Genomic DNA, 83,810 nt, shown 5'->3' on the forward strand with positions numbered 1-83,810 from the left:
ACACCAAGCACGGCCGGCCGCTGACACCACGCACGACCAACGGCGACACCAGGCACGACCGGCCGCTGACACCACGCACGACCAACGGCGACACCAGGCACGACCGGCCGCTGACACCACGCACGACCAACGGCGACACCAAGCACGACCGGCCGCTGACACCACGCACGACCAACGGCGACACCAGGCACGACCAACGGCGACACCAGGCACGGCCGGGCGGTGGCGATGAAGCCGGACCTGATCGTCTACACGGCCGACACGGCGCAGCCCGCCCACGGCCGGGCGGGTCTAGAGGGTCTGCACTGTGGCGATGCGTTCCTCAAGCTGCTCGATGGTGGCCTGGGCGCTCGGCGGGCCACCGCAGAGCCGGCGCAGCTCGGCATGGATCTTGCCGTGCGGTTGGCCGGTGCGGTGGTGTCGGGCGGCCACCAGAGCGTTCAGTTGGCGCCGGAGCGCCACGCGACGCTGGGCGGCGCTCATGGGTGCGGGTGGCGCTGCCGTGGCCGCAGCGGCCGGCTGAGCGGCCCCGTCGGCCGTACGACGGCGTTGGGCGGCCAACTGTGCGGCCTGTCGCTTGGTCAGCAGCAGCGAGACCTGGTCGGCGGTGAGCAGACCGGGCAGGCCAAGGTATTCCTCTTCCTCGGGGGTCCCGGCCTGGGCCGCGGTGCCGAACGACGCGCCGTCGAAGATCACCTGGTCCAGCTCGGCGGTGGCCGAGAGCGCCGCGAACCGCTTCTCCAGTTCCCCGCTGGCCTGGTCGTCGCGCTGCGCGCGTTCCAACAGGTCGTCGTCGAAACCGTCGGCTTCCTTGGGTTTACCGAGTACGTGGTCGCGCTCGGTTTCCATCTCGCTGGCCAACCCGAGCAGGTGCGGCACGCTGGGCAGGAACACCGACGCGGTCTCCCCGGACCGGCGGGCCCGCACGAACCGGCCGATCGCCTGAGCGAAGTAGAGCGGCGTGCTGGCGCTGGTGGCGTAGACCCCGACCGCCAGTCGCGGGATGTCGACCCCCTCGGACACCATCCGCACCGCTACCAACCACCGCTGGTCGGACGCCGCGAACGTCGCGATCCGGGCGGACGCGCCCTGGTCGTCGGAGAGCACCACGGCGGCCTTCTCGCCGGTCACCTGCTCGATCAGCTTGGCGTACGAGCGGGCGGTCTGCTGGTCGGTGGCGATGATCAGACCACCGGCGTCGGCCATGCCCGCGTTGCGCAGCACTGTGAGTCGGGCGTCGGCGGCCCGCAGCACCTGCGGCATCCAGTCGCCGGCGGGGTCCAGGGCGGTACGCCAGGCCTGCGCCACCAGGTCCTGGGTCATCGGCTCGCCCAGCCGGGCCGCCAGCTCCTCCCCCGCGTTGGTACGCCAGCGGGTCTCCCCGGAGTACGCCAGGAAGAGCACCGGCCGGACCACGCCGTCGCGCAGCGCGTCGGAGTAGCCGTACACCGAGTCGGCGCGGGAGCGCAGCAGCCCGTCCCCGCCCCGCTCGTAGCTGACGAACGGGATCGGGTTGTCGTCGGAGCGGAACGGTGTCCCGGTGAGCATCAGCCGGCGTACGGCGGGTTCGAAGGCGTTCTTCACCCCGTCGCCCCAGGACCGGGAGTCGCCGGCGTGGTGGATCTCGTCGAGGATGACCAGGGTCCGTCGGGTCATGGTGCGTCGCCGGTGCACCTGCGGGGCCATCCCCACCTGCGCGTAGGTGACCACAGCGCCGTGGAAGTCGGCCGCGGAGTGCAGGTCGGCGTTGCGGAAGGCGGCGTCGAGTTGGATGCCCACCCGGGCCGCGGCGTCAGACCACTGGTTCTTCAGGTGCTCGGTCGGCGCGACCACGGTGACCGCCTCGATGGTGCCGTCACCGAGCAGCTCGGCCGCGATCCGCAGGGCGAAGGTGGTCTTGCCGGCGCCGGGCGTGGCGACCGCGGTGAAGTCCTCACTGCGGCGACGCAGGTACTCCACCAGGGCCTTGCGCTGCCAGGCGCGTAGCGCCGGGAACGTCTCGAGCACCGGCGTCCGGGCTGCCACGCGAAGCTCCTCTCCGACCGCACGATGGCGGACCCCGGGCGAGGGCCACGAGGATCCGCCGCCCATGAAAACGCCTCCGCGCAGAAGCTGCCGCGAAGGCCGACTCAGCATAACCAGCACGGGCCGTCGGGCCCAGGCGACGCCACGCTGGTCACAATCCCGCACCCAAACGAACAGCGGCCCGACCGTCTCACCACTCGCGGTCGGTGCGTGGATCCGCCCCTTCGGCGCGCGGCGGGCGCAGTGTGGCCACCGGCGCGGACCAGCGTCGACGCAGCGCGATCAGGCGTAGCCCGAAGACCAGGACGGCGGCTGCGGTGAGCGGCGCGGGGCCGGTCTGCCCGGTGACGTACAGGAGCACCACCAGGATCGAACCGGCCAGCGCGGCCAGCGCATAGATCTCCCGGCGCAGCACGACCGGGATCTCGGCGGTGAGCAGGTCGCGGCCGAGCCCGCCGCCGATCGCGGTGAGCATGCCGATCAGGCAGGCGCCGACCGCCGGTACCCGGGCGTCGAGCGCCTTGAGCGTGCCGGTGACTGTGAACAGCGCCAGGCCGGCCGCGTCCAGCACCAGCACTGTGGTGCGCAGTCGGGCCAGTTGCGGGTGCAGCCAGAAGACGGCGAGTGCGGTGATCGCGGCGGTGGCGACGTACCGCCAGTCGGCGAAGGCCAGCGGCGGCACCTCGTCGATGACCAGGTCCCGGAAGATCCCACCGCCGAGGGCGGCCACGAAGCCGACGAACGCGACGCCGAACAGGTCCAGTCGCTTGGCCACCGCCGCCGAGGCCCCGGACGCGGCGAACACCGCCACCCCGGTCAGGTCGGCGAGGAGCAGGGCGGTGGAGGTGGTCACCGCCGCAGGCTACGTCGCCGGCCGGAGCACCGGCCGAGGTTCACTCACGGTACGAGTCGTAGATCTCCTTGCACTTGGGGCAGACCGGTGAACCCGGCTTGGCCGCCTTGGTGACCGGGAAGGTCTCGCCGCAGAGAGCGACGACGAAAGTGCCCATGACGGCGCTCTCGGCGATCTTCTCCTTGCGGACGTAATGGAACATCTCGGGACCGGTATCGGCGTCCTTCAGCTCCGGACGCTCGAGAACCTCTGTGCTCACGTCTGCACCTCCAACCGACAAGTTTGGCAGGTCATCACGGCCGGGTCCACTTGAGGCCGGCCGAGGCTCCACCCCGTACGGTGCCCGTGTGACTGACTTTCACATCAGCTACGGCACCGAGGTCGCCGAAGCGCTGCGCGACGGCCGGCCCGTCGTCGCCCTGGAGAGCACCATCGTCTCGCACGGTCTGCCCCGACCGGAGAACCTGCGCGTGGCCAGGGAGATCGAGCGGACGGTTCGGGACGCCGGGGCCGTTCCGGCGACGATCGGCATGATCGCCGGCAAGCTGGTGGTCGGCCTGGACGACGCCCAGCTGACCCGGCTGGCCACCGTCGACGGCGTGACCAAGCTCTCCGTCCGCGACCTCGCTGTGGCCGCCGCGACCGGCGCGGACGGGGCGACCACGGTGGCCGCTACCAGCGCGGTGGCCGCAGCCGCCGGCATCGGCGTGTTCGCCACGGGCGGGCTGGGCGGGGTGCACCGGGAGGCCGCGCACACCTTCGACGAGTCGGCGGACCTGGTCACCCTGGCGCAGACCCCGATCGCGGTGGTCTGCGCCGGAGTCAAGTCGATCCTCGACGTGGGCGCGACGCTGGAGCGCCTGGAGACCCTCGGGGTCGCTGTGGTCGGTTACCGCACCCGCCGGTTCCCCGGCTTCTACCTGACCGACGCCGGCTTCGACCTGGACTGGTCGGTGGACTCGCCGGAGCAGGTCGCCGCCGTGCTCGCCGCCCGCGACGAGCACGCCGTGCACACCGGCGGGCTGCTCATCGCCAACCCGCTGCCGGTCGACGAGCAGCTCGACCCGGAGCTGCACGACCGGACGCTCACCGAGGGCCTGGCCCTGCTGGAGCGGGACGGGATCACCGGAAAGGCCGTCACCCCGTACCTGCTCGCGCACTTCCACTCGGCCACCGAGGGCGCGAGCCTGGCGGTGAACGTGCGGATCATCCTGCGCAACGCCGACCTGGCCGCGCGGATCGCGGTCGCCTCGGTGGCCCGCGGCACCGCCGTCCCGGCATGACCCGACCGGCCCGGATGGTCGTCGTCGGGGACGTGATCACCGACGTGGTCGCCGTGTTGTCCGGGCCGCTCGCGGCCGGCTCGGACACCGGGGCGGCAATCAGTCTCGGCGGCGGCGGTCAGGCGGCCAACACCGCCGCCTGGATCGCCGCGCAGCGGGTGGACGTCACGCTCGTCGGGGCCGTCGGTCACGACGACGCCGGGCGGGACCGGGTGGCCGAGCTGGAGCGGGCGGGCGTCGACTGCGCCATCGAGCGGGTCGAGGGTGCCTCGACCGGCACTGTCATCGTGTTGGCCGCCGACGACGAGCGCACCATGGTCAGCCAGCGGGGCGCGAACCTGCGGCTGAGCGCCGCGCACGTCGAGCAGGCCCTCGCGGCGGCGCCCGACGCTGGGCATCTGCACCTGTCCGCGTACACCCTGTTGGACGCGGAGTCGCGCGGCGCGGGGCTGCGGGCGTTGGCCGCCGCCCGCGAGCGCGGGCTGACCATCAGCGTCGACGCGGCCTCCGCGGCGCCGTTGCGGCGGGTCGGCGCGGCGGCGTTCCTGAGTTGGGTACGGGACATCGACCTGCTCCTGGTCAACGCGGACGAGGCCACGGTGCTGGCCGGCGGCCTGGACCCGGCGGCGCAGGGGCGGGTGCTGTCGGCGACGGCTCGGCGGGTGGTGGTGAAGCGCGGCGCGGCCGGCGCGGTCTGGGTGGACCGCACCACGCCGGTCTGCGTGGCTCCGGCCAGCAGGGTGGCGGTGGTGGACGTCACGGGCGCTGGCGACGCGTTCGCGGCCGGTCTGCTCACCGCGTGGCTCGCCGGAGCCACCCCGACCGCGGCACTGAGCCGCGCCACCGACCTGGGCGCGCTTGCCGTCTCCACCGCCGGGGCTCGGCCACAGGCGTAGCGGCCGTCACCCGGCCACAGCCCCGACTGCTCGAACCCTGGCCCGTTCGCGGGTCAGGGTTCGACGTCGATGACCTTGTGTGGGCGCTCCTCGGCGGTGAGGCTCATCGGCGGGGTGTCGTCCTGTTGGCGGGGGTGGAACCGGTTGGCCAGCCGGTGCTCTTCCTTCGGCGGCCGGTCGTTGGCCAGCAGCACGGCCAGCCAGGGGATGAGCACCATGCCGAGGCCGCACAGAGGCAGCCAGAGCCAGAGCAGTGGGGCGTTCGCACCGACCAGGATCGCGCCGACGATGATGCACAGCACCCGGATGCCCATCATCAGGACATAGCGGCGCTGGCGACTGTTGAGCTGATCGTCCTGGCTGCGCGAGGCGTCGGTGATCAGAATCGGCTGGTACGCCTGACGCTTCACCATGGACCTCCTCGAGGGGGTTACGCCTCATCCTGTCACCGCAGGTCCGTGATCAGCGAACTTCGACTCATCCCGCCGCGTGTTACGCGCGTGGTACGCTCCGCGATGTGGGCAGCAGGTTCAGCTTCACCGACGAGGCGTTGGCCAACCTGAGGGTCTACGACGTCACACCCGGGGAAGTCTGGGAAGCGCTGCACAGCGCCCGACGGGTCATCCGTCATCTGGGTGACGACGTGATGGTGGTCTACGCCGCCGCCCGCCGGGGCCGCAGGCTGGCGATTCTGCTCGCCGAGGCCGATGGCACCGACAACGACTGGGACATTCTCTCCGCCCGCGAGTTGAGCGACGTCGAGTCCAAGCGCTACGACGAGGCCGTGCGGAGATCTCGGTAGATGAGGAGGCCGTGACGATGCACCGTAACGACGCGACCAAGCAGTTCCACGGTGGCGGCGAGCGAATCGCCGAGCTGATCGACGAGAGCCCGGCGGCGGAGCTACCCACCCCCGACAGCGACGTGCCGATGGTGAGCCGCTCGGTGCGGCTGCCACTGGACACCTACGAGCGGGTTCGCGCCGCCGCCGACGCGCGGGGCATCGGGGTCACCACGCTGATGCGCCAGTGGATCGAGGCCGGCCTGGCCGACCTCGACGACTCGGCGACCGTTTCGCTGGCCGACGTCCGACGCGCGCTGGCCTCGCTGGCGCACCCCACCGCCGCCTGAGCAGACCGCCCCGCACCAGGCCGGTCGGTCAGCCGCCGGCGGTCTTCGCCTTGGCAGCCGCCTTCATCTGCTGCTTGAACTCCCGCACCCGACGCAGCGAATCGGCGTCGGTGACGTCGGCCACCGACCGGTACGCGCCCGGGTCGCCGTAGTCTCCGGCCGCCTTCCGCCAGTCCTGCGGGGTCACCCCGAACCGCTTGCCGAGCAGGGCCACGAAGATCTGTGCCTTCTGCTTGCCGAAGCCGGGCAGCGCGGAGACCCGGCGCAGCAGTTCCGGTCCGTCGGCGACCTCGGCCCAGAGCAGCGTCGCGTCACCGTCGTACCGCTCCACCAGCACCTGGCAGACCTCCTGCACCCGGGCCGCCATGGCCTTGGGAAACCGGTGCAACGCGGGCGGCTGGGCGAAGAGCGCGACCAGGGCCTCCGGGTCGTACCCGGCCAGCTCCGCCGCGTCCAGCTCATGACCGAGCCGCTGCTGAAGCACGTACGGCGAGGAGAACGCCTTCTCCATCGGAATCTGTTGGTCCAAGACCATGCCGAGCAGCAGCGCCAGCGGGCTGCGCTCCAGCAGCCGGTTGGCCTCCGGGTCGATGGGCAGCACAAGCGTCATGCGGACCATCCTGCCTGGCGTACCGAGCCGGACGGACACCGACGCTCCGATCGTCCAGGGCAGGTGGCGCCCGCATGCCACGCTCGACGCCATGTTGTGGAGCGCCCCGCCCGGTTCCCCGTACCACCGGCTCGGCCGCACCGAGCGGCACCGCTGGTGGCGGCCTCTGGTCGGCACCGTCGCGCTGGTCGTCTCGGCGTTGGTGATCGTCTGCCTGCTCTTCGGCGTCGCCGCCGTCGTGGCCGAGCTCACCGACCGCCCGTACGACGCCGACGGGCTGCCGACCTTCGGCCCGATTCCGGACACCGCGCTGCTGATCGCCTCGCTGGCACTGCTGCTCCCACTGCTGTTCGGCGCCGCCTGGCTCGTGCAGCGCCGACCCGCCGGCACGCTCTCCTCGGTGCTCGGCCGACTGCGGTGGAGTTGGCTCGGCCGCTGCCTGCTGATCGCCACACCGCTGATCATCGTCATGCTGGTCGGCGCGGGACTCCTGCTCAGTCTGACCGGCGAGAGCGCGATACCCGCCCCGGACACGTGGGTGGGTTTGCCGGAATTCGCCGCCGGGCTGCTGATGGTCCTCCTGCTGGTGCCGTTCCAGGCCGCCGCGGAGGAGTACGCCTTCCGCGGCTGGCTGTTGCAGGCCGTCGGCGCGTACCTGCGCACGCCCTGGCCCGGGATCGCCCTCCAGGCGGTGCTCTTCGCCGCCGCGCACGGTTGGGGCAGCGGCTGGGGTTTCCTGGACCTGGCCTTCATGGGCGTGTTGTTCGGCTGGCTGACGGTGCGAACCGGCGGGCTCGAGGCCGCGATCGCGCTGCACGTGGTGAACAATCTGTTCGCCTTCACCCTGGCGGCGGCGTTCGGCGGGCTCAGCGCCGACGAGACGATGGCCGACGCCCCGTGGCAGGTCATCGTCGTCGACGTGTTGGCCCTGTCGGCGTACGCCCTGGTCGTCGACCGGTTGGCCGCGCGTCGGGGGCTGGCGACAGTCGTACCGCCGGCCCTGGTCGTGGCGGTGCCCGGCGCGCCCTCGGCCCCGACCGGTGCGCAGCCGAGGCTGCCGGGCGTGGGGGTCGAATCTCGCGGGTGATGCTGGCTTCCTCCGCGACGGCAGGCAGGATGTCGGGGTGGACGAACACGACATGCTGCTCTCCCCCGCCGGTGTCGACGCGCTGCGGGCCGCGCTGACCCAGAACGGGTTCACCAGCCACGGCATCGCCGAGCGGCTGGGCGCCCAGGCGACCGCGGCGGTCGCCCGCAACGACTACCGGGCCGCGCTGCGCGCCACCGAGGACGGCGACCCGCTCGGCACCCTGATCCGGCTGTTCATCTGCGCCCAGACCGAGTCGGAGGCGGCGGTGACCGCCGCGCTGGCGCCGCTGAGCCTGGCCGAGGCCCTCGCGGGCGGGCTGGTCGAGCGGTACGGCGCCGGCCTGCGTGCCGGCGTCGACCTGGAGCCGTACGGCGAGGACTGGTGGGTGCTCGCCGACGTGCCGGCCAGCGCCCGCCCGGGTCGTCCGTTGCACGCCGAGCACGTCCTCGGCGTCGGCGGGGCAACCCACACCCTGATCGGCGCGACCATGCGCCGGCCGGTCGACACCGCGCTGGACCTGGGCACCGGCTCCGGCATCCAGGCCCTGCACCTGGGCACCCACGCCAGGTCGGTGACCGCCACCGACCTCTCCGAGCGGGCGCTGCGCTTCGCCGCGACCACCGCCGCCCTCAACGGTCAGGACTGGGAGCTGCTCCGCGGCGACCTGGTCGCCCCGGTGGCCGGTCGGCGGTTCGACCTGGTGGTGAGCAACCCACCGTTCGTGGTCGGCCCGGGTACGACCACGCACGTGTACCGCGACTCCGGCCGGGTCGGTGACGCGATCGGCGCCGAACTGGCCGCCGCCGCCCCGGGCCTGCTCACCGAGGGCGGCACCATGCAGTACCTGGCGAACTGGGTGCACGTCGCGGGCGAGGAGTGGGACGAGCGGGTGGCTGGCTGGTTCGCCGGGACCGGCCTGGACGCCTGGGTGATCCAGCGCGAGGTGGCCGACCCGATGGCGTACGTCGACCTGTGGCTCACCGACGTCGGCGAGACCGCCGACCCGCAACGGATGGCCGCCTGGCTGGACTGGTTCGACGCGCACAAGGTGGAGGGCATCGGCTTCGGCATCGTGTCACTGCGTCGGAGTGGGCACGCCGACCCGGTGGTCCGGGTGGAAGATCTGCGCCAGCGGGTGCAGCCACCGCTGGGCGACCGGGTCGCCGCCTGGTTCGACCGCCAGGACTTTCTCCGGGTACGCGACACCGAGGCGTTGCTCGCCGAGCGCTACCGGGCCGCCGAGGGCCTCCAACTGCGACAGGAGGCCACCATGGGCGACGAGGGCTGGGGGGTGGACCGGCAGGTCCTCGCGATGCCGCACGGCCTGCGCTGGACCGAGGAGATCGACCCGCTGGTGCTGGCGCTGGTCGGTGGCGCCGACGGCCGGCTGCCGCTGCGTGACCAGCTCGCCCTGCTGGCCGCCGCGCACGACGTCGAGCCCGACGAGATGGCCGAGGCCGCCGGCCCGATCGTGGCGCACCTGGTGGAGCGCGGCTTCATCGAGCCGGTGAGCGCCTGATGCGAGCGGTGGTGCAGACCGTTGGGCGGGCCAGCGTGACGGTGGACGGCGAGGTGGTCGGCGCCATCGAGAGCGGCCTGCTGGTGTTGCTCGGGGTGACCCACACCGACACCGCGGACACCGCTCAGACGATGGCCCGCAAGGTGCACGAGGTGCGCATCCTGGACGGTGAGCGGTCCGCCGCCGACACCGGCGCGCCGATCCTGGTGGTCAGCCAGTTCACCCTCTACGGCGACACCCGCAAGGGCCGCCGACCGAGCTGGACCGCCGCCGCCCCCGCCGAGGTCGCCGAGCCACTGGTGACAGCGGTGGTCGACGCCCTACGCGAACGCGGTGCGAAGGTCGAGACCGGTCGCTTCCGCACCCACATGCTCGTGGAAAGCACCAACGTAGGACCCCAAACCCTCCTCCTAGACCTCTAACCCCACCCCCGCCTCTGTTGATCACAAAGTTATCGCCACGACACGCCGGGGCGGCGGGCAACAACTTCATGATCAACGGACGGGGAGTCCGGTGGGGTGGGTGGGGTTAGGAGAAGAGGCCTCGACGGGTTAGCGACTGGCGGAGCCAGTTGTCGAGTTCGGCGGTCCAGTCGGTGCGGTCGGCGGTGGCGTGGTCGACAGTGAACCGGCCGAAGGCGTCCCTGCCCTCGGTGAAGACACCGCCGCGCTTGTCGACCTCCAGCACCACCTGCATCTGCTGCGCGTCCGCGATGAAGGTGACCTCCAACTGGTTGATCGAGCGGGCGTACTGCGGCGCCGGGCTGAACTCGATCTCCTGGTAGAACGGCAACCTCTGGCGTACGCCGTAGATGTGGCCACGCTCCACATCGGCGCGCGCGAACCGGAAGCCCAGCCGCAGCAGCGCGTCCAGCAGTCGCTCCTGCGCCGGCAGCGGGTGCACCGACACGGCGTCGAGGTCACCCTTGTCGACCGCGCGAGCGACCTCCAACTCGGTACGCAGACCCATCGTCATCCCGTGCAGGTGCTGCCCGTACAGCTCGGTGACCGGTGTCTCCCACGGCACGTCGAAGCGGAACGGGAGGTCGTAGCGCTGCCCCGGCTCCAGCCGGAACGCGCCGGTGACCTGCTGGCGGTGGAACTCCTGAGTGGTGTCGTAGTCGTTGTCGCCGCTCTCCACCTCGACCCGGGTGACGAGGCCGAGGGCGACGTGGTCGATGTCGACCTGGTGGTCGCCGCCCAGCACCTGGATCCGACCCTCCAAATGGCCGCCCGGGCGGCAGCTCGGGTTGGCCAGCACCGTCTCCACCGACGGACCACCGACGCCCATCGCCTTCATGAGCCGCTTGAAGACCACACCGTCCTCCAACTGTCGTTTCCAACCGACCAGAGGTGGCCGGCCGTCCGCAACGTAGCCGGGGCGGGCAACCACACACTCCGACGACACACCGCACCAGCGATCCGACGCAATTCCTGTCGGGTGCCCGATCGCCTCACTCCCGTTTTACGCCCCGCCCGCCAAGCTGTTGTTCACACCGGCACCACTGGGCCGGGAACACGGCACCGACGTGGAAACGGGGAGAGACAGAGATGGTCCTTCAGATGACGGAACACCGGACGCGCCCGGCCACCACGACCGACACCGACCGGGCCTCCGAGGCCCTCGTCGACCTGGACGCCACCGACGAGCGCGGCATCTCCACCGACCTGGTCCGGGCCTACCTCAACGGAATCGGCCGGACGAAGCTGCTGACCGCCGCGCAGGAGGTCGACCTGGCCCGGCGCATCGAGGCCGGCCTGTTCGCCGGCGAGAAGCTGGCCACCTGCACCCCGGTCTCCGCGGAGCTGCGCGCCGACCTGGAGCTGATCGTCGCCGAGGGTCGGGCGGCCAAGGACCACCTGTTGGAGGCGAACCTGCGGCTGGTGGTCAGCATCGCCAAGCGCTACACCGGCCGTGGCATGGCGTTTCTCGACCTGATTCAGGAGGGAAACCTCGGTCTGATCCGGGCCGTGGAGAAGTTCGACTACGCCAAGGGCTACAAGTTCTCCACGTACGCCACCTGGTGGATCCGACAGGCCATCACCCGCGCCATGGCCGACCAGGCCCGCACCATCCGCATTCCCGTGCACATGGTCGAGCAGGTCAACCGGATGGTCCGGGCCCGCCGCGAACTGGCGGTGACGCTGGGCCGCGAACCGACGGTCGCCGAGGTGGCCCGCGCATTGGAAATCCCCGAGATCCAGGTCATCGAGCTGATCTCCTACGACCGGGAACCGGTCAGCCTGGACCAGGCCGTGGGCGACGACGGTGAGAGCGCGCTCGGCGACTTCGTGGCCTCGGTGGATCCGCGTACCGAGCCGGGCGACGCCGCCGCCCAGGGCGAGCTGCGCAACGAGGTCAGCATCGTGCTCTCCACCCTGTCCCAGCGGGAACAGGCGGTCATCCGCCTCCGGTTCGGCCTGGACGACGGCCGCCAGCGCACCCTGGACGAGGTCGGCCGGGAGTTCGGCCTGTCCCGGGAGCGGATCCGGCAGATCGAGAAGGTGACGCTGCTGAAGCTGCGCGACCCGGAGCGGGCCCAGCGCCTGGAGGCGTACGCCTGCTGACGCACCCGGTTCCCACGGAAGGCCCTGGCGGTTCGCCGGGGCCTTCCGTGCTGTCGGGGTGCTTGACGAAGACGCCCATCCACGATACAAACCAACTGGTTATTAAACCAGGAGGTTATAGGTGGCGGACACGGAGTTGTTGGATGCGACCTTCGCGGCGCTGGCCGACCCGACCCGGCGGGCCATCCTCGCCCGGCTCGCGGCCGGGGAGGCGACCGTGACGGAGCTGGCGGCACCCTTCGCGATGAGCCAGCCGGCCATCTCCAAGCACCTCAGGGTGCTGGAACGCGCTGGTCTCGTCAGCCGGGGGCGGGACGCCCAGCGCCGACCCTGCCGCCTGGAGGCCCGACCGCTGCGGGAGGCGACGGCCTGGCTCGCCGACTACCGCGACTACTGGGCGGAGAGCTACCAACGCCTCGACGTACTGCTCGACGAACTCCAGTCCGTCGACCGGACCGGCACCGAGCGTCGGCCCGCCAGACCGAACGGAACGGGCGGTTGACCAACGTCGACGATCCGCTCGTCGTCCACACCCCGGGTGATCGGGAGATCGTGCTGAGTCGGCTGTTCGAGGCACCGGCACAGCTGGTGTTCGCCGCCTTCACCCGACCCGAACTGCTGGTCCGGTGGTACGGCGCGCGCGGCTGGAGGCTGACGGCGTGCGACGTCGACCTGCGGGTCGGCGGGCGGTGGCGGTTCGTGTCGCAGGGCTCGGAGGGCGCGCAGATGGTCCAGGCAGGGGTCTACCGGCAGATCGAGCCACCGCACCGTCTGGTCTACACCGAGCTGTTCGACGACCAGTCCTACCCGGGCGAGACGCTGGTCAGCCACGAGTTCACGGAATTGGCCGGGCGAACGACTGTCACCACCACGCTGCTCTACGCCACCGCGAAGGGGCGGGACACCGTGTTGCGCTATCCGATGACCCGGGGGGTCGGGCAGAGCTTCACCCGACTGGCCGACCTGCTGCACTCGACAACGACGACAAAGAAAGAGCACCCATGAACTGGACACTCGAAGTGGTGATCGTCCCGGTCTCCGATGTGGAGCGGGCGAAGAAGTTCTACGCCGACCAGCTCGGCTTCACTGTCGATCACGACACGGTGATCAGCGACGAGGCGCGCATCGTCCAGCTGACGCCGCCCGGCTCCGGCTGCTCGATCGTGATCGGCAAGGGCGTCGTCGCGGACATGCCGCCCGGCTCGCTCAAGGGCCTGCAACTGGTGGTGCCCGACCTGAAGCGGGCCCACGAAGAGCTGGTCGAACGTGGGGTGGAGGTGAGTGAGATCCAGGTGGTGGGTCAGAACCCCCGGCCGGTGCCGGATCCGCTGGACAACGTCGGCTTCGTCTTCTTCGCCGACCCGGACGGCAACACCTGGGGCGTCCAGCAGATCTCCAGCCGCGCCTGACGATTCACGCTCACAGACGGCGGGGGCCGGTGTCCGGGCGGGCGACCACGCCACCCACCCCTACCTGCACGTGCAGGATCGAGATGCCATCCGGGCGGGCGAGCACCGGGTTGAGGGTCAGCGAGCGTACCCGGGGCTGTTCGTCGGCGAGCTGACCCACCCGCAGCAGCAGGTCGGCCAGGGCCGCCCGGTCGACCGGCGCCGCCCCGCGGTGCCCGTGCAGCAGCGGCGCCGCCCGAGGCTCGTCGACCAGCTCGGCCGCGTCCCGGTCGGTCAGCGGCACCGCCCGCCAGGCCCGATCGCCGAGCAGTTCGGTGGCGACCCCGCCCAGGCCGAAGCCGACCACCGGCCCGAACGCGGGGTCTTCCACCACCTCCACGACGCAGGCCACGCCGGGCGGGACCATCGGCTGGACCAGCGCGTCCGCGCCGAAGGTCGCCGCCAGGTCGGTGTACGCCCGGCGGAGGGTCGGCTCGTCGGGCAGGTCCAGCCGGACCGCGCCGAGGTCGAGCCGGTGCCGCAGCCCGGGGGCAGCCGCCTTGAGCGCCACCGGGAAGCCCAGCCGCGCCGCAGCGTCGACAGCGGCGTCGACCGAGTCGACGGACACCGAGGGCACCACGTCGATGCCGTACGCGGCCAGCAGCGCACCCGGGTCGGTGGCGTCGGCCCGGAGCGCGGCCTGCGCGGCGGCCCGATCGAGGTCGGGCAGCTCCGGTGCCACCCCGGGCGGGCGGCGAAGCCACTCGGCGTACCGGTGCGCGCGGGCGAGCGCGCGGACCGCCTCCTCCACGCCGCCGTACGCCGGCACGCCCGGCGGCAGCCGCCCGACCAGGAACGTCGCCACTGTCGGCTTACCCAGCGCGAGGGCGGCCGGCAGCGCGGCGGTCACGTCGGCGTCCACCTCGGTCAGCTGGCCGGGTAGCGGCGGGGCGAAGACCACCACCAGGGCGTCCACCCGTTCGTCAGCGGCCGTCTCGGCGAGCGCGGCGGCGAACTCGGCGGCGCCGGCACTCGGCCCGACGTCGCGCGGATAACCGTCGACCACGCTCAGGCCGTGCCCGACGCAGGCCGTCGCGGCGAGCCCGGTGAGGGCCGAGGAGTTGCCCACCACACCGACCCGGCCGCCGGCCGGCAGCGGCTGGTTGGCCAGCAGCACACCCACGTCGAGCAGCTCCGGCACGGTGTCCACCCGAATCACCCCGGACTGGGCGAAGAGCGCCGCCACCGCCACCTCGTCCGGCCCGACGGCGTCACCGACCCCGGGCGGGCGGGCCGGCGAGGCGAGCGCGACGACGGGTTTGGCGCGGCCGATCCGCCGAGCCAACCGGGCGAACTTGCGCGGGTTTCCGAAGGTCTCCAGGTAGAGCATGATCACGTCGGTGCCGGGGTCGTCCTGCCAGTACTGCAGGAGGTCGTTGCCGGAGACGTCGGCCCGGTTGCCGGCCGAGACGAAGCTCGACAGCCCGAGGCCCCGCCGGTCCGCCTCGGCGAGCAGCGCCACCCCGAACGCACCGGACTGACTGAAGATGCCGACCCGACCGGCCGGCGGTAACGCCGGGGCGAGGGTGGCGTTGAGGCGTACCGTCGGGTCGGTGTTGGCCACGCCCAGGCAGTTCGGGCCGACGACCCGCATCCCGGCCGCGTGCGCCGCGCGGACCAGCGCCCGCTGGGTGGCCGCGCCCTCGCCGCCGGCCTCGGCGAAGCCGGCCGAGATGACCACCAGGCCGTGCACCCCAGCGGCGGCGGCGTCGGCGACCACGGCGGTCGCCGCCTCCGGTGGGACCGCGACCACCGCCAGGTCCACCGGCGCTCCGGCATCTACCGCCGACGGGTACGCGGGCAGGCCCGCAACTGTCGACGCGCTCGGATGCACAGGCACCACAGCACCGGTGAACCCGCCGTCGCGCAGGTGCCCGAGCACCGCCGCGCCGACGCCCTGGCCGGTGGCGCTGGCACCGTAGACGACGATGCCGCGTGGGGCGAGCAGCCGCGCGATCGAGCGGGCCTCGGTGCGGTGCTCCCGGCCGCGCTGCACCTCCAGGCTGGCCTCGGTGGGCGCGATGGGGAAGCTCAGGTGGACCACACCGTCGGCGTACTCGCGCTGTACCTGGTAACCGAAGTCGGCGAAGACCCGCAGCATCGTCCCGTTGGCAGGCAGCACCTCCGCGACGAAGCTCATGATGTCGTTGCGGCGGGCCGCGTCGGCCAGGTGTTCCATCAGCACCGAGCCGATCCCCCGCCCCTGGTAGGCGTCCTCCACCACAAAGGCCACCTCCGCCTCGGGGGCCTGCGGGCCGAGCCGCTCGTACCGGCCGACAGCGACGATCTGGTCGGCGGCCAGCACCACGAACGCCTCCCGGTCGTGGTGGTCCACAGTGACGAACCGGATCAGATCCCGTTCCGGGATGCGCGGGTACGGAGAGAAGTACCGCAGGTAACGGGTGCGCTCGGAGAACCGGCTGTGCATCGCCACGATGCCCGGCGCGTCGGCCGGGTCGATCGGTCGCAACTGGACAGTGCTGCCATCGCTGAGCAGCACGTCGACCGGTTGGTCCACTGTCGTCACCGGAACGCCCTCCCCCGGCCCGGCTCAGTCCCGTGGATCGTGCGGGTCGAGCCCGAGCAGCGGGAAGACCGTCTTGCGGGTGGCCGCGATCGCCCGGTCCACAGCGTTCGGCTCGCCGGTCGGCTGCCACGGCTCGTACGACGGGTCGGCGTCGTCGGTCATCCGCAGCGGTATCTCCCGGCCCAGACGGCGGGAGGCGACCAGGTCCCGCCACGCGGGTGGGGTGAGCGTGGCCGGGTCGATCGGGTCACCAGTGGCCACTGCCAGCAGGTGACTCCAGGCCCGGGGCACCACCTCGACGAGCGCGTACCCGCCGCCGCCGGTGGCCACCCACCGGCCGTCGCACAACTCGTCGGCGAGCGCCCGCAACGCCAGGTAGGTGGCCCGCTGGCCGTCCACAGTCAGGTTCAGGTCGGCGAGCGGATCCAGCCGGTGCCCGTCGGCGCCGCACTGGCTGACCAGCACCTGCGGCCGGAACGCACGCAGCACCGACGGCACGATCGCGTGGAACGCGCGCTGCCAACCGCTGTCGTCGACACCCGGCGGCAACGGCATGTTGACAGCGGTGCCCTGCGCACCCGGCCCACCCGTCTCGTCCGGAAAACCCGTGCCGGGGAAGAGCGCCAGCGGGGTCTCGTGCAGGCTGACCGTCAGCACCCGCGGGTCGTTCCAGAAGATGTCCTGCACCCCGTCGCCGTGGTGCACGTCGACGTCCACATATGCGACCCGCTCGGCGCCCAGGTCGAGCAGGCGGGCGATGGCCACCGCGGGGTCGTTGTAGACGCAGAAGCCGGAGGCTCGGGCGGACATCGCGTGGTGCAGCCCACCGGCCACGTTCACCGCCCGGCGGGCGTCGCCGCGCCAGACCGCCTCGGCGGCGGCCACCGTCGCGCCGGCGATGAGCGCGCTGGACTCGTGCATACCCTCGAAGACCGGGTTGTCGGAGGTGCCCAGCCCGTACCCGGCGAAGAGCGGGTCGCGCGGCGCGTTACGCACCGCGGCGAGGTAGGCCGGCTCGTGCACCCGGGTGAGCAGGGCATCGTCGGCGGGCTCCGGCTTGACCATCCGCACCCCGGGCCGATTCAGGATGCCCAGCTCGCGGGCGAGCGCGATGGTCAGCTCCACCCGGACCGGGTCGAGTGGATGGTCACCCATGTCGTAGGCGAGCAGCGACTCGTCCCACACCACCACAGTGTCGTCGGACATGAGCCCATCGTCGCACGAGGACCGGCGCCGGCCCACCGCACGCGCTGGTCAGCGGCCGGGTGTCGACCCGGAGGCGACCGGCCGGGCCGGGTCGGCCACCCAGTTGCTCCACGATCCGACGTAGAGCGCGGCGGCCGTGCGGCCGGCCAGGTGCAGCGCGAGCACCGCCTGGGCGGCGGTCACCCCCGAGCCGCAGTACGCCCCGACGGCTCGTGCCTCGGTTACCCCGGCGGCGGCGAACCGCTCACTCAACACGTCGGCGGCCAGGAAACGGCCGTCCGGCCCGACGTACTCCCCGGCGGGCAGGTTCGCCGCTCCCGGCACGTGCCCGGCGACCGGGTCGATCGGCTCGACCTCGCCCCGGTAGCGGGGCGCCGCCCGTACGTCGAGCAGCACGGCGTCGTCCGCGGCGGCCAGCGCGGCGGCCTGCCCGGCGTCGAGCACCGGGAGATCACCGGGGCGCACCACGACGTCACCGGGGGGTGGGGCGGGCGCGTCGGTGGAGACGGGCCGGCCGGCGGCGACCCAGGCCGGGTAGCCGCCGTGCAGCAGGCGTACCGGCCGGTGACCCGCCCAACGCAGCGTCCACCAGGCCCGCGAGGCGGCCAGGCCGTCGCCGCCGTCGTACACCACGACCGGGTGACCGGCGCGGACGCCGGCGGCCCGCAGCGCGGCCTGCAACGCGGCCGGGTCGGGCAACGGGTGCCGGCCGCCGGCGCCCGGCGCCCCACAGAGCGCGGTGTCCAGGTCGACGAAGACCGCCCCGGGCAGGTGGCCGGCGAGATAGTCGTCGCGCCCGGGCGGGCCGATGAGCCGCCAGCGGACGTCGAGCAGGGTGGGCGGATCGACCTGGTCGAGCTCGTTGACGAGCCGATCGACCTCGACCAACGGCTCCTGGGTACCGGACATGGCGACCATCCAACACCATTCGTGTAGACGGCACGCGGTTCGGCGGCGGTCGCCAGTCGTTCACCGAGGTAACATCGTGCACCGGAGGGCCGCTGACCTTATGAAGTCTCACGACCTGGTCGACACGACCGAAATGTACCTGCGCACCATCCTCGAGTTGGAAGAAGAGGGGGTGCCACCGCTGCGTGCCCGGATCGCCGAGAGGCTGCAGCAGAGTGGCCCCACGGTGAGCCAGACCGTCGCCCGGATGGAGCGCGACGGCCTGCTCACAGTCGAGGGCGACCGGCACCTGACGCTCACCGCACTGGGTCGCGGCAGCGCCGTGTCCGTGATGCGCAAGCACCGCCTCGCCGAACTGCTTCTGGTCAACGTCATCGGGATGCCCTACGAGGAGGCCCACGAGGAGGCCTGCCGTTGGGAGCACGTGATGAGCGACGCGGTGGAGAAGCGGGTCTACGACCTGCTCAACCGGCCGACCCGTTCCCCGTACGGCAACCCGATCCCCGGGCTTCAGGAGCTGGGCTCGCCGGCGGCCGAGGCCACAGATGCCGCCGAGGGCGAGCGCAACCTGGCCTTCCCCGGCCTCTCCGGGTCGGTAGTGGTGCGCCGGATCTGCGAGAGCGTGCAGAAGGACGCCGACGTGCTGCGCCAACTCCACGCCGCCGGTGTCGACCCGGGCGCCACTGTGACAGTGGCCCAGGAGCGCGACGGGGTGTCGATCGACCGCTCCGGTGACCGGGTGCGACTGCCCCGCGAGGTCGCCTCCCGGGTCTTCGTCGCCGCCAACTGAGCAAACGGGCTGAGCAATCGGGCACCCGGGCGTCACAACGCCCGGGTGTCCACCTTTTTCGCCAACGCGGTCAGGTCACCGGTCAGTTTCTCCACCGCCGAGCGCTCACTGCCGCGGGCCGTGGTCCAGCTCACCGTGGCCAGCCGTCCATCGCCGGCGAGCCAGCCCACCTCGGCGACCGGCCCATGCCCGCTCGCCGCGGCGGTGGTCCGCTTGTACGCCTGCTGACCCAGGCCGGTGACCTTCGCCGCCTTGTCCGGCACCACGTCCGCGCCGAAGCTGACCTTGTCGACAGTGGTCTCGGTCACGCTGAGCGTCAACTCCGGCAGGGTGGCACCCGCGGCCCGGACCACACAGGTGTGGGTGTCGCCCTGTTCGCTGGCCGCCGCCACGTCGAAGCGGACCTTCACCACCTGCTCGATCACCGTGAAGTCCAGCAGACGGCAGGCGCCGCCCGAGGAGGCCGCCGCCACGTCCACAGCGATCGGCACCGGCGGCGGCACCGCCACCGGTTCCGCCTCGTCGGCACAGCCACTCACCAGCAGCCCGGCCAGCCCGGCGACCACGATCCGATCGCGCACACTCAACCCTCTCGCCGACCGACGGCGGAAGGCGCCCGCCAGATGTCCGTCGGACACCGTACGGGGTGTCGGTGTCGGGCGGAAGTCCTCGTTTACACCGATTCCGAGGGTGGATCATTCACGTACGGACAGTGACGGCAGCCGCGCCCGCAGCACGTGCCACGGCGGGCCAGGAAACCGGCACTGAGCACGAACAGCCCGCTCGCCGGGTCGAGGTAACCGGCCTCACCGGCGGCCAACGCGGCGGCGTGCGCGGCAAGGATCCGGGCCCGGTCAGGGTGTTCGGGCGGCAGCCGGGACGGGTGCGGCTCGGTGAGCGGCCGGTCGGCCAGGGGTCGTCGCTCTCCGGTCACCGCAGCAGTCTAGGGACGGTTCGTTGTCGGCCTCCCGCTGCCTGGTGCGCGACATGCCCCCGGCGTCGTCGCGGCGAGCGGTCGTTTCGTCGTACGGTCCGACGACGATCAGGTTCGACACCCGTCAACGCATACGGAGGGGAACGATGCGGAAGATCGTTGTGCAGATGAGCGTGTCGTTGGACGGGTTCTTCGAGGGCCCGGGCGGCGACATCGGCTGGCACCAGGTCGACGAGGAGTTGCACCAGCACTTCAACGACGTGATCGCCCCGATGGGCGGGTTCCTCAGCGGCCGGGTCAGCCACGAGTTGATGGCCGCCTACTGGCCGACCGCCGACCAGGACCCGACCGCCAGCGGCCCGGAGCGCGAGTTCGCCCGCATCTGGCGGGACATGCCGAAGATCGTCTACTCGCGCACGCTCGACCATGCCGACTGGAACGCCACCGTGGTGCGCGAGGTCGACGTCGAGCAGGTCCGCAGGCTCACCGCCGAGCCGGGCGGCGACCTGGCGCTCGGTGGGGCCGACCTGGCCGCGACGTTCGCCCGGCACGACCTGATCGACGAGTACCGGATCTACGTCCACCCGGTGCTTGTCGGTCGGGGCCGCCGACTCTTCCCCGAGGCGGACGGCCCGAGCGGCCTTCGACTCGTGGAGAGCCGTGTCTTCGGCAACGGGGTGGTTCTGCTCCGCCACCAGCGGGTCCGCTGACCGACGAGCGCAGCGGCTTGAGTCTCCACCGGGGGGAGACGCGAGGGTGGGGGCATGAGCGGGCAGACGTTTCACACGATCGGCGACCTGGCCCGACGGACCGGCCTGAGCGTCAAGACCATCCGCTACTACGCCGACAGCGGGGTCGTGCCGCCGACGGACCGGAGCCCGGCCGGCTACCGGCGGTACGGCCCGGTGGCCGTGGCCCGGTTGGAGCTGGTCCGGACGCTGCGTGACCTGGGCCTGGACCTGGCCACCATCCGGCGGGTGGTGGACCAGGAGGTACCCCTGCACGAGGTGGCCGCCGCGCACGCCGAGGCGTTGGCCGTGCAGATCCGGGTGTTGCGGCTGCGTCAGGCGGTGCTCACCGTCGCGGCGAGGCGCGGGTCGGGCCCGGCCGAGGTGGACGAGCTGCACCGACTGGCCCAGCTCACCGCCCGCGAACGAGGGCAGTTGGTGGCGGACTTCCTGGACGGCGTCTTCGCCGGCCTCGGTGACCAGCCCGCGTACCCGGGTGTGATCGTCTCGATGACACCGGAGCTTCCCGACGACCCCAGCATCGAGCAGATCGAGGCGTGGCTGGAGCTGGCCGAGCTGTGCCGGGATCCGGATTTCCGGGCCCGGATGCGGCGGCTGGTCCGGCAGCACGCCGCCGACCATCCCGTTCCGGGGCTGCCCCGCCCGGACGCCGTCGCGGTGGTCCGGGACGCGGTGGTTCCCGCCCTCGCGGCCGGTCTCGACCCGACCAGCCCGGACGCCGATCCGGTGGTCGCGGCCGTCACCGGCCGGTACGCGAACCTGCACGGTCACCCGGACGACGCCGACCTGCGTGAGCGGTTGCTCGACCGGTTGGTGCCGGCCAACGACCCTCGCCGGGACCGCTACCTCGACCTGTTGGCGGTGCTCAACGGCTGGTCCACGGGCGACGCGACGGCGCCTGCCGTGGACTGGTTCATCCGGGCCCTGCACCACCGGATGCCCGAGCCGGCTCGTTGAGCGGACCGGGTCTGGGCGGCTGGCGGCCGGGTCGGTTTGGCGGCGTCAGCCGAACCAGGTCAGCGACTGGCCGTGGCCTCTGGCCCAGGCCAGCGGCTTTCCGTCGAGCGCGAGGACGTTGTGCAGCGCGTCGCTCGGCGGGTCGGGCAGCCCGTCGTACCGGAGCACCTCCGGCCCCTCGTTCGCCACCCAGTGCCCCGGCAGCTCGCGGACCAACCGGACGAACGCGTCCCGGCGCGGAGGCGGCACCTGATAGAGCACTGACGTGTGGAAGACCACAAGCGTCGCGTCGGTCGGCGCCCGCGCGGCCAGCGCCGGCAGGTCGTCCACCAGGTCGCCGCGGACCAGCAGCGGCGGGTCGGCGACGGCGACGGCCGCCGCGGCGCGCAGCCGGGCCCGCCGGTGGGCGTGTTCCGGCCAGATCAGCGCGTCCAACCAGGACACGTCGCCGCGGTCGGTCACGTCGAGCGGGTTGAGGTCCAGGCCGGCCCGCCACACCACCTGGGGTACGCCTGTCGGCGGCACCAAGCCGTTGGCCGCGCACTCCAGGATCGGCGCACCGGAGCCGATCCGATGATCGCCGTATCGGTAGGCGTACCGGTCGGGGTAGAGGCAGAGCCCCGCCGACGCGCCGACCTCCAGCAGGGCGAGGGGCTGCGGCAACGCGGCGAGCACCGGCAACAGGACAGCGCACCGGCCCGCCTCGTTCGTCTGGGTGGCCCGGATGAGCAGCTCCGCCTCGACGGCCGGCCAGTGCGTCACCACGAAGTCGTGGAAGGTGACCGGGTCGTCGACCGGGCCACCGAGCCAGCGGACGACGCCGAACAGCAGATTCGGCTGCCGCTTGGTCGGCGGGAGCCCGTCGAGCAGGGCGAGGAGGTCGTCGTCGCGGGCGACGGCCTGCGACAGGCGCTCGTACGTGGGCGACACTCCACGCGCCTCGCGGCTGCCGAACTCGGCGTACGCCTCAGCGATCGTCATGCCCTCATCGTCGCAGCCCATTCCTCGGACATTCAGCCCCCATTCCCGTGCGCTGACTCACTCGCCTCGTACAGTGCTGCGGCGGCTGGACCGTTGAGCAGCAGCTCAGCGGGGTCGCGCAGGGGCAACGGGGAGGAACGTGTCGTGCGGGGTGACGGTGTCCGGGTACTGATCGTCGGCGGAGGTGTCGCCGGGCTGGCGACTGTGGCCGCGCTACGCGAGTGGGGCGCCACTGTCGACGTGGTCGAGCGGGCATCCGGGCCGACCGACTCCGGCACCGGCATCTACCTCACCGGGAACGCGACGCGGATGCTCGACGTACTCGGTCTGCGGGAGCCGGTAGCCGACGTCTCCGTGGAGATCACCCGGCAACGCAGCGCCAACCAGCGTGGGCGTCGCCTCTTCGACATCGACGTGGCCGCGCTGTGGGAGGGCGTCGGGCCGTGCGTGTCGTTGCCCCGGGCGCAGCTGCACCGGGCGCTGCTCGACGGCGTCGGCGACGCCCCGATCCGCTGGGGATGCCAACCGGTCGCGCTCCTTACGGAGGGCGACCGGGTCGCCGTCGAGTTCGGCGACGGTGCCACCGAACGGTACGACCTGGTGCTCGGCGCGGACGGGGTGAACTCGACGGTCCGCCGGCTCGCCTTCGACGGCCAGGCCGCCCGGGACCTCGGCCAGTACGCGTACCGGTGGGTCGCTCCCCGCATCGACGACGAGCCGGTCTGGTCGGTGCAGTTGGGGCGCGGAAGGCAATTCCTGACGATCCCGATCAGCGCCGACCAGACGTACTGCTACTACAACGACGGCCCGGTTGCCGACCGGCCGGGCTGGCGCGACGAGCTGGGGGCGACGTTCACCGAGCCGGTGGCCACCATGCTCAAGGCCCTCGACTACGACGACAGCACCCTGCACGCGGGGCCGAACCAGGAGGTCGTGCTCGACTCCTGGTCCCGGGGGCCGGTGCTGCTGGTCGGCGACGCCGCCCACGCCACCTCTCCGAACATGGCCCAGGGCGCGGCGATGGCCCTGGAGGACGCGGTCGTGCTCGCGTCGTCGTTGGCCGCCGCCGATTCCGTCGCCGACGCGCTGCGGAGTTTCGAGGCGCGGCGCCGCCCACGTACGAACTGGGTGCTCAGTCAGACCCACCGTCGCGACAAGGCCACCGGGCTCCCGCCCGCATTGCGCGACCTGGTGATGCGCCGCCTCGGCGAGCAGATGTTCCGCTCGAACTACGGGCCCCTGTTCGCCCAGCCCTGACCGGTCCGACGTGGCCGGCCCGCTCACGGCAGCTGGCCCGGCCGGTCGACGATTGCGACCCGCAGGAGCGCGGCAGCCGACTCCAGTGACTCCTTGCCGTTACGGATCACCGAACTACGGGTGCCAAGGTAGACGTGAGAGTCCCGATCGAAGATGAGGTCCACGTTGCCTCCGAAGACACCGGGCATCCGGATCGCCACCCCGTGCCGGCCGGCGACGTCCACCACGTCGCCCGAAATGACGACCGCTCCGGGCTGCCGTGCCAGCACTTCGAACAGCGCCGCCAGCGCTCGGGGCGGCACGTAGCCGTCGAGCATCGACCACGCGGTGGTGTACGCCATGCTCTCGTCCCCGTACACGGCCTCCTCGTCGGCGCCTTCCGGAAGGTGCAGGTCGACCGGGTGTTCCCGAAGGTATCGAAGCAGCTCGTCCGGATCGGTGGGCAGGCCGCCGTGGTACGCGGGCGGCTGGAACGCGTCCAACTCCTTCGTCGGATCGGCGGCATCGCCCATCCGGAGCACCCTCAGCTCGCCCCACCCGTTCGGGTCGCTCTCCGGTCGGTAGCGTCCCTGCGTGTACGCGACTCCACCGGCCGACTTCCACAGTTGGTTCCGGATGGTCTGGTACGGGCCGCTGTCCGGCAACTCCCGGACCGTCGCCAGGGTTTCCGTGAAGACGTACTGATCGGGCCGGGCGGTGAGTTCCGGCTGCTGCCGGGCCGCGTCGGCCGCCAGATGGAAGATCTCCGAGGCGCTGGCCGTCGGCGGCGGCTGGTCGCCGAGCCTCATCGTCTGGACTCCCAGCGCACCAGCGGTCAGTGCGACTGCCAGCCCGAACGCCCCGGCGAGGCGCCAACCGCGCAGGAACCGGGTACGACGTCCGGCAGGACGGGCCGCCGACGCCATCTCGGCCCGTTGAGTGACGTGTGCGGTCAGATCTTCGAGGAGCTGCTCCTCGAAACCCTGCGGCGACCGTTCGATCTCGTTCATCGTCATCTCCGTCTCCTCAGGCGAGGGTGGTGACCGGGCGGGCGAGCACGGCGCGGACGACGCGACGGGCACGATGCAGGCGGACCCGAGCGGCGACCGGTGACATCCCGAGCACTGTCGCCGCCTCCGCGACGGTGAGGCCGTCCACGGCGACGAGTTCGACGAGCGTCCGGGTGCCCTCGGGTAGCTCGCTCAGCGCCCGATGGGTCCGGCGGGCCGCCGACTCGGCGTCGATCCGCTCCTCGATGCGGGCGATGTCATCGGGGCCGAGGTCCCGTCGTCCGGCCAGTCGGCCGGTCACCCGCAGCCGTTGGGCCGCCCGACGCCGCTCGTCACCGATGACGTTGCGGGCCACCCCGTACAGCCAGCCGATCTGGCTACCCCGGTCCGGGCGGTACCCGGCCGCCGACTCGATCACCGCCAGGAACACGTCGGCGGTGAGGTCGGCGGCGAGGTGTGGGTCGTCGACCCGCCGCGCCACGAACCGGCCCACGGCCTCCAGGTGCCGCCGGTAGAAGACCTCGAAGGCCACCGGATCGGTTCCGATGCCGGAAATGTCATCATCGGCTCGGCTCGGCTCATTCACAGGCCGTCCTCCCTCGTAGCCCTCACACCCCTTCTTCGTAAGGCGGAGCACGAGTGTTACCGAACCGACGAATGGCAGCATGCCCCGGTGCGGGTCTGCCCGGCGCTGACGGCGGTGCTGCTGGTCCAGTTGGGCAACCGCCCTGGTGATGCGGCATCATCGAACCACCGGCGACTGGCGGCACGGGGATGGTGGAACCATCGGGGAGCCTCTCGCGGGCGTCGACCGCCTGGGCGCCTGCGTCGAGGAACCATCATGACCACGACCAGCGAATCCACACAACAGCACACCCCGTTGGGCACGGCCCGCCTGCTGCCGGGTGCACCCGTCGCCGAAGCCGTCCTGGCCGAGACCGCGACCGCTGCCGCCGGCCTGCGCAGCCGCGGGATCACACCGAGCCTCGCCACCATCCTCGTCGGTGATGACGACGCCAGCGCCGGTTACATCGCGATCAAGCAGCGTCAGGCCGCCGCGCTCGGGTTCGCCTCCCCACACGTGCATCTGCCGGCCACCGCAACCCAGGCCGAGCTACACCAGGCCATTGCCCGATTCAACAGTGATCCCGCCGTACACGGGCTGCTCGTGCAGTACCCGGTTCCGGGGCACCTGGACTACGACGCGGCGTTGCAGACCATCGACCCGGACAAGGACGTCGACGGCATGCACCCACTGAACATGGGGCGTCTCGCCGTCGGCCTGCCCGGCCCGCTGCCGTGCACCCCCGCCGGCATCGAAGCCCTCCTGGCGTACTACGAGATCCCCGTCGCCGGCCGTGAGGTCGTCATCCTCGGCCGCGGCGCCACCCTTGGCCGCCCCCTGGCGATGCTGCTCGCCCAGAAGCGCCCGACCGCCAACGCGGCCGTCACCGTCGTCCACACAGGTGTGCCCGACTGGGCCCGCTACACCCGCCGCGCCGACATCCTCGTGGCCGCCGCCGGCGTACCCGGGATCGTGCGGCCTGAGCACGTCAAGCCCGGCGGGGTCGTCATCGGCGCCGGCGTCCGCTACGACGGGCGGCGTCTCCTGCCGGACGTGGACGAAGCGTGCGCCGAGGTCGCCGGCGCGATCACGCCCCGGGTGGGCGGGGTCGGTCCGACCACCGTCGCGATGCTGTTCCGCAACGCCGTGCGCGCAGCCGAGCGAGCAAGCCAGTAGCCCGGTCACCAGGGTCACTTGATCCTGAGGACGAGGTAGACGAGTGGGCCCAGCTGGCAGCCCACCGCGCATCATGCTGACGAGCGTGATGCCTGTGAGTCATCAAGATGACCCACAGGCATCACGGCCAACGACAACATGCCCTCCCGCGCGAGCCTCCAGGGGACCCGGAAACGGCGCTGCCCCGGCCTCCGACGAAGGGAGACCGGGGCAGCGCCGCGTTTTCGCGTACGTCAGCTGCAGCCGCTGGTGGAGCCGCAGCCCTCACAGACGTAGCAGCTACCGGCGGGGCGCATCTTCGTACCGCAGGTGAAGCAGAGCGGCGCGTCGGCGGCCTTGCCGATCACGGCCTCCAGCAGTTCGGTGCTGGAACCCACGCTCGGAGCCGGCTTGGCGGCGGCCACGTCGGCCATCTCCTGGGCCGGCTGGGCGACGGCCTCCGGCTTGGCCGGGGTCTCCACCGGCGCGGACGACGCCATCGCGGTGAGCTCGGCGCCGGTGACGCCGGCAGCCTCCGCGTCGGCCTCGGCCCGCAGCTGCGCGGCTCGCTCCGTGGCGGTGAAGATGCCCAGCTCGGCGCGGCGCTCGTAGGGCAGGAAGTCCAGCGCCAGGCGACGGAAGATGTAGTCCATCACCGAGGCCGCCATCCGCACGTCCGGGTCGTCGGTCATGCCGGCCGGCTCGAAGCGCATGTTGGTGAACTTGCTGACGAACGTCTCCAGCGGCACGCCGTACTGGAGGCCGATGCTGATGGCCACCGAGAAGGCGTCCATCACGCCGGCCAGGGTCGAGCCCTGCTTGGACATCTTCAGGAAGACCTCACCGAGGCCGTCGTCCGGGTAGGACGACGCGGTCAGGTAGCCCTCGGCGCCACCGACGGAGAAGCTGACCGTCTCGGACGGGCGCTTCTTCGGCAGGCGCTTACGCACCGGCCGGTACTCGATGACCTTCTCGACCGCGGCCGGCGCGGCCGCTGCGGTCTCGACGGCGGCCGGCTCGGTGGCCTTGTTGGACTTGGCCACCGAGAGCGGCTGGCCGACCTTGCAGTTGTCCCGGTAGATCGCCAACGCCTTGAGGCCGAGCTTCCAGCCCTCGAAGTAGATCTTCTCGACGTCCTCGACGGTGGCCGCCTCCGGCATGTTGACCGTCTTGGAGATGGCGCCGGAGACGAACGGCTGGATGGCCGCCATCATCCGCACGTGACCCATCGGGGCGATCGTCCGCTCTCCCATGGCGCAGTCGAAGACCGGGTAGTGCTCCGGCTTGAGGCCGGGGGCGTCCACCACGTGGCCGTGGTCGGCGATGTGCTCGACGATCGCCTCGACCTGCTCCTCGGGGTAGCCGAGACTCCGCAGGGCACGCGGCACCGTCTGGTTGACGATCTGCATCGATCCGCCGCCGACCAGCTTCTTGAACTTGACCAGCGCCAGGTCCGGCTCCACACCGGTCGTGTCGCAGTCCATCATGAAACCGATCGTGCCGGTCGGCGCGAGGACGCTCGCCTGCGCGTTGCGCCAACCGAACTTGTCACCGATCTTGTTGCCCTGGGTCCACTGCTTGGTCGCCTCGCGGACGATAGCGGTGGCCACCGGGCTGGTCGGCTTGATCTCGTCGTTGGCCGCGGCGTGCTTACGCATGACCCGCTTGTGCGGCTCGGCGTTACGGGCGTAGCCGTCGTACGGGCCGACGACGCCGGCCAGCTCGGCCGAGCGGCGGTAGGCGGTGCCGGTCATCAGGGACGTGATCGACGCGGCGACCGAGCGGCCCTGGTCCGAGTCGTACGGCAGGCCGGTGGCCATCAGCAGGGCGCCCAGGTTGGCGTAGCCGATGCCGAGCTGCCGGTAGGCGCGGGACGTCTCACCGATCTTCTCGGTCGGGAAGTCCGCGAAGCAGATCGAGATGTCCATCGCGGTGATGACGAACTCGACGGACTTGACGAACTTCTCCACCTCGAAGCCACCGTCGGCGCGGAGGAACTTCATCAGGTTGAGCGAGGCCAGGTTGCACGAGGAGTTGTCCAGGTGCAGGTACTCCGAGCACGGGTTCGACGCGGTGATCCGCCCGGTCTCCGGGCAGGTGTGCCAGTCGTTGATCGTGTCGTCGTACTGCAGACCGGGGTCGGCGCACTCCCAGGCTGCCTGGGAGATGGAGCGGAACAGGTTCTTGGCGTCGACGGTCTCGATCACCGAGCCGTCCAGCCGGCCGCGCAGGTCGAAGCCCTTGCCGTTCTCGACCGCCGACATGAACTCGTCGGAGACCCGGACCGAGTTGTTGGCGTTCTGGTACTGCACGCTGACGATGTCGGAGCCACCGAGGTCCATGTCGAACCCGGCGTCACGCAGCGCGCGGATCTTGTCCTCCTCGCGCGCCTTCGTGACAACGAACTCCTGGATGTCCGGGTGGTCGACGTCGATGATGACCATCTTGGCCGCCCGGCGGGTCGCGCCGCCGGACTTGATGGTGCCGGCGGAGGCGTCCGCGCCGCGCATGAAGCTGACCGGGCCGGAGGCGTTACCGCCGGAGGAGAGCAGCTCACGGGACGAGCGGATCCGCGACAGGTTGACCCCGGAGCCGGAGCCGCCCTTGAAGATCAGCCCTTCCTCCTTGTACCAGTCGAGGATCGAGTCCATCGAGTCGTCGACGGCAAGGATGAAGCAGGCGCTGACCTGCTGCGGCGACGGCGTGCCGACGTTGAACCAGACCGGCGAGTTGAAGCTGAACACCTGGTGCAGCAGCATCCAGGTCAGCTCGTGCGCGAAGACCTCGGCGTCGGTCGGGCTGGCGAAGTAGCCGTACTCCTCACCCGCGGTGCGGTAGGTGGTGACCACCCGGTCGATCAACTGCTTGAGCGACCACTCGCGCTCCGGGGTCCCCACCGCTCCCCGGAAGTACTTGGTGGTCACGATGTTGGCCGCGTTGACGCTCCACGACTCCGGGAACTCCACCCCACGCTGCTCGAAGTTGATCGAGCCGTCCCGCCAGTTCGTCATCACGACGTCACGGCGCTCCCAGGAGACCTCGTCGTACGGGTGGACCCCCTCGGTCGTCCACACCCGCTCGATCTTCAGCCCCGCGCCTGCCTTGCTTCGTGAACGGCTAGTAGTCACGCCGTTGCCCCCCTCGTCTGCGCGGTCACCCACCGCGCGTCCCATTCTCTTGAAAAACCGTGAAGTCTCAGCTGGTACGGCCGGCGGCCTCGACCGCATCGGCCCGGCCCTGCTCCCGGGCTCGCGCCGCGGCCCGCAACGTCTCGATCTCGTGCTCGAAGTCGGCGAGGGAGTCGAACGAGCGGTAGACGCTGGCGAACCGCAGGTAGGCGATCTCGTCCAGGTCGCGTAACGGACCCAGGATCGCCAGGCCCACGTCGTGGCTGGGTATCTCGGCGGCCCCCTTGGCCCGGACCGTCTCCTCCACCCGCTGCGCGAGCAGCGCGAGTGAGTCGTCGTCCACCGGCCGGCCCTGACACGCCTTACGCACCCCACCGATGATCTTCGTGCGACTGAACGGCTCGGTCACCCCGCTGCGCTTGACGACCGCGAGGACCGCCTCCTCGACGGTGGTGAACCGCTTGCCGCACTCCGGGCAGGACCGCCGCCGTCGGATGAGCTGGCCGTCGTCGGCCTCCCGCGAGTCGACCACCCGGGAGTCAGCGTGCCGGCAGTACGGACACCGCATCGCCCACCTCCAAATAATGATCAACCGCGAGCACACCGGAACACACCCCCGGGCACGACTCACCGCGACGGTGCCATCCTCGGATGACGCCCGCCGTGATCGACGTTACGGGAGTGCGGTCGGTAGTCAGACCCAACCTGTAGGCAACTTACGCCCGTGTCACTACTACATCTAGGGGTCGACCGTATGTCGCTGGGGAAGCCGGGTCAAGTTGGCCGGCGTGTCCGGCGCGTCACGGACCATCCGGTCGTCAACGCACCGCACAGCACCCGAAGACCCAACGTCACGACACCGCCCGGGTTACCGGCGAACCAGCCGAACACAGCCGGAAAAAGGTCCAGGATCGAACACCAGTGCTACCTGACGTACCATTTATCAGAACATCCGTACGACCGGAGCGCTTTTCACCCCGACACGCCGGTGAGAGGTCGTACAGATGTTTGAAAATGACTGATCTCACCTATACGGTCATGAACAACGTGGCACCACCGCACGCACCACGAGCCGACGAGGCACCCAGCGCCGACCAGGGAGGACGGACGTGACCGAGGACCGGGCCAGCCGGCCGAAGAGCCCGCAGCAGATCACCGAGGCGGGCCCCCCGGCCACCCGACGCCGCAGCGCCGCGCGCAGCCGGACGGGTCAGCCCGCCGTGCGTCCGGTCACCCCGGTGGTCAGCGCCTTCCCCGACCCGGCGACGGTCGACCTGACCGCCCGCCAGCGCCGCATCCTGGAGTTCATCCGCAATTGGGTGGAGCGCCACGGCTACCCGCCGAGCGTCCGCGAGATCGGCGAGGCGGTCGGCCTGGTGTCGCCGTCCAGCGTCGCCTACCAGCTCAAGGAGCTGGAGAAGAAGGGCTTCCTGCGCCGCGACCCGAACCGGCCGCGCGCGGTGGACGTCCGCGCCCCCAGCGAGGCGATCGACGACGAGCTGTCGAGGGCACAGCGCCCCACTCCGGCGTACGTGCCGATGCTCGGTCGGATCGCCGCCGGTGGGCCGATCCTCGCCGAGCAGGCAGTGGAGGACATCTTCCCGCTCCCCCGCGAGCTGGTGGGTGAGGGCGAGGTCTTCATGCTCCAGGTCAAGGGCGACTCGATGCTCGACGCGGCGATCTGCGACGGTGACTGGGTGGTCGTCCGGCAGCAGCCAACCGCCGACTCCGGCGAGATCGTGGCCGCCATGCTCGACGGCGAGGCGACGGTGAAGACCTACCGGCGGCGCGACGGGCACGTCTGGCTGATGCCGCAGAACCCCGCCTTCGACCCGATCCCCGGCGATGACGCCACCATCATGGGCCGGGTCGTGGCGGTGCTACGCCGGATCTGACCGATCGGCGGGTGAGTGCCGACGGCGCTCACCCGCACCGCTCGTCAGGGCGGGTGAGCGCCTCAGCTTCCGATCAGTAACAGTGGCGTCGATCAGTAGCGGTCGCCTCGGGGACCGCGACCGCCCCCGGGATACTGCCGGTACGGGTCCACGGGCGCGTCGTCGTCACGTCGGCGGCCGGGCCGCTGGCCGCGGTAGTCGGGCTCCTGGCCACCGCGCCGGGGCGGCTCCGCACGACCGGGCTGACCGCCGTCGCCGCCGTACACACCACCGCCAGGACGGCCACCGCCGCCCTGCGGACGACCGCCGCCACCACCGCCCTGCGGACGACCGCCGCCACTGGCCGGGGGACGGCCACCGCCAGCCGGGGGACGGCCACCGCCGCCGTAAACGCCGCCACCGTCCGGTCGCGGCGCACCGTGGCCACCGTCAGCCGAGGCCGGCCGGCCGCCGCCGCCGTACACGGCGCCACCCGCCGGGGCCGGGCCACCACGACCCGCACCACCCGCCGGGGTCGGACCACCGCGACCCGCACCACCGCCGTAGACCGCGCCGCCGGCCGGCGCGCCGCCCCCGTAGACACCACCCCTGCGGTCGTCGTCGGCCGGGAACCCGTCAACGGCGCGGCCGGCGCGCGGGCCGAACGGTTCACCGTCCGGCTCCGACGGGTCGGACTCGTCAGCGGTCGGCGGCCGACGGCGGGCGCGAACGATGCCGAAGATTCCGGCGGCGACCAACAGAAGGCCGATCAGCCCGACCGCCCCGACCAGGTACGTGATGTCGTCGAGGCTCAGCCCGTCGGTCCAGGACTTCGAGGCGGCCGGCTTGCCGCCGTCCTCGGCACTCAGCGGCGCGGCGGTCGACGTGGACGGGGTGTAGCCGAGGATGTCGACCGGCTCGTCGTCGGTGAACCGGCCCGCGTCGGAGACGGTGAGGAACGACTTTCCGTCCGAGGTGTAGCTGATGGCCTCGCCGAACGGGTCGGCCAGCGGCGTCACCCGCGGCTTGCCGGTGGTGAGCGCGCCCACGATGTCGCCACCGGTCACGTCGAACTCGAAGGCGTCCGCGTACGTGCGCAGAACCACCCGGGAGCCGTCCGGTGCCCTCGATGCGCCGGTGATGGCAATCCGGCCGAACGTGTTGAGGGTGTTCTCCGTCTGGGTCTTCGGCAGCGTGAGCTCGCCGGCCTTACGCATCGGCACCGGGTCGGTGTCGCCGCTCTTGAGAGCCGCCGACGGCGTGTAGATCTCGGCCTTGCCACTGGTCACCTTGGTGATGATCAGCGGTTTTCCGTCGTCGCCGATGAGCAACGCCTCAGCGTCGTGCGGTTTGGCCTCCGGGTAGGAGAGCCGGTGCAGCGTCGGCTGCTTGGCGCCGGTGACCGGCATCGACCAGAGTGCGACGCGGCTGCGGCGCTCCTTCGAGTCGGGGTTGTCACCGGTGTCGGCGATCCAGAGGGTGCGGCCGTCCTTGGACAGGGCGAGATCCTCGGTGTCGAACGGACCCTGCCCCGAGTAGCGGACCGGCTCCTTCGAGATCTTGCACTTGCTGTCGAGGAAGAACACCCGCTTGCGCGCCGCGACGTCGGTGCCGTCGTTGATGACGATGTAGCCACTCTTGGTGGCCACCAGCCCGGACAGCTCCCGTAGGCGCTCGTCGGCGATCGTGCATCGCTTCTGGCCAGGGTTCGCTGCGGGCGGCCCGGACGCCCCAGGGGCGGGAGCCGCTGCGGCGACTCCGGCGAGCGCCACGGTTGCCCCGAGCAGGCCGAGGGCAACCGTGACCGAGGAAACAACGCGGCGCATTCGGCCAGTGTCGCATGCCGCGCGTTTCCGGTGGATGACGCCGTGGCCGCTCAGGACCGGCTGCCGGCCGCCTGCCCCTGCCGCTCCACGTCGAAGGCCGTCAGCTCCGCCGCAAGCTCCGCGCCGACGCGGACGTGCAGCAGAGTGCCCTCCGGCAGGTGCGACGTGCTGAGCACCTCACCAGTGCGGTGCGCCCGAGCGACCAGGTCACCCCGGTCGTACGGCAGCACGGCCCGGACCTCCACGGCCGGACTCGGTAGCCGCTCCTCGATCGCCGCGCGCAGCTCGTCCATGCCGCGCCCCGAGTGCGCGGACACGAAGATCGCGTCCGGCCAGAGCCGCTTGAGCCGCAGCAGAGTGTCCTCGTCGGCCGCGTCGGTCTTGTTGACCACCAACAGCTCGGGAAGCCGGTCCGCGCTGACCTCGGCAAGCACCGCGTGGACCGCCCGGACCTGCTCCTCCGGATCCGGGTGGGTGCCGTCCACGACGTGCACCACCAGATCCGCCTCCGCGACCTCCTCCAGCGTCGAACGGAACGCCTCGACGATCTGGTGCGGGAGGTGTCGGACGAAGCCGACGGTGTCGGAGAGGGTGTAGAGCCGCCCGTCCGAGGTGGTGGCCTTGCGGGTCGTCGGGTCCAGCGTGGCGAACAGCGCGTTCTCCACCAGCACGCCCGCGCCGGTCAGCCGGTTGAGCAGGCTGGACTTGCCGGCGTTGGTGTAGCCGGCGATGGCGACTGCGGGAACGGAGTTGCGGGAACGCCGGGCACGCTTGGTCACGCGGACCGTCTTCATGCTCTTGATCTCACGGCGCAGCCGGGAGATGCGGTGACGGATCCGCCGCCGGTCGGTCTCCAGCTTGGTCTCACCGGGACCACGAACACCCACACCGCCACCGGCGCCACCACCGCGGCCGGAACCACCGGTCTGCCGGGAGAGCGTCTCACCCCAACCGCGCAGTCGGGGCAGCAGGTATTGGAGCTGGGCCAGCTCGACCTGCGCCTTACCTTCCTTGCTCTTGGCGTGCTGGGCGAAGATGTCGAGGATCAGCGCGGTGCGGTCGACGACCTTGACCTTGGTGCGCTGCTCCAGGTTGCGCAGCTGCGACGGGGACAGCTCACCGTCACAGATGACCGTGTCGGCGCCGGTGGAAAGCACCACCGCGCCGAGATCGTCGACCTTGCCGCGGCCGATGTACGTGGCCGGGTCGGGTCGGGTACGACGTTGAATGAGCCCTTCGAGCACCTGCGAACCGGCGGTTTCGGCCAGCGCGGCGAGCTCGGTCAGCGAGTTTTCCGCGTCGGTGACGGTGCCTTCGGTCCAGACGCCCACCAGGACGACCCGCTCCAGCCGCAGCTGGCGGTATTCCACCTCGGTGACGTCGGTGAGCTCGGTTGACAGGCCCGGGACGCGTCGGAGGGACTGCCGCTCCGACAGCTCCATCTCGCCGGTGGTGACGTCGTCGAGCTCGTCCTCGACGGGGACAAAGCTCTCCTGGTCTCGCAAGCGGTTCTCCTGTCCGTTTTGATAAGTAGAACGTAATCCTGACATGACACAACGCCGAACGCACCTGCTATATGCCCATGGTGAAGGTCGCCAAAAGTGGGGGCGAATGCTGGTCGGCCGCGACAACCCGGTAGAAATGCGGGCGGCGGCCGATCGGCCGCACAGCCGTTACGGAGGGATCCCGTGGCCATCACCCGAATGCCCAGCGCCGGATTTTCGATCACCATCCGGATCGCCGTGACCGCGGACGCCTCCTCGATCGGCCGACTCACCACCTCCGTCGGCGAGGCCGGGGCGATCGTCACGGCGCTGGACGTGGTGGACTCGGACCCGACCCACGTGATCGTCGACCTGACCTGCGACACCGCCGACGCCGGTCACGCCGACCAGGTGGTCGACGCGCTGACCGCGCTGGACGGCGTGGACGTGCGCAAGGTGTCGGACCGGACGTTCCTGCTGCACCTGGGCGGCAAGATCGAGGTGACCTCGAAGGTCGCGCTGCGCAACCGCGACGAGCTGTCCCGCGCGTACACCCCTGGGGTGGCCCGGGTCTGCATGGCGATCGCCGAGAACCCGGCCGACGCCCGGCGACTGACCATCAAGCGCAACACCGTCGCCGTGGTCAGCGACGGCTCGGCGGTGCTCGGCCTGGGCAACCTCGGCCCGGCCGCGTCGCTGCCGGTGATGGAGGGCAAGGCCGCGCTGTTCAAGCGCTTCGGCGGGGTGGACGCCTGGCCGGTGGTGCTGGACACCCAGGACACCGATGAGATCGTGCAGATCGTCAAGGCGATCGCGCCGGCCTACGGCGGCATCAACCTGGAGGACATCGCCGCGCCGCGCTGCTTCGAGATCGAGGCCCGGCTGCGCGAGGCGCTGGACATTCCGGTCTTCCACGACGACCAGCACGGCACCGCGATCTGCGTGCTGGCCGCGCTGACCAACGCGCTGCGGGTGGTGGGCAAGCGGCTCGAGGACGTCCGGGTGGTCGTCTCCGGAGCCGGGGCGGCCGGCACCGCGATCATGAAGTTGCTGCTGCGCCAGGGCGTCGGCGACATCATCGCGTACGACCGGGAGGGCGCCCTGCACCGCGGGCTGACCGGGCTCAACTCGGCGTGGCAGTGGCTGGCGGAGAACACCAACAAGGAGAACTACTCCGGCGACCTGCCCGGCGCGATCCGCGGCGCCGACGTGTTCATCGGGGTCAGCGCGCCGAACCTGCTCACCGGCGACGACATCGCGCAGATGGCGAAGGACTCGATCGTCTTCGCCCTGGCCAACCCCGACCCGGAGGTCGACCCGCGGGAGGCGCGCAAGCACGCCGCAGTGGTCGCCACCGGCCGCTCGGACCAGCCGAACCAGATCAACAACGTCCTCGCGTTCCCCGGGGTGTTCCGCGGCATGCTCGACGCGCACGCCGAGGAGTTCACCGAGGAGATGGCCCTCGCGGCCGCCCGGGCCATCGCCGACGTGGTCGGCGAGGACAAGATCAACCCGACGGTGATCGTGCCGAGCGTCTTCGACTCCCGGGTCGCCCCGGCGGTCGCCGCCGCCGTGCGCGCCGCCGCGCACAACCCGAGCCCGCTCCCGGCCGCCGACCCCGGCCCCGCCGACCTCCCCGAGATCGCCGCAAGCGCCAGCGCCACCCCGTAGCGCGCCAACGACCCACCAACCGCGCGCCGTTGATCAAGAGGTTTGCGTCAGGAAGTACGCGAAACTTGACGCGAACCTCTTGATCAACACGGGAAATGGTGGGGCGCGTTAGGGGCGGAGTGTTTTTGGGTTCAGCTCGCCGGTGGCTACCAGGACGGCGGGGCCGGAGAGCCAGCAGGAGTCGGCAGTGACCGTCACCGTCAGGCGGCCTCCGGGCACGTCCACGGCTACCACGCCGGTGTTTCGCCCGGCGTCGCGCAGCGCCACCGCGCCCACCGCGCAGGCACCGGTGCCGCAGGACAGGGTCTCGGCGCTGCCGCGCTCGTACACCCGCATCACGCTGTGCTCGTCGGTGCCGTCGACCGGGTCACCCGCCACGATGAACTCGACGTTCACCCCGCTCGGGAAGACCGCCGGGTCGAACCCGGGCGCGACGGTCAGGTCCAGCGCCGACAGCTCCACGCCGGCCGGCAGCACGCAGACCAGGTGCGGGTTGCCGACGTCCACCACCGCACCGGTCAGGGTCAGCCCGCCGAGGGTGGCGGCGGAACTGTCGTACACCCGGGGTCGGCGCATCTCGACGGACACGACGTCGCCCTCGACCAGCGCGCGCACGACGCCGGCCCGGGTGGCCACCGGCAGCGCCGCTCCGGCCGGCGTAGCCAACCCGGTGTCGAGCAGGTAGCGCACGAAGACCCGGGCGCCGTTGCCGCACATCTCGGCGAACGAGCCGTCGGCGTTCCAGTAGTCCATGAACCACTCGGCCTCGCCGGCCATACCCGCGCCGTCCGGATGCTTCGCCGCGCGGACCACCCGCAGCACGCCGTCCGCGCCGATGCCCCGACGCCTGTCGCAGAGGGCCGCGACCAGCTCCGGGGTCAGGTCGAGCTGACCGTCCGGGTCGGGAAGGAGGACGAAGTCGTTGCCGGTGCCGTGGCCCTTTGTGAACTCCACTCCCCCATCATCGCGCAGCCGCCGGCACCAGACGCAGGGCGGCCCCGATCAGGTCCGGGGTCGTCGAGTCCAGCCAGTGGATCCGTGGGTCACGGCGGAACCAGGACCGCTGCCGGCGGACGAAGCGCCGGGTCGCCCGGACCGTCTCGTCGTGCGCCTGCGCCTCGGTCAGCTCACCGGCGAGCAGGCGCAGCACCTGCTGGTAGCCGAGCGCCCGACTCGCCGTCCGCCCCTCGCGCAGCCCGCGCCCGACCAGCTCACGGGTCTCCGGCACCAGGCCGTCGGCCCACATCCGGTCGACCCGCAGCGCGATCCGCTCGTCCAGCAGGCCGGTGTCGAGGTCGACGCCGAGCTGGACCGACGGGTAGTACGGCGTGGGCTGCGGCAGCGAGGCGGCGAACGGCGCGCCGGTCAGCTCGATCACCTCCAGGGCCCGCACGATCCGCCGGCCGTTGCCCGGCAGGATGCTCTCGGCGGCGACCGGGTCGGCGGCGCGCAGCCGCGCGTACAGCGGGGCCGGGCCGACCTCGGCCAACTCCCGTTCCAGCCGCTCCCGTAGCGCCGCGTCGGTGCCGGGGAACTCGAAGCGCTCCAGCACCGCGCGCACGTACAGCCCGGAGCCACCGACCAGCAACGGCACCCGCCCCCGGGACAGGATGTCGTCCACCGCCGCGCGGGCCAGTCGCTGGTACTCCGCGACGCTCGCCGGCTCGGTGACCTCCCAGATGTCCAACAGGTGATGCGGCACCCCGTCCCGCTCGGCGAGGGTCAGCTTGGCGGTGCCGATGTCCATGCCCCGGTAGAGCTGCATCGAGTCGGCGTTGACCACCTCGCCGTTCAGGGCATGCGCCAACGCGATGCTCAGCGCGGACTTGCCGGCCGCGGTCGGGCCGACCACAGCGACGACCAGGCCCGTCACACCCGCTCCCAGGACGCCACGAAGTAGGCCACCCCGTAGGGGGCGGAGTCGTGCAGCAACTCGCCGCGCCACCCACCACCGGCCGCGCGGGCCGCACCGGCGAGCACCTGCCAGGGGGCGCGACCGGCGGCCTTCAGCTCCGTCGACACCACCGGGTCGAGGCCGAGCAGGGCGTCCAGGTCCGCGTCGGCCAGCGCCGCGGCAACCCTCTTGTCGTACGGGAGGGCGCGCGCGTCGTCGTACCCGGGTGCCTTCTCTCCCCGGCAGGCCGACCCGTCCCCGAGCACCAACGACGCCACCCGGTCACCGGCGGCGCCGACCTCGTCCGCGAGCGCGGCCAGCTCGGCCGGGCCCGCGTCGGCGGCCACCTGCACGGCCGTCACCGGCGGTCGGATGTCGTGACGGGCCAGCAACCACGCGCCGACGGTCAGGCTCAACGGCAGCACCGCACCCCGGTCCGGTTGGCCCGGCACCAACGGCACGTACAGATCGACACCCCAGGGCTGGAGAGAACCGGTCGCCGGGGTGGGGATCGGGCCGGTCACCGGGCCGGTGCCCACCAGCACCACAATGTCCGGATCGGCGGCAAGGAGCCGGCGTACGGCGGTGTCGCAGGCCGCCCGCAGATCGTCCAACTCCGGGGCCGCGGAGCCGGCCACCTCGGGCACGAGCAGGGGCGGATGCGGGCAGACGGCAGCGGCGACCAGTGGCACCCGTCCACCGTAGCGGGAATCCCCGGTGCGTCTCCGCGCCGATCCGGTCATTCGGCCCCTAGGACACCGTATGGTCACGGTCGGCGATAGGCGCTCGACGCGGACCGGGTCGGACCTGTGACAATGCCGGAAGCAACTTGGCTGCGCCGTGGCGGCGACGGGGGATCGATCCCTCGACGCCGGGAGAACGAGGATGGGTACATGAGCGACTGGACTGCCTTCGGACGGGTGGACGCGGACGGCACCGTGTACGTCAAGACCACCGAGGGAGAGCGGGTGGTCGGATCCTGGCAGGCGGGAGCACCGGAGGAGGGCCTGGCACACTTCGCCCGTCGCTTCGCCGACCTGGTGACCGAGGTGGACCTGACCGAGGCGCGACTCAAGTCGGGTGCGGCGGACGCCGGGCACTCGTTGAGCACGATCCGGCGGATCCGTGCCACGCTCCCCGAGGCCAACGTGGTCGGCGACATCGACGCGCTGGCCACCCGCCTGGACAAGCTGGCGACCCTCGCCGAGGAGAAGGCCGGCGAAGCGCGCGCCGCCCGGGACGCCGCTCGCGGCGAGGCCCTGGCCCGCAAGACCGCGCTCGTCGAGGAGGCCGAGAAGCTGGCCGCCGAATCCACCGGGTGGAAGACCGCCGGGGACCGGCTCAAGGAGATCCTCGACGAGTGGAAGACCATCCGCGGGGTCGACAAGAAGGCCGACGGTGAGCTGTGGAAGCGGTTCGCCGCAGCCCGGGACGGCTTCACCCGCCGCCGCGGCGCCCACTTCGCCTCCCTGGACTCGCAGCGCAAGCAGGCCCAGACCGCCAAGGAAGAGTTGGTAGCCGAAGCGGAGAAGCTCTCGGAATCCACCGATTGGGCCGCCACCGCCAACCAGCTCAAGGACCTGATGACCCAGTGGAAGGCCGCTCCGCGCGCCTCCAAGGAGGCCGAGCAGAAGCTCTGGGAACGGTTCCGGGGTGCGCAGGACGCCTTCTTCAGCCGGCGCAGCGAGGTCTTCTCCGCACGGGACAACGAGCAGCGCGGCAACCTGGAGCGCAAGCAGGCCCTGCTCGTCGAGGCCGAGGCGTTGGACATCGACGCCGACCCGAAGGGCGCCCAGGCCAAGCTGCGGGAGATCCAGGCCCAGTGGCACGAGGCCGGCCGGGTGCCCCGCGAGGCGGCCGCCGGGCTGGAGCGTCGACTGCGCGTCATCGACGACAAGGTCCGTGACGTGATGGACTCGGCGTGGCGCCGCACCACCAAGGAGGACAACCCGCTGCTCGCCCAGATGCGGGCGCAGGTCGCGGAGGCCGAGGACCGGCTGGCCCGGGCGCAGAGCGCCGGGGACGCACGCCGGATCAAGGAGGCTGAGCAGGCCCTCGCCTCCAAGCGGCAGTTCCTCCAACTCGCCGAGCAGGCCGGCTGAGCTGACGACGTCCGGAGCCCCCGGTCCCCAGCGGGACCGGGGGCTTCCGCGTGTCCGCCCTCAGACGTCCGCATCCCCGAGCGCCCGCACCCGCCCCGAACCCCCGAGCGCTGTAGCCCCGACCCCCCGATCCCCCGGGTCCGCGCCCCCACGGCCCCGAGCCCCGCGCCCGCGCCCAGTTCAAGATCGGCGCAACTTCCCGGATGTTGCTGCCTCGGACAGGCGGGAGACAACAACATCCCTGATGTTGCGCGGATCTTGACGACCAGCAGCGTCCTGAGAGACCCGGAGCGGGTTGCGGCATCCACGGCCGCCGAGGTCATGCTCGATCCAGGATGTAGTGGCCACGTACCGGCCGGGAGACCACTCCATCCATGTTCTAGCGCGATCATGCAGGGGGGCACGCGATGCAAGGCGGGCAGCGCGAGCGGAGAAACGGGCACGGTGCGAACGGGCGTGGGCGCGGGGCGGGCGCGAGTGTGGGCGGGGATCGCGGGCGCGGCGCGAGACCGAGCGGAGACCGCAAGCCCGGCGCGAGCGCGGGCGGCGGGGCGGGGCGGTGCGGGCGGCCAGGTTGACGCATTGACGTGGGCTGATCAGAATGAGCGACGGAGCCAGGTAGGGCCACCGGCGCGAGGGCGACGAAGGCGGAACATCCGCCGTCGAGGGTCGCCGGTGAGCTTCCGCGAGTGACCACGTCCGCGTGACATGGGCCGTCGCGTGCTGTCCGCGTACTCCTTTGGGGCCGTGCCATGCGGACGGCCGCCCGCCGGCGTCGTTCCTGGACGGCGCCGGACCTCCGAAGTGGAGCTCGAATTGTTCCGTCCTAAAGCTCTCGGCGGTGCGCTCACCGCGCTCGTCACCGTCGCGGCTGGCGTGTTCCTCGCCGCCGCCGTCAGCACCAGCCCGGCCGTCGCCGCGGGTACCGGTACGGGTTATCTGCACACCAGTGGCAACCAGATCGTGGACAGCACCGGTGCGACGGTCCGGTTGACCGGCATCAACTGGTTCGGCATGGAGACCGACAACAAGACCTTTCACGGGCTGTGGTCGAACAACCCGTGGCGGGGACAGCTCGACACGATGGCCCGGCTGGGTTACAACACGTTGCGGGTGCCGTACTCGAACGACGCGCTGAAGCCGGGTGCGACGGCCAGTGGGATCAACGACTTCGTCAACCCGGACCTGATCGGGCTGTCGCCGTTGCAGATCCTGGACAAGGTGATCGACTACGCCGGCAGCAAGGGCATGCGGATCATCTTGGACCGGCACCGGCCGACGGCGGCCGGGCAGTCGCCGCTCTGGTACACGTCGACGGTTTCCGAGGCGACCTGGATCAACGACTGGAAGATGCTCGCCCAACGGTACGCGGGCAACCCGACGGTGATCGGCGCCGACCTGCACAACGAGCCGCACGCGGAGGGCACCAACCCGGCAGCCACCGGCGCGTGCTGGGGCTGTGGCGACACCACCCGGGACTGGCGGCTCGCCGCCGAGCGGGCCGGGAACGCCATCCTCGGTGTCCAGCCCAACTGGTTGATCTTCGTGGAGGGGGTGAGCTGCCCGAGCGGTGGCCTCTCCAACGTCTGGGACGGCGACACCAGCAACGACGAGGACTGCGGTTGGTGGGGCGGCAACCTGTCGAAGGCGGGTCAGTTCCCGGTCCGGCTGAGCGTGCCGAACCGGTTGGTCTACTCGCCGCACGAGTACGCCACCTCGGTGTACCGGCAGACCTGGTTCGACGCCCCGGACTACCCGGCGAACATGCCGGCCATCTGGGACAAGTACTTCGGTTACCTCTACAAGCAGAACATCGCCCCGATCATGATGGGCGAGTTCGGCAGCACCCTGGTCGACCCGAAGGACAAGGTGTGGCTGGAGAAGCTGATGGCGTACACCGGGACCGGGGTGACCGGGATGTCCTTCACCTACTGGTCGTGGAACCCCAACTCGGGTGACACCGGCGGGATCGCGCTCGACGACTGGACGAACGTCAACACCGCCAAGCAGGCGATCCTCCAGCCGTACCTGATCGCGCCGTCCGGTGGCGGCACCGGCGGGCCGACGGACCCGCCGACGGACCCGCCGACCGGCGCCTGCACGGCCACCTACCGGCAGGTAAACGCCTGGCAGGGCGGCTTCCAGGGCGAGTTGACAGTGAAGAACACCGGCTCGGGCGCTGTGAACCCGTGGTCGGTCGCCTGGAGTTGGCCGTCCGGGGTGACGTTGGGCAGTGGCTGGAACGCCACAGTCACGCAGTCCGGTACGACTGTCACCGCGGCGGCTCCGAGCCACGCTCCGTCCCTGCCGGCGGGCGGGTCGGTGACGGTGGGCTTCACCGCCAACGGCACGGCCAGCGCGCCGGGCACCGTGAAACTCAGCGGCACCGCCTGCTGATCCACCGGGACGGCCGGTGCGCCGCTGCCGGGACGGCCGGTGCGTAGCGCATCGGCCGTCCCGGCCATTTACATTCAGGTTCTTCTATGTTCTTATCGGGAAAGCGCTTGCCTCTTCGTTGGTGGGCGCGAGCGCGGGAGCCGCTTTCCTTCACGAACCTGCACTGGCGGGCCCGAGGACCACTGGTCCCGGCCGAGACTCGCCGCCCACGGGCATGGGCGTCGCGACACCTCCGTCCGCCTTCTCGAAAGGAAGCAGCATGCGCACAGGACGGCGTCGAATGACGCTGATCGCCACCACTGCCGCAGCCACCGCCACCCTGGTCACCGCCGGGCTGTTGACCTCCGTGTCCGCCCAGGCTGCTGCCGGCTGCCAGGTGGCCTACTCGGTCGCCAGCCAGTGGCCGGGCGGATTCACCGGCAACGTCACAGTCACCAACCTCGGCGACCCGGTCTCCGGGTGGACGCTGCGCTGGTCGTACGGGGCCGGTCAGCAGGTCAGCCAGGCGTGGGGCGCCACCGCCTCGCAGAGCGGCAGCCAGGTCTCCGCGACAAACGTCGACTACAACGGCAGCCTGGCGACAAACGCCAGCGCCACGTTCGGCTTCAACGCGAGTTGGAACAGCTCCAGCAACCCGGCTCCGAGCGGCTTCACCCTGAACAACGTCGCCTGCACCGGCAGCACCACACCGACCACCCCGCCGCCGACCGACCCGCCACCGTCGAGCACTCCCCCGCCCAGCACCCAGCCGCCGTCGACACTCGTCGGCTGGGCCACCCAGAACGGCGGCACCACCGGTGGCGGCAACGCCGCCACCACCACCGTCACCACCGCCTCGGCGTTGACCAGCGCGCTGAACGCGACAGGCGCCGCAGTGATCCGGGTGTCCGGAACGATCACGTGCTCGGGCATGCTGCGGGTCCGGTCCAACAAGACCATCCTCGGCAACTACGGCGCGACCATCGCCGGTTGCGGGTTCAACGTCAGCGGTGACCGCAACGTGATCATCCGTAACCTGACCTTCCGCAGCTGGAACGACGACGCGATCAACGTGCAGGAGTCGGCCACCAACATCTGGATCGACCACAACAGCTTCAGCAACGGGTACGACGGCGCTGTCGACATCAAGCGCGGCTCGGACTTCGTCACCGTCTCGTGGAACCGGGTCTTCAGCCACGACAAGACAATGTTGCTCGGCCACAGCGACGACAACGCCAGCCAGGACGTCGGTCACCTGCGGGTGAGTTACCACCACAACTGGTTCGACGGCAGCAACCAGCGCAACCCTCGGGTGCGCTTCGGCAACCCGGTGCACGTGTACAACAACTACTACCGGGCCAACGGCGGCTACGGCGTGGCGTCCACCGAGAACGCCGGCGTGCTCGTCGAGGGCAACTACTTCGAGAACGTCGACGACCCGTACCACCGCGGTGAGGGGGACTCGGGGCCCGGCAGCCTGGTCGCCCGCAACAACCACTTCGTCAACTCGCCCACCGGCCAGGCCGGCGGCAGCGTGGCCAGCATCCCGTACTCCTACCAACTGGACACCGCCAGCAACGTCAAGTCCATCGTGACGGCGGGCGCCGGCGCCGGCCGGATCACCGTCTGACTCGACCTTCCGCGGAAGGGCCCCTCGTCCAGGGGCCCTTCCGTGCGGTCAGTGAGTGGCGCAGCCAGCGGCGGGGGCAGCCACGACCGGCGGTGCGCCGATCGTCGGCAGCCCGAGCAACACCCCAGGGGTACGCGGGGAGCGACCCGCCTCGGCCGCGTCACCGGCCCGGGTGCGACGGTGCGCCACCGGCGGTCCGTCGGCGTTCAGGTGGTGCGGCGCGGCGTACGTGACAGTGGTGTGCACGATGTCCCCCGGCCGGATCTGACCAGCGAGGGACTCCCCGTCGGCGGTCTCGGTCGCGAAGTGCACCAGTCGACCGTCGCGGGCCCGACCGGACATCCGGCCGGTCCGCTCGTCCTTGCGGCCCTCGCCGACAGCGACGAGCACCTCGACGGTCTCACCGACGAGGCGCTTGTTCTCCGCCCAGGTGATCTCCTCGACGCATTCGATCAACCGCTCGTAGCGCTCCTGCACGACCTGCTTGGGCAGTTGATCGTCCATTGTCGCGGCGGGGGTGCCGGGCCGCTTCGAGTACTGGAAGGTGAAGGCCGAGGAGAACCGGGCCTCCCGGACCACGTCCAGGGTGCGCTGGAAGTCGGCCTCGGTCTCACCGGGGAAGCCGACGATGATGTCGGTGGTGATCGCCGCGTCCGGCATCGCCGCGCGGACCTTCTCGATGATCCCCAGGTAACGCTCGGAACGGTAGGACCGGCGCATAGCCCGGAGCACGTCGTCGGAGCCGGACTGCAACGGCATGTGCAGCGAGTGGCAGACGTTCGGCGTCTCGGCCATCGCGGCGATCACGTCGTCGGTGAAGTCCTTCGGGTGCGGGCTGGTGAAGCGCACGCGCTCCAACCCGTCGATGTCGCCGCAGGCACGCAGCAGCTTGCCGAACGCGAACCGGTCGCCGAACTCCACACCGTACGAGTTGACGTTCTGCCCGAGCAGGGTCACCTCCAACACGCCCTCGTCGACCAGGGCGCGCACCTCGGAGAGGATGTCGCCGGGGCGCCGGTCCTTCTCCTTGCCGCGCAGCGCCGGCACGATGCAGAACGTGCAGGTGTTGTTGCACCCCACCGAGATCGACACCCAGCCGGCATACGTGGACTCGCGGCGGGTGGGCAGCGTGGACGGGAAGACGTCGAGGGACTCCAGGATCTCCACCTCGGCGGCGGCGTTGTGCCGGGCCCGCTCCAGCAGCACCGGCAGCGCACCGATGTTGTGGGTGCCGAAGACCACGTCCACCCAGGGGGCCTTACGGACGATGTCGCCCCGATCCTTCTGGGCGAGGCAGCCGCCGACAGCGATCTGCATCCCGGGGTGCTTGTCCTTCACCGGGCGCAGACGACCGAGGTTGCCGTAGAGCCGGTTGTCAGCATTTTCCCGCACCGCGCAGGTGTTGAAGACCACGATGTCCGGGGTGTCGTCGCCAGCGGGTGCACGCTCGTATCCCGCCTGCTCGAGCAGGCCGGAGATGCGTTCGGAGTCGTGCACGTTCATCTGGCAGCCGTACGTGACGACGTTGTAGGTCCTAGCCACCCTGTTGGTGCCCCTTCCCCTCGGGCTACCAGGGTAGCGGCCCGGCCCGGGGGGACCTCCGACCGGCATTGTCCCGTCCTGCGGCGTTGACCCGGCGACCCGTGGTGAGGGTCTACGGCGGGCAGTACGCTGCGGCACAGAACGTGTTCTGGGCGATTCGGGGTCTTCGTACTCAGGGCCGCCACTGCGCGGCTCCGCTCAGCCGGGCAGCGCAGAACGACCCGCGGGAGGCCACACGTGACGCGAGGAGATGCGACACAACGCCTCGTCACGACGCCGGACGGGCGGCGCCTCGCCGTGGAGACCTCCGGCGCAGCGGACGGTCCCCCGGTCTTCCTGCTGCACGGCACCCCCGGCAGCCGCAGCGGCCCTCGCCCCCGGGGCATCGTCGTCTACCGCCTCGGCGTGCATCTCGTCTGCTACGACCGACCCGGGTACGGCGACTCCGACCGGCACGAGGGTCGGCGGGTGGCCGACGCCGCCGCCGACGTGGCGGCGATCGCCGACGACCTCGGCATCGAGCGGTTCGCGGTGGTGGGCCGAGCCGGTGGCGGGCCGCACGCCCTGGCCTGCGCCGCGCTGCTGCCGGACCGGGTCACCCGGGCCGCCGTGCTGGTGGGGCTCGCCCCGGCCGGCGCGCCCGACCTGGACTGGTACGCGGGCATGGCGGAATCGAACGTGGAGGACTTCGGGCAGGCCGACGAGGACCTCGCCGAGCTCACGCTCAACCTGAAGGTTCGCGCGGACGAGGCCCGCCGGGACCCGATGACGCTGCTGGACTTTCTCCGCCCCCAGTTGCCCGACGAGGACATCCGGGTCGTCGACGACGTCGCGATCCGCCGACTGCTGACCGACATGTACTCCGAGGCGCTGCGACACGGTCCCGAGGGTTGGATCGACGACGTGCTGGCGATCCGGCGCGGCTGGGGGTTCGACCTGGGCGCCATCCGCGCGGAGGTCCGGCTCTGGCACGGCGAGCAGGACCGCTTCTCCCCGGTGGAGCACTCGCACTGGCTCGCCTCGCGGATTCCGCGCGCCGAGGTGCAGGTGCAGCCCGGCGCCGCGCACTTCGGGGCGGTGGAGATCCTGCCGCAGACCCTGACCTGGCTGGCCACGCCGGACCTCGCGACCAGCCCGCAGCTCTGAACGCCCGACCCGGCCGGACCGGCGGGTCGGCGGACGGCCGGTCACCCGCCGAACGCCCCGCTCAGATGGTGTGTGGGTCGATCACCCGGACCACGAACCGCCGTTCGCGCAGGGTCTGCACTGTGGGATGTTCCAGACCGATCACCTCTGCCAGCCGGTCCGCCACGACCCCGACGTCCTCGGTGGCGGGGCCGTCGCCGGCCTGTCTCGCCACCAGGGCGAGATCGCCGAGGCAGCGCAGCGTGTCGGGGTGGTCCGCACCGATCACCGCGGCCAGCCGGCCGGCGGTCTCCCGCAGCCGGTCCCGCGCCGACTCCCAGTCACCCTCCTCGGCGAGGCACACCGCCTGGTTGACCTCCGCCGCGAGGGTGTGCGGGTGGTCCGGCCCGAGCACCTTGCGCAACTCGCCGACCGCCCGGGCCGCCGACGCGAGGGCGTCCGACCTTCGCCCGAGCGCGCGCTCCGCGGCCGAGATGTTGCTCAGCGTCGCCAGGGTGTGCGGGTGCTCCGGGCCGAGCCGGAGCTGCTCCTCGAACGCCACCCGCACGGCGTTCATCTCGGTGAGCGCCCGAGCCGCGTCGCCGACGGCCAACAGGTTCGCCGCACGGCTGGAACGACACGCCACCGTTTCCGGGTTGTCCGGACCGAAACGATCGTCGAGTTCGCGGTAGGCCGTCTCGAACATCGGTGCGGCCTCGCTGCCCCGACCGGAACTGCGCAGGGACACCGCCAGGTTGACCTGAGCGGCGAGACTCTGGCCGTCATCCGGCCCGAGCACCTCGCAGTACGTCTCGTACACGGTGCGCAGCAGGGCCGTCGACTTTTCGTACTCGCCAGCTTCGCGCAGGTCGCTGCCGAGCCGCACGGCGGAGACGAGGGTGTAGGGATGTGTGGGGCCGAGCACCAGCCGCCGCCGCTGGTGCACGTCGTCGTCCCAGCGACGGGCCGACCGGTAGTCGCCGACCAGCCGGTACGAGACGGCGAGGTTGTTGGCTGCGCTCAACGTCCGGGGGTGGTCCTCGCCGAACACCTGGAGCCAGGAGGCGTAGGTGGACCGGTCCCGTTCCAGGGCCTCGGCGTAGCGGCCGAGCGCCCGCAGGTCAGCGCCGAGGCTGCCGGCGGTCATCAGACTGTGCGGGTGCAGCGGGCCCAGCAGTCGGCGTTGCTCGGCCAGCACCGCCTCGTCCAGTTCCCGCGCCTCGTCGAACCGGCCCCGGCAGCGCAGGATGTTCGCCCGGTTGAACCGCAGGTGCAGCAGTTGGCGGCCCAGCGCCGACGCCTCGACCTCGTCGTGAGGGTCCCCGAGCCGGGCGCTCCAGGTGTCGTCCACCTCCTGGCTGAACACGTCGGCCTGATCCAGACCGCCGCGCTGCCACAGATAACGGACCCGGTCGATCAGTAGCTGACACACCGGCTCGTCCGGGCAGGTCAGCGCCTCGGAGACCTCCAGGTGCGGCCAGAGCATGCGCAGCCGGGCCCAGGTGGTCGGGTCGTCCACGTCGCCACGGGGCCGGGATGCGGCCAGCACGAGGTGCACCTGGTGTCGGGCGGCGTTGATCTCGTCGTCGGTCATCCGGTCGCGGACCACCGCCTGCATCAGCCGGTGCACCTGGACGCGACCGCCCTGGACGTCGAGTTTGAGCAGTGCCAGGCGGTTGATCTGCTGGACCAGGGCGCCGCGCACCAGCCGCTCGGTAACCGACGGGTCGAACGGCACGAGGGCCGCCGCCATCTCGTCACTGTAGATGAGTTCGAGGGCGATCTCCGGGGCCAGCACCGAGCAGAGCTGCAACAGCCGGTAGGCGGCGGGCGCCTGCTCCAGCAGCCGGTTCAGTGACAGGTCCCAGGTCGCCTCCACGGAGAGGGCGCTGGGGCCGTGCCGCTCGATCTGCCGCAGGTAGTCGGCGACCGACGTGCCGGTGTCGGCGAGCCAGGCCCCCGCCGCGGCCACAGCGATCGGAAGGTCGCCGAGCGCCTCGGCCACCCGGTCGGCCTCCTCGGCGCTGATCGTGGGCACCCGCTGGGCGAGGTGCGCCACGCTCTCGGTGCGGTCGAAGACGTCCACCTGGATCGGGTTCGCCCGGTCACCCCAGGCGCGGTTGCGGGAGGTCAGCAGAACGTGCCCGGGGCCCTGCGGCAGGAAGGGCTCGATCTGGTCGAGTTCTTCGGCGTTGTCCAAGACGACGAGCCACCGCTCGTACGGCTCACCACGGCCGAGTACCTGGAGCACCGACCGGACCGTGTCGGGCAGGGTCGGCCCGACGAGGATGCCGAGGCGACCGGCGAGGTCGGCGAGGGCCGTGTCGACGAACTGCGGCGGGTCCGCCACGATCCACCAGACCACGTCGTACCCGGCCCTGAACCGGTGCACGTATTCCAGGGCCACCTGCGTCTTGCCGACGCCGCCCATGCCCTGCAGGGCGACCGGCAGCACCACGGCGCTGCCCCCGCTCTGCAACTGCGCGCGCAGCCGCGCCAGGTCGTCCTCCCGGCCGGTGAACCGGGCGTTCCGGTTGGGAGCATTGAAGATCAACGGCTCGGTGCCGGGATAACGGGCACTCCCACCCGCTGGGCCGTCCGCCGACGACGGCACCGGCCGGCCGACCAGCCGCAGCACCCGTTCCGCGGCGGTCGCGGCGCTCACGTTGACCAGGTTGGTGGAGCTCTGGGACGGGAACTCGGCCAGTGGGCGCAGGTCGTCGACGTACACGGCCAGGGCCGTGGAGCCGGTGCTCGTGTCCCGGTCGGGCATACCACCGGACGGGGCCGCCACGTAGGCCGGCGAGACCACTGTCAGCGTGCGCGGGGCCGGCGTACCGGCGGACCCGACGGCGGCCGTGGGCTCCACCACCCGCAGCCCGGCCGAGCTGAGCAACCGCTCCAGCCACTCGGCCCAGATGGCGTCCTCCGGCGCGTACCGGAGCACGATCTGGTCGTCGATCGCCTCGGTGCGTCGGCGGAACCGGGCCTTGCCCCGCTCCCGCACCGACTCGTCCATCACCGGCAGCGCGGTCACCCCGCCGTTGGTGAGGATCCCGGTCAACGTCTCGTACGCGGCCAGCAGCGACGTCGGTGAGCCCGACGGGTCGCCGAACGTCGCGAGGGTCTCCTCGTACGCGTAGAACGGTCGGTACGGGACCTCCACCACGGCCCAGTAACGCCGCCGTTCCGCCTCGGTCATGCCGGCCGGCAACCCGGCGAACCGGCGCATGGCCAGCAGGCGACCCGCCTTGGCCCGCTCCTTCTCGGCCTGGTCGACCCGCATCGGCACCGGCAGGACCCGGATGTCGCGCCGCCGGTACCGGTCCCGTACCGAGTGCGCCACCCGGGCCGCGCCGTCGATGCCCTGGTCGCTGAGAGTGAAACAGTCGACCAGGGTGTCCGGTAGGTGCAGGGTGCAGATGTCGGCGACGTCGCTCAACCCCGTCCGGCTGTCGATCAGGGTGAAGTCGTACTGGCGCTTCATGTCCGCCCGTAGCGCCTCGAAGAACTGCGCGCCACCCAGCCGGTTGTAGAAGTTCTCCCAGTCCAGCCCGCTCACCGAGACGGCGTAGTCGCTGTTCTGCCGCCCGGCGGAGAGGAAGTCGAGGCCGCCGCCGTCGGGGAAGTTCCAGCGCAGCGAGAACGCGTGCCGCCCGACCCGGGCGTACTGCTCCATCCAGCGGTCCGGCCGGTCGTCGACCCGGGTGGTCTCCCACTCGTAGTCGCGAATCATGTCGATCACACCGCTGGTGCCCTGGATCGCCTCGGCGTCGAGGAACGGGTGGAAGAAGCGGTGCAGACCTGGCGATTCGAGGTCCCAGTCGGCGACGAGCACCCGCTTGCCGCTGGCAGCCAGGATCCAGGCCACGTTGGCCAGCGCCATCGTTCGGCCCGTTCCACCCTTGAACGAGTAGAAGGTCACGACCTGGCCTTCGCGATCGTTGTTCATCGGTTTTCTCCGTGGGGACGCGGTGGGGCCGGATCATCAGGCGGGGACGCGGGGTCGGTGGAAACGGTCGAGCCGGCGGCGGGCGGGCCGTCACGCAGGCTCGGCACCGGCTCTGGCGGTGGTTCGAAGGGGACGACCGGGCCGTACTTGAGGAACTGCCGGCGCGCCTCGGTGACCAGCGCGGGCATCAGGTCGACGAACTCCGGCATGTTGCACGCCCGCTTCACCTGGGGCAGGCCGGCGTCGTACAGCAGCTGCGTCACCTCGGTGGCCCAGCGGGTGGCGTCCTGGCTGTCGTCGTCGGTGACCACCAGCGGAACGACCCACTCCCGCAGGCCGTGCAGCATCCGGGCGAGGACGCCGGCCGCGTCCGGCGCCGCCGCGATCCACGGGTCGACAAGCAGCACGGCCGGCCGCCGATCGAGCAGCGCGGAGGCCTGCGCGAGGTCCTCGGTACGGGCCGAGAGCCCGAGCCGCTCGGCGGTGCTGGCCGCGTACTCGGCGGCGGTCAGTTGCTGGCGACCCCCGTACGGCCGCCAGAGCCGGCCGCTGGCGGCGTAGCCGGCGGGGTCGCGATCGGTCGGCAGCCGGTCCCGGGTCGGAGCCAGGACGGCCACGACGAAGTCGGGGTCGGTCGGCGCCGGACCGACCACCTCGTCCAGGCCGGGCGCCCGGGACGGGCCGATCGGTTGTCGCTCGGCGGTGTGCACGATCCGGCTCGCCAGGCGGCTCAGCATCAGCTCGTACTGGGCCCGGTAGGAGGCCAGCATGCAGAACGCGCGCAGGCCGTCCGCCGCGTACTCCGGGACGTCCCGGCCCAGGTCCAGAGCACCGTCCAGCTCCGGGTGGGCCTCCCACGGGGGGAACGGGATCCACAGCACCGGGGTGAAATGGCCGGCGGTGACCCGGGACGACCCGGCGGCGGTCAGCCGGGCCCGGAAGGACTCCTGCTCCCCCAGCGCCCAGGGGCGACTGAAGTAGCCGGGCGAATAGAGCGGGACGAAGACCTCAGCGTCACCGAGCGCCTCGGCGAGGGCGGCCTTCCAGTCGGCGCCCAACGGGATGTGCTGATCGAAGAAGCCGATCCGCATCCCGTCGACCGGTCGCGCCTGACGCCGGACCTCGTCGGTCAGGTCGGCGAAGAACTGGCCGACCCAGACGTCGGCCCGGGCGCCCGGCGGCGGCGCCGAATGGGCGTAGCTGAGGAAAAAGTACGTCCCCCGCGCCGACCGACTCGGGTCCGCCGACGGGCTCATCCCGGCTCCGTCTCGTGCGCGGAGCTACCCGCGATTCGTGGTTCGATGCGACGTCGTGCGAAGGCATGCCGTTCCAAGTCGCGACGGTGCGCGCCGAACCAGCCGATCGCGAAGTCCACTGCGGCACGCACTGGCAGCAGGCGCGCGCTTGCCCGCCCCACCCGACCGTGCCGCACCAACGGCGTCTCCTCGAGCGCGGCACCGACCGTCGGGAAGTCCCGGTCGTCCAGGTCGAGGGCCCGAAAGTCGAGGCGGACCCGCCGCCCGTCGACGAGCCGGAAGCAGCGGTAGTCGCGCTCGGGTAGCGGCACCGGCAGCCGGTACTCGGCCAGGTGCAGGGCGGTGCACGCCTCGTAGCCGAGGCCGAGCAGCAGGATCTGCCCGTCCGTCGCGTAGAGCTCGCCGACCGGTGAGCGTTCTCCCAGGTGGCAGGTGAGGTCATGGGCGTCGGTGAGCTGCCGGGCCTGCGGGCCGAGCGCGGCGAACGAGGTCTGTGGATGATCGCTGCGCACGGCACCGGGGGCACAACGGACGTACTCGGCGAGCGCCCCCATCCGCTGCGCGGGGGTGCTCCGGCGGTCCCAGCCCGGCAACGCCGCCTCGTACCGCTCGCGCTGCGCCCGGTCCATGCCGGCGGTGGCCGCCAGGTGGGCCCGGGAGGTGGTCGAGTTGCCGTCGGTGTGGGTGGGCACCAGCAGCGTGCCGGCCGGGCCGAGGACGTCGCGCAGCGCGCCGGCGAGGGTCGCGGGGCCGTTCTCGAGCGGGCCCACCCGGCGCAGGCCACAGTGCACCAGTAGGCGCGCCCCCGGGCGTACGCCCAACGCCCGCAGGTCGTCGGCGAGGTGCGAACGGCCGAATGTGGGCGGTGGGTGCTCATCTGGCCTCGACACGGGTCTCCTCCAGGGCGTGCCCGAGCTGGCCGACGAACCGCTCACCGGCCGCGGTGAGCGACCGGCTGGCCAGCAGCGCGTCGACGCCGTCCCGGGTCCACCCCAGGAAGTGGGCCGCGTGCGCAGACGCGTCCGGATGGTCGGTGGCCGCCCGGGACTGCCAGACCTGGGTGACGGCGAGATGGGCGTACACCCCTTGGAGGACGCCCTCCGGTGGTCGCGGGTCGGGTCGCCACGGCACCCGGATCCGAAGGCCCTGCCCGGGTTCGACAAGGTCGTACAGGTCGAGCACCGCACCCAGCTTCGCGTGCTGCCACTCGTGCACGAGCAGCACCGCCATCGTCTCCGGGTCGGCATGGGGGGTGACGGCGACAGCCCCGAACGCGTGCCGGGCGGTCGCGCTGCGCAGAGGTCGCGCCGGGTCGGGCGCCAACGGAACGACGGCACGCAGGCCGCCGTCGAGCGCCGCCGCGTGCGCCGGCACGTCCCGGTGCACCACCCGCCAGGCCTCCGCCAGCGTACGGCCCAACGCCCGCGCCGCCGGGACCTCCAGGCGGGACTCGACCGGCTGGCCGTAGCAGTCGCGGTACGGGTCACCGTCCTCAAGGAGTAACCGGCCACCGGGCACCGACACGTCGCGGGTCGGAAACCAGCCGATCGACGGCGACGCCAGCGGATCGAGGAGCACCGTCTGCGCGACCGACCCGCCCCGGACCTGGAACTCGCCGGGCCGGACGGTCACCTCGGCGCTCTCCCCCAGGCCGGGCAGCACCAGGCTGCCGAACGTGGGCAACGTGATCGTGTCGGCCCGCACCGGGACGTGCAACGCGGCCGGGACGCCGACCCGCAGCGCCGCGGCGATGGCGAGGGCGGGCAGTGGGTCGACTGCCGCGCCGAGGCCGGGCGGCGATGACGAGTCGAGGCGATGCACCAGCGCGGGCCGGACGAAGGGGTGGGCCAGGATCGCCCGGACCGCCTCCGGAGCCGCCCGGTCGAGGTGGACGAGCAGCTCCCACGCGGCAGTGGTGCCGGACCCGTCCCGGCAGGCCGCCAGCAGCGCCCGGGTGATGGAGAGCTGGGTGTCGGCGAGCAGCGCGAGCGTCGACGCCGAGCCGTGCCCGGTCGCCAGGTCGTCCAGCAACTCGTCGACGGACGAGGTGGTCGCCCCTTCGCCCGGCGCGGATGGAGTTTTCGGTGGGTAGGCGTCCACTGTGTCGATCAGGCGGAGCAGGTCGGCGCAGTACACCGAAGGGTTGTCGAAGCCGGAGCCGGTGCGCCAGCGGTGGGCGTACAGGCCGCCGCCGCACCGGTCGACCACCGGGCAGGCCCGGCAGGTCGCGCAGAGCCCCTCGACGCCGTCCTGCCGGATGGCGACCCCGGGGTGCCGCGTGACCTCGTCCACCGAGTGGTCGAACACGTCGAAATCGGTGCCGGCCGCGCCGTGGTACGCGGTCTTCAACGAGTCGACCTGCTCCCAGCTGCCGTCCGCCTCGATGACCAGCACGTCGGCCGGCGCGAGACCGAACGCCTCGGTGCCGCCACCACCCGGGCGCAGCGCCTCGAACATCCGGATCGACATCGGGCGCCCGTCATCCACCCACCGCCGGTGCAGCCGCCCCAGCCAGTCCGCGTACGGGGTGGGCTCGGGGCCGGGCCGCTGCGGGGGGTTGTCCCAGGTGGCGTGGGGCAGCAACAGGTCGACCCGGGGCGGGCTCTCGGCCAGCAGCGCCTCGTACACCCGGTCGGGATCGTTGCGGACGTCGATCGTGCAGAGGATGCCGGCGTAGCTGGCGCGGTGTTCCGGCCGTCGGAGCAGGGCCAGCGCCCGCCGGACGAGGTCGTGGCTGCTGCCGCCGTGGGCGAAGACCCGGTGGCGGTCGTTTGCGGCACGGTCGCCGTCGAAGGAGACACCGACCCGCACGTCGTACTCGACGAACAGCCGGCACAGTTCCTCGTCGAGCAGCACGCCGTTGGTCTGCATGCGCAGGTCGAGTCGTGTCCAGGGGGTGATCGTCTCGCACAGCTCGGCCAACACGTCGCGTAACCCGGCGGCCCCCAGCAGCAGCGGCTCACCCCCGTGCAGCACCACGTGCGCGACGGGCAACTCGTGCTCGCGGGCGTGCTCGGCGATGCGCCGTGCGGCGGCCTGGACGGTGGCCGGCGGCATCCGCGTCGGACGGCCACGCCAGGTCTGGTCGGCGTGCTGGTAGACGTAGCAGTGGTCGCAGCTGAGGTCGCACCGGCTGTGCACCTTCAACACGAACTGGCTGATCCGCCGGCAGGATCCGCCCACTCCGGGCGGACCGCACCGGCAGACCATCACTCAGATGGACGAGTTGAAGGCGGCGACGGCCACGATGCCGGACGGCACGGAGTCGTTCGCGACGACGCGGGTGCGCACCGCCTCGATCAGATCGGCGTGCTCGACGGCGATCCGTTCCAGCGGAATGTGCAGGCTACGGGTGAGACCGTCTAGGTCGGGACGGGATGGGCGGGTGGGGGCATGGTCCACAATGAGTCTCCGGGGGCCCGGGGCGCTGGGAGCGCGAGCGGCGGCTGTGGCTCGAACGGCTCTGGTCCGTGACAAGGATAGACAAATATCGACCCAGTGTCACCGTCGGTACCATCGCCGACACGGCGAGTGGCGCACGGCGGTGGACGGAGGAGGAGCTGACATGTGCCGGAGCATCAAGACGCTGCGTGAGCCGTTCACCCCGCAGGTGACCGACGCGGACGTCGAGGCGGCAGCGTTGCAGTACGTCCGGAAGATTTCTGGCTTCCGAGCTCCCGCCGCGCACAACGCCGCCGCTTTCGACGCCGCGGTGGCCGCCGTGGCCGAGGCGACGCGCACCCTGCTCGACCAACTGGTGGTGCGGGGCGCCGGATCGGGCACCACCGACCGGTCGGCCACCGCCGCCAGCTGATCGCCGCTGACCGGCACGGCACCCGGCCGGGCCTGACCCTTGAGAGGGTCAGGCCGCGGCGAGCGCCGGTGCGACGGTGTCGGGCGCCCAGCGCGAGCGGTGGCACTGCGACCAGCCCCGACACCCCGGGTCACCCAGCGAGCAGAGCCGCAGCCTGCTGAGCACCTCACCGTCCTCGGTGTCCCGCACGTCGAAGTGCACCGGACGGACAGTGCCATCCGGAGCGACGAGCAGGTGCCGGCCCGCGTCGAGCGTGTCGTCGCGCAACAGGCAGTTGCGGCCCAGCAAACGGGCCAGTGCGGCGATGCTCGCGTGCTCGGAGAGCTGCTCCGGCACCCCGTAGCAGTCCACCACCGTCGCGAACTCGCCCGGCGCCTGCCAGACGTCACACACCACCGCGTACGCCGGCAGCCGCGCCGGGTCGGCCACCGCCAGCGGCATCACCACCCGACCAAGCGCCTCGGCCAGCGCCGGGTAGACCTCCACGGGTTGAGCCCCGTCGATTCTCCAGTTCCACAGCTCGGTCATTCCGCCTCCTCGCTGCGTTCGTCCCCACCGGCCTCCGGATCGGGCCTTACACACGATGGTGGGGGGCATTTGACCCCAGCCGGGGGCAAGTTACCGGTCTGTGACCATTCCGGGCAAAATTTCCCTGAGCGGCATTGCTCGGAGTAGCGGGAAGGTGACAGTTTATCGGGTACGGTGCGCCATCCGCACCACCGCCGCCGCGTGTCCCGCGGCGGGCCGACCGCCCCCGGTCAGCGCAGGACGACCAGGTGTTCCCCCCGGGGCAACAGCTCGCCCACCACCGGAGCGCCGGGCACCTCGCCGGCGACCAGCAGGCCACCGGAGGTCTGCGCGTCGGCCAGCAGCAGCCGCTCCGCCTCGTCAGCCGCGCCGAAGTCGGTCCACGGGGTCACCCACTCCAGGTTGCGCCGGCTGCCACCGCTGACGAACCCGTCGCGCAGCGCCTCCCGCGCGCCGGCCAGATAGGGCACCCGGGCGGTGTCGATGGCCACAGTGACCTGGCTGGCCCGAGCCAGCTTCGAAGCGTGCCCGAGCAGCCCGAACCCGGTCACGTCGGTGCCGCACCGAATGCCGGCGGCGACCGCCGCGCGGGCGGCCTCCCGATTGAGCGCGCTCATCGTGGCCACCGCCTCCGGGAAGCTCTCCCCGGTCGCCTTGTGCCGGGTGTTCAGCACACCCACCCCGAGCGGCTTGGTCAGCGACAACGGCACCCCGGCCCGCCCGGCGTCGAGAGTGATCAGCTCCTCCGGTCGGACCGTGCCGGTGACCGCGAGACCATACTTCGGGCCGTCGTCGTCCACGCTGTGCCCGCCGGCCAGGTGACAGCCGGCCTCCCGCGCCACGTCCTGGCCGCCGCGCAGCACCTCACGGGCCAACTCGAGCGGCAGCACGTCGCGCGGCCAGCAGAGCAGGTTGAGCGCCACCAGCGGGGTGCCGCCCATCGCGTACACGTCGGAGAGCGCGTTGGCCGCGGCGATCCGACCCCAGTCGTACGCGTCGTCAACCACAGGGGTGAAGAAGTCGGCGGTGCTGACCAGGCCGGTGCGCTCGTCAAGGCGCACCACCGCCGCGTCGTCGCCGTGGTCCAGCCCGACCAGCAACTCGGCAGTGCCGGTCGCCGGGCCGAGACCGGCCACCATGATCTCCAGCTCGCCCGGCGGGATCTTGCAGGCGCAGCCACCGCCGCGGGCGTACTTGGTCAACCGTACGGGTTCGGTCATCCACCCATGATCGCGACAAGGCGCCACGATCGCCACCGCGACCACCCATCCGGTGACCGAAATCGGACGCCTGAGAACGATCGTGACCGGTGTTACCGCTCCGTGACCCGCTGGGTTGCGTTCTGCCACATCAGGCCGCCTACAGTGGCCGCACCGGGGGTCAACCGACCCCGATCCGGGAGACGACAGGGGACGGTGGACGACGTGACGACGGGCGAACCGCTCATCGTGCTGGACGCGGTCAACAAGTGGTTCGGGCCGCTGCACGTGCTGGACGACGTCTCACTGTCGGTGGGTCGGGGCGAGGTGGTCGTGGTGATCGGCCCGTCCGGCTCCGGCAAGTCGACGCTGTGCCGCGCCATCAACCGACTGGAACCGATCAACTCGGGCACCATCACCTTCGACGGCCAGCCACTGCCGGCCGAGGGCAAGCCCCTCGCGAAGCTGCGCAGCGAGGTGGGCATGGTCTTCCAGTCGTTCAACCTCTTCGCGCACAAGACCATCCTGGAGAACGTCACCCTCGGCCCGATCAAGGTCCGCAAGGAGAAGCCGACCGCCGCTCGCGAGCGCGGCCTGGCCCTGCTCGACCGGGTCGGCATCGCGAACCAGGCGGACAAGTTCCCGGCGCAGCTCTCCGGCGGCCAGCAGCAGCGTGCGGCCATCGCCCGGGCCCTGGCCATGCAGCCCAAGGCGATGCTCTTCGACGAGCCGACCAGCGCCCTGGACCCGGAGATGGTCGGCGAGGTGCTCGACGTGATGACCTCGCTGGCCAGCGACGGCATGACGATGGTCGTGGTGACCCACGAGATGGGCTTCGCCCGGCACGCGGCCAACCGGGTCATCTTCATGGCCGACGGCAAGCTCGTCGAGGACGCCTCCCCGGCGGAGTTCTTCGAGAACCCGCGCAGCGACCGGGCGAAGGACTTCCTCTCCAAGATCCTCACGCACTAGGCGTCCGTAGTGGAGCGCGCCGTACTCGGTGGGCTCTTTGAAAGAAGGAGAAGAGTATGCGTATGAAGCGCGTGGCGGCGGTCGCCATGATGGCCTCCCTCGCCCTGTCGGCAGCGGCCTGCGGCAAGGAGGGTGAGCCGACCCCGAGCGCGGGCGGCACCGCCTCCGGTGGCGCCCAGTCCGACACCTGCAAGAGCTCCGGCGCGACCTTCACCCCGAAGACCGACGCGGCCATCGCCGGCAGCCCGACCTTCGAGAAGATCAAGGCGGCCGGCAAGGTCTCCGTCGGGGTCAAGTTCGACCAGCCGAACCTCGGCTACAAGGACGCCCAGGGCAAGCGGTGCGGCTTCGACATCGAGATCGCCCAGTACGTGGCGAGCACGCTGGGCATCGACCCGGCGAAGATCGAGTACAAGGAGATCGCGTCGGCCAACCGGGAGACCGCGATCAAGGGTGGTGAGGTCGACTACTACGTCGGCACCTACTCGATCACCGACAAGCGCAAGAACGACATCTCCTTCGCCGGCCCGTACTTCGTCGCCGGCCAGGACCTGCTGGTCCGCAAGGACGAGACGTCGATCACCGGCAAGGACACCATCAAGGGCAAGAAGGTCTGCTCGGCCATCGGCTCGACGCCGATCCAGAAGGTCCGCGACGAGGGTCTGACCGAGGCGAACAACATCGTCGAGTTCAAGACCTACTCGGAGTGCGTCTCGCAGCTGCTCGACAAGAAGGTCGACGCCGTCACCACCGACGACGCCATCCTGAAGGGCTACGCGGCGCAGAGCCCCGACGAGCTCAAGGTCGTCGGCAAGCCGTTCAGCACCGAGAAGTACGGCATCGGCCTGCCCAAGGACGACAAGGCGCTGCGCGACTACGTCAACAACCAGATCGAGGCCTCGTTCGGCGACGGCACCTGGCAGAAGATCTACGACGGCACGCTGGGTCTGTCCGGCTCGACGGGCACCCCGCCCACCCTCGAGCGGTACTGACCAACCGGCTCGACACGAGTTGCGGCGCCGGGCGGGGCTCGTCCCCGTCCGGCGCCCGTCCGAGGACTGAGAGCGAGGCATGGGCGAGTTCTTCCGGGTACTGACGGACAACGGACAACTGTTCGTTGACGGGTTCACCAACACCGTCAAACTTTTCCTGATCGCCGCGGTCGGCTGCCTCGTCCTCGGCACGCTGCTCGGCGCGATGCGGGTCTCCCCCGTGCCGGCGCTGCGCGCGTTCGGCGCCACGTACGTCAATCTGGTGCGCAACACCCCGCTGACGCTTGTCTTCGCGTTCCTGGTGTTCGCGGTGCCGAAGCTCGACGTCAACATCGACTACTTCCCCAGCGCCGCCATCGCGCTCACCGTCTACACCTCCGCGTTCGTGTGCGAGGTGATCCGCTCCGGCGTCAACACCGTCGCCGCGGGCCAGGCCGAGGCGGCCCGTGCGCTGGGCATGACCTTCGGCCAGGTGCTCACGCTCATCGTGCTGCCGCAGGCGCTGCGGGCGATGGTCCCGCCGATGATGAGCGTGTTCATCGCGATGCTGAAGAACACCACCATCGCCGCCGGTTTCTCGGTGCTGGAGGCCGGCGCGATCCCCGCGTACATGGCCGAACGAGGCGAGCCGCAGTTCGCCGTCCTGCTCTGGATCACCATCGGCTTCCTGATCTTGATCCTGCCGCTGGTGGCGTTGCAGCGGTTCCTGGAGCGCAAGTGGAGGGTCGCCCGATGAACGAGCATGCGAACCCCACGGTCGCGAACGGAAGGTGGCTGAGTTGAGCCAGGCGTCGATCCTCTACGACCTGCCCGGGCCCCGCGCCAAGCGGCGCAACACGATCCTGGGCGTCGTCTCCACCGCCGGCATCATCGCCCTACTCGCCTTCATCGGCTACAAGTTCGCCGACACCGGCCAGTTCGAGGCCCGCAAGTGGGAGCAACTGCAGTACGCGTCGGTGCAGCGCGAGTTGCTGGGTGGGCTGTGGGCGACACTCAAGGCTGCCGGCATCGCCGCGGTCCTGGCACTGATCTTCGGCGCGGTCTTCGCCAGCGCCCGGCTGAGCGACAAGTGGATTCTGCGTACCCCGGCGACCTTCGTGGTGGAGCTGTTCCGGGCGATTCCACTACTGATTCTGATCTTCTTCGGGTACTACGTGCCGCTGCAGTACGGCTGGTCGATCGACAAGCTGTGGGCGCTGGTCATCGGGCTGATGCTCTACAACGGCTCGGTGCTCGCGGAGATCTTCCGGGCCGGCATCAACGCGGTGCCGTACGGGCAGACCGAGGGCGCCTACGCGGTTGGCCTGCGCAAGAACCAGGTGCTGCGGCTGATCCTGCTGCCGCAGGCCGTCCGCTCGATGCTCCCGGCGATTGTCAGTCAGCTCGTCGTGCTACTCAAGGACACCGCGCTCGGCTTCATCATCACGTACCCCGAGCTGCTCTTCGTGGGTAAGCAGATCGGCGGCCGGTTGCCGTTCGGGCTGCCGTACGTGCCGACGTACCTGATCGTGGCGGCGATCTACATCGCCATCTGCGGCGCGCTGTCGGCCCTGGCCTGGTGGTTGCAGAAGCGGATGGGCCGTAGCCGGCGGACGGCGGCGAAGGTGCTGCCCGCCCAGAACGCCGGCGAGGACGCCGCCCGGATGATCTGACCTGCCCACCGTACGCGTGATCGACTCGAGTTTCTCAATATCGGGGTGCTCCGTCCTTGGGGGCACCCCGATATTGCTGATTCGTGGTGATCCGATCTACTTGGTCAGGTCGCGGGAGAGCACGGCCGCCCCGATGTCGTCCACGTCGGACACCCGGATCTTCCGGGCGGCCCGCATTACGACGTCCAGGATGAATACTTCCAGTGCATCCGAAGACTTGTCACGGCCACTGAGCCTTCCCGAGTAACGGTTGGTGGCGTTGTGTGATCACGTCGTGCGGCCGTGGTCGATGTGGAGCAAAACCAGGGCTGCGGCGGTGATCCGGCCGATGCTCCAGGGACACGGCCACCCGTCCGGAGCAGTGCTGTTCTGCACGTTCCCCCCGTGGCTGTCGTGCTTGCCCGACTGCCACAGATCCACCCCGGGCGGCGGCCCGGGGGCGCGGTACCGATCGGTCTCGATCAGTGTGGCCGTCGATGCTGACGTGGGCGTAGCCAGCCATCTTCACGGCCAGCAACACCGAGTGCAGACCGGGCGCCTGGGCGGAGAGCTCGGTGAGGCCCTCAAGCAGGTACGCGCACCCGGTCGGCCGGCTGACGGTGCTCTCCTTGGCCAGTTGCGAGATGCGGGTGCCGTCGACCATCCACCGGATCACCAGGGCAGCCTGCTTGAAACAGCCCAACGACCGGGTCCCGTCGCGGGTGGCCAGCCGCTGCCCTTCGACGTGCAGAAGGCCGGACAGGAACGAGACGGTCGCCTCACGTACGGGCAGGATGGCGGTGTATGTGAATTCGCAGCGACGCAGAACCTCGATGACGGTGATCCCGGGAAGGACTACCTTCATTGCGAGGTTCTGCGTCTTTTCATTGCACCGCGACAGATCCGGCCGCGTCTGGACCGCCAACCACGTCGGCCACTCCAAGGAAGGTGATGACTACGTGTTGATACAGGGAGTCGCGAAACCTTCCCTGGTAGTCATTCCGAGGGTCGCAGCGAATGCCTGGTTGCAGTACTTCCGACCATTAGAGCCAGCAGTGCTTACACTCGAAATGCACGACTTGCCTCTTCCGCATCCAGTCTCATGCGTTGCCACAATTCCGCCGACCTGAGCGGTCGCGATTCTGGCGCGACTGGTGTAGCCAAGTTGCTCACCCGAACATGTGACCCTAGTAGAGGCCTCGATGTAGCCGTTCCACGTTTGGCCGATCCAGGCCCAGCCGGCGCACTTACCGGTATCGAGCGGTGAAACCTCCACCGAGAAGTTCGAGGAAGCTTGAACGCGATAAACTGGGTCGGCGGCCGCCCCGGTCGCCAGCGCGGGGGAGGCCGGGACCATCATTAGAACAGTAGCCGCGAAAATTGCCGAGAGCAGCGGACGGAGGCGCCGAAAATTCCTCTTGTGAATTTTCATCCTGCGACCCTATGTGCAATATTTATTGCCGTCAAGGGCAGCGACGATGTGACTGTCTCGGTGAATAGCTTGCCGAGCCGATTCCTTGCAGGTCAGGCGAGTTTCACGAGTCTTGAAAATCGATGAGGCCGCGGCCTGAGGTGCGACAGCATTTGACCAAGGCCCAATGCGTCGACCAGGAGACCGACCTATACTGTCCCCCCTCCACGATTCTGCTCAGGCTGCACCGCTGCCCATGCCGCACCCCGCAAGTGCGGGGGATCCTCGTCCTGCACCACATCCGACAACCGCCACGCGCCGTAGCAACCGCGCAGTCTCAGATGCGCCCGGTGAACCGTCGTCGACACAGCGAAGCGGTCAGCGGGCGATCTCGGTGACCCGGGACTCGCGGACCACTGTGACCCGGATCTGACCCGGATAGGTCAGCTCCTCCTCGATCTGCTTGGCCACGTCCCGGGCCAGCACTGCCGCCCCGATGTCGTCGACGTCGTCCGGCTTGACCATGACCCGGATCTCTCGGCCGGCCTGCATGGCGAAGACCTTGTCCACACCGAGCTTGCCGGCCGCGATCTCCTCGATCCGCTCCAGCCGCTTGACGTACGCCTCCAGGCTCTCCCGGCGCGCGCCCGGCCGACCACCCGAGCAGGCGTCGGAAGCCTGCGTGAGCACGGCCTCGATGGTCTGCGGGGGTACCTCGTTGTGGTGCGCCTCGATGGCGTGCACCACGTCCTCGTGCTCGCCGTACTTGCGGGCCAGGTCCGCGCCGATGATGGCGTGGCTGCCCTCCACCTCGTGGGTGAGCGCCTTGCCGATGTCGTGCAGGAACGCCGACCGCTTGATGATCGGCACGTCCAACCGCAGTTCGGCGGCCATGATGCCGGCGATGTGGGCGGTCTCGACCAGGTGCTTGAGCACGTTCTGCCCGTACGAGGTGCGGTAGCGCAGCCGGCCGAGCAGGGTCACCAGCTCCGGGTGGATCTCGGTGATACCGACCTCGACCAGGGCGTCCTCGGCGGCGCGGAGGCAGAGCTGCTCCACCTCCTGCCGGGCCAGGTCGTAGACCTCCTCGATCCGGTGCGGGTGGATGCGCCCGTCCAGGACCAGCTTCTCCAGGGTCACCCGGCCCACCTCGCGACGGACCGGGTCGAAGCAGGAGAGCAGCACCGCCTCGGGGGTGTCGTCGATGATCAGGTTGACGCCGGTCACCGACTCGAAGGCGCGGATGTTGCGCCCCTCCCGGCCGATGATCCGCCCCTTCATCTCGTCACCGGGCAGGTGCAGGACGCTGACCACGCTCTCCGCGGTCTGTTCGCTGGCGACCCGCTGGATCGCGTCCACCACTATGTGTCGGGCGCGCTGCTCGGCCGTGTTGCGCGCGTCGGACTCGATGTCCCGCACGAGCAGCGCCGCTTCCCGCTTGGCAGACGTCTCGATGGCGTCGACCAGCTCCAGTCGCGCGGAGTCGGCGGTGAGCCCGGCGACCCGCTCCAACTCTCGGCGGCGCAGCTCCTCCGACTCGGTCAGTTCGGCCTCGCGCTGGGCGAGCGCGGCCTCCCGGGCTGCGAGGGCGGCCTTCGCGGCGGTGAGCTGCCGCTCCCGCTCGGCGAACCGCTCCACCTCCTCGGTGTGCATCCGCTCCCGCTCGTCCATCCGAGCTGCCCGACGTTCCACCTCGGCGGCCTGCTCCCGGGTGGTGGCGGCGAGCACCGCGACCTCCCGTTCGCCGCTGCGCCGGGCTGCCGTCCGTAACTGTTCGGCGTCCGCCTCGGCCTGCTTGTGGGCGCGCTCCAGGACGGTGTCCGCCTCGGCCCGGGCGTCGTCGAGGACCCGCCGCGCCTCGGCGCGGGCCGCCTTCGCCTCGGCCTTCGCCGCCGCCGCCTCGGTACGGGCCGCGGCGGCCGCTGACTTCGCCACGTCGATAGTGCTGTTCGCCTCGTCGGCCGCGGTCCGCAGGGCGGCCAGGGACTGCTCCTGGCGGTCCTTCTCGGCGATGAAGGCGGGATCCTCCGGAGCCGGCGCGGCGCCCATCCGGCGCATGGTCCGGATGCCGACCAGCACGGCCCCGATCACCACCACCGCGAGGACGAGGACGGCCGCGAGGAGCACGACGTCGAACGCGTTCATGCCGGGACCCCGTCGGGTCTACCGATGAACCTGTGCCGCCGCCCCGCCATGGCCGCCTCCCCTAACGTCGAGACCGCAGCGACCGTGCCGGGGGCACACTCCTGCGGCTGTGGACGCCCGACCGGAGCGGCTGGCCGTGGGTAGCTTTCTCCGCCGGCGGTGCCCATGGGGCAGCGTCGGCGACCGGGTGCAGTTGTCGCAGCGTTCCGGACCGGCCTGTCCGGAACTGCCGCCAAAGGCCGCGGAGTCGGCCAAAGTGATGCTGTTCTGTTACGCGATCTATGTTGTGCGCTTAGCCTGCGCTGGTCGGGCAATGTGAGCCTGTATGGCGAGGCTAGGTCGCCGGGGGTGCTCTGGTCAAGGACTCATGATCAAACCCCCCGAACGGAGAGAAGTTGAACCGTCACCACGTGCTCATGTCGCGTCGGACAGGAGCGGACAAACTCCGCGAGCCGACGGCCTCGATACGGATGTCGTGCCTGTTCAGCGGCGGCGGCACCCCGCGTAAGACCCGACTTTGTGACACCAGCGACCCCCCGCTCGCGCCCAGCCCTCGTCGGGCTCGTCACTTCAAGATCGCTCCAACTTGAAGGTCGACACTGGCGCGTGAGAGCTGCGGCCGGGCGAGGAAGTCCCGACGATCTTGCAGTTTCGGTTGTCAGTATGGGCGGAATGCCCCTGACGTCGGGACAGAAAGTGCAAGATCGCGGTCGCTCGGCGGGCGCCGGTGCTCATCCCGACGGGCGGTCCTCAGCATGAGGCGACACACCCATCGCGTGCGCTCAGTCGACCAGACGGTTGTCGCGTTCCAACTCGCCCTCGGCGTCGGCGAGCGCGTCGGCGTCGATCTGCTCGGCGAACTCGGCCGCCTCGGCGCTCTGCGCGGCGAGCACGTCCTTCACCGCCCGGATGGCCACACCAGGCGGGTAGCCCTTGCGGGCCAACATGCCCACCAGCCGGCGGAAGACCGCGTCCGGCTCGCCTCGGGCGGTGCGTAGCTTGCGCTCCACCAGGCCACGGGCGGTGCCCGCCTCGGTCTCCTCGTCCAGCTCACCCAGCGCCTCGGTGGCCACCTCGCCGTCCACGCCCTTACGGCGCAGCTCGTTGGCGAGTGCGCGGCGAGCGAGGCCGCGCCCGGCATGCCGGCTGGACACCCAGGCCCGGGCGAACGCGGCGTCATCGATGATGCCGACCTCGTCGTACCGGTCGAGGACCTCGGCCGAGACCTCCTCCGAGATGCCCCGCTTGGCCAACGCCCCGGCCAGCTCGGCCCGGGTGCGGGGCCGGACGGCAAGCTGGCGCAGACAGATCTCGCGGGCCACCTCGGACTCGTCGCGTGGAGGCGCCGGAGACTCGACGGTGTCGGCCTCCTCGGACCGACCCCGGCGGCCTCGCGGAGGGCGGGGCGCATCGGTGGCGTCGCCCGTACGAGGCGGACTGGCATCCCAGCCCCGCCCCGTACGAGCGCGTCGTCCTGCCATCGGTCAGCGACCGATCAGAAGTCGACCGGCGGCAGCTCCGGGCCACCGGCGGCGTCACCCGCGCCGACCCCGACGCCGAGCTTCTCCAGGATCTTCTTCTCGATCTCGGCGGCCACGTCCGGGTTTTCCTTCAGGAACTCCCGGGCCTTCTCCTTGCCCTGACCGAGCTGGTCGCCGTCGTACGTGTACCACGCTCCGGACTTGCGGATGATCGCCTGCTCCACGCCGACGTCGATCAGCGAGCCCTCACGCGAGATGCCCTTGCCGTACATGATGTCGAACTCGGCCTGCTTGAACGGCGCGGCGACCTTGTTCTTCACGACCTTGACCCGGGTGCGGTTACCGACCACGTCGGTGCCGTCCTTGAGGCTCTCGATGCGTCGCACGTCGAGCCGGACCGAGGCGTAGAACTTCAGCGCCCGGCCACCGGTGGTGGTCTCCGGGCTGCCGAACATGACGCCGATCTTTTCCCGCAGCTGGTTGATGAAGATCGCCGTGGTGCCGGTGTTGCTGAGCACACCGGTGATCTTCCGGAGCGCCTGGCTCATCAGCCGGGCCTGGAGGCCCACGTGGCTGTCGCCCATCTCGCCCTCGATCTCGGCGCGCGGCACCAGGGCCGCCACCGAGTCGATCACGATGATGTCCAGAGCGCCGGAGCGGATCAGCATGTCCGCGATCTCCAGCGCCTGCTCGCCGGTGTCTGGCTGGGAGACCAGCATCGCGTCTGTGTCGACGCCGAGGGCCTTCGCGTACTCCGGGTCGAGCGCGTGCTCGGCGTCGATGAAGGCGGCGATGCCGCCGTTGCGCTGGGCGTTGGCCACCGCGTGCAGTGCCACAGTTGTCTTACCGCTGGACTCGGGGCCGTAGATCTCGACCACCCGGCCACGGGGCAGGCCGCCAATGCCGAGGGCAACGTCGAGCGCGATGGAGCCGGTCGGAATGATTGCGGTCTGGACGACCGGCCGGTCACCCAGCCGCATCACCGAGCCCTTGCCGAATTGCTTGTCAATCTGAGCGAGAGCAAGGTCGAGTGCCTTCTCCCGGTCAGGCCCTGCTGCCATGGTTGCCACCCCTGCCTTCGCCGGCGTCTTTGCTGAGCTTCGCGTCACGCGGACACGCTAGGCGCTAGGTCCGACAGAAAACCAGCCGACGGGCCGCGAGCTGTGGACGAGCACCCCGCTGTGGACAATAGCCGAACAGGTGTACGACTCGACAAGCGACACGCGGAACCGGCGAAAAGGCTGCTCAGCGTAGTCGAGCGGGCACCCGGTCCGGGTACGCGGCACAAACCGCCCGCCACACCACGTGCGTCTGCTCCCCCGATGCCAGGGCCTGCTCGATGGTCCGCCCGCCGAGCTGGGACAGCACCTGATCACGGGCGATGCTGGCCGCGTAGCCGGGCCCGAACGCCTCGTCCAGCCGCGTCCAGAAGTCGGTCAGCCGCACAGTGATCAGCCCTCCTCGTCCGGCGCCCCGGTCGGCACCGGGCGCAACGCTAGCGCCACCAGGGGCGCCGCCGCGACCGCCGCGAGCAGGGTGAGCACCGGATATCCGGCGAACTGCATGACAAACCCGCTGACCACGGCTGCCCCGGCCCCGGCCAACCCCATGATCAGGTCGGACAGCCCCTGGACGCTCGGCCGCACCTCGGCCGCCACCGACTCGGACAGCAGTGTCGAACCGGCCACCATCGTCCCCGACCAGCCCAACCCGAGCAGGACCAGACCGACCGAGAGCCGGGGCGTGTGGTGCCCGGCGGTGCCGGCGACCGCGCAGGCGGCCAGCAGCAGCCCGACCCCGCCGAGGATCACCGCCCGTCGACCGAGCCGGTCGGTGAGCCACCCGACCACCGGTGAGAACGCGTACATGCCGGCGATGTGCAGGCTCAGCACGATGCCGACCAGCCGCAACACGTCGGCGTCGGCGTGCGACTCACCGAGCCGCACCGGAGTCATCGCCATCACCGCCACCATCACCAGGTGACCCACCGCCACGGCGGCGATGCCGAGTCGGGCGGCGGGCTGTCCGCGTACCACCGACCAGGCCACACGCATCCCGGCGCCGCGCGGCGCGCGCACCGTGACCGGCGCGGCGGCCGGCGTCGCGCCACCACCTGCCGCCGGTGCCTCGGCCGCCACAGCGGTCGCCGTCGCGTCGGCGGCCGGCGGCGGATCGGTGGCCGGCGCGTCGGCCGCCGCGAGCCGCCGCGCGGTGAGCAGCGGGTCGGGCCGGAGCAACCCGAGGAGTACGACGGCAGCCAGCACGAACGCGGCCGCGCTGAACGCGAACGGGCCGGCCAGCGGGGGCAGCCCCCAGCCGGTGGTGACCCGGTCGGCAAGCGCGGCGAAGTTCGGCGCGGCCACCGCACCGATGGTGGTGGCCCAGACGATCAGGGAGAGCTGCCGCCCGCGACGGGCCGGCTCGGCGAGGTCCACCGCCGTGTAGCGGGCCTGGAGGTTCGCGGCGGTGCCCCCGCCGAAGAGCAGCATGCCGAGGAAGAGCAGCGGCACCCAGCGGGTCGCAGCGGCCAGCACCACCAGCAGGCCACCGACGGCGCCGACCGCGTACGCCAGCACCAGGCCCGGCCGGCGGCCGTGCCGCGCCATGATCCGGGTGACCGGGACGGCGAGCAGCGCGGCACCGACCACCCCGGCGCTCTGTGCGACACCGGCCACCGCGGTCCCGGCGATCCGTGCCGCGAGCAGCGCGCCCACGGCGATGCCGATGGTCACGCCGATCCCGCCGATGATCTGGGTGGTGAAGAGCAGCCGCAGGGTACGCCGCTGGATCGACGCGACGTCGGGTCGAGCGGTGGTACGCGGCGCGGTCAGGTCGGTCGCCATCGGCGCTCCTGTCGGAAGGGGTGACTCATCCTCGCGCACCCGCACCGAGCAGCGGCAGTGGGTTTTGCCGACAGCCGAACCCGGTTCGGCGAGCACGCCCCGTCGCGCCGCAACCGGGTCGCCACCGGACGGCCCACGCCTATGGTGCCCGGGTGAGCGATGCCGGGGTGTTGGTGGTCGAGCGGCTCAACGCGGCGTGGCACCGGGGCGACCTGGCCGCGGTGTCGGCCTGCCTCGCCGAGGACGTGACCTACAGCCCGAGCGCCTGGGACGGGCCAGCGGTGGCCCTGCGGGGTCGGGACGCGGTGTGCCGCGCCTTCGCCGACCAGCTCGGCCCTGGGCCGACCCTCGGAGCGGTCCGATCGGCCGGCGACCGGATCCTGTGCGAGTGGAGCTGGCCGCCAGCGGAGGACGGGACGGTGCTCCGCGGCGTGGATCTCTACCTGGTCCAGGATGGTCTGATCGCCGCCAAGGACGTGTTCAGCAAGATCACGGCGGGCGACTGAGGCGCCCTACCCGCCCGATCCTGGTGTTTCCGGCGCGGCCAGCAGGGACGCCAGCCGACGGATCCGGGTCAGGGTGCGTGCGGCGACGGCCACACTGACGGCGGCGACCACGCCGAAGATCACCGCGAAGCCCTCGTTGTCGGCGACGAGCAGAGCGAGCAGGACCAGCCCGAGGCACACACCCAGGACAAGCAGCAGCGCCGCCCAGGTGGCGCGCCGCTGCCGGGCGAGGTAGTTGGGCAGTTCGGCCCGTACCGCGGCGTCCTCGGGCACGGTGCCGGTCCGCAGCGCCTGGCGCAGCGCGATCCCCTCGGGATCCTGCCGGGCCTCGCCCACAACCCGCTGCACCAGAGAGATCGAGGGCCCGATCCAGACGGTGTTCAGCGCGGCGCCCAGCACGGCTTCGACAAGTGAGTCCTGCCGGTCGAACAGCCAGCGCACCGGCAACCCGATGAGCAGCGTCATCGGCACCCAGTAGACGGCCATGAGCTGCAACCCGGTCGCCCGCTCGACGAACCGCCTCCATCTCTCGCGGCGCCCGGTGGCCACAGCGGGCGCACCCGCACGACGCTCCTCGTTGTCAACGTCCATCGACCCCCGTTACCCACCCGGGCGATCCGCCACGCAATGTCAATCTTGGACAGTTTCCGTTACGGCGTAACGGAAACTGTCCAAGATCTGGACGTCGCACGGCTGGGTCGGTCAGCCGGCCATCACCCGCTGGTGCAGCGCGGAGACCGCCGAACGGGCCGCCACGAACGCGCCGTGCTGCCAGGCCACCTCGTGGCTGAGCCAGTCCCCGGCGAAGTAGACCCGCCCGGCCGGCTGGAGCAGCAGGTTGTAGCCGGCCGTGCCGTACCGGGGTGACGTCCAGGCGCCCTCGATGTAGCGGGTCCGGTCCCAGGCGTGGGAGTACGAGGTGACCAGCTCACTGCGGTACTTGTCACCGTGGATCTTGACACCCTGGCTGATCGCGCGCTCGCTGCGCTGCTCCGGCGTGAGACCGCTGTACGCCCTGGCGTTCGCCCCGGTGTTGTAGTAGCCGACGACCAGGCCGCGCTTCCCGTGGAAACCGTAGGAGGGGTACCAGATGTGCGACAGGTCCAGGTCGGTCTCGGTGATGCCGCCGTAGATCCGCTGATCGGTCTCCCACCAGCGGCTCCGGTACTCCAGGCCGATCTTCCCGGAGGCGGTGACCGGAAAGTCGGCCAGGGCCGCGGTCACCGGCGTGCCGAGATTGTGCGGCACGCGGGCCATCAGATGCGGCGGCAGCGCGGCCACGCAGTAGTCGGCGGTGATCTGCGACTGCCGGCCACCCTGCCGATAGGTCACCTCGACCCGGCTGCCCCGGTCGGTCACCCCCGTCACCTCGGCGTTGAGCCGGATCCGATGCGGGCCCACCGCCCGGGCGAGGGCGCGGGGGATCTGGTCCATCCCGCCGACCGGCTGGAACATCAGCATGGCCTGGTCGTAACCGAACTCGAAGGAGAAGTACCTGCCGACATTGCTGGCGAAGACGTTGGAGAGTGCCGGCGGCGCGCCGAGCAGGCTCCCCACGTCGTTGCCCGCACCGGGATAGGCGGAGTAGCCGCGGCGGTTGGTCCCGGTGTACGCCCAGTCGCTGGTCCGTCCGCCGATCGCGCCGAAGCTCTGCAGGAACGACAGCAGCCGGTCGCGGTCCTCGGTGGTGAGCCGGGCGTCCAGCGCGCCCTGGTCGGTGGCCTTCGCGAGCAGTTCCGAGACGTAGCCGTACACGTCGGCCTTGGCGGTGCGGTACCGGACCGGCTCGGTCATCCCGGCGGACTCGTTGTAGATCCAGGCGTCGGCGTTCTGGTTGGTGAAGACCTCGATGGGCACGCCGAGTTCCCGGCAGTAGTCCATCGTCACCATCCACTGTGCGATGCGCCCCGGCCCGGCGTTGAAGTAGACCCCGTCGGAGAAACCAGCCCGCTGGGTGCGCCCGTCGAGGTCCGTCTCGACGTCGCCGCCTCGGATGGTCAGGTTCCGCCCACCGACGCGGTGCCGCGCCTCGAGGATGGTGCAGTGGTAACCCGCCTTGCCCAACTCGTATGCGGTGGTGAGCCCGGCGATGCCGCCGCCGAGAACGACCACGCTGGCGCCCGAACGCCCGGTGAGAGTGAAGTCGGACCGCTCCGGCGGCCGGAACGCCGGGGTGACCGACGCCGCAGCGCTGGGGGCCAGCCCCATGGCGCCCATGGTGGCGAGCATCGCTCCGGCACCGCCGCTGATTCCGACAGTACGCAGGAACCCACGCCGGCTGACCATCGACTGCGTCTGATCGCTCATAACGGCCTCCCCTACAAGATCGACTCGCATGAGTCTGCAGAGGATCTGTTACGTGGTTCACGCATCGCCGTTTCCGGCGGGTATCACCTCGCCGCGCGACCCGGCCGGCGATTTCCGTCGGCTCGGATCGGGGCGGCTGCGTTTCGCGGCTCGGGCCGAGGGCGGTGGCGTCTCGGCGGGCTCCGGGTAGGGCGGGTTGCGGTCGCCGGTCAGCCGGGCAGGGCGCGGGTGACGACGGTGAGGTCGGCGACCAGGCCCTCGTACGCCTTGTCCTGATCGTCGGCCCGCAGGACGGCGGATGGGTGGATGGTGGCCAGCAGCCGAGCTTCTGGCGCGTCGGCCCGCTTTCCGGCGTTGTCCACCGGCACCTGTTCGAAGTCCGCGGGGTGTTGGGCCGACTCCGGCCAGGGCAGCAGATCGCCCCGCTGTCGGGTGACCCGGAAGGACGGGCCGAGCAGCGCCTTGGCGGCGGTAGCGCCGAGCACCACCACGACCTCCGGACGCAGCCGGGCGAACTCGGCGACCAACCAGGGGCGGCAGGCGGTGATGTGCGCCTGGTCCGGCGTCTGGTGGATCCGCCGTTTGCCGCGCAACTCAAAGCGGAAGTGCTTTACGGCATTTGTCAGGTAGAGGTGACCCGGGTCCAGCCCGGCGTCGTCGACAGCGCGGCGCAGCAGGCGTCCGGCCGGGCCGACGAAGGGCAGCCCCTTCTGGTCCTCCATGTCGCCGGGCTGCTCGCCGACGAGCACCACGCGGGCACTTTCGTCGCCCCGGCCGAAGACCGTCTGCGAGGCGTCCCGGTACAGCTCGCAGCCCCGGCAGCCGCCTGCGGCGGTGCGCAGGTCGTCGATGGTGTCAGCGTCGGGCGGGATGAACCGCTGGGCGCCCGGAGCGCTCCCGGTCTGCTCGGCCATGCCGACTGTTACATACCCGTTCGATGCTCGCCGCCGGATACGCCCCGGCGCCCCGGCCGCAACGCGTCAGTACCCGTTGCCACCCCCGTCGCCGCCGGACGCGATCGCGATCAGCACGATGACGATGATGATGATCGCCACCGCCACCGCGATCCAGATCCCCTTACGAGCCCCACCAGAAGCCATGTCCCCCACCTCCGGGCGCCCGCATACCCGTCCCCGCCGTCCCGAATCCCCACGATCTTGCACTTTCTGTCCCGACCAACGTGCACAGGTCTGACATTTCACCAACACAAACCGCAAGATCGCGAGAGCGGGGGCGCGGGCGCGGGCGCGGGCAGGGTCAGGTGGGGAAGCCCTGGGAGGGGGGTGGATTTTCGGCTTGGGCCAGGGCTGCCGCCAGCGGGGCCAGGTCGGCGGTGTCCAGGGAGCTGACGGTGATGCGCAGGGCCGGCGGGGCGGCGATCCGGTAGAGCGCGCCGGGGGCCACCGCCCAGCCGGCGTCGCGGAGCGCTGTCACAGTGCTGGTCTCGTCCGCGACCGGCAGCCAGACGTTGATGCCACTGCGACCGTGGGCGGTCAGGCCGTGCTCGGCCAGCGCGGCGAGCAGCCCGTCGCGACGCTGCTCGTAGCTGTGCGCCGCCCGCTGCACCAACGCGGTGACAGCCGGGTCCCGCCACAGGGCGAGCACCAGACGTTGCAGCACTGTGGAGACCCAGCCGGCACCGACCCGGGTACGGCCGCTCACCCGGGCCACAGTCGTCTCGTCGCCGACCAGCACCGCCATCCGCAGGTCCGGGCCGAAGGGCTTGCTCACCGAACGGAGGAAGGCCCAACTCGCTGTCGCACCGGCGAGCGGATGCAGGGGTACGCGGGCCAGTTCGGCGGCGTGGTCGTCCTCGATCAGCAGCAGGTCCCGGCGGCCGGCGAGTAGTGTCCGCAGCGCCTCGGCGCGGGCCGCGGAGACGGCGGCGCCGGTCGGATTCTGCGCCCGGCTGGTGACGATCAGCGCCCGCGCTCCGGCGGCGAGCGCCGCGGCCACCCCGCCGACCAGTGGTCCCTCGTCGTCCAGCGGTACGCCGATCGGGCGCAGGCCCAGCGCGGCGACGAGGTCGAGCAGGTTGGCCCAGCCCGGGTCCTCGACCGCCACCGCGTCGCCGGGGCGCAGGTGGGCGCCGAGCAACCGTTCGATGCCGTCCAACGCACCGCCGGTGAGCGTCAACTCCCCGGCCGGTACGCCGTCGGCGCGCAGCCGGGCACGGGCCACCTCGGCCAGTTCGGGCAGCACTCCGGCATCGGAGTAGCCGACCGAGGGGCCGTTCTCGATGGCGAGCGCCGCCAGGTGCGGGCCCAGCGGGGGAAGCAGACGGGGGTCGGGTTCACCCCGGGACAGGTCTCGGGCGCCGGGCAACGGTGGGGGACGCAGCGCGGAGCGGCGGGCGGCCACCGGCGGGCGGGGGCGTACCCGGGTGCCGTGCCGACCGGCGGTGGCGAGCAGGCCACGCTGGCGTAGCTCCTGGTAGGCGCGGGCGACGGTGGCGGGGCTGACACCCAGCTCGGCGGCGAGTGCCCGTACGGGTGGCAGGGCGGCCCCCGGTGACAGGGCGCCGGTACGGATGCCCGACTCGATGCTGGCCGAAATCTCGACTGCTGTCGTACCGATGAGCTGATAGTGTGCTGACACAAATAAGAGATTGTACTAGAACAAAGGGGCGCGCGCATGTATCCACCCACCGCCCGGACCACACCCCACCGCTCCCGCGACAAGATGAGCTACGACCAGGCCGCCGCCCACGCCGTGCTCGACGAGGCGTACGACTGCGCGCTCAGCTTCGTCGTCGACGGCCAGCCACGGGTGCTACCCACCCTTCACGTTCGCATCGGCGACACGCTCTACCTGCACGGCTCCACCGGCAGTCGACCGCTGCTCGCCGCCCGGGGCGACGACGGGTTGCCGGTCTGCGTCGCGGTGACAGTGCTCGACGGGCTGGTCTACGCCCGTTCCCAGTTCCACCACAGCGCCAACTACCGCTCGGTCGTCGCGCACGGCACCGCCCGACTGGTCACCGACGAGCGGGAGAAGCTCGCCATGCTCACCGCGCTGGTCGAGAAGGTCGGCGCGGGACGCAGCACCGCCACCCGTCCGCCCAGCCGTCGCGAGCTGGCCGAGACCGCCGTACTGGCGCTGCCACTGCGCGAGGTGTCCGTCCGGGCCCGCGCCGGCGGGGTCCGCGAGGACGAGGCCGACCTGGATCTGCCGCACTGGGCCGGCGTGCTGCCGCTGCGACTGACCGCCGGGGCACCCGAGCCGGACGCCGGGGTCACCGCGCCGCTGCCGGCGTACCTGCGGACGCCCCGCACGCCCTGGCACGACCCGGTGCCGCTGCACGGCGAGCGCGTTCGGCTGGAGCCGCTCGAGTTGGCGCACGCCGACGAGTTGCACGCCGCCACCGCGGACCCTGTGGTGTGGCGGCACCTCAGCGTCGCGCCGCCCACCGCCCCCGCCGAAACCGCCGAGGTGATCGGCACCGCCCTGGCCGCCCAGCACCGGGGCGAGCGGGTGGCCTGGGTGCAGCGGTGCGCGGCGACCGGGGCGGTGGTGGGCAGCACCTCCTACTACGACATCGACCCGGAGCGGCGGGCGGTGGCGATCGGCCACACCTTCCTCGGCCGGCCCTGGTGGCGTACCGGGATCAACACCGAGGCGAAGCTGCTGCTGCTCAGCCGGGCCTTCGACGACCTGGGCGCGGTACGGGTCGCCTGGCACACCGACATCCGCAACGTTCGCTCCCAGGCGGCCATCGAACGGCTCGGCGCGACCCGGGAAGGGGTGCTGCGGATGCACCGGCAACGCCCGGACGGCTCCTGGCGGGACACCGTGCAGTACGCGATGACCGTCGACGAGTGGCCGAACGCACAGGCCAGGCTGCGAGAAAGACTTCTGCGGACGGCACCGGCGGCGTGATGATGGCGGGCGTGCTGGGGATCACCGACATCTGGACGTACGTACTGGGCACCGTGGCCATCATCCTGCTGCCCGGGCCGAACTCACTCTTCGTGCTCTCGACCGCTGCCAAACGGGGCGTCGCGGTCGGCTACCGGGCCGCCGGTGGCGTGTTCGTCGGCGACGGGGTGCTGATGTTCCTGTCCGCCGCCGGGGTGGCGTCGCTGCTCAAGGCGTACCCGCCGCTGTTCATGGTGATCAAGTACGCCGGTGCCGCGTACCTCGGTTATGTCGGGGTGACCATGCTGCTGGGCGCCGTGCGGCGCTGGCGCGACCGCAACGACCCGAGCACGCCGCGGCTCATCGACGCCGCGGAGCCGGCGGCGATGCGCAGCCCGTTCCGCAAGGCGCTGGTGATCAGCCTGCTGAACCCGAAGGCGATCCTGTTCTTCATCTCGTTCTTCATCCAGTTCGTCGACCCCGGTTACGCCTGGCCGGCGCTGTCGTTCCTGCTGCTCGGGCTGATCGCGCAGGTGACCAGCGCGCTCTACCTGACCGCGTTGATCTTCGCGGGCACCTTCCTGGCCGCCCAGTTCCGCCAGCGCCGCCGCCTGGCGGCCGGTGGCACCACGGCCGTAGCCGCCCTCTTCCTGGCCTTCAGCCTCAAGCTGGCCACAGCCAGCGCGGGCTAATCCAACCCCAACCCCCACCCCCACCCCCACCCTCGCTGCCCGCCGGCCCGCCCGCCCGCCCGCCCGCCGCGATCTTGCACTTTCGGTCGTCGAAACGCGCATTCTGAGCCGCTTTGTCGCCGCAGAAACTGCAAGATCGCGGGGGTGGGAGGGCGGGGCCCCGGGGGCGCGGGCCCGGGGGGGGTGAGAGGGCGGGGCCGGGCGCGGGCCGGGCGGACGGTCAGGTGCCGTCGCCGCCGGAACCGCCGCCTCCTACGCCGGCGCCTCCGGCGGTGCCGCCCAGGCCGTAGCCCGGTCGGATCGGCTCGTCGGGATGGCGACTGACGTGGGCCGATCCGGCGATCTGCGCGGACCAGTCGGCGTGCGCGGCCGCGGCGGCGTGCCGGTTGATCGCCTGGCGGATCCAGCCGTCCACCGTGGCGACCCAGTCCCGCCGGTCGGCGTGCTCGTGCCAGATCCGGAACCTGCTGATGCTCTGGTGGGTGATTCCGGCCAGCGCCAGCCGGCGATCCATCCAGAGGATCGCCTCCAGGCCCGCCGAGTTGGTCACGAAGATCACCTCCAGCTCGGTGATCGGGCCGGCGTAGAGCGGCCCCACCCAGTAGCCCCAGCGTTGATGCAACGGCAGGGTGTGCTCCACCCCCGGCAACCCGCCCTCCTGCAACCCGGACTGGCGGATCATGAAACCGAGCGTGTCCAGCGCCGCCAGCACGTGCTGCTGGGTGGGGATCGGATGCACGAAGACCGGCACCATGGCCCCCTGGTCGCGGTCGGGGTCGAGTGACACCTCGGTCCGCAGGCCCATCCGCAGGCTCAGCAGCGGCACCCCACCAAAGGTGGTCACCGGGGTCTCCCACGGCAGCGGGAACGCGAAGTCGACAGCCCGCCGCCGACCGGCCGGTACGACGAACCGGCCGGCGATCGGCAGGTGGTGGAACTGCACGAGACGTCGGGCCGCAGCCGGATCGTCCGGTTCGACAGTGGTGACGAGGCCGAGTCGGATGTGCCGCACCAGCACGTCCTCCGGGCCGGCCGCGACTGTCACCCGGCCGGGCAGGCGCAGGCCCGGGCGGGTACTCGGGTTGGGCAGCGTGGTCTGCACGGAGAGTCCGGTGCCACCGGACTCCGGGGACACTCCCGTCAGCCGCACCGCGCCCCCTCCCGGAACGGGGACAGCACGCCCCGCACCAGCCGCGCCTACCCCGTCGAGGTGATCTCAAGCCCGCCGACGTCGAACAGCACGGCGTCGACCCGGCCGCACGTCGTCAGTGCGGCCGGGTCGGCACGTCAGCGCAAACGACGCCCGCGCGGAACCGTGTCGGTCTCGTCGTCGAACTCCCCGATGACCTCCTCCAGGAGGTCCTCCAGGGCCACGAAGCCGATCGGCCGGGCCGGGCCACCGCCGTTGCGGACCAGCGCGAGCTGCGACTGCCGGGCCCGCATCGCCGCCACCGCCTCGGTGACCGAGGACGTCGCGGGCAGTGTGAACGCGGGGGTCATCAGCTCCCCGGCGGTGGCGACACGGCCGGTGGTGACCACCCGTACCGCCTCCCGGACGTGCACGAGCCCGCACACGTCGCCCGCCTCGTCGAGCACCGCGAGCCGGGATCGGCCGCTGTCCCGGCTGACCTCTTCGATCCGTTCGGCCGGGTCGTCCCGGCGGACGGTGACCATGGTGGCGAACGGCTCCATCACCTGCGCCACCGACGTGCCCTGCAACTCCAGCATGCTGGTCAGCAGTTGGTGCTGCTCGGCACCGAGCAGCCCGTGCTCTCGGGACTGCTCCAGCAGCATCCGCAGCTCGTCCGGGCCGTGCACCTGGGCGAGCTGGTCCTGCTGGTTGACGCCGAACAGCCGCAGGATCGCGTTGGCCAGGGCGTTCAGCGCGGAGAGCACCGGCCGGGAAACCCGGGCGAAAGCGCGGAACGGCAACGCGAGCAGCGTCGCCGAGCGCTCCGCGTCGGTGATCGCCCACGACTTCGGTGCCATCTCCCCCACCACCAGGTGCAGGAAGGTCACCACCCCGAGGGCGAAGACCAGGGCGACCAGGTGACTGGCCGCGTCCGGTAGGCCCACCGCGTGCAGCAGGGGGCTGAGCAGGTGCTCGATCGCCGGCTCGGCCAGCGCGCCGAGACCCAGGGTGCACAGCGTGATGCCGAGCTGCGCGCCGGCCAGCATCAGCGACAGTTCGCGGACGCCGTCCAGCGCGGCCCGTGCCGCCCGACCACCGTTCGCCGCCGCCTGCTCCAGGCGGTAGCGCTTGCTGGCCACCAGGGCGAACTCGGCGGCCACGAAGAACCCGTTCAGCGCCAACAGGATCACCGAACTGAACAGCGCGATCCCGGGGCTCATGCGGACACCTCCGGTTTGGTCAGCTGCAACCGCACCGAGTCGGCCACGTGCCGGTCCACGGCCAGCACCTCGACCAGAGCCCGGGGCTCCGTCTCGTTGTCCTCGCCGTCCGACCCCTCGGGTTGCAGGCTGATCTCCAGCCGGTCACCGACCTCGGGCACCCGGCCCAGCTCCCGCATCACCAACCCGGACAGGGTGTCGTACTCGGGGGCCTCGGGCAGTGCGATGCCGGTGCTGTCGGCGACCTCGTCGATCCGCCAGCGGGCCGGCACCACCCAGGACCCGTCGTCCTGCCGGGCCGGTGCCCGCTCCGGTGGGTCGTCCTCGTCGCGGATCGGGCCGACCAGTTCCTCGGCAATGTCCTCCAGCGTGATGACGCCAGCGAAGCCGCCGTACTCGTCGACCACGCACGCCATCTGCCGGTGCCCGGACCGCAGGCGGTCGAGCACCGTGGGCAGGGGCAACGTCTCCGGTACGAGCAGCGGCGGCCCGGCCACCGCGCTCACCGGGGTGGTGGCCCGCTCCCCCGGGGGTACGCCGAGCACGTCGGCGATGCCGACGATGCCGAGCAGGTCGTCGACGCCCTCCGCACCGCGTACCGGGAAGCGGGAGTGGCCGGTGTCGAGCAGCTCGACCACCCGGCTCACCGGTTCGTGCGCCCGAACCGTGTGCACGTCGACGCGCGGCACCATGGCCTCGCCGGCGGTCAGCTCGCGGAAGTCCAGACCTCGGTCGAGCAGCGTGGACATCTCGGCGTCGAGGCTGCCCTCCTCGCGGGACTCGGCGATGATCTGTTCCAGGTCCGCCGGGGTGGCGCCGCTGGGCAGCTCCTCGATCGGCTCGATGCCGATGCGGCGCAACAGCCGGACCGAGGCCCGGTCGAAGAGCCGGATCAGCGGCCCGGCGACGGCGAGGTAGATCAGGGTGGAGCGGCTCAGCGCCCGGGCCAGTTGCTCGGCCCGAGCGATGGCCAGGTTCTTCGGGGCCAGCTCACCGAGGACCATCTGCACGATGGTGGCGATGACCAGGGCCAACGCCACCGACAGCGGCAGGCTGACCGCCTCGCTGACGCCGGCCACGCCGAGCAGTTCGGCGAGACCACCGCCCAGGTACGGCTCGGCGACGTAGCCGACCAGCAGCGCGGTGACGGTGATGCCGAGTTGGGCACCGGAGAGCATGAAGGAGAGCCGGCTGGTGACGGTCAGGGCCCGGGCGGCGGCCTGATCGCCGTCATCGGCGAGCTGGCGCAGCTTGCCCCGGTCCACGGCGACGTAGCCGAACTCCTGCGCCACGAAGTAGCCGGTGGCGGCAGTGAGAAGAATGATCAGAAGGAGACCAACGACGATCAACACGGGTCGCTCAGGGCTCCCGGGGTCGTCGGTACGGGAATATGCCGGGCACGACCCGGCTGGCTACTGCTGCCCTCCTGGGCAGAAGAGTCGATCATGCCGTCATTTTATCTGCGCTGGCTGGGACTCCGCTGGGGGTGGGCCGAAGGAGCGGAACGTCCGGTTCAGCGGGCCCCGCCGGTCGTCACGCCGGGCCCGGCGGCCCCGCCGGCCCGCCGCCTGGTCCGCGGTCGGCCAGCTCATCGGCGTCGAGCAGACCCCGGTCGAGCCGCCCCGACCGGTACGCGGCCCGCCCGATCATCTGCGCCGCCACCGGCGCGGTCGCCAACTGGAAGACCGCCACCAGCAGGATCATGCCCAGGTCCGCCGGGGACCGCAGCCGCAACGCGATGCCCAGCAGCAACAGGAGCACCCCGAGCACCTGCGGTTTGGTGGCCGCGTGCATCCGGGACAGCGCGTCCGGGAAACGCAGTACGCCGATCCCGGCGGCCAGGGCGAGCAGCGCGCCGGCCACCAGACAGCCAGCGCCGAGCCAGTCCGCGATCGTCGCGATCACTGCTGCTCCCGGACGGCGAAGCGGACCAGCGACACCGAGCCCACGAAGCCCAGCAGGGAGAGCACCACCAGCACCGGCAGCGTGGTGGCGTGCCGGTTGACCGCCGCCTCGGCGCCCACCGCGCCGACCATCGTGGCGAGCAGCATGTCCGCGGCGATCACCCGGTCCACCAGCGACGGGCCACGGTAGAGGCGGGCCAGCGCGAGGAGCGCGGTGACCGACAGCAGAGCGGTGAGGACGACGGCCAGGAAGGTGGTCACGGGCGGGTTCCCTTCTCGGGTGAGGTGACGTCGAGTCGGCGCAGTTCGCTGGTGGAGCCGACCGCGCGGACGATTCGCCGCTCGACGGCGAGCGTGCGGGCCCGGGCCACGTCCAGGTCCCCGGGGCCGTGGGTGTCCAGGACATGCAGGTAGAGCGTTCCGGAATCCCGGTCCACCTCGAGGATCAGCGTGCCCGGCACCAACGAGACCGCCTCGGCGGTGAGCGCCAGGTTCAGGTCGGTGGCCACTCGCAACCGGACCGCGATGATCGCCCCGCGCGGTCGGTAGCCGGGCTGCACGGCGATCCGGGCGATGTGCAGGCTCGCGCTGACCAACTCGACGGCGAACCGGCCCGCGAACACCAGCAGCGCCCACGGTCGCAACCGGCCACCGAAGCTGACGGCCGGCAGCGGGTAGAACACCAGCACCGCCGCACCCACGAGCAGGCCACCGACCAGGTTGGCCCAGGTGATGTCGCCCCAGAGCAGATTCCAGACCACCACCAGCCACCCGAGCGCCACCGCCTGGTCCCGCCAGCGCCCGAGCCGGCCCCGCCCCACCGCTGCGGGCCCGGGGGCGTCGGGAGCCGGCTCCGGGGAGCCGGTCACGGCACACCGCCCGGTAGCACGGCACGGACGTACGGGGTGCGCAGCCGCAGGTCCTCAGCCGCGTCGGCGGTGACGTCGAAGAGCGGACCGGCCAGCACCGTCAACGCCAGCCCGATGGCGACCAGTGCCACTGTGGCGCCCACCATCAGCCTCGGCAACTGGACGACCGGCTCGCTGGTGGCCAGCCGGGGCGCACGCCAGAAGGCGATGTTCCACACCCGGGACGCCACGTACAGGGTGAGCAGACTGGTCAGGGTGCCGGCCGCGACCAGCACCCCGGGTAGCGGTCCGCCGGCCGCCACGCCTGCCTGGAGCAGGCCGAGCTTGCCGAGGAAACCGGAGAACGGTGGCACTCCGGCGAGATTCATGGCCGGGATGAAGAAGAGCACACCCAGCAGCGGCGCCACCCGGGCCAGCCCGCCGATACGACGCAGGTCGGTGCTGCCGGCCCGCTCCTCGACCAGCCCGGCGACGAGGAACAGCGTGGTCTGGATGGTGATGTGGTGCACCACGTAGAAGATCGCGCCGGAGAGGCCGGCGGCGGTGCTCAACGCCACCCCGAAGATCATGTAGCCGATGTGACTGACCAGTGTGAACGAGAAGAGTCGTTTCAGGTCGGACTGGGCCACCGCACCGAGGATGCCGATCACCATGGTCAGCCCGGCGACGACCATGAGCAGGATGTGGGCACGCCCGCCGGGGAACAGCAACGTCTCGGTGCGGATGATCGCGTAGACGCCCACCTTGGTGAGCAGACCCGCGAAGACGGCAGTGACCGGGGCCGGCGCTGTGGGGTAGCTGTCCGGCAGCCAGGCCGACAGGGGGAAGACCGCCGCCTTGATCGCGAAGGCCAGCAGCAACATCAACTCCAGGGCCAGTCGGACACCGTCGGGCAGGTCGTCGAGGCGCTGGGCGAGCTGGGCGAGATTGAGCGTGCCGGTGGCCGCGTACACCAGACCCACCGACGTCAGGAAGATCATCGAGGAGAGGATGCTGACCACCACGTACGTCGACCCGGTCCGGATCCGGGTCTCGGTGCCCCCCAGGGTGATCAGCACGAAACTGGCGGCCAGCAGGATCTCGAACCCGACGAAGAGGTTGAACAGGTCACCGGCCAGGAACGCGTTGGTGACGCCGGCGGTGAGCACCAGGTACGTCGGGTGGAAGATCGACACCGGCGAGCTCTCGCTCGTCTCGCTGCGACCCTGGCCGATCGAGTAGAGCAGCACGCAGAGGGTCACCGCCGAGGAGACCACCAGCATCAGCGCGGCCAGTTGATCGGCCACCAGGACGATGCCGACCGGCGCCGGCCACCCCCCGACCGCCACCACCACCGGCCCGTGCCGGTACGCCTGCACCAGCAGCAGCACCGCCACAGTGAGCGTGCCGCTCAGACACAGCACACTGATCGCGCGCTGGATTCGGGGGTTCCCGGCCAGCAACAGGGTCAGCGCCGCACCGAGCAGCGGCACCACCACCGGCAGCGGCACCAGGGCGCGCATCATGACTCGTCCCCGCGTCGTAGCCGGCGGCGGGCCGGCTCGGGATCGACCTGTTCCGGGTCACCGTTCGGGCCCTCCCCACCGAGGTCGACCGCGCCCGCCTCGTTACGCCCGGCCCGGCGAATGATCTGCCGGTCCTCCAGGTCGTCGGGCACCTCGTCGTCGCCGGAGAGATACCAGCTGCGGTACGCCACAGCGAGCAGGAACGCGGTGAACCCGAAGGTGATCACGATGGAGGTCAACACCATCGCCTGCGGCAGCGGGTCACTCATCCGCTCCACCGGCCCCGTGCCCACGATCGGCGCCCCGCCGGACCGCCCGCCCAACAGGATCAACAGGTTCACCCCGTTGCCGAGCATGACCACCCCGAGCAGGATCCGGGTCAGGCTGCGCTCCAACAGAAGGATCACCCCGCACCCGACCAGGACCGCGACGGCCAGCACCAGCACCAGCGTCGGCCCCGCACCGCTCCGCGTCACGGTGCCACCCCTGTTCGCGACTGC

Annotated in this window: 77 protein-coding genes; 30 read left to right on the top strand and 47 right to left on the bottom strand. The window is 71.3% G+C overall.

Features of this window, described 5'->3' with window-relative positions; translation table 11 throughout:
* Positions 1 to 291 precede the first annotated feature (291 nt).
* The 3 genes from AB0C19_RS11005 to AB0C19_RS11015 all read right to left on the bottom strand — a co-directional run bounded on the left by AB0C19_RS11005 (position 292) and on the right by AB0C19_RS11015 (position 3,137).
* Complete coding sequence (locus AB0C19_RS11005) at positions 292 to 2,025, bottom strand: DEAD/DEAH box helicase (protein ID WP_357182753.1); 1,734 nt, start codon at positions 2,023 to 2,025, stop codon at positions 292 to 294.
* Between the two features lie 190 nt (positions 2,026 to 2,215).
* Positions 2,216 to 2,878: a trimeric intracellular cation channel family protein gene (locus tag AB0C19_RS11010; RefSeq protein WP_357182758.1), complete on the bottom strand. Its 663-nt coding sequence runs from the start codon at positions 2,876 to 2,878 to the stop codon at positions 2,216 to 2,218.
* 40 nt (positions 2,879 to 2,918) lie between these two features.
* Positions 2,919 to 3,137: a DUF3039 domain-containing protein gene (locus AB0C19_RS11015; protein WP_007456912.1), complete on the bottom strand. Its 219-nt coding sequence runs from the start codon at positions 3,135 to 3,137 to the stop codon at positions 2,919 to 2,921.
* Positions 3,138 to 3,225: 88 nt separating this feature from the next.
* On the opposite strand from AB0C19_RS11015, the gene AB0C19_RS11020 reads away from it, so the two are divergent.
* Together AB0C19_RS11020 and AB0C19_RS11025 are read left to right on the top strand one after the other, a co-directional pair.
* On the top strand, positions 3,226 to 4,161 hold the full coding sequence (locus tag AB0C19_RS11020; RefSeq protein ID WP_357182761.1) for a pseudouridine-5'-phosphate glycosidase: 936 nt from the start codon (positions 3,226 to 3,228) through the stop codon (positions 4,159 to 4,161).
* The gene (locus AB0C19_RS11025) at positions 4,158 to 5,057 is read left to right on the top strand and encodes a PfkB family carbohydrate kinase (protein WP_357182764.1); all 900 of its coding nucleotides are present in this window, start codon (positions 4,158 to 4,160) and stop codon (positions 5,055 to 5,057) included. The genes AB0C19_RS11020 and AB0C19_RS11025 overlap by 4 nt, the downstream gene beginning before the upstream one ends.
* Before the next feature lie 53 nt (positions 5,058 to 5,110).
* Here AB0C19_RS11025 and AB0C19_RS11030 read toward each other — a convergent pair whose 3' ends face one another.
* Positions 5,111 to 5,470 carry a DUF3099 domain-containing protein gene (locus AB0C19_RS11030; protein ID WP_030337423.1) on the bottom strand — a complete coding sequence of 120 codons (360 nt, stop codon included), beginning with the start codon at positions 5,468 to 5,470 and terminating at the stop codon, positions 5,111 to 5,113.
* Positions 5,471 to 5,574: 104 nt separating this feature from the next.
* Here AB0C19_RS11030 and AB0C19_RS11035 point away from each other — a divergent pair, with 104 nt between their 5' ends.
* Positions 5,575 to 5,859 (top strand): hypothetical protein, encoded by a 285-nt coding sequence (locus tag AB0C19_RS11035; protein WP_357182766.1) that lies wholly within the window; start codon positions 5,575 to 5,577, stop codon positions 5,857 to 5,859.
* A 17-nt stretch (positions 5,860 to 5,876) separates the two neighbouring features.
* Positions 5,877 to 6,188: a hypothetical protein gene (locus AB0C19_RS11040; RefSeq protein WP_124858894.1), complete on the top strand. Its 312-nt coding sequence runs from the start codon at positions 5,877 to 5,879 to the stop codon at positions 6,186 to 6,188.
* 28 nt (positions 6,189 to 6,216) lie between these two features.
* Here the strand turns inward: AB0C19_RS11040 and AB0C19_RS11045 are convergent, their stop codons facing one another.
* Positions 6,217 to 6,807 carry an HhH-GPD-type base excision DNA repair protein gene (locus AB0C19_RS11045; RefSeq protein WP_357182769.1) on the bottom strand — a complete coding sequence of 197 codons (591 nt, stop codon included), beginning with the start codon at positions 6,805 to 6,807 and terminating at the stop codon, positions 6,217 to 6,219.
* On the opposite strand from AB0C19_RS11045, the gene AB0C19_RS11050 reads away from it, so the two are divergent.
* The 3 genes from AB0C19_RS11050 to dtd are packed head-to-tail and all read left to right on the top strand — an operon-like array spanning position 6,797 to position 9,829.
* A complete protein-coding gene (locus AB0C19_RS11050) occupies positions 6,797 to 7,885 on the top strand; it encodes a CPBP family intramembrane glutamic endopeptidase (RefSeq protein ID WP_357182772.1) in 1,089 nt (362 codons plus the stop codon). The genes AB0C19_RS11045 and AB0C19_RS11050 overlap by 11 nt on opposite strands.
* A 37-nt stretch (positions 7,886 to 7,922) precedes the next feature.
* Complete coding sequence (locus AB0C19_RS11055; RefSeq protein ID WP_357182775.1) at positions 7,923 to 9,407, top strand: methyltransferase; 1,485 nt, start codon at positions 7,923 to 7,925, stop codon at positions 9,405 to 9,407.
* On the top strand, positions 9,407 to 9,829 hold the full coding sequence (gene dtd, locus AB0C19_RS11060) for a D-aminoacyl-tRNA deacylase (RefSeq protein ID WP_357182778.1): 423 nt from the start codon (positions 9,407 to 9,409) through the stop codon (positions 9,827 to 9,829). The genes AB0C19_RS11055 and dtd overlap by 1 nt, the downstream gene beginning before the upstream one ends.
* A 106-nt stretch (positions 9,830 to 9,935) precedes the next feature.
* Here dtd and AB0C19_RS11065 read toward each other — a convergent pair whose 3' ends face one another.
* On the bottom strand, positions 9,936 to 10,724 hold the full coding sequence (locus AB0C19_RS11065) for a sporulation protein (protein ID WP_357183152.1): 789 nt from the start codon (positions 10,722 to 10,724) through the stop codon (positions 9,936 to 9,938).
* Positions 10,725 to 10,969: 245 nt separating this feature from the next.
* On the opposite strand from AB0C19_RS11065, the gene sigB reads away from it, so the two are divergent.
* The 4 genes from sigB to AB0C19_RS11085 all read left to right on the top strand — a co-directional run bounded on the left by sigB (position 10,970) and on the right by AB0C19_RS11085 (position 13,383).
* The gene (gene sigB, locus AB0C19_RS11070) at positions 10,970 to 11,974 is read left to right on the top strand and encodes an RNA polymerase sigma factor SigB (RefSeq protein WP_357182781.1); all 1,005 of its coding nucleotides are present in this window, start codon (positions 10,970 to 10,972) and stop codon (positions 11,972 to 11,974) included.
* Positions 11,975 to 12,095: 121 nt separating this feature from the next.
* Entirely contained in the window at positions 12,096 to 12,476 is a 381-nt protein-coding gene (locus tag AB0C19_RS11075) for a metalloregulator ArsR/SmtB family transcription factor (protein WP_357182784.1), read from the top strand.
* Positions 12,473 to 12,979, top strand: coding sequence for an SRPBCC domain-containing protein (locus tag AB0C19_RS11080; protein WP_357182786.1), 507 nt, complete (start codon positions 12,473 to 12,475; stop codon positions 12,977 to 12,979). The genes AB0C19_RS11075 and AB0C19_RS11080 overlap by 4 nt, the downstream gene beginning before the upstream one ends.
* The gene (locus AB0C19_RS11085; protein WP_357182789.1) at positions 12,976 to 13,383 is read left to right on the top strand and encodes a VOC family protein; all 408 of its coding nucleotides are present in this window, start codon (positions 12,976 to 12,978) and stop codon (positions 13,381 to 13,383) included. The genes AB0C19_RS11080 and AB0C19_RS11085 overlap by 4 nt, the downstream gene beginning before the upstream one ends.
* Positions 13,384 to 13,393: 10 nt before the next feature.
* On the opposite strand, the gene AB0C19_RS11090 is transcribed toward AB0C19_RS11085, so the two are convergent.
* Genes AB0C19_RS11090 through AB0C19_RS11100 form a run of 3 tightly spaced genes read right to left on the bottom strand, consistent with a single transcriptional unit; the run spans position 13,394 to position 18,064 of the window.
* Positions 13,394 to 15,949, bottom strand: a complete 2,556-nt coding sequence (locus AB0C19_RS11090; protein WP_357182792.1) for a GNAT family N-acetyltransferase — start codon at positions 15,947 to 15,949, stop codon at positions 13,394 to 13,396.
* A gap of 24 nt (positions 15,950 to 15,973) precedes the next feature.
* A complete protein-coding gene (locus tag AB0C19_RS11095; protein WP_357182795.1) occupies positions 15,974 to 17,155 on the bottom strand; it encodes an acetoin utilization protein AcuC in 1,182 nt (393 codons plus the stop codon).
* A 48-nt stretch (positions 17,156 to 17,203) separates the two neighbouring features.
* Positions 17,204 to 18,064 carry a sulfurtransferase gene (locus AB0C19_RS11100; RefSeq protein WP_357182798.1) on the bottom strand — a complete coding sequence of 287 codons (861 nt, stop codon included), beginning with the start codon at positions 18,062 to 18,064 and terminating at the stop codon, positions 17,204 to 17,206.
* 100 nt (positions 18,065 to 18,164) lie between these two features.
* Here AB0C19_RS11100 and AB0C19_RS11105 point away from each other — a divergent pair, with 100 nt between their 5' ends.
* Entirely contained in the window at positions 18,165 to 18,854 is a 690-nt protein-coding gene (locus tag AB0C19_RS11105; RefSeq protein WP_357182801.1) for a metal-dependent transcriptional regulator, read from the top strand.
* Between the two features lie 32 nt (positions 18,855 to 18,886).
* Here the strand turns inward: AB0C19_RS11105 and AB0C19_RS11110 are convergent, their stop codons facing one another.
* Positions 18,887 to 19,435 (bottom strand): hypothetical protein, encoded by a 549-nt coding sequence (locus AB0C19_RS11110; protein ID WP_357182803.1) that lies wholly within the window; start codon positions 19,433 to 19,435, stop codon positions 18,887 to 18,889.
* Between the two features lie 92 nt (positions 19,436 to 19,527).
* Complete coding sequence (locus AB0C19_RS11115; RefSeq protein ID WP_357182806.1) at positions 19,528 to 19,788, bottom strand: DUF5522 domain-containing protein; 261 nt, start codon at positions 19,786 to 19,788, stop codon at positions 19,528 to 19,530.
* 146 nt (positions 19,789 to 19,934) lie between these two features.
* Between AB0C19_RS11115 and AB0C19_RS11120 the strand changes: the two genes are divergently transcribed.
* Both AB0C19_RS11120 and AB0C19_RS11125 read left to right on the top strand, forming a co-directional pair.
* Positions 19,935 to 20,498: a dihydrofolate reductase family protein gene (locus AB0C19_RS11120; RefSeq protein WP_357182809.1), complete on the top strand. Its 564-nt coding sequence runs from the start codon at positions 19,935 to 19,937 to the stop codon at positions 20,496 to 20,498.
* A 54-nt stretch (positions 20,499 to 20,552) separates the two neighbouring features.
* Complete coding sequence (locus tag AB0C19_RS11125; protein ID WP_357182812.1) at positions 20,553 to 21,494, top strand: MerR family transcriptional regulator; 942 nt, start codon at positions 20,553 to 20,555, stop codon at positions 21,492 to 21,494.
* 45 nt (positions 21,495 to 21,539) lie between these two features.
* Here AB0C19_RS11125 and AB0C19_RS11130 read toward each other — a convergent pair whose 3' ends face one another.
* Complete coding sequence (locus AB0C19_RS11130; RefSeq protein WP_357182815.1) at positions 21,540 to 22,475, bottom strand: DUF2332 domain-containing protein; 936 nt, start codon at positions 22,473 to 22,475, stop codon at positions 21,540 to 21,542.
* A 144-nt stretch (positions 22,476 to 22,619) separates the two neighbouring features.
* Here AB0C19_RS11130 and AB0C19_RS11135 point away from each other — a divergent pair, with 144 nt between their 5' ends.
* A complete protein-coding gene (locus AB0C19_RS11135) occupies positions 22,620 to 23,732 on the top strand; it encodes an FAD-dependent monooxygenase (protein WP_357182818.1) in 1,113 nt (370 codons plus the stop codon).
* A 23-nt stretch (positions 23,733 to 23,755) separates the two neighbouring features.
* Here AB0C19_RS11135 and AB0C19_RS11140 read toward each other — a convergent pair whose 3' ends face one another.
* On the bottom strand, positions 23,756 to 24,727 hold the full coding sequence (locus AB0C19_RS11140; protein ID WP_357182821.1) for a CU044_5270 family protein: 972 nt from the start codon (positions 24,725 to 24,727) through the stop codon (positions 23,756 to 23,758).
* Between the two features lie 10 nt (positions 24,728 to 24,737).
* Positions 24,738 to 25,307: a sigma-70 family RNA polymerase sigma factor gene (locus tag AB0C19_RS11145; protein ID WP_357182823.1), complete on the bottom strand. Its 570-nt coding sequence runs from the start codon at positions 25,305 to 25,307 to the stop codon at positions 24,738 to 24,740.
* A gap of 255 nt (positions 25,308 to 25,562) precedes the next feature.
* Here AB0C19_RS11145 and AB0C19_RS11150 point away from each other — a divergent pair, with 255 nt between their 5' ends.
* Complete coding sequence (locus AB0C19_RS11150) at positions 25,563 to 26,462, top strand: bifunctional 5,10-methylenetetrahydrofolate dehydrogenase/5,10-methenyltetrahydrofolate cyclohydrolase (protein WP_357182826.1); 900 nt, start codon at positions 25,563 to 25,565, stop codon at positions 26,460 to 26,462.
* Positions 26,463 to 26,695: 233 nt separating this feature from the next.
* Here the strand turns inward: AB0C19_RS11150 and AB0C19_RS11155 are convergent, their stop codons facing one another.
* Positions 26,696 to 29,614, bottom strand: a complete 2,919-nt coding sequence (locus tag AB0C19_RS11155) for a vitamin B12-dependent ribonucleotide reductase (RefSeq protein WP_357182829.1) — start codon at positions 29,612 to 29,614, stop codon at positions 26,696 to 26,698.
* Between the two features lie 22 nt (positions 29,615 to 29,636).
* Positions 29,637 to 30,137 (bottom strand): transcriptional regulator NrdR, encoded by a 501-nt coding sequence (gene nrdR / locus AB0C19_RS11160; RefSeq protein WP_357182832.1) that lies wholly within the window; start codon positions 30,135 to 30,137, stop codon positions 29,637 to 29,639.
* A 541-nt stretch (positions 30,138 to 30,678) separates the two neighbouring features.
* Between nrdR and lexA the strand changes: the two genes are divergently transcribed.
* The gene (lexA, locus tag AB0C19_RS11165) at positions 30,679 to 31,464 is read left to right on the top strand and encodes a transcriptional repressor LexA (protein ID WP_030489395.1); all 786 of its coding nucleotides are present in this window, start codon (positions 30,679 to 30,681) and stop codon (positions 31,462 to 31,464) included.
* A gap of 92 nt (positions 31,465 to 31,556) precedes the next feature.
* On the opposite strand, the gene AB0C19_RS11170 is transcribed toward lexA, so the two are convergent.
* Both AB0C19_RS11170 and hflX read right to left on the bottom strand, forming a co-directional pair.
* Positions 31,557 to 33,269 carry a hypothetical protein gene (locus tag AB0C19_RS11170; RefSeq protein WP_357182835.1) on the bottom strand — a complete coding sequence of 571 codons (1,713 nt, stop codon included), beginning with the start codon at positions 33,267 to 33,269 and terminating at the stop codon, positions 31,557 to 31,559.
* Positions 33,270 to 33,319: 50 nt separating this feature from the next.
* On the bottom strand, positions 33,320 to 34,774 hold the full coding sequence (gene hflX / locus AB0C19_RS11175) for a GTPase HflX (RefSeq protein WP_238683384.1): 1,455 nt from the start codon (positions 34,772 to 34,774) through the stop codon (positions 33,320 to 33,322).
* Between the two features lie 183 nt (positions 34,775 to 34,957).
* Between hflX and AB0C19_RS11180 the strand changes: the two genes are divergently transcribed.
* Positions 34,958 to 36,424: an NAD-dependent malic enzyme gene (locus tag AB0C19_RS11180; protein ID WP_238681286.1), complete on the top strand. Its 1,467-nt coding sequence runs from the start codon at positions 34,958 to 34,960 to the stop codon at positions 36,422 to 36,424.
* Between the two features lie 108 nt (positions 36,425 to 36,532).
* On the opposite strand, the gene dapF is transcribed toward AB0C19_RS11180, so the two are convergent.
* The 3 genes from dapF to AB0C19_RS11195 are packed head-to-tail and all read right to left on the bottom strand — an operon-like array spanning position 36,533 to position 39,061.
* Positions 36,533 to 37,378, bottom strand: a complete 846-nt coding sequence (gene dapF, locus AB0C19_RS11185) for a diaminopimelate epimerase (protein ID WP_357182839.1) — start codon at positions 37,376 to 37,378, stop codon at positions 36,533 to 36,535.
* Between the two features lie 7 nt (positions 37,379 to 37,385).
* Positions 37,386 to 38,297, bottom strand: a complete 912-nt coding sequence (gene miaA, locus AB0C19_RS11190) for a tRNA (adenosine(37)-N6)-dimethylallyltransferase MiaA (RefSeq protein WP_357182842.1) — start codon at positions 38,295 to 38,297, stop codon at positions 37,386 to 37,388.
* Entirely contained in the window at positions 38,294 to 39,061 is a 768-nt protein-coding gene (locus AB0C19_RS11195) for a hypothetical protein (RefSeq protein ID WP_357182845.1), read from the bottom strand. Before AB0C19_RS11195 ends, miaA begins: the two co-directional genes overlap by 4 nt.
* A 150-nt stretch (positions 39,062 to 39,211) precedes the next feature.
* On the opposite strand from AB0C19_RS11195, the gene AB0C19_RS11200 reads away from it, so the two are divergent.
* The 3 genes from AB0C19_RS11200 to AB0C19_RS11210 all read left to right on the top strand — a co-directional run bounded on the left by AB0C19_RS11200 (position 39,212) and on the right by AB0C19_RS11210 (position 44,426).
* On the top strand, positions 39,212 to 40,420 hold the full coding sequence (locus AB0C19_RS11200; RefSeq protein ID WP_357182848.1) for a DUF349 domain-containing protein: 1,209 nt from the start codon (positions 39,212 to 39,214) through the stop codon (positions 40,418 to 40,420).
* An 816-nt stretch (positions 40,421 to 41,236) separates the two neighbouring features.
* On the top strand, positions 41,237 to 42,817 hold the full coding sequence (locus AB0C19_RS11205) for a cellulase family glycosylhydrolase (protein WP_357182850.1): 1,581 nt from the start codon (positions 41,237 to 41,239) through the stop codon (positions 42,815 to 42,817).
* Positions 42,818 to 43,076: 259 nt separating this feature from the next.
* Complete coding sequence (locus AB0C19_RS11210) at positions 43,077 to 44,426, top strand: cellulose binding domain-containing protein (protein WP_357182853.1); 1,350 nt, start codon at positions 43,077 to 43,079, stop codon at positions 44,424 to 44,426.
* Between the two features lie 48 nt (positions 44,427 to 44,474).
* Here AB0C19_RS11210 and miaB read toward each other — a convergent pair whose 3' ends face one another.
* Positions 44,475 to 45,968 (bottom strand): tRNA (N6-isopentenyl adenosine(37)-C2)-methylthiotransferase MiaB, encoded by a 1,494-nt coding sequence (gene miaB / locus AB0C19_RS11215; protein WP_357182856.1) that lies wholly within the window; start codon positions 45,966 to 45,968, stop codon positions 44,475 to 44,477.
* 237 nt (positions 45,969 to 46,205) lie between these two features.
* On the opposite strand from miaB, the gene AB0C19_RS11220 reads away from it, so the two are divergent.
* Positions 46,206 to 47,114, top strand: a complete 909-nt coding sequence (locus AB0C19_RS11220; RefSeq protein WP_357182859.1) for an alpha/beta hydrolase — start codon at positions 46,206 to 46,208, stop codon at positions 47,112 to 47,114.
* 61 nt (positions 47,115 to 47,175) lie between these two features.
* On the opposite strand, the gene fxsT is transcribed toward AB0C19_RS11220, so the two are convergent.
* From fxsT to AB0C19_RS11245, 5 genes are all read right to left on the bottom strand, one after another.
* On the bottom strand, positions 47,176 to 51,045 hold the full coding sequence (gene fxsT, locus AB0C19_RS11225) for an FxSxx-COOH system tetratricopeptide repeat protein (protein ID WP_357182862.1): 3,870 nt from the start codon (positions 51,043 to 51,045) through the stop codon (positions 47,176 to 47,178).
* Positions 51,042 to 52,301, bottom strand: coding sequence for a TIR-like protein FxsC (locus AB0C19_RS11230; protein ID WP_357182864.1), 1,260 nt, complete (start codon positions 52,299 to 52,301; stop codon positions 51,042 to 51,044). Before AB0C19_RS11230 ends, fxsT begins: the two co-directional genes overlap by 4 nt.
* A complete protein-coding gene (locus AB0C19_RS11235) occupies positions 52,298 to 53,191 on the bottom strand; it encodes an AAC(3) family N-acetyltransferase (protein ID WP_357182867.1) in 894 nt (297 codons plus the stop codon). The genes AB0C19_RS11230 and AB0C19_RS11235 overlap by 4 nt, the downstream gene beginning before the upstream one ends.
* A complete protein-coding gene (locus tag AB0C19_RS11240; RefSeq protein ID WP_357182869.1) occupies positions 53,175 to 55,451 on the bottom strand; it encodes an FxsB family cyclophane-forming radical SAM/SPASM peptide maturase in 2,277 nt (758 codons plus the stop codon). The genes AB0C19_RS11235 and AB0C19_RS11240 overlap by 17 nt, the downstream gene beginning before the upstream one ends.
* A gap of 63 nt (positions 55,452 to 55,514) precedes the next feature.
* On the bottom strand, positions 55,515 to 55,703 hold the full coding sequence (locus AB0C19_RS11245) for a hypothetical protein (protein ID WP_357182872.1): 189 nt from the start codon (positions 55,701 to 55,703) through the stop codon (positions 55,515 to 55,517).
* 163 nt (positions 55,704 to 55,866) lie between these two features.
* Here AB0C19_RS11245 and AB0C19_RS11250 point away from each other — a divergent pair, with 163 nt between their 5' ends.
* Positions 55,867 to 56,115: a DUF2277 family protein gene (locus AB0C19_RS11250; RefSeq protein ID WP_112676127.1), complete on the top strand. Its 249-nt coding sequence runs from the start codon at positions 55,867 to 55,869 to the stop codon at positions 56,113 to 56,115.
* Positions 56,116 to 56,163: 48 nt separating this feature from the next.
* On the opposite strand, the gene AB0C19_RS11255 is transcribed toward AB0C19_RS11250, so the two are convergent.
* Positions 56,164 to 56,643: a hypothetical protein gene (locus tag AB0C19_RS11255; RefSeq protein ID WP_091400520.1), complete on the bottom strand. Its 480-nt coding sequence runs from the start codon at positions 56,641 to 56,643 to the stop codon at positions 56,164 to 56,166.
* A 230-nt stretch (positions 56,644 to 56,873) separates the two neighbouring features.
* On the bottom strand, positions 56,874 to 57,863 hold the full coding sequence (gene selD / locus AB0C19_RS11260; RefSeq protein WP_350859666.1) for a selenide, water dikinase SelD: 990 nt from the start codon (positions 57,861 to 57,863) through the stop codon (positions 56,874 to 56,876).
* A gap of 195 nt (positions 57,864 to 58,058) precedes the next feature.
* Between selD and AB0C19_RS11265 the strand changes: the two genes are divergently transcribed.
* The 4 genes from AB0C19_RS11265 to AB0C19_RS11280 all read left to right on the top strand — a co-directional run bounded on the left by AB0C19_RS11265 (position 58,059) and on the right by AB0C19_RS11280 (position 61,458).
* Positions 58,059 to 58,814, top strand: coding sequence for an amino acid ABC transporter ATP-binding protein (locus AB0C19_RS11265; protein WP_099851354.1), 756 nt, complete (start codon positions 58,059 to 58,061; stop codon positions 58,812 to 58,814).
* 56 nt (positions 58,815 to 58,870) lie between these two features.
* Complete coding sequence (locus tag AB0C19_RS11270; RefSeq protein ID WP_357182876.1) at positions 58,871 to 59,806, top strand: glutamate ABC transporter substrate-binding protein; 936 nt, start codon at positions 58,871 to 58,873, stop codon at positions 59,804 to 59,806.
* Between the two features lie 79 nt (positions 59,807 to 59,885).
* Positions 59,886 to 60,542, top strand: a complete 657-nt coding sequence (locus AB0C19_RS11275) for an amino acid ABC transporter permease (RefSeq protein WP_357182879.1) — start codon at positions 59,886 to 59,888, stop codon at positions 60,540 to 60,542.
* Between the two features lie 43 nt (positions 60,543 to 60,585).
* Positions 60,586 to 61,458 carry an amino acid ABC transporter permease gene (locus AB0C19_RS11280; RefSeq protein ID WP_357182882.1) on the top strand — a complete coding sequence of 291 codons (873 nt, stop codon included), beginning with the start codon at positions 60,586 to 60,588 and terminating at the stop codon, positions 61,456 to 61,458.
* Positions 61,459 to 61,678: 220 nt separating this feature from the next.
* Here AB0C19_RS11280 and AB0C19_RS11285 read toward each other — a convergent pair whose 3' ends face one another.
* The 6 genes from AB0C19_RS11285 to AB0C19_RS11310 all read right to left on the bottom strand — a co-directional run bounded on the left by AB0C19_RS11285 (position 61,679) and on the right by AB0C19_RS11310 (position 69,317).
* Positions 61,679 to 62,362, bottom strand: coding sequence for a hypothetical protein (locus tag AB0C19_RS11285; protein ID WP_357182885.1), 684 nt, complete (start codon positions 62,360 to 62,362; stop codon positions 61,679 to 61,681).
* A gap of 864 nt (positions 62,363 to 63,226) precedes the next feature.
* Entirely contained in the window at positions 63,227 to 64,993 is a 1,767-nt protein-coding gene (rny, locus tag AB0C19_RS11290; protein ID WP_357182888.1) for a ribonuclease Y, read from the bottom strand.
* Between the two features lie 782 nt (positions 64,994 to 65,775).
* Entirely contained in the window at positions 65,776 to 66,474 is a 699-nt protein-coding gene (locus AB0C19_RS11295; RefSeq protein ID WP_357182891.1) for a regulatory protein RecX, read from the bottom strand.
* 14 nt (positions 66,475 to 66,488) lie between these two features.
* A complete protein-coding gene (recA, locus tag AB0C19_RS11300) occupies positions 66,489 to 67,535 on the bottom strand; it encodes a recombinase RecA (RefSeq protein WP_007456801.1) in 1,047 nt (348 codons plus the stop codon).
* 184 nt (positions 67,536 to 67,719) lie between these two features.
* On the bottom strand, positions 67,720 to 67,920 hold the full coding sequence (locus AB0C19_RS11305) for a DUF3046 domain-containing protein (protein WP_030489422.1): 201 nt from the start codon (positions 67,918 to 67,920) through the stop codon (positions 67,720 to 67,722).
* Positions 67,921 to 67,925: 5 nt separating this feature from the next.
* Complete coding sequence (locus AB0C19_RS11310; RefSeq protein WP_357182894.1) at positions 67,926 to 69,317, bottom strand: MFS transporter; 1,392 nt, start codon at positions 69,315 to 69,317, stop codon at positions 67,926 to 67,928.
* 152 nt (positions 69,318 to 69,469) lie between these two features.
* Here AB0C19_RS11310 and AB0C19_RS11315 point away from each other — a divergent pair, with 152 nt between their 5' ends.
* A complete protein-coding gene (locus AB0C19_RS11315; protein WP_357182897.1) occupies positions 69,470 to 69,823 on the top strand; it encodes a nuclear transport factor 2 family protein in 354 nt (117 codons plus the stop codon).
* A 6-nt stretch (positions 69,824 to 69,829) separates the two neighbouring features.
* Here the strand turns inward: AB0C19_RS11315 and AB0C19_RS11320 are convergent, their stop codons facing one another.
* From AB0C19_RS11320 to AB0C19_RS11335, 4 genes are all read right to left on the bottom strand, one after another.
* Positions 69,830 to 70,414, bottom strand: a complete 585-nt coding sequence (locus AB0C19_RS11320) for a hypothetical protein (RefSeq protein ID WP_357182900.1) — start codon at positions 70,412 to 70,414, stop codon at positions 69,830 to 69,832.
* A gap of 111 nt (positions 70,415 to 70,525) precedes the next feature.
* Positions 70,526 to 72,130, bottom strand: a complete 1,605-nt coding sequence (locus AB0C19_RS11325; protein ID WP_357182903.1) for an FAD-dependent oxidoreductase — start codon at positions 72,128 to 72,130, stop codon at positions 70,526 to 70,528.
* A 209-nt stretch (positions 72,131 to 72,339) separates the two neighbouring features.
* Positions 72,340 to 73,044: a UdgX family uracil-DNA binding protein gene (locus tag AB0C19_RS11330; protein WP_357182906.1), complete on the bottom strand. Its 705-nt coding sequence runs from the start codon at positions 73,042 to 73,044 to the stop codon at positions 72,340 to 72,342.
* Positions 73,045 to 73,387: 343 nt separating this feature from the next.
* Positions 73,388 to 74,728: an aminotransferase class I/II-fold pyridoxal phosphate-dependent enzyme gene (locus AB0C19_RS11335; protein ID WP_357182909.1), complete on the bottom strand. Its 1,341-nt coding sequence runs from the start codon at positions 74,726 to 74,728 to the stop codon at positions 73,388 to 73,390.
* Between the two features lie 36 nt (positions 74,729 to 74,764).
* Between AB0C19_RS11335 and AB0C19_RS11340 the strand changes: the two genes are divergently transcribed.
* Both AB0C19_RS11340 and leuE read left to right on the top strand, forming a co-directional pair.
* The gene (locus tag AB0C19_RS11340) at positions 74,765 to 76,009 is read left to right on the top strand and encodes a bifunctional pyridoxamine 5'-phosphate oxidase family protein/GNAT family N-acetyltransferase (protein WP_357182912.1); all 1,245 of its coding nucleotides are present in this window, start codon (positions 74,765 to 74,767) and stop codon (positions 76,007 to 76,009) included.
* A complete protein-coding gene (leuE, locus tag AB0C19_RS11345; RefSeq protein ID WP_091400492.1) occupies positions 76,009 to 76,680 on the top strand; it encodes a leucine efflux protein LeuE in 672 nt (223 codons plus the stop codon). The genes AB0C19_RS11340 and leuE overlap by 1 nt, the downstream gene beginning before the upstream one ends.
* Positions 76,681 to 76,900: 220 nt before the next feature.
* On the opposite strand, the gene AB0C19_RS11350 is transcribed toward leuE, so the two are convergent.
* From AB0C19_RS11350 to AB0C19_RS11385, 8 genes are all read right to left on the bottom strand, one after another.
* Entirely contained in the window at positions 76,901 to 77,830 is a 930-nt protein-coding gene (locus AB0C19_RS11350; RefSeq protein WP_357182916.1) for a sporulation protein, read from the bottom strand.
* 137 nt (positions 77,831 to 77,967) lie between these two features.
* Positions 77,968 to 79,032: a hemolysin family protein gene (locus tag AB0C19_RS11355; RefSeq protein WP_357182920.1), complete on the bottom strand. Its 1,065-nt coding sequence runs from the start codon at positions 79,030 to 79,032 to the stop codon at positions 77,968 to 77,970.
* Positions 79,029 to 80,384 carry a hemolysin family protein gene (locus AB0C19_RS11360; protein ID WP_357182923.1) on the bottom strand — a complete coding sequence of 452 codons (1,356 nt, stop codon included), beginning with the start codon at positions 80,382 to 80,384 and terminating at the stop codon, positions 79,029 to 79,031. The genes AB0C19_RS11355 and AB0C19_RS11360 overlap by 4 nt, the downstream gene beginning before the upstream one ends.
* 181 nt (positions 80,385 to 80,565) lie before the next feature.
* Positions 80,566 to 80,934 carry a monovalent cation/H(+) antiporter subunit G gene (mnhG, locus tag AB0C19_RS11365; protein WP_357183155.1) on the bottom strand — a complete coding sequence of 123 codons (369 nt, stop codon included), beginning with the start codon at positions 80,932 to 80,934 and terminating at the stop codon, positions 80,566 to 80,568.
* Positions 80,934 to 81,197, bottom strand: a complete 264-nt coding sequence (locus AB0C19_RS11370) for a monovalent cation/H+ antiporter complex subunit F (RefSeq protein WP_030489433.1) — start codon at positions 81,195 to 81,197, stop codon at positions 80,934 to 80,936. Before AB0C19_RS11370 ends, mnhG begins: the two co-directional genes overlap by 1 nt.
* A complete protein-coding gene (locus AB0C19_RS11375; RefSeq protein ID WP_357182926.1) occupies positions 81,194 to 81,805 on the bottom strand; it encodes a Na+/H+ antiporter subunit E in 612 nt (203 codons plus the stop codon). The genes AB0C19_RS11370 and AB0C19_RS11375 overlap by 4 nt, the downstream gene beginning before the upstream one ends.
* The gene (locus AB0C19_RS11380; RefSeq protein WP_357183158.1) at positions 81,802 to 83,307 is read right to left on the bottom strand and encodes a Na+/H+ antiporter subunit D; all 1,506 of its coding nucleotides are present in this window, start codon (positions 83,305 to 83,307) and stop codon (positions 81,802 to 81,804) included. The genes AB0C19_RS11375 and AB0C19_RS11380 overlap by 4 nt, the downstream gene beginning before the upstream one ends.
* Complete coding sequence (locus AB0C19_RS11385) at positions 83,307 to 83,786, bottom strand: Na(+)/H(+) antiporter subunit C (protein WP_357183160.1); 480 nt, start codon at positions 83,784 to 83,786, stop codon at positions 83,307 to 83,309. Before AB0C19_RS11385 ends, AB0C19_RS11380 begins: the two co-directional genes overlap by 1 nt.
* Between the last annotated feature and the right edge of the window lie 24 nt (positions 83,787 to 83,810).

It is taken from the genome of Micromonospora sp. NPDC048842 (assembly GCF_040649935.1).
Taxonomy (GTDB): Bacteria; Actinomycetota; Actinomycetes; order Mycobacteriales; family Micromonosporaceae; genus Micromonospora; species Micromonospora hortensis.

Bases quoted from the DNA above. Each gene is read 5' to 3' on its own strand.
- AB0C19_RS11025 (WP_357182764.1), top strand. From the start codon at position 4,158: ATGACCCGACCGGCCCGGATGGTCGTCGTCGGGGACGTGATCACCGAC.
- AB0C19_RS11255 (WP_091400520.1), bottom strand. From the start codon at position 56,643: ATGACCGAGCTGTGGAACTGGAGAATCGACGGGGCTCAACCCGTGGAG.
- AB0C19_RS11195 (WP_357182845.1), bottom strand. From the start codon at position 39,061: ATGACCGGATCGGCGCGGAGACGCACCGGGGATTCCCGCTACGGTGGA.
- AB0C19_RS11250 (WP_112676127.1), top strand. From the start codon at position 55,867: ATGTGCCGGAGCATCAAGACGCTGCGTGAGCCGTTCACCCCGCAGGTG.
- AB0C19_RS11210 (WP_357182853.1), top strand. From the start codon at position 43,077: ATGCGCACAGGACGGCGTCGAATGACGCTGATCGCCACCACTGCCGCA.
- AB0C19_RS11105 (WP_357182801.1), top strand. From the start codon at position 18,165: ATGAAGTCTCACGACCTGGTCGACACGACCGAAATGTACCTGCGCACC.
- AB0C19_RS11150 (WP_357182826.1), top strand. From the start codon at position 25,563: ATGACCACGACCAGCGAATCCACACAACAGCACACCCCGTTGGGCACG.
- selD (WP_350859666.1), bottom strand. From the start codon at position 57,863: ATGACCGAACCCGTACGGTTGACCAAGTACGCCCGCGGCGGTGGCTGC.
- AB0C19_RS11170 (WP_357182835.1), bottom strand. From the start codon at position 33,269: ATGCGCCGCGTTGTTTCCTCGGTCACGGTTGCCCTCGGCCTGCTCGGG.
- AB0C19_RS11040 (WP_124858894.1), top strand. From the start codon at position 5,877: ATGCACCGTAACGACGCGACCAAGCAGTTCCACGGTGGCGGCGAGCGA.
- AB0C19_RS11050 (WP_357182772.1), top strand. From the start codon at position 6,797: ATGCGGACCATCCTGCCTGGCGTACCGAGCCGGACGGACACCGACGCT.
- sigB (WP_357182781.1), top strand. From the start codon at position 10,970: ATGACGGAACACCGGACGCGCCCGGCCACCACGACCGACACCGACCGG.
- AB0C19_RS11355 (WP_357182920.1), bottom strand. From the start codon at position 79,032: ATGAGCCCCGGGATCGCGCTGTTCAGTTCGGTGATCCTGTTGGCGCTG.
- AB0C19_RS11310 (WP_357182894.1), bottom strand. From the start codon at position 69,317: ATGGCGACCGACCTGACCGCGCCGCGTACCACCGCTCGACCCGACGTC.
- AB0C19_RS11340 (WP_357182912.1), top strand. From the start codon at position 74,765: ATGTATCCACCCACCGCCCGGACCACACCCCACCGCTCCCGCGACAAG.
- AB0C19_RS11270 (WP_357182876.1), top strand. From the start codon at position 58,871: ATGCGTATGAAGCGCGTGGCGGCGGTCGCCATGATGGCCTCCCTCGCC.
- AB0C19_RS11325 (WP_357182903.1), bottom strand. From the start codon at position 72,130: ATGAGCGATCAGACGCAGTCGATGGTCAGCCGGCGTGGGTTCCTGCGT.
- AB0C19_RS11155 (WP_357182829.1), bottom strand. From the start codon at position 29,614: ATGGGACGCGCGGTGGGTGACCGCGCAGACGAGGGGGGCAACGGCGTG.
- AB0C19_RS11030 (WP_030337423.1), bottom strand. From the start codon at position 5,470: ATGGTGAAGCGTCAGGCGTACCAGCCGATTCTGATCACCGACGCCTCG.
- AB0C19_RS11330 (WP_357182906.1), bottom strand. From the start codon at position 73,044: ATGGCCGAGCAGACCGGGAGCGCTCCGGGCGCCCAGCGGTTCATCCCG.
- rny (WP_357182888.1), bottom strand. From the start codon at position 64,993: ATGAACGCGTTCGACGTCGTGCTCCTCGCGGCCGTCCTCGTCCTCGCG.
- AB0C19_RS11200 (WP_357182848.1), top strand. From the start codon at position 39,212: ATGAGCGACTGGACTGCCTTCGGACGGGTGGACGCGGACGGCACCGTG.
- AB0C19_RS11085 (WP_357182789.1), top strand. From the start codon at position 12,976: ATGAACTGGACACTCGAAGTGGTGATCGTCCCGGTCTCCGATGTGGAG.
- AB0C19_RS11125 (WP_357182812.1), top strand. From the start codon at position 20,553: ATGAGCGGGCAGACGTTTCACACGATCGGCGACCTGGCCCGACGGACC.
- AB0C19_RS11120 (WP_357182809.1), top strand. From the start codon at position 19,935: ATGCGGAAGATCGTTGTGCAGATGAGCGTGTCGTTGGACGGGTTCTTC.
- AB0C19_RS11295 (WP_357182891.1), bottom strand. From the start codon at position 66,474: ATGGCAGGACGACGCGCTCGTACGGGGCGGGGCTGGGATGCCAGTCCG.
- AB0C19_RS11100 (WP_357182798.1), bottom strand. From the start codon at position 18,064: ATGTCCGGTACCCAGGAGCCGTTGGTCGAGGTCGATCGGCTCGTCAAC.
- AB0C19_RS11275 (WP_357182879.1), top strand. From the start codon at position 59,886: ATGGGCGAGTTCTTCCGGGTACTGACGGACAACGGACAACTGTTCGTT.
- fxsT (WP_357182862.1), bottom strand. From the start codon at position 51,045: ATGAACAACGATCGCGAAGGCCAGGTCGTGACCTTCTACTCGTTCAAG.
- AB0C19_RS11045 (WP_357182769.1), bottom strand. From the start codon at position 6,807: ATGGTCCGCATGACGCTTGTGCTGCCCATCGACCCGGAGGCCAACCGG.
- AB0C19_RS11140 (WP_357182821.1), bottom strand. From the start codon at position 24,727: ATGACGATGAACGAGATCGAACGGTCGCCGCAGGGTTTCGAGGAGCAG.
- dtd (WP_357182778.1), top strand. From the start codon at position 9,407: ATGCGAGCGGTGGTGCAGACCGTTGGGCGGGCCAGCGTGACGGTGGAC.
- AB0C19_RS11130 (WP_357182815.1), bottom strand. From the start codon at position 22,475: ATGACGATCGCTGAGGCGTACGCCGAGTTCGGCAGCCGCGAGGCGCGT.
- recA (WP_007456801.1), bottom strand. From the start codon at position 67,535: ATGGCAGCAGGGCCTGACCGGGAGAAGGCACTCGACCTTGCTCTCGCT.
- AB0C19_RS11095 (WP_357182795.1), bottom strand. From the start codon at position 17,155: ATGTCCGACGACACTGTGGTGGTGTGGGACGAGTCGCTGCTCGCCTAC.
- AB0C19_RS11320 (WP_357182900.1), bottom strand. From the start codon at position 70,414: ATGGACGTTGACAACGAGGAGCGTCGTGCGGGTGCGCCCGCTGTGGCC.
- leuE (WP_091400492.1), top strand. From the start codon at position 76,009: ATGATGGCGGGCGTGCTGGGGATCACCGACATCTGGACGTACGTACTG.
- nrdR (WP_357182832.1), bottom strand. From the start codon at position 30,137: ATGCGGTGTCCGTACTGCCGGCACGCTGACTCCCGGGTGGTCGACTCG.
- AB0C19_RS11230 (WP_357182864.1), bottom strand. From the start codon at position 52,301: ATGAGCCCGTCGGCGGACCCGAGTCGGTCGGCGCGGGGGACGTACTTT.
- AB0C19_RS11380 (WP_357183158.1), bottom strand. From the start codon at position 83,307: ATGCGCGCCCTGGTGCCGCTGCCGGTGGTGGTGCCGCTGCTCGGTGCG.